The organism is Duganella aceris (genome assembly GCF_011090165.1).
Lineage (GTDB): Bacteria > Pseudomonadota > Gammaproteobacteria > Burkholderiales > Burkholderiaceae_D > Rugamonas > Rugamonas aceris.
This window is the reverse complement of the sequence record NZ_JAADJT010000002.1, coordinates 57,672-171,180: the sequence shown is the minus strand read 5'-3', so window position 1 is coordinate 171,180 and position 113,509 is coordinate 57,672. Positions and strand designations below refer to the sequence as shown.

Annotated in this window: 102 protein-coding genes, 3 tRNA genes and 1 pseudogene (2 of these 106 only partly in view); 61 read left to right on the top strand and 45 right to left on the bottom strand. The window is 65.7% G+C overall.

Going from position 1 to position 113,509, the window contains the following annotated elements:
* Both GW587_RS05295 and GW587_RS05290 read right to left on the bottom strand, forming a co-directional pair.
* A protein-coding gene (locus tag GW587_RS05295; RefSeq protein WP_166099511.1) for a methyl-accepting chemotaxis protein crosses the window boundary here: on the bottom strand, positions 1–771 show its 5' portion. It extends 915 nt beyond the left edge of the window; only the first 771 of its 1,686 coding nucleotides appear in the window; its start codon is at positions 769–771; the stop codon falls past the left edge of the window.
* A 110-nt stretch (positions 772–881) separates the two neighbouring features.
* The gene (locus tag GW587_RS05290; RefSeq protein ID WP_166099509.1) at positions 882–2,336 is read right to left on the bottom strand and encodes an aminotransferase-like domain-containing protein; all 1,455 of its coding nucleotides are present in this window, start codon (positions 2,334–2,336) and stop codon (positions 882–884) included.
* Between the two features lie 195 nt (positions 2,337–2,531).
* On the opposite strand from GW587_RS05290, the gene GW587_RS05285 reads away from it, so the two are divergent.
* From GW587_RS05285 to GW587_RS05265, 5 genes are all read left to right on the top strand, one after another.
* The gene (locus GW587_RS05285; RefSeq protein ID WP_166099507.1) at positions 2,532–3,974 is read left to right on the top strand and encodes a sensor histidine kinase; all 1,443 of its coding nucleotides are present in this window, start codon (positions 2,532–2,534) and stop codon (positions 3,972–3,974) included.
* Entirely contained in the window at positions 3,961–4,584 is a 624-nt protein-coding gene (locus tag GW587_RS05280) for a response regulator transcription factor (RefSeq protein ID WP_166099505.1), read from the top strand. The genes GW587_RS05285 and GW587_RS05280 overlap by 14 nt, the downstream gene beginning before the upstream one ends.
* A gap of 134 nt (positions 4,585–4,718) precedes the next feature.
* Positions 4,719–5,120, top strand: a complete 402-nt coding sequence (locus GW587_RS05275) for a response regulator transcription factor (RefSeq protein WP_166099503.1) — start codon at positions 4,719–4,721, stop codon at positions 5,118–5,120.
* Between the two features lie 2 nt (positions 5,121–5,122).
* Positions 5,123–7,054 (top strand): putative bifunctional diguanylate cyclase/phosphodiesterase, encoded by a 1,932-nt coding sequence (locus GW587_RS05270; RefSeq protein ID WP_166099501.1) that lies wholly within the window; start codon positions 5,123–5,125, stop codon positions 7,052–7,054.
* A 20-nt stretch (positions 7,055–7,074) separates the two neighbouring features.
* Positions 7,075–7,629, top strand: coding sequence for a methyl-accepting chemotaxis protein (locus tag GW587_RS05265; protein WP_166099499.1), 555 nt, complete (start codon positions 7,075–7,077; stop codon positions 7,627–7,629).
* Here GW587_RS05265 and GW587_RS05260 read toward each other — a convergent pair.
* The 3 genes from GW587_RS05260 to GW587_RS05250 all read right to left on the bottom strand — a co-directional run bounded on the left by GW587_RS05260 (position 7,582) and on the right by GW587_RS05250 (position 10,899).
* Complete coding sequence (locus GW587_RS05260) at positions 7,582–8,691, bottom strand: Gfo/Idh/MocA family protein (RefSeq protein ID WP_166099496.1); 1,110 nt, start codon at positions 8,689–8,691, stop codon at positions 7,582–7,584. The two genes, GW587_RS05265 and GW587_RS05260, sit on opposite strands and share 48 nt — an antisense overlap.
* Positions 8,692–8,715: 24 nt before the next feature.
* Complete coding sequence (locus GW587_RS05255; protein WP_166099494.1) at positions 8,716–9,921, bottom strand: MFS transporter; 1,206 nt, start codon at positions 9,919–9,921, stop codon at positions 8,716–8,718.
* A 93-nt stretch (positions 9,922–10,014) separates the two neighbouring features.
* Positions 10,015–10,899 carry a LysR family transcriptional regulator gene (locus GW587_RS05250; protein ID WP_166099492.1) on the bottom strand — a complete coding sequence of 295 codons (885 nt, stop codon included), beginning with the start codon at positions 10,897–10,899 and terminating at the stop codon, positions 10,015–10,017.
* A gap of 129 nt (positions 10,900–11,028) precedes the next feature.
* Between GW587_RS05250 and GW587_RS05245 the strand changes: the two genes are divergently transcribed.
* Together GW587_RS05245 and GW587_RS05240 are read left to right on the top strand one after the other, a co-directional pair.
* On the top strand, positions 11,029–12,135 hold the full coding sequence (locus GW587_RS05245) for an alkene reductase (protein ID WP_166099490.1): 1,107 nt from the start codon (positions 11,029–11,031) through the stop codon (positions 12,133–12,135).
* Positions 12,136–12,261: 126 nt separating this feature from the next.
* Positions 12,262–12,927: a FecR family protein gene (locus GW587_RS05240; RefSeq protein ID WP_166099488.1), complete on the top strand. Its 666-nt coding sequence runs from the start codon at positions 12,262–12,264 to the stop codon at positions 12,925–12,927.
* Here GW587_RS05240 and GW587_RS05235 read toward each other — a convergent pair.
* Complete coding sequence (locus GW587_RS05235) at positions 12,917–13,918, bottom strand: zinc-dependent alcohol dehydrogenase family protein (RefSeq protein ID WP_166099486.1); 1,002 nt, start codon at positions 13,916–13,918, stop codon at positions 12,917–12,919. The genes GW587_RS05240 and GW587_RS05235 overlap by 11 nt on opposite strands.
* A gap of 121 nt (positions 13,919–14,039) precedes the next feature.
* On the opposite strand from GW587_RS05235, the gene GW587_RS05230 reads away from it, so the two are divergent.
* Complete coding sequence (locus GW587_RS05230; protein ID WP_166099483.1) at positions 14,040–14,945, top strand: LysR family transcriptional regulator; 906 nt, start codon at positions 14,040–14,042, stop codon at positions 14,943–14,945.
* On the opposite strand, the gene fur is transcribed toward GW587_RS05230, so the two are convergent.
* The gene (gene fur / locus GW587_RS05225; protein ID WP_166099480.1) at positions 14,920–15,378 is read right to left on the bottom strand and encodes a ferric iron uptake transcriptional regulator; all 459 of its coding nucleotides are present in this window, start codon (positions 15,376–15,378) and stop codon (positions 14,920–14,922) included. The genes GW587_RS05230 and fur overlap by 26 nt on opposite strands.
* A gap of 373 nt (positions 15,379–15,751) precedes the next feature.
* Between fur and GW587_RS05220 the strand changes: the two genes are divergently transcribed.
* Genes GW587_RS05220 through GW587_RS05210 form a run of 3 tightly spaced genes read left to right on the top strand, consistent with a single transcriptional unit; the run spans position 15,752 to position 20,113 of the window.
* The gene (locus tag GW587_RS05220) at positions 15,752–17,014 is read left to right on the top strand and encodes a porin (RefSeq protein ID WP_166099477.1); all 1,263 of its coding nucleotides are present in this window, start codon (positions 15,752–15,754) and stop codon (positions 17,012–17,014) included.
* A 25-nt stretch (positions 17,015–17,039) separates the two neighbouring features.
* Complete coding sequence (locus GW587_RS05215) at positions 17,040–17,456, top strand: type 2 periplasmic-binding domain-containing protein (protein WP_229259302.1); 417 nt, start codon at positions 17,040–17,042, stop codon at positions 17,454–17,456.
* On the top strand, positions 17,453–20,113 hold the full coding sequence (locus GW587_RS05210; protein WP_166099472.1) for a bifunctional diguanylate cyclase/phosphodiesterase: 2,661 nt from the start codon (positions 17,453–17,455) through the stop codon (positions 20,111–20,113). Before GW587_RS05215 ends, GW587_RS05210 begins: the two co-directional genes overlap by 4 nt.
* Here the strand turns inward: GW587_RS05210 and GW587_RS05205 are convergent.
* The 5 genes from GW587_RS05205 to GW587_RS05185 all read right to left on the bottom strand — a co-directional run bounded on the left by GW587_RS05205 (position 20,070) and on the right by GW587_RS05185 (position 23,556).
* Positions 20,070–20,681 carry a hypothetical protein gene (locus tag GW587_RS05205; protein ID WP_166099470.1) on the bottom strand — a complete coding sequence of 204 codons (612 nt, stop codon included), beginning with the start codon at positions 20,679–20,681 and terminating at the stop codon, positions 20,070–20,072. The two genes, GW587_RS05210 and GW587_RS05205, sit on opposite strands and share 44 nt — an antisense overlap.
* A 111-nt stretch (positions 20,682–20,792) precedes the next feature.
* Positions 20,793–21,413 carry a helix-turn-helix transcriptional regulator gene (locus tag GW587_RS05200; RefSeq protein ID WP_166099468.1) on the bottom strand — a complete coding sequence of 207 codons (621 nt, stop codon included), beginning with the start codon at positions 21,411–21,413 and terminating at the stop codon, positions 20,793–20,795.
* A complete protein-coding gene (locus GW587_RS05195) occupies positions 21,410–22,624 on the bottom strand; it encodes an MFS transporter (protein ID WP_166099465.1) in 1,215 nt (404 codons plus the stop codon). Before GW587_RS05195 ends, GW587_RS05200 begins: the two co-directional genes overlap by 4 nt.
* A gap of 81 nt (positions 22,625–22,705) precedes the next feature.
* Positions 22,706–23,359 carry a VOC family protein gene (locus GW587_RS05190; protein ID WP_166099463.1) on the bottom strand — a complete coding sequence of 218 codons (654 nt, stop codon included), beginning with the start codon at positions 23,357–23,359 and terminating at the stop codon, positions 22,706–22,708.
* A complete protein-coding gene (locus tag GW587_RS05185) occupies positions 23,359–23,556 on the bottom strand; it encodes a YqaE/Pmp3 family membrane protein (RefSeq protein WP_166099461.1) in 198 nt (65 codons plus the stop codon). The genes GW587_RS05190 and GW587_RS05185 overlap by 1 nt, the downstream gene beginning before the upstream one ends.
* Positions 23,557–23,667: 111 nt before the next feature.
* Between GW587_RS05185 and GW587_RS05180 the strand changes: the two genes are divergently transcribed.
* Positions 23,668–24,189 carry a hypothetical protein gene (locus GW587_RS05180; protein WP_166099458.1) on the top strand — a complete coding sequence of 174 codons (522 nt, stop codon included), beginning with the start codon at positions 23,668–23,670 and terminating at the stop codon, positions 24,187–24,189.
* Here the strand turns inward: GW587_RS05180 and GW587_RS05175 are convergent.
* The 3 genes from GW587_RS05175 to GW587_RS05165 all read right to left on the bottom strand — a co-directional run bounded on the left by GW587_RS05175 (position 24,137) and on the right by GW587_RS05165 (position 27,404).
* Positions 24,137–25,162 (bottom strand): transporter, encoded by a 1,026-nt coding sequence (locus tag GW587_RS05175; protein WP_166099455.1) that lies wholly within the window; start codon positions 25,160–25,162, stop codon positions 24,137–24,139. The two genes, GW587_RS05180 and GW587_RS05175, sit on opposite strands and share 53 nt — an antisense overlap.
* Complete coding sequence (locus tag GW587_RS05170; protein ID WP_166099453.1) at positions 25,162–26,001, bottom strand: HDOD domain-containing protein; 840 nt, start codon at positions 25,999–26,001, stop codon at positions 25,162–25,164. The genes GW587_RS05175 and GW587_RS05170 overlap by 1 nt, the downstream gene beginning before the upstream one ends.
* A 119-nt stretch (positions 26,002–26,120) precedes the next feature.
* On the bottom strand, positions 26,121–27,404 hold the full coding sequence (locus GW587_RS05165; RefSeq protein ID WP_166099450.1) for a D-amino acid dehydrogenase: 1,284 nt from the start codon (positions 27,402–27,404) through the stop codon (positions 26,121–26,123).
* Positions 27,405–27,501: 97 nt separating this feature from the next.
* Between GW587_RS05165 and GW587_RS05160 the strand changes: the two genes are divergently transcribed.
* The 3 genes from GW587_RS05160 (at position 27,502) to GW587_RS05150 (ending at position 29,965) form a co-directional block, all read left to right on the top strand.
* Positions 27,502–27,993 carry an Lrp/AsnC ligand binding domain-containing protein gene (locus GW587_RS05160; RefSeq protein ID WP_166099447.1) on the top strand — a complete coding sequence of 164 codons (492 nt, stop codon included), beginning with the start codon at positions 27,502–27,504 and terminating at the stop codon, positions 27,991–27,993.
* A 71-nt stretch (positions 27,994–28,064) separates the two neighbouring features.
* Positions 28,065–28,358, top strand: coding sequence for a CCDC90 family protein (locus GW587_RS05155; RefSeq protein ID WP_166099445.1), 294 nt, complete (start codon positions 28,065–28,067; stop codon positions 28,356–28,358).
* 53 nt (positions 28,359–28,411) lie between these two features.
* Positions 28,412–29,965, top strand: a complete 1,554-nt coding sequence (locus GW587_RS05150; RefSeq protein WP_166099442.1) for a hypothetical protein — start codon at positions 28,412–28,414, stop codon at positions 29,963–29,965.
* Between the two features lie 83 nt (positions 29,966–30,048).
* Here the strand turns inward: GW587_RS05150 and GW587_RS05145 are convergent, their stop codons facing one another.
* Genes GW587_RS05145 through GW587_RS05130 form a run of 4 tightly spaced genes read right to left on the bottom strand, consistent with a single transcriptional unit; the run spans position 30,049 to position 34,638 of the window.
* The gene (locus tag GW587_RS05145; protein ID WP_166099439.1) at positions 30,049–31,203 is read right to left on the bottom strand and encodes an HlyD family secretion protein; all 1,155 of its coding nucleotides are present in this window, start codon (positions 31,201–31,203) and stop codon (positions 30,049–30,051) included.
* 14 nt (positions 31,204–31,217) lie between these two features.
* Positions 31,218–32,651, bottom strand: a complete 1,434-nt coding sequence (locus tag GW587_RS05140; RefSeq protein ID WP_166099436.1) for an efflux transporter outer membrane subunit — start codon at positions 32,649–32,651, stop codon at positions 31,218–31,220.
* A gap of 23 nt (positions 32,652–32,674) precedes the next feature.
* Entirely contained in the window at positions 32,675–34,207 is a 1,533-nt protein-coding gene (locus GW587_RS05135) for an MDR family MFS transporter (RefSeq protein WP_166099434.1), read from the bottom strand.
* Positions 34,204–34,638, bottom strand: coding sequence for a MarR family winged helix-turn-helix transcriptional regulator (locus tag GW587_RS05130; protein WP_166099431.1), 435 nt, complete (start codon positions 34,636–34,638; stop codon positions 34,204–34,206). Before GW587_RS05130 ends, GW587_RS05135 begins: the two co-directional genes overlap by 4 nt.
* Before the next feature lie 165 nt (positions 34,639–34,803).
* Here GW587_RS05130 and GW587_RS05125 point away from each other — a divergent pair, with 165 nt between their 5' ends.
* Together GW587_RS05125 and GW587_RS05120 are read left to right on the top strand one after the other, a co-directional pair.
* The gene (locus tag GW587_RS05125; RefSeq protein WP_166099428.1) at positions 34,804–35,307 is read left to right on the top strand and encodes a hypothetical protein; all 504 of its coding nucleotides are present in this window, start codon (positions 34,804–34,806) and stop codon (positions 35,305–35,307) included.
* Positions 35,308–35,342: 35 nt separating this feature from the next.
* On the top strand, positions 35,343–36,641 hold the full coding sequence (locus tag GW587_RS05120; protein WP_166099425.1) for an NAD(P)/FAD-dependent oxidoreductase: 1,299 nt from the start codon (positions 35,343–35,345) through the stop codon (positions 36,639–36,641).
* Here the strand turns inward: GW587_RS05120 and GW587_RS05115 are convergent.
* On the bottom strand, positions 36,633–37,364 hold the full coding sequence (locus GW587_RS05115; RefSeq protein ID WP_166099422.1) for a sensor histidine kinase: 732 nt from the start codon (positions 37,362–37,364) through the stop codon (positions 36,633–36,635). The two genes, GW587_RS05120 and GW587_RS05115, sit on opposite strands and share 9 nt — an antisense overlap.
* 96 nt (positions 37,365–37,460) lie before the next feature.
* Positions 37,461–39,080: a response regulator gene (locus GW587_RS05110; RefSeq protein ID WP_166099420.1), complete on the bottom strand. Its 1,620-nt coding sequence runs from the start codon at positions 39,078–39,080 to the stop codon at positions 37,461–37,463.
* Positions 39,081–39,298: 218 nt separating this feature from the next.
* Here GW587_RS05110 and GW587_RS05105 point away from each other — a divergent pair, with 218 nt between their 5' ends.
* Positions 39,299–39,721, top strand: coding sequence for a hypothetical protein (locus GW587_RS05105; RefSeq protein ID WP_166099418.1), 423 nt, complete (start codon positions 39,299–39,301; stop codon positions 39,719–39,721).
* Between the two features lie 71 nt (positions 39,722–39,792).
* Here GW587_RS05105 and GW587_RS05100 read toward each other — a convergent pair whose 3' ends face one another.
* The 3 genes from GW587_RS05100 to GW587_RS05090 all read right to left on the bottom strand — a co-directional run bounded on the left by GW587_RS05100 (position 39,793) and on the right by GW587_RS05090 (position 44,213).
* Positions 39,793–40,770 (bottom strand): GGDEF domain-containing response regulator, encoded by a 978-nt coding sequence (locus GW587_RS05100; protein WP_166099416.1) that lies wholly within the window; start codon positions 40,768–40,770, stop codon positions 39,793–39,795.
* A 242-nt stretch (positions 40,771–41,012) separates the two neighbouring features.
* Complete coding sequence (locus GW587_RS05095; protein ID WP_166099413.1) at positions 41,013–43,241, bottom strand: hybrid sensor histidine kinase/response regulator; 2,229 nt, start codon at positions 43,239–43,241, stop codon at positions 41,013–41,015.
* 144 nt (positions 43,242–43,385) lie between these two features.
* Entirely contained in the window at positions 43,386–44,213 is an 828-nt protein-coding gene (locus GW587_RS05090) for a response regulator (RefSeq protein WP_166099412.1), read from the bottom strand.
* A 272-nt stretch (positions 44,214–44,485) separates the two neighbouring features.
* Here GW587_RS05090 and GW587_RS05085 point away from each other — a divergent pair, with 272 nt between their 5' ends.
* From GW587_RS05085 to GW587_RS05060, 6 genes are all read left to right on the top strand, one after another.
* Positions 44,486–44,713: a hypothetical protein gene (locus GW587_RS05085; RefSeq protein WP_166099410.1), complete on the top strand. Its 228-nt coding sequence runs from the start codon at positions 44,486–44,488 to the stop codon at positions 44,711–44,713.
* Positions 44,714–44,905: 192 nt separating this feature from the next.
* Positions 44,906–44,982, top strand: a tRNA-Arg gene (locus tag GW587_RS05080).
* Between the two features lie 138 nt (positions 44,983–45,120).
* A tRNA-Arg gene (locus GW587_RS05075) sits at positions 45,121–45,197 on the top strand.
* Positions 45,198–45,333: 136 nt separating this feature from the next.
* Positions 45,334–45,410, top strand: a tRNA-Arg gene (locus tag GW587_RS05070).
* A 121-nt stretch (positions 45,411–45,531) separates the two neighbouring features.
* Positions 45,532–45,798, top strand: a complete 267-nt coding sequence (locus tag GW587_RS05065) for a hypothetical protein (protein WP_166099408.1) — start codon at positions 45,532–45,534, stop codon at positions 45,796–45,798.
* A gap of 81 nt (positions 45,799–45,879) precedes the next feature.
* Positions 45,880–47,025, top strand: a complete 1,146-nt coding sequence (locus GW587_RS05060) for an alpha-hydroxy acid oxidase (RefSeq protein ID WP_166099406.1) — start codon at positions 45,880–45,882, stop codon at positions 47,023–47,025.
* A gap of 137 nt (positions 47,026–47,162) precedes the next feature.
* Here the strand turns inward: GW587_RS05060 and GW587_RS05055 are convergent, their stop codons facing one another.
* Together GW587_RS05055 and GW587_RS05050 are read right to left on the bottom strand one after the other, a co-directional pair.
* Positions 47,163–48,131, bottom strand: coding sequence for a D-2-hydroxyacid dehydrogenase (locus tag GW587_RS05055; RefSeq protein WP_166099404.1), 969 nt, complete (start codon positions 48,129–48,131; stop codon positions 47,163–47,165).
* A complete protein-coding gene (locus GW587_RS05050) occupies positions 48,128–49,087 on the bottom strand; it encodes a LysR family transcriptional regulator (protein ID WP_166099403.1) in 960 nt (319 codons plus the stop codon). Before GW587_RS05050 ends, GW587_RS05055 begins: the two co-directional genes overlap by 4 nt.
* A gap of 122 nt (positions 49,088–49,209) precedes the next feature.
* Here GW587_RS05050 and GW587_RS05045 point away from each other — a divergent pair, with 122 nt between their 5' ends.
* From GW587_RS05045 to GW587_RS05025, 5 genes are all read left to right on the top strand, one after another.
* A complete protein-coding gene (locus GW587_RS05045; protein ID WP_166099401.1) occupies positions 49,210–49,422 on the top strand; it encodes a hypothetical protein in 213 nt (70 codons plus the stop codon).
* Positions 49,419–50,288: an alpha/beta hydrolase gene (locus GW587_RS05040; RefSeq protein WP_166099400.1), complete on the top strand. Its 870-nt coding sequence runs from the start codon at positions 49,419–49,421 to the stop codon at positions 50,286–50,288. The genes GW587_RS05045 and GW587_RS05040 overlap by 4 nt, the downstream gene beginning before the upstream one ends.
* 145 nt (positions 50,289–50,433) lie before the next feature.
* Entirely contained in the window at positions 50,434–51,666 is a 1,233-nt protein-coding gene (locus GW587_RS05035) for an efflux RND transporter periplasmic adaptor subunit (RefSeq protein ID WP_166099397.1), read from the top strand.
* Positions 51,667–51,669: 3 nt separating this feature from the next.
* Positions 51,670–54,858, top strand: coding sequence for an efflux RND transporter permease subunit (locus tag GW587_RS05030; RefSeq protein WP_166099395.1), 3,189 nt, complete (start codon positions 51,670–51,672; stop codon positions 54,856–54,858).
* Between the two features lies 1 nt (position 54,859).
* Positions 54,860–56,365, top strand: coding sequence for an efflux transporter outer membrane subunit (locus GW587_RS05025; RefSeq protein WP_166099392.1), 1,506 nt, complete (start codon positions 54,860–54,862; stop codon positions 56,363–56,365).
* 87 nt (positions 56,366–56,452) lie between these two features.
* On the opposite strand, the gene GW587_RS05020 is transcribed toward GW587_RS05025, so the two are convergent.
* Positions 56,453–56,791 carry a hypothetical protein gene (locus GW587_RS05020; RefSeq protein WP_166099389.1) on the bottom strand — a complete coding sequence of 113 codons (339 nt, stop codon included), beginning with the start codon at positions 56,789–56,791 and terminating at the stop codon, positions 56,453–56,455.
* A 160-nt stretch (positions 56,792–56,951) separates the two neighbouring features.
* On the opposite strand from GW587_RS05020, the gene ligD reads away from it, so the two are divergent.
* On the top strand, positions 56,952–59,471 hold the full coding sequence (ligD, locus tag GW587_RS05015) for a DNA ligase D (RefSeq protein WP_166099387.1): 2,520 nt from the start codon (positions 56,952–56,954) through the stop codon (positions 59,469–59,471).
* A 6-nt stretch (positions 59,472–59,477) separates the two neighbouring features.
* Here ligD and ku read toward each other — a convergent pair whose 3' ends face one another.
* Positions 59,478–60,383, bottom strand: coding sequence for a non-homologous end joining protein Ku (gene ku, locus GW587_RS05010; protein WP_166099384.1), 906 nt, complete (start codon positions 60,381–60,383; stop codon positions 59,478–59,480).
* Between the two features lie 2 nt (positions 60,384–60,385).
* Complete coding sequence (locus tag GW587_RS05005) at positions 60,386–61,369, bottom strand: SDR family oxidoreductase (RefSeq protein ID WP_166100436.1); 984 nt, start codon at positions 61,367–61,369, stop codon at positions 60,386–60,388.
* Between the two features lie 202 nt (positions 61,370–61,571).
* Here GW587_RS05005 and GW587_RS05000 point away from each other — a divergent pair, with 202 nt between their 5' ends.
* Positions 61,572–63,059 carry a GGDEF domain-containing response regulator gene (locus GW587_RS05000; protein WP_166099382.1) on the top strand — a complete coding sequence of 496 codons (1,488 nt, stop codon included), beginning with the start codon at positions 61,572–61,574 and terminating at the stop codon, positions 63,057–63,059.
* Between the two features lie 6 nt (positions 63,060–63,065).
* Here GW587_RS05000 and GW587_RS04995 read toward each other — a convergent pair whose 3' ends face one another.
* On the bottom strand, positions 63,066–64,202 hold the full coding sequence (locus GW587_RS04995) for a thiolase family protein (protein WP_166099379.1): 1,137 nt from the start codon (positions 64,200–64,202) through the stop codon (positions 63,066–63,068).
* 88 nt (positions 64,203–64,290) lie between these two features.
* Between GW587_RS04995 and GW587_RS04990 the strand changes: the two genes are divergently transcribed.
* The 6 genes and pseudogenes from GW587_RS04990 to GW587_RS31170 all read left to right on the top strand — a co-directional run.
* Positions 64,291–64,851, top strand: a complete 561-nt coding sequence (locus tag GW587_RS04990; RefSeq protein WP_166099377.1) for a TetR/AcrR family transcriptional regulator — start codon at positions 64,291–64,293, stop codon at positions 64,849–64,851.
* Positions 64,852–64,956: 105 nt separating this feature from the next.
* Positions 64,957–66,603 carry a SulP family inorganic anion transporter gene (locus GW587_RS04985; RefSeq protein WP_166099374.1) on the top strand — a complete coding sequence of 549 codons (1,647 nt, stop codon included), beginning with the start codon at positions 64,957–64,959 and terminating at the stop codon, positions 66,601–66,603.
* A 163-nt stretch (positions 66,604–66,766) separates the two neighbouring features.
* Entirely contained in the window at positions 66,767–69,304 is a 2,538-nt protein-coding gene (locus GW587_RS04980) for an ATP-binding protein (protein WP_371875546.1), read from the top strand.
* A 58-nt stretch (positions 69,305–69,362) separates the two neighbouring features.
* Positions 69,363–71,546 (top strand): EAL domain-containing response regulator, encoded by a 2,184-nt coding sequence (locus GW587_RS04975; protein ID WP_166099369.1) that lies wholly within the window; start codon positions 69,363–69,365, stop codon positions 71,544–71,546.
* 23 nt (positions 71,547–71,569) lie between these two features.
* Complete coding sequence (locus tag GW587_RS04970) at positions 71,570–73,342, top strand: DUF885 domain-containing protein (RefSeq protein ID WP_166099366.1); 1,773 nt, start codon at positions 71,570–71,572, stop codon at positions 73,340–73,342.
* Positions 73,326–73,424 (top strand): annotated as a pseudogene (locus GW587_RS31170) (hypothetical protein); the annotation flags it as partial. The gene GW587_RS04970 and the pseudogene GW587_RS31170, both read left to right, overlap by 17 nt.
* 31 nt (positions 73,425–73,455) lie before the next feature.
* Here the strand turns inward: GW587_RS31170 and GW587_RS04960 are convergent.
* The 4 genes from GW587_RS04960 to GW587_RS04945 form a co-directional block, all read right to left on the bottom strand.
* Complete coding sequence (locus tag GW587_RS04960; protein WP_166099364.1) at positions 73,456–75,645, bottom strand: OsmC domain/YcaO domain-containing protein; 2,190 nt, start codon at positions 75,643–75,645, stop codon at positions 73,456–73,458.
* A 67-nt stretch (positions 75,646–75,712) separates the two neighbouring features.
* A complete protein-coding gene (locus tag GW587_RS04955; RefSeq protein WP_166099361.1) occupies positions 75,713–76,609 on the bottom strand; it encodes an NAD-dependent epimerase/dehydratase family protein in 897 nt (298 codons plus the stop codon).
* Between the two features lie 100 nt (positions 76,610–76,709).
* Positions 76,710–77,180 carry a Csu type fimbrial protein gene (locus GW587_RS04950; RefSeq protein ID WP_229259324.1) on the bottom strand — a complete coding sequence of 157 codons (471 nt, stop codon included), beginning with the start codon at positions 77,178–77,180 and terminating at the stop codon, positions 76,710–76,712.
* Between the two features lie 244 nt (positions 77,181–77,424).
* Positions 77,425–77,952 (bottom strand): Csu type fimbrial protein, encoded by a 528-nt coding sequence (locus GW587_RS04945; protein ID WP_166099357.1) that lies wholly within the window; start codon positions 77,950–77,952, stop codon positions 77,425–77,427.
* Between the two features lie 330 nt (positions 77,953–78,282).
* On the opposite strand from GW587_RS04945, the gene GW587_RS04940 reads away from it, so the two are divergent.
* From GW587_RS04940 to GW587_RS04905, 8 genes are read left to right on the top strand one after another with little or no spacing between them, the layout of a single operon-like run.
* Positions 78,283–79,152 (top strand): urease accessory protein UreD, encoded by an 870-nt coding sequence (locus GW587_RS04940; protein ID WP_166099355.1) that lies wholly within the window; start codon positions 78,283–78,285, stop codon positions 79,150–79,152.
* 12 nt (positions 79,153–79,164) lie between these two features.
* A complete protein-coding gene (locus tag GW587_RS04935; RefSeq protein ID WP_166099354.1) occupies positions 79,165–79,467 on the top strand; it encodes an urease subunit gamma in 303 nt (100 codons plus the stop codon).
* A gap of 11 nt (positions 79,468–79,478) precedes the next feature.
* Positions 79,479–79,805: an urease subunit beta gene (locus tag GW587_RS04930; protein WP_166099351.1), complete on the top strand. Its 327-nt coding sequence runs from the start codon at positions 79,479–79,481 to the stop codon at positions 79,803–79,805.
* Between the two features lie 12 nt (positions 79,806–79,817).
* Positions 79,818–81,518: an urease subunit alpha gene (gene ureC / locus GW587_RS04925; protein ID WP_166099349.1), complete on the top strand. Its 1,701-nt coding sequence runs from the start codon at positions 79,818–79,820 to the stop codon at positions 81,516–81,518.
* 5 nt (positions 81,519–81,523) lie between these two features.
* Positions 81,524–82,027: an urease accessory protein UreE gene (gene ureE, locus GW587_RS04920; protein ID WP_166099346.1), complete on the top strand. Its 504-nt coding sequence runs from the start codon at positions 81,524–81,526 to the stop codon at positions 82,025–82,027.
* Complete coding sequence (locus GW587_RS04915) at positions 82,027–82,707, top strand: urease accessory protein UreF (protein WP_166099345.1); 681 nt, start codon at positions 82,027–82,029, stop codon at positions 82,705–82,707. Before ureE ends, GW587_RS04915 begins: the two co-directional genes overlap by 1 nt.
* An 11-nt stretch (positions 82,708–82,718) precedes the next feature.
* A complete protein-coding gene (ureG, locus tag GW587_RS04910; RefSeq protein WP_166099342.1) occupies positions 82,719–83,342 on the top strand; it encodes an urease accessory protein UreG in 624 nt (207 codons plus the stop codon).
* 9 nt (positions 83,343–83,351) lie between these two features.
* Positions 83,352–83,927: a HupE/UreJ family protein gene (locus GW587_RS04905; RefSeq protein WP_166099340.1), complete on the top strand. Its 576-nt coding sequence runs from the start codon at positions 83,352–83,354 to the stop codon at positions 83,925–83,927.
* A 4-nt stretch (positions 83,928–83,931) separates the two neighbouring features.
* Here GW587_RS04905 and GW587_RS04900 read toward each other — a convergent pair whose 3' ends face one another.
* Positions 83,932–84,552, bottom strand: a complete 621-nt coding sequence (locus tag GW587_RS04900) for a 1-acyl-sn-glycerol-3-phosphate acyltransferase (protein WP_166099339.1) — start codon at positions 84,550–84,552, stop codon at positions 83,932–83,934.
* A 171-nt stretch (positions 84,553–84,723) separates the two neighbouring features.
* Here GW587_RS04900 and GW587_RS04895 point away from each other — a divergent pair, with 171 nt between their 5' ends.
* From GW587_RS04895 to GW587_RS04855, 9 genes are all read left to right on the top strand, one after another.
* Positions 84,724–86,133: a sigma-54 dependent transcriptional regulator gene (locus tag GW587_RS04895; protein WP_166099336.1), complete on the top strand. Its 1,410-nt coding sequence runs from the start codon at positions 84,724–84,726 to the stop codon at positions 86,131–86,133.
* 173 nt (positions 86,134–86,306) lie between these two features.
* Positions 86,307–88,022 (top strand): hypothetical protein, encoded by a 1,716-nt coding sequence (locus GW587_RS30965; RefSeq protein WP_207393353.1) that lies wholly within the window; start codon positions 86,307–86,309, stop codon positions 88,020–88,022.
* A 62-nt stretch (positions 88,023–88,084) separates the two neighbouring features.
* Entirely contained in the window at positions 88,085–88,468 is a 384-nt protein-coding gene (locus GW587_RS04885) for a hypothetical protein (RefSeq protein WP_229259301.1), read from the top strand.
* Positions 88,465–89,151: a C39 family peptidase gene (locus GW587_RS04880; protein WP_166099333.1), complete on the top strand. Its 687-nt coding sequence runs from the start codon at positions 88,465–88,467 to the stop codon at positions 89,149–89,151. Before GW587_RS04885 ends, GW587_RS04880 begins: the two co-directional genes overlap by 4 nt.
* Positions 89,152–89,164: 13 nt before the next feature.
* Positions 89,165–89,653, top strand: a complete 489-nt coding sequence (locus GW587_RS04875; RefSeq protein WP_166099330.1) for a hypothetical protein — start codon at positions 89,165–89,167, stop codon at positions 89,651–89,653.
* A 9-nt stretch (positions 89,654–89,662) separates the two neighbouring features.
* Positions 89,663–90,724, top strand: coding sequence for an acetate kinase (locus GW587_RS04870; RefSeq protein ID WP_229259300.1), 1,062 nt, complete (start codon positions 89,663–89,665; stop codon positions 90,722–90,724).
* A gap of 191 nt (positions 90,725–90,915) precedes the next feature.
* On the top strand, positions 90,916–93,414 hold the full coding sequence (locus GW587_RS04865) for a hybrid sensor histidine kinase/response regulator (RefSeq protein ID WP_207393352.1): 2,499 nt from the start codon (positions 90,916–90,918) through the stop codon (positions 93,412–93,414).
* Positions 93,411–95,606, top strand: coding sequence for an ATP-binding protein (locus tag GW587_RS04860; RefSeq protein WP_371875545.1), 2,196 nt, complete (start codon positions 93,411–93,413; stop codon positions 95,604–95,606). The genes GW587_RS04865 and GW587_RS04860 overlap by 4 nt, the downstream gene beginning before the upstream one ends.
* 69 nt (positions 95,607–95,675) lie before the next feature.
* Entirely contained in the window at positions 95,676–96,641 is a 966-nt protein-coding gene (locus tag GW587_RS04855) for an MBL fold metallo-hydrolase (RefSeq protein ID WP_166099328.1), read from the top strand.
* A gap of 17 nt (positions 96,642–96,658) precedes the next feature.
* Here the strand turns inward: GW587_RS04855 and GW587_RS04850 are convergent, their stop codons facing one another.
* On the bottom strand, positions 96,659–97,714 hold the full coding sequence (locus GW587_RS04850) for an alkene reductase (protein WP_166099325.1): 1,056 nt from the start codon (positions 97,712–97,714) through the stop codon (positions 96,659–96,661).
* Between the two features lie 10 nt (positions 97,715–97,724).
* Positions 97,725–98,021, bottom strand: coding sequence for an ArsR/SmtB family transcription factor (locus GW587_RS04845; RefSeq protein WP_166099322.1), 297 nt, complete (start codon positions 98,019–98,021; stop codon positions 97,725–97,727).
* 127 nt (positions 98,022–98,148) lie between these two features.
* Between GW587_RS04845 and GW587_RS04840 the strand changes: the two genes are divergently transcribed.
* Positions 98,149–99,159 (top strand): hypothetical protein, encoded by a 1,011-nt coding sequence (locus GW587_RS04840; RefSeq protein WP_166099319.1) that lies wholly within the window; start codon positions 98,149–98,151, stop codon positions 99,157–99,159.
* Between the two features lie 182 nt (positions 99,160–99,341).
* Here the strand turns inward: GW587_RS04840 and GW587_RS04835 are convergent, their stop codons facing one another.
* The 4 genes from GW587_RS04835 to GW587_RS04820 all read right to left on the bottom strand — a co-directional run bounded on the left by GW587_RS04835 (position 99,342) and on the right by GW587_RS04820 (position 104,488).
* Positions 99,342–99,701 carry a DUF1304 domain-containing protein gene (locus tag GW587_RS04835; protein ID WP_166099317.1) on the bottom strand — a complete coding sequence of 120 codons (360 nt, stop codon included), beginning with the start codon at positions 99,699–99,701 and terminating at the stop codon, positions 99,342–99,344.
* Positions 99,702–99,827: 126 nt separating this feature from the next.
* Positions 99,828–100,787 carry a M14 family metallopeptidase gene (locus GW587_RS04830; protein ID WP_166099314.1) on the bottom strand — a complete coding sequence of 320 codons (960 nt, stop codon included), beginning with the start codon at positions 100,785–100,787 and terminating at the stop codon, positions 99,828–99,830.
* Between the two features lie 57 nt (positions 100,788–100,844).
* Positions 100,845–101,219: a DP-EP family protein gene (locus GW587_RS04825; RefSeq protein ID WP_166099311.1), complete on the bottom strand. Its 375-nt coding sequence runs from the start codon at positions 101,217–101,219 to the stop codon at positions 100,845–100,847.
* Positions 101,216–104,488 (bottom strand): nSTAND1 domain-containing NTPase, encoded by a 3,273-nt coding sequence (locus tag GW587_RS04820; RefSeq protein ID WP_166099309.1) that lies wholly within the window; start codon positions 104,486–104,488, stop codon positions 101,216–101,218. Before GW587_RS04820 ends, GW587_RS04825 begins: the two co-directional genes overlap by 4 nt.
* Before the next feature lie 240 nt (positions 104,489–104,728).
* On the opposite strand from GW587_RS04820, the gene GW587_RS04815 reads away from it, so the two are divergent.
* The 3 genes from GW587_RS04815 to GW587_RS04805 are packed head-to-tail and all read left to right on the top strand — an operon-like array spanning position 104,729 to position 106,825.
* The gene (locus GW587_RS04815; protein ID WP_166099307.1) at positions 104,729–105,367 is read left to right on the top strand and encodes a DUF1906 domain-containing protein; all 639 of its coding nucleotides are present in this window, start codon (positions 104,729–104,731) and stop codon (positions 105,365–105,367) included.
* A gap of 2 nt (positions 105,368–105,369) precedes the next feature.
* Entirely contained in the window at positions 105,370–105,660 is a 291-nt protein-coding gene (locus tag GW587_RS04810) for a hypothetical protein (RefSeq protein WP_371875544.1), read from the top strand.
* A 10-nt stretch (positions 105,661–105,670) separates the two neighbouring features.
* Positions 105,671–106,825, top strand: coding sequence for an acyltransferase family protein (locus GW587_RS04805; protein ID WP_166099303.1), 1,155 nt, complete (start codon positions 105,671–105,673; stop codon positions 106,823–106,825).
* On the opposite strand, the gene GW587_RS04800 is transcribed toward GW587_RS04805, so the two are convergent.
* The 3 genes from GW587_RS04800 to GW587_RS04790 form a co-directional block, all read right to left on the bottom strand.
* Positions 106,822–107,286, bottom strand: a complete 465-nt coding sequence (locus GW587_RS04800; protein ID WP_166099300.1) for a hypothetical protein — start codon at positions 107,284–107,286, stop codon at positions 106,822–106,824. The two genes, GW587_RS04805 and GW587_RS04800, sit on opposite strands and share 4 nt — an antisense overlap.
* A gap of 113 nt (positions 107,287–107,399) precedes the next feature.
* On the bottom strand, positions 107,400–108,269 hold the full coding sequence (locus GW587_RS04795; RefSeq protein ID WP_166099298.1) for a pirin family protein: 870 nt from the start codon (positions 108,267–108,269) through the stop codon (positions 107,400–107,402).
* Between the two features lie 41 nt (positions 108,270–108,310).
* Positions 108,311–108,910: an FMN-dependent NADH-azoreductase gene (locus tag GW587_RS04790; RefSeq protein ID WP_166099296.1), complete on the bottom strand. Its 600-nt coding sequence runs from the start codon at positions 108,908–108,910 to the stop codon at positions 108,311–108,313.
* 113 nt (positions 108,911–109,023) lie between these two features.
* On the opposite strand from GW587_RS04790, the gene GW587_RS04785 reads away from it, so the two are divergent.
* Positions 109,024–109,935, top strand: a complete 912-nt coding sequence (locus GW587_RS04785; RefSeq protein ID WP_166099293.1) for a LysR family transcriptional regulator — start codon at positions 109,024–109,026, stop codon at positions 109,933–109,935.
* 2 nt (positions 109,936–109,937) lie between these two features.
* Here the strand turns inward: GW587_RS04785 and asd are convergent, their stop codons facing one another.
* Positions 109,938–110,783: an archaetidylserine decarboxylase gene (gene asd / locus GW587_RS04780; protein ID WP_166099291.1), complete on the bottom strand. Its 846-nt coding sequence runs from the start codon at positions 110,781–110,783 to the stop codon at positions 109,938–109,940.
* A gap of 184 nt (positions 110,784–110,967) precedes the next feature.
* Between asd and GW587_RS04775 the strand changes: the two genes are divergently transcribed.
* The gene (locus GW587_RS04775; protein WP_166099289.1) at positions 110,968–113,181 is read left to right on the top strand and encodes a TonB-dependent receptor plug domain-containing protein; all 2,214 of its coding nucleotides are present in this window, start codon (positions 110,968–110,970) and stop codon (positions 113,179–113,181) included.
* Between the two features lie 54 nt (positions 113,182–113,235).
* A protein-coding gene (locus GW587_RS04770) for a LysR family transcriptional regulator (protein ID WP_166099286.1) crosses the window boundary here: on the top strand, positions 113,236–113,509 show its 5' portion. 641 nt of this gene lie beyond the right edge of the window; 274 of the gene's 915 nt are visible here — the first part of the coding sequence; it begins with the start codon at positions 113,236–113,238; the stop codon falls past the right edge of the window.

The window sequence follows — 113,509 nt, the reverse complement described above, 5'->3', positions numbered from 1 at the left end:
ATGCTCCATCTCGTACAACATGCTGCGGCTATCGCCGGCGCGCAGCGGGATCGCTCCGGACAAATCGCCGTCGGCGATGCGGGCGGCGGTGCGGGCCGCCTGTTCCGGCTCGCCGCCCAGGTCGCGACGCAGCCGATTGATGATCAGGCCCGCAGCCAGCGCGGACACCAGCAGCGACACCACGCCCAGCCCCAGCATCTTCAGGCGCGTGGCGGCATAGGCTTGCACCGCCTGCTCGCGCGACTGGTTCATCAGGTTCACTTCATTGCCGATCTGGCTGGCCAGCGCATCGCGGCAGGCCTGCAACATGGGCTTGAGGTGGGTGTTCAGATAATCCCTGGCCTCTTCGCCGCGTCCCGCCAGCTCCAGCGCGATCAGCTCCTGCTGGCCGTTCACGTATTCCTGCCACGCGAGCTGTACCCGCGCCAGCGCCTCGCGTCCGGTAGGCGTGGTGACGCGGCGGTCCAGCGCGGCGATGCTGGCGGCGGCGTCGTCGCGATAGCTCTTGATGTTGTCGACCTGGCGCCGGCGCACGGCGGCATCCTCGGTCAGCATCAGGTTGCGCAGCGAGACCGCGATGTCGGTCACGCGCAGACGCACGTCGGTGGCCAGTTCGATCTTGGGCCAGCGATCATCGGCGATGCTGGCGGTGACGGCGTTGAGTTTGGCCTGTTCGCTCAGGGCCAGCGCAATGGCTGCGGCGAGGAAGGCGCAGGTCAGGCCGAAGCCGATGGCAAGCAGGCTGGCGACCTTGAGGCGGGCGTTTTTCATGGATATCGGTCCGTTCGGGAGAGACTCATACACGCAAGGCGCGCGCTGCCACGCCGGAGCAGGGGCGCCGGCATGTTCCCAGAATATGTCAGACAGCGACGGGTGGACGGCTACAGATTGGCCTTTATGCGAGGAGCACAGTTGGAACACAGCTCTCCGACCAACAGCCCCAGTGTGCGGACAGCGGCCTCCACTTCGGGCGTCCACGGATAGCTGTAGTTGAGGCGAATGCAGTGCCGGAAGGCGTCGCCGGTGGCGAAGATATTCCCGGCGCCGATGCTGATGCCGCGTTCCTGCGCGCGTGCGTACAGCTCCAGCGCCTGCACGCCGTCGGGCAGCGTCACCCATAGCAGATAGCCGCCGGCCGGTTGCGACACGCTGGTCCCCTGCGGGAAGAAGCGCGACACCGCCGCCGCCATGATGCTCGCCTGCTGCGCGTAGGTCTTGCGCACCTTGCGCAGGTGGTAGTCGTAGCCGTCGTTTTGCAGGTATTCGGCGATCGCCAGCTGCGGCAGCGCCGCCGTGTTGATCGCGTTGAGGAACTTGAGCTTTTCCACCTGCGCCCTGTAGCGGCCGGGCAGCGCCCAACCGATGCGGTAGGATGGGCTGAGCGTCTTGGAAAAGGAATTACAATGCAGGACCAGGCCGCGCGTGTCGTAGTTCTTCAGCGAGCTGGGATGGACGTCGCCGTAGTACAGCTCATGATAGACGTCGTTCTCGATCACCGGCACGTCGTGCCGCGCCAGCATCTCGACCATCGCCTGCTTGCGCGCATCGCTCATCTGGAAGCCTTGCGGATTCTGGAAGTTGGGCATGACCATGCAGGCCGCCACGCCCTGTTCGACGATGGCGCGTTCCAGCGCCTCCAAGTCGATGCCCTCGACCGGATCGGTTTCGATCTCCACCACGCGCATCTGCATGCGCTCGATCGCCTGCAGCAACGCGTAGTAGGTCGGCGTCTCGACCGCGATCAGGCTGCCCGGCGCGGTCACCGCCTGCAGGCACAGATTGAGCGCCTCGGTGGCGCCGGTGGTGACGATGATCTCGGCGCTGTCCACCGCCAGCCCGTTCTCCAGGTGGCGGCGCGCGATCTGGCGGATCAGTTCAGGATTCCCAGGCGGCAGGTCGGTGCTGATAGCGATCTGGCTGCTGCGGCGCGAGATGCTGTTGGCGTACTGGTTCAGCCGCGCCCACGGGAACAGCGCGGGATCGGGATAGGGAGAGCCCAGCGGCACGCTGCCCTGGTGGATCGAGCGCAGCGTGGTCAGCACGAATTCACTGGTGTCGAAGGTCTCGCCGCGCGCCATCTCGGCCGCCAGCAGCGGCTCGCCGGACTGCGCCTGCGCCAGCGCGGCCGGCCGGCGGCGCACGAAGTAGCCGGACTGCGGCCGGCTCTCGATCACGCCCTGGCTTTCCAGCAGCAGGAAGGCGCGGATCACGGTCGACACGCTCAGATTGTGGTGCTGGCTGGTCTGGCGCACCGAGGGTATGCGCTCGCCTTCGCGGATGACGCCCTGGCTGATCTGGGCGGCGATATCGGCTGCCAGGCTTTCGTACAATTTCACGGTTGCTCTCCCGCTAGGCAATGACCGAAGCGTAGCGCAATCCATGGGGCGGCGATACTATACCTCGGTCTATTATTTTCTTCATAACCTATACTGGAGTATAGGATGCGGCGTAGCTATTCCGCACTATAATTGGCGCGATTGCCAACATAAATTATAAGGACAGGCATGTTACGGGTACCAAGCACTCCCTGGTTGTCTGCGCTGCTCATCCTTCTCACGCTGTCGATCTTCGCGCTGGACACCTTCACGCCGCTCGACATGGCCATCGCCGTGATGTACGTGGTGGTGGTGCTGCTGTCGGCCAGCGTGTGGCAGCGGCGCGGCGTGCTGCTGACCGTCGGCGTTTGTCTGACGCTGACGCTGACCTCCTATGTGCTGACCCACACCGTTGTGTTTTCCGGCGCCGCCTTCGGCCGCATGACGGTCGGCCTGCTGGCGATCAGCATCACCGCCTTCCTCGCGCTGCGCGGCCAAGCCGCCACCAACGCGCTGCTGGCGCGCGAATACGCGCTGCGCCGCAGCGAAGCCTTCCTGGCCGGCACCCAGCGCATCAGCAAGACCGGCAGCTTCAGTTTCAAGGTGCCCGGCGGCGAGATGTACTGGTCCGACGAGGCGGCCCGCATTTTCGGCTATCCGCTGGACGTCCCGCCCACCACGGAGCGGGTGCTGAAGCACACCGCGCCCGAGGATCTGCACCTGGTGCAGGCATCGTTCGAACGCTCGCTCCGCTGCGAGGGCGAGATCGACCTGCGCCACCGCCTGCTGATGCCGGACGGCGCGTTGAAATACGTGCACGTGCTGGCCCGCCCGCAGTACGGCAAGGACGGCGACTGCGAATACCTCGGCGCGCTGACCGATGTGACGGCGTCGGTGCTGGCCGAACAGGCGTTGCACCGCTCGCAGGTGCAACTGGCGCACGCCACCCGCGTCACCATGCTGGGCGAGCTTGCCGCGTCGATCGCGCATGAGGTCAATCAACCGCTGGCCGCCATCTCGACCAACGGCGAGGCCTGCCTGCGCTGGCTGAACCGTCCGCAGCCCGAGATGGACGAGGCGCGCGCCACCGTCAACAGCATCCTCGAAGCGAGCCAGCGCGCCACCGGCGTGATCCGGCGCATCCGCGCGCTGGCGCGGCGCAGCGATCCGCAGCACGCGCCGTTGGACCTGAACACGGTGGTCGAGGAGAGCGTCGACCTGGTTCGGCGCGAGCTGGATAACCACCAGGTGGCGTTGATGCTGTCGCTGGCGCCTGGCGCGCTGCCGACCAGCGGCGACCGGGTGCAGCTGCAACAGGTGATCATCAATTTGCTGATGAACGCGATGCAGGCGATGGCCGTGTGCGCGCCGGGCCAGGCGGTGCTGACGCTGCACACCCAGCGCATCCGCCATGAAGACACGGACTCCGTACAACTCAGCGTCAGCGACTCCGGCCCCGGCATCCCGCCCGACGCCATGCCGCGTTTGTTCGAAGCCTTCTACAGCACCAAGCAGGACGGCATGGGCATGGGACTGCCGATCTGCCGTTCGATCATCGAAACCCACGGCGGCCGGATCTGGGTCCGCCAGCCCGCGCCGGACAGCCCCGTGGCCGGCGCCACCATCCTTTTCTCGCTGCCCATCCATGAACCAGATTGATTATTCCGACGCGCTGGTCTATATCGTCGACGACGAGGAACCGCTGCGCGACGCCATTTCCAGCCTGCTGCGCTCCGTCGGCATGCGCATCGCCGCCTTCCCGTCGGTGGCCGCCTTCCTGGCCGCGCCGCGCCCCGATGTCACCAGCTGCCTGCTGCTGGACGTGCGGCTGCAAGGCGTCAGCGGACTCGATTTCCAGGCCGACCTGAATCGCGACGGCGTTGCGCTGCCGATCATCTTCATGACCGGGCACGGCGACATCCCGATGTCGGTGCGGGCGATGAAGGCCGGCGCCATCGACTTCCTGGCCAAGCCGTTCCGTGACCAGGATCTGCTGGACGCCATCCACACCGCGTTGCAGGCCGATTGCGGCCGGCGCCGGCGCGACCAGGCGTTGCAGGGCCTGACCGCGCGCTACGCCACGCTGACCCCGCGCGAGCGCGAGATCATGGGCCTGGCCGCGCGCGGTCTGATGAACAAGCAGATCGCCGGCGAGGTGGGCACCAGCGAGATCACGGTCAAGATCCATCGCGGCAACGCCATGCGCAAGATGGAGGCCAAGACCTTCGCCGACCTGGTGCGGATGGCCGAGGCGCTGGGCCTTGCCTGACCATAGGCATGACCATTGACATGAGCGTTGGCATGACCTATACCCACGTATAATTTCGTCAAACTTCCCCGGACTGTATTGTTCTCCCATGCGCTGGATGGCCGCGAGCCGCCATCCGAACATGGGAGTAGCCAGTGTCTTATCCGGAACCACATTTTTGCAATATCGCCATCGTTGACGACGACGACGCGGTGCGGCTCGCCCTCAGCAGCCTGCTGCGCTCCTACGGCTACACCGCCGACGCCTACGATTCCGCATATGCCTTGCTGGCCGCCGGCGGCCTGGGCGACTACCACTGCATCGTCACCGACCTGCAAATGCCGGGCATGAGCGGCATCGAGCTGCTGGAACTGCTGCGCCGCCAGGGCAACCAGCTGCCGCTGATCCTGATGACCGCCTTCCCCGAGCCGGCGCTGCGCAAGCGCGCGTTGCAGAGCGGCGCCTCCTGCTTCCTGAGCAAACCCTTCGAAGCGAACGAACTGCTGCGGTGCCTGCGCCAGGCCGGCGGCGCCGACCCCTCATCTCCACAGGAGTAGTCATGACCAACACCATCGGCACCTCACGTCGTCTCATCTACATCATGTTGCTGCTGGTGGTTGTGGCCAGCGTGACGTTGTCGCTGGTGATGGAAAAAACCGCGCACAACATCCGCCGCAACGAAACGCCGTTGCTGACCAAGGCGGTGCCGCAGCTGCGCTACCTCGGCGACTTCGAAAGCGCCGTGCTGCGCTATCAGCTGGCGCTCGACAAACGCTTCACCGCATCGATCACGCCGGAACGCTACCAGTTTTTGGAGAGCATGGGCCGTGGCGAACTCGATGCCTCCCTCGCGCAACTGCGGCCCAGCCTGGGCGATGGCCCGGAGCTGGGCGTACTGCGTGAAGGCTACCTGCGCATCATCAAGCTGACACCGGAGTTCGAGCGCAACGTCGATACCAATCCGGCCGCCACGCGCCGCGTGCTGATCGCCATGAACGAAGACGTCAAGCGCCTGCGCAAGGACGTCGACGATATGCAGCAGAAGGTGCAGGACGCCATCTACGAACAGGGCCGGATGGCCAGTCACAGCATCTCCTGGATCACGCTGCTGGTGCATTTGTTCGACGTGCTGGCGGTGCTGACCTGCCTGTTCATGCTGTACCACGTGCGGGCCCGGGTGCGCGTCGAGGACGAACTGAAACACCAGGCCGGCCACGATCCGCTGACCGGCCTGGCGCACCGCCGCAGCTTCGAGGCGCGGCTGGCTGCCTTGCCGGCGCAGCAGCAGCACGTGGTGGTGCTGGGCACCATCGACCGCTTCTCGCGCATCATCGGCGGCTTCGGCCACGCCTTCGGCGACCGGGTGATGATCGGCCTGGCGGGGCGCATCCGCGCCGCCGCCGAACGCAGCGGCGGCCAGGTGTTCCGCCTCGACGGCGCCAACTTCGCTATCTTGTACCAGATGGATTGCAGTGGCGCCGAATTCGCGGCGGCGATGGCCGGCCTGCGCGACGAGGTGCGCAGCCCTTACGACTGCGAAGGGCATGAGATCTTCACCACCCTGAGCCTGGGCGCGGTCAGCTATCCGAGGGACGGCGCCACGCCGGAAGTCCTGCTGCGCAACGCCGACGCCGCTTTGCAGGCGGCGCGCAAGGCGGGCGGCGACCGGCTGGTGCCGTATTCGCAGCAGCTCAACGCCGCCGCCGGCGAGCGGCTGGACATGGAATCGCTGCTGCGCCACGCCGTCGAGCGCGAAGAGCTGGAGCTGCATTATCAACCGCAGCAAGGGCTGCACGACGGCGGCTTGATCGGCTTCGAGGCGCTGGTGCGCTGGCGCCGCAACGGCCAGCTGATTTCGCCGGCCGACTTCATTCCGATGGCCGAGGAGTCCGGCCTGATCGTCGCGATCGGCAACTGGGTGCTGGAAGAGGCCTGCCGCCAGGTCAGCGTGTGGCAGGCGGAGACCGGACGGCCGGTGGTGGTGGCGGTGAATATCTCGCCGCGCCAGTTCGCCGCGCCGGGCTTCCTGCCGCATCTGGAGGAGCTGCTGGCCACCAGCCATGTCGATCCGGGCAGCATCGAGCTGGAAATCACCGAAAGCGTGATGGTGGAAGATGCCGAGGCCGCGATCGCCTTGCTGCACCGCCTGCGCGCGCTCGGCTTCCGGCTGGCCATCGACGATTTCGGCACCGGCTATTCCAGCCTCGCGTATCTGTCGCGCTTCCCGATCCACAAGCTCAAGATCGACCAGTCCTTCGTCCGCAACATGCATTCGGTGCGCGAGCAAAGCGCCATCGTGCAGGCCACCATCGGCCTCGGTCACAGTCTTGGCCTGACGGTGATCGCCGAGGGCGTGGAGACCGAGGCCCAGCGCGGCATGTTGAGCGGCTGGCGTTGCGACGAGATACAGGGTTATTACTACAGCCGTCCGCTGCCTGCGGACTCCGCACTGAAATTCCTCGAAGGCAGCCTGCAACTGCAGGCCGCGTAAAAAAATCAAAGGAGGTCGCCATGACTGACGCGCTTCCGCAGCGTCGAGTTGTTCCATGTGGTGTCGAGGTGCACAAGCTGATGGAGCAAACCGCCGTCGTGGCGCGCGAGGCGGAATTGGCGGTGTCCACGGTGACCGATACCATGGGCCGCATCAGCACTTCGTCGCGCCGCATTGGCGACATCGTCGGCGTGATGGACAGCATCGCCTTTCAGACCAACCTGCTGGCGCTGAAGGAGGTCGGCGGCGGTAGCCAGGTGGTGGAGCAGGCTGGCGCCACCATCGATCAGGTGGTGCGCGGCGTGCGGCGCGGCGCGGCGCTGATGGGCGATATCAGCACCGGCACGCGCGAGCAAAGCCTCCTTCTGCAACTGGTGAACCGTACGCTCAGCACCATGGACGGCGTGACGCAACAGAACGCCACGCTGGTGGAGGAATCGCTGGCCGCCATCGTCTCGCTGCAGGAGCAGGCGACGCAACAAGAGCCGTGCCACGCCGGACTATTGCGGCGGCTTGGCGTCGTCCGGCTATATCGCGGGACTGGTCTGAACCCGCTTGCCGCTGGCGCTGGATAGCTCGATGCTGTCGATCAGACGGTGCATCGCCAGCGCGTCGGCGAAGGTCGGCGCCAGGCGGCGCGTGCCTTCCCGCACGTCTTGCGCATAGGCGGCGTAGAGATTGGCCAGTTCCAGCTGGCTGCCTCCCAGGTCGCTCGGCGGCAGCCAGTTGTACATCTCGGGGATGGTCAACACCCGCATCGCCTGGCCGTCGCCCTGGGCGCCTTCGATGACGTTGAAGGCCTGGCCGAAGCTGGTGCCGTTGGAGATCTTCAGGTCGCCGGTCGAGCCGGTGATGTCCAGCTGCCAGCCGTAGTTATTGCGCTTGCCCGCCTCCAGGTGCGCCGACAACACCGCGCCGTTGGCGAAGCTGCCGTTGACCACCACCTGGTCGGCCATCGTGTGCGGCAGCGTTTCGCCGGTTTCGATCAGCGTGACCTCCTTGAACTGGTTGACGGCCAGCGCGCCGATGCTGGTCGGATGGCCCAGCATGGTGAATACGGCATCGAAGAAATGGCCGCCGTAGATATGCAGCAGGCCGGAATAATTCTCCTTCGGGACCGTGAAATACAACGCCGCCTTGCGCAGCGCCTGGAAGTACTCGACGCTGACGTGCATCCGCACCGAGCGCAGTTCGCCGATATAGCCGTCGCGCAGCAGGTCGCGCACATAGCGGTAGTCCGGGCCGAGGCGGCGCTGCAAGCCGACCACATGGCGCACACCGGCCTTTTCGGCCAGCGCCATCAGCTCGCACGACGTCTCGACGCTCGGCGTCAGCGGCCATTCGCTGTAGACGTCCTTGCCGGCGGCGATGGCGGCGCGAATCGCCTCTTCATGGCTGGGCGCCGGATTCAGCACCAGCACCAGATCGACCTCCGGATGCGATACCAGCGCCTGCAGGGAATTGAGCGCGTGCGGAATGTCGTGGCGCGCGGCGACGGCATCGGCCTTCTCTTGGCTGCGGCTGAAAATGGCCTTGATCTCATACTGCGGCAGCAGCTTGAGGGCGGGGATGTGGCCGTACTCGGCCCAATTGCCGACGCCGACGATGCCGACGCGGATTTTTTTTCTGGCGTTCATGGTGATTCCTTAGGTGGTGGCCAATCAGGCCGGGTTGGGTGTTTTAATGGCCTGACGGCGGCCGTTGGCCAGGGTCAGCGCCAAGGCTGCGCTCATGCTGGCGGCGCTGGCGTAGCCCAGGTCGGCGACGCCGCTGTAGGTCAGCGTCAGCGATCCGAGCGCCGCGCCGAGCGAGAAACCGAGATACATGAAGGACGCGTTCAGCGACAGCACGATCGGCGCAGCCTTGACGCCGGCCACGCCGACCAGCGTGGTTTGCTGCGCCGGATAGAAGGCCCAGTGGGCGATGCCCCAGGCGATCACCGCGATAGCGGCCGGCCAGATCTCCAGTGCGCGCGGCAGCAGGTGGGCGCTGGCCGACAGCAGGATGAAGCTCAGGGCGGAGGTCAGCAGCGCCGGCACGATGACGGCGCTCGGACCGCGCCGGTCGATGGCTTTGCCGCTGATGAACAGGCCCAGCGCGGCCGATGCGCCCCAGGCGAACAGGATGTAGCCGACCTGCGCGCCGTGCAGATTGGTCCGGGCGCCGATGAACAGCGCCAGATAGGTATAGGTGGTGTAGCTGGCCATCGCCCACAGCGTGGTGACCAGCAGCGTCGACAGGATCGCCGGCCGGGCGGCGGTCTTGACCCGCTCGGCCAGCGTGGCCGTGCCCAAATTGGCGCCGATGCCAGGCGGCAGGCCGAACACCAGGCCCGCCGTCGCCAGCACCGACAATGCGGCGACGCCGCCGAAAGTGGCGCGCCAGCCCATGCCGTCGCCGATCATCGCGCCCAGCGGCACGCCGAAGGCGATCGCCAGCGACAGGCCGCCGTTGACGATGGCGATCGCGCTGCCGCGTTTTTCCGGCGCCACCACGGCGCTGGCCAGCGCGTTGGCGCCCGGGACGTACAGCCCGGCGGCGAACGCCAGCAGCACCCGCGCCGCCATCAATTGCCAGTAGTCGTGCGCCAGCCACGCCGCGACGTTGGCCAGCGCGAAGCCGCCCATGGCGACAATCAGCAGCGCGCGGCGGCCGATATGGCCAGTCAGCGCGGTCAGGATCGGGGAGCTGAGGGCGTAGGCGAGGGCGAATACCGTGACCAGTTGACCGGCGGTGGCGACGCTGACCGCCAGGTCGGCCGCCATGCCGGGCAGCAGGCCGGCGATCATGAAGCTCTCGGTGCCGACCGCGAAGGTGCCGACCGCCAGCCAGTAGAGCGGGGCGTTGCTACTGATGCGTGTGTCCATGATTTACTCCGAAAAGATCGATGTACCCAGTGTGGGCGCATGTCTTTCCGGAATAAAGAGGCTCAAGTTCCGATCATATCGGAGATAAAACTCCTAAATACGCATATTGCCGACCACGTAGTCGATGAAGGCGCGCAGCTTGGGCGAGGCGTGGCGGCTGGTCGGCCAGAGCATCGAGAAGGTCACCGTCTGGTCCATATACTCGTCCAGGATGATGCGCACGCGGCCATCCTTCAGGTCGTCCGCGATGATGAAGGTTGGCAGGAAGGCGATGCCTTCTCCCTCCAGCAGCGCATACGAGATCGATTCGATGTCGCTGCTGGACATGCGTTCCTTCAGCAGCGGTTCGGCCTCGCCCTCCGGCAGCTTGAACGGCCAGCGTTCGATGCGGCCGGTGGTGGGGAACTTGTGCAGCAGGCAGGCATGGCGCGAAAGCTCCGACGGGTGCGACGGCGTGCCGTGCTGCGTCAGGTAGCTGGCGGCGGCCACCACCACCTGCGGGCAGGAGCCGATGCGGCGCGACGCCAGCCGCGAATCGTGCTGGGTGCCGGTGCGGATCACGGCGTCGAAACCTTCCTCGATGATGTCGACCATGCGCTCGGACAGGTCGATGTCGAGCGCGATGTCCGGATAGCGCCGCATGAAGCCGGTCAGCGTCGGCATGATCAGCGCGGTCAGCTGCGGGGTGCTGACGCGCAGGCGGCCGCTGGGCGTGCCGGACAGCTCCGACAGTTCCGACTCGGCCGCTTCGACCTCGCTGAGGATGCGGCGGCAGCGCTCCAGGAACAGCGCGCCCTCGGCGGTCAGCGTGATGCTGCGGGTGCTGCGGTGGAACAGGCGCACCGCCAGCCGCTCCTCCATGCGGGCGATGCTTTTGCCCACGGCGGACGACGACACGCCGAAATGCGTGGCGGCCTTGGTGAAGCTGCGCATCTCGGCGACCGTGACGAACATCGAAATCCCGCTCAGGCTATCCATCTGTTCACTCCGCATTTGGTCGATTAAGGAAGTATCTGTCCGATATCTTGGGAATGCAAGCCCATTTATCTTCAATGACCGGTCCCCTATATTGGCTACATCGCAGTACAACCCATTTGGAGAGAAATCATGAACAAGCTTATGTCCGCAGTCACCGTCGGTCCTTTCAACTTCGCCCACCGCGTGGTGCTGGCCCCATTGACCCGCATGCGCGCCGAAGCCGGCGCCAAGCCTGGCCCGCTGATGGCGGAATACTACGCCCAGCGCACCTCGAAGGACGGCTTCCTGATCGGCGAAGCCACCATCGCCGCCGAAAACGGCAACGGCTACCTGGGCGCGCCGGGCCTGTACGATGACAGCCAGATCGCCGGCTGGAAGCTGGTCACCGAGGCGGTGCACGCCAAGGGCGGCAAGATCTTCCTGCAGCTGTACCACGCCGGCCGTCAATCGAACAAGGACGTGCAGCCGGAAGGCAGCATCCCGGTCGGTCCATCCGAAGTGCCGCACGGCGGCGTCGCCTACACCACCGAAGGCTGGGTGCCGAACACGCCGAACCGCGCGCTGACCATTCCCGAAATCGAAGGCCTGGTCGAAAGCTTCCGTCTGGCGGCGTTGCGCGGCAAGGAGGCCGGCTTCGACGGCGTCGAGCTGCACGGCGCCAACGGTTACCTGTTCGACCAGTTCCTGCAGGACGGCAGCAACAAGCGCACCGATATCTACGGCGGCTCGTTCGAGAACCGCGCGCGCCTGCTGATCGACGCCACCAAGGCCGTGATCTCGGTGTGGGGCAGCGACAAGGTGGCGGTGCGCATCGGCCCGAGCGGCACCTGGGGCGACATGTCGGACACCAATCCGGAAGGCCTGTTCACCTATGTCGCACAGCAGCTGGCGAGCTTGAAGCTGGCCTATCTGCACCTGATCGAGCCGCGCATCGCCGGCAACATCGAGGACGAGACCAAGGACCAGGCGCCGCTGGCCGCGCAGCTGATCCGCAAGCACTACAAGGGCGTGATCATCGCCGCCGGCGGCTTCGACGGCGCCAAGGCGGAAGCGATCCTGCAGGCCGGCGACGCCGACCTGGTGGCCTTCGGCCGCCACTTCATCGCCAATCCGGATCTGCCGGAGCGTCTGCGCAACGGCTGGCCGCTGAACGACTACGACCGTCCGAGCTTCTTCGGCGGCACGGAGGTCGGCTACACCGACTATCCGTTCTATGAAGTAGCCAAGGCCGCATAAAACGGATAAATGATTTATGCCGTTTAGCGTCGGCGGCCGCGGCCCGGCGCACCGGGTGGTGCAAGCGCCGACCATCTGGGCGCATCCGTGGTATAAATACCCGTTCAAATTTTGCCAGGGTGTTGTATGCGGATTCGTTGTGTTGTGGCGGCGCTGCTGCTGTTGAGTGGCGCGGCTTCGGCGGCGCAGGTGGCCGGTGTGGTGGTGCAGGCCAGTGGCGCGATGAGCGCGCGCTCGGCATCCGGCGCGGTCAAGCCGCTGCAGGCCAGGTCGGAGGTGGAAAGCGGCGACACGCTGACCACCGCCGCCGGCGCCTATGCGCTGGTGCGTTTGATCGACAACAGCGAGTTGACCCTCAAGCCCGGCTCCACCGTCGTCATCGACCAGTTTTCCTTCGACGCCGACAAGCCCGACGCCGACCGCGCCGCGTTCACGCTGGTCAAGGGCGGCCTGCGCTCGGTCACCGGCATCCTCGGCAAGCGTAGCAAGGAAAAGTTCGCGCTGAAGACGCCGAGCGCCACCATCGGCATACGCGGCACCACCTTCTTCCTCGAATACCTGAGCGGCAAGGGCGATGTCGACCCGTCGCCCGGCCTCGATCCCGGCCTGCACGTCCATGTGAGCGAGGGCGGCATCTCCATCGTCAACGAGGCCGGCCGCTTCCAGTACGATCCCGGCCAGTTCGGCTTCATCAGGAACGACAAGACCCGGCCGGTGAAGATGTTCACCAATCCGGGCATGCGCTTCGCCCCGCCCAAGTCCTTCGGCGAGGCCGATACGCTTACGCCTTAGCCACTTCCACCACCACCTTGCCGCGCGCCGTGCCGTCGATCAGCGCGGCGTGGGCGGCGCCGACACCGGCCGCGTCCAGCGCGTAGACGGCCGGATCCAGCATCACTTTCAGTTTGCCGGCGGCGTACAGCGCGCCGGCTTCCTTCATGATCTCGCCGTGATGCGCGCGGCCCCGGCCCGACAGCAACGGCAGCAGCGTGAACACGCCGGAATAGGTCGCGGCGCGGAACGACAACGGCGCCAGCGCGTGGGTGCCCCAGCCCAGGCAGCTCACCACGTGGCCGTGATACGCGCGCGCGGCGCGGAACGACGCGTCCAGCGTCGCGCCGCCGACCGTGTCGTAGACGATGTCGAAGCCTTCGCCGTCGGTGTAACGCCGCACGTATTCCTCGACGCCGGTGGCGCGGTAGTCGATGAAGGTGGCGCCCATGGCTTCGATGACCTCGCGCTGTCCGGCGCTGCCGGTGGCGTAGACGGTGGCGCCCAGCGCCGCCGCCAGCTGCACCGCCATGTGTCCGACGCCGCCCGCGCCACCATGCACCAGCACCGTCCTGGACGCGCCGTTGCCAAGATGTGCGCGGTCGACCAGGCCTTCCCATGCGGTGATGAAGATCAGCGGCAGCGCTGCCGCTTCGCGCATCGTCATCGACGGCGGCATGTGCGCCAGCAGGCGGGCGTCCACCGCCGCGTATTCGGCCAGCGAGCCTGGCACGCCGCCGATGCCGCCGGTCATGCCGTAGACCCGGTCGCCGGCGGCGTAGCCGTCGACCCCGGCGCCGACGCTGTCGACCACGCCGGCCAGGTCGATGCCCAGCACCGCCGGCAACCGGGCCTGGGCGTGATCGGCCTTGCCGGCGGCGATCTTGGTGTCGAGCGGATTGACGCCGCTGGCGCAGACCCGCACCAGCACCTGGCCGGGGCCGGCGACGGGAGGTTCGATCCGCTGGTCGGCGAGCGGGGCGCCGAAGTTGGTAAGTACGACTGCTTGCATGATGAGCTCCTGGTTGGTTGATGCATGCAGTCTAGAGCGGGGCGGCGCAAAGAAAAACCGGGCCGGATCGCATGCAGTATCCCTGAATCGTGAATAATGGCGTTGTTAAAAGGGGAACGCGATGGATCGTCTGGATGCCTTGAAGGTTTTTTGCGCCGTGGTCGACGCCGGCGGCTTCAGCCGCGCGGCGGCCAAGCTGGGGATTTCCACCTCGTCCGTGACCCACCAGATCGGCGTGCTGGAGGCGCACTTCGGCGCGCGGCTGCTGAACCGCACCACGCGCAGCATGTCGCTGACCGACGAAGGCCGGCGCTGCGTCGAACAGGCGCGCCGCCTGCTGGAGGACATGGATGAGCTGGAGGCCAGCATGGGCGACGCCCAGCAGCAGGCGCGCGGCAGCCTGCGGGTCGACATGCCGGACATCCTGGCGCGCCGCTTCGTGGCCCCGGCGCTGCCGCGCTTCCTGGCGGCGCATCCGGAACTGAGCGTGCGCCTGTCGGCCAGCGACCGCCTGATCGACATGATCGACGAGGGCGTGGACGTGATGCTGCGCATCGGCGAGTTGCCCGATTCGGCGCTGGTCGGGCGCGCCATCTTCAAGAACGACTATATATGCTGCGCGTCGCCGGAGTTCATCACCCGCCACGGCCGGCCGGAGCACCCGGACCAGCTGGACCGCTTTCCCTGCCTGAACTTCGTCTATCCGAAAGCGCGCCAGCTGCGGCCGTGGCGTTTCCAGCAGGACGGCCAGCCGTTCAGCGCCACGCCGCGCGGCGCGGTGGCGATGGACCATGTGGAATCGCTGATCGACATGGCGCAGCAGGGCGGCGGCATCGTGCAGCACCTGACGGTGTCGCTGCTGGAACCGCTGCGCAGCGGCGCGCTGGTGCCGCTGCTGGAGCCGTGGCGGGTGGCGGGCCCGGATGTGTCGGTGCTATACCCGCAGCGCCATCAGCGCGCGGCCCGGATCAAGGTGTTCGTCGATTTCGTCGAAACGCTGTTCAAGAACGCCGCAGCTGCTTCTTAACGCCGGACAGCGGCTTGATATTGGCCGCGCAGTCGCCGCAAAAGCCGTACAGCGACAGCGAGTGCTCGTGCAGCACGAAGTTGCGTTCCTTGGCCACCGCCTCCTGGCGCGCCTCGATCTCGGCGTCGAGGAATTCCTCCATGCGGCCGCAGTTGGTGCAGATCAGATGGTCGTGGTGGCCGCCTTCGTTCAATTCAAACACCGAGGCCACCGATTCGAAATGGCGGCGGATCAGGATGCCGGCGTCGGCGAACTGCATCAGCACGCGATACACGGTGGCCAGGCCCATGTCGATATGCTCGTCGTGCAGCAGGCGATAAACGTCGTCGGCGTTCAGATGCTTGCTTTTCGATTCCTGAAACAGCTGCAGGATGCGCAGGCGGGGCAGGGTGGCCTTCAGGCCGAGCTTGCGCAACTCTTGAGGGATATCCATGGGCTCCATAATTGATAATGATTCTTATTCTCATAATATCCGCAATTTATTTAACAGGCAATAAGCGATTGCTCAAGATGGAAATTTGGACAATGGATCAGATAATTTTTTGCTATGTTAGTTGTTTTAAAAATAGCGAAAAGTGTGATTTTCTGAGAGTATTTTCGATAAATCGCGTTAACTGATCGACAGTTGCCGTAGAGCAGTATAAAGTTCATGTATCCGAATAAGTTCTTCGGAACGGCACCCCGGCTCCGTGCCCCCGACACACTCCCACCTGGTCAAGACAGACGCTCCGCGTGCGCGGAACGCATGCGCTCGCGCGCACATTCGGGACACAGGGCTTGCCGTACGCAGATAGACAGGAACACGAATGACCAAAGTTTTTCCACCGTTGAGGTTGAGCGTCACACTGGCGGCGACGTTGCTGCTGGGCTGCCGCATCGCCGTCGCGGCCGAACCGGCCGGCGACGACGCTTCGCCGCGCTGGAGCTTCGGCGGCTATGGCACGCTGGGCGTGGTGCACAGCAGCGAGGACGGAGCGGACTTCACGGCCAACGTGGTCAATCCCGGCGACGCCGGCCATAGCCGCGCCTGGAGTCCGGCCGTCGACAGCCGCATCGGCATGCAGCTGGGTGTGCAGCTGGACAGTCAGTGGTCGGCGGTGGTGCAACTGGTATCCGAGCGCCGGCTGCAAGGTGGCTACAAGCCGCAGTTTGAGTGGGCCAACATCAAGTACCAGGCGACCCCGGACCTGAGCGTGCGCCTGGGCCGCATCGCGCTGCCGATGTTCCTGACCGGCGACTACCGCAAGGCCGGCTATGCGCTGCCGTGGGTGCGCCCGCCGGTGGAGTTGTACGGCGCCATCCCGATCAGCAACAGCGACGGCGTCGACGCCAGCTACCGCTGGCGCGCCGGCGACGCCAACAACGTCACCCAGGTCTTTTTCGGCCGCACCGACATTTCGATCTCGTCGACGGCGCGCGCCCAGGCGCGCTCGCTGACCGGCCTGTCCAACATCACCACCGCCGGCGCGCTGACGCTGCGCGCCAGTTTCCTCACCACGGTGCTCAGCGTCGGCCTGGCGCGCGAGCTGTTCGACGGTCTGCGCATGTTCGGGCCACAGGGCGCGGCCTTGGCCGAGCGCTATGAAGTCAACGCCAAGCGCGCCGACGTCGGCTCGCTCGGCTTCAACTACGATCCTGGCGAGTGGTTCTTCATGGGCGAGATCGGCCGCATGAACGCGCGCTCCTACCTGGGCGACAAGACCGCCGCCTACCTGAGCGCCGGCTATCGCGTGCACGACTTCACGCCTTACCTGGCCTACTCGGCGGTGCGCGCCAACACCGCGATCCATGTGGACGGCCTGGACCTGGCGGCCTTGCCGCCGCAGCTGGCGGTTCCCGCCGCGCAGCTCAACGCCGGCCTGAACCAGCTGCTGGCCACCATCTCGCACCAGCGCAGCATCACCGCCGGCGTGCGCTGGGATCTGCATCCGAACTATGCGCTCAAGCTGCAGTACGATCGCATCACGCCGCAGCGGGGATCGAACGGCACCTTCATCAACGTGCAACCGGAGTTCCGCTCCGGCCGGCCGGTCACCGTGTTGAGCGCCGCGCTCGACTTCGTGTTCTGAGGTGGCCGCGATGAGGATACTTCTGATGAATATGCTGGCCTGCCTGCTGCTGTCGAGCGGCATGGCCGGCGCGGCGGAGCTGGTGGTGATCGTTTCGGCCCGCAGTCCGGTGAGCGCGCTGCGACCCGACCAGGTGACCGATATCTTCCTGGCGCAGACCGGCCGCTTCCCCGACGGCGAGCCGGCGGTGGCGCTGGACCTGCCGCTCGGCAGCCCGCTGCGCAATGAGTTCTACAGCGTCATGGCGGGCAAGTCGCCGGCGCTGATGAAGGCTTACTGGACCAAGATGGTGTTCACCGGCCGCGGCCAGCCGCCGCGCGAGCTGGCGAGCAGCGCCGCCGTGCGGAAAATGGTGGCCGACAATCCGTCCATGATCGGCTACATCGACCGCGCCGCGCTGGACGCCAGCGTCAAGGCGGTGACCGTGCAGGTGGCGCGATGAACAACGGCGGCAAGCAGGACACGCTGCGCGCGCGCTGGATGCGCAGGGGACTGGATACCCACTTCTCGCTGCCGCTGTTCGCGCTGTTGCTGCTGGTGGCGATCTGGGTGGTGTCGTTCCACGAGATCGACGCCGAGCGCGAGCACGCGCGCGAGGCCGCCGCCGACACGCTGCGCGAAATGCTGGGCACTTACGAGGCGCAGGTGGCGCGCAGCCTGGACGGCATCGACCAGACGCTGCGCGTGCTGAAATACGCGGTCGAGCGCAAGGGCGCGCTGGGCGCGCTGCCGGAACTGGGCCGCGAAGGCCTGCTGCCGCCGGGCGTGGTGTTCGTGGTCAGCATCGTCGACCGCAACGGCATCACGGTGGCCAGCAATCCGCGCGCGCTGTCGATCTCGGTGGCCGACCAGTCCTACTTCAAGTTCCACCAGGAGCGCGACAGCGGCTCGACCTACGTCAGCCACGCCTTGCGCGACGTCGCCAACACCGAATGGCATCTGCACTTCACGCGCCGTCTCGACGACGACGACGGCAATTTCGCCGGCATCGTCATCGTCGAAACCGATCCGGCGTATTTCACCAGCAGCTATGAGCGCAGCCGTCTCGGCGAGCACGGCATGCTCGGCCTGGTCGGCGCCGACGGCGTGGTGCGCGCGCTGCGCATCGGCGACCAGCTGACCTTCGGCCAGCATGTGACCACCCAGGACGATCTGGTGAAGTTGCCGGAAGGCGTGCGCAATTACAGCGGCATGCGCCCGTTGCACGGCGTGCCGCTGAACGTGCTGGTGGGACTGGACGAAAATGAACCGATGGCCGGCTTCGAACGCATGCGGCGCGAGAAGCTGTGGGAGTCGGCGATCGCCAGCACGGTGCTGGTGTTCGTCACCGCGTTGCTGTGGCTCTGGTCGTGGCAGGGCGCGCGCAGCCGCGCCCACGTGCGGCGCGCGCAGGAAACCTACGCGGCGGCGTCGGCGGCCAGCCTGGACGCCTTCCTGGTGATGCGCGAAGTGCGCGACGCCGCCGGCGACATCGTCGACTTCGTCATCGTCGACGCCAACCAGCGCGCCGAGGAGATGACCGGCCATAGCAAGCAGGAATTGTGCGGCATGACCTTGTGCGGCTTCATGCCGCAGGCGCGCAGCAACGGCATGTTCGGGCATCTGATGCATGCGATGCGCCACGGCGGCGTGCACGAGCAGGAATGGGAAAACACCTTGCCGCAGATCCGCGCGCGCTGGCTGCACCAACAGGTGGTGCCGGTGGAGAACGGCGTGGTCGCCATCATCCGCGACATCTCGGAGCGCAAGCTGGCCGAGGCGCGCATGCTGCACCTGGCCCACCACGATACCTTGACCGGCCTGCCGAACCGCATCCTGATCGCCGACCGGCTGGAGCTGACCATCGCCCAGGCGCAGCGCAGCGGCGGCGCGGTGCTGGTGGCCTTCATCGACCTGGACGGCTTCAAGCTGGTCAACGATGGCCTCGGCCACAACGCCGGCGACGAGCTGCTGAAGGTGGTGGCGGCGCGGATGGAAGGCTGTTTGCGCGCCGGCGACACGGTGGGCCGCTTCGGCGGCGACGAGTTCGTGCTGCTGCTGAACGGCAGCGGGCGCGCCGGCGACGCCGCGCCTGTGCTGGAGCGGGTGCGCGAAGCGGTGCTGCGGCCGGTGTCGCTGAACGGGCAGGATGTGCAGGTCAGCTGCAGCATCGGTGTCGCGGTCTATCCGGGCGACGGCGGCGACGCCGAGACCCTGCTGATGCACGCCGACGCGGCGATGTACCGCGCCAAGGACCTGGGCAAGAACAACTGCCAGTTCTACACCAGCGAGATGAACGCGCATATCGAGGAAAAGCTGACGATGCTGGAGGGCTTGCGCTGCGCGCTGGACGAGGGCCAGTTCCGCCTGCTGTACCAGCCCAAGGTGGATCTGCGCGACGGCAGTGTGTTCGGGGTCGAGGCGCTGGTGCGCTGGGATCATCCGCAGCACGGCGTGATCGGGCCGGACCGCTTCATCCCGCTGGCCGAGGAGAGCGGCATGATCATCGCGCTCGGCGACTGGGTGCTGCGCACCGCCTGCCTGCAGAACCAGGCCTGGCAGCGCGCCGGCCTGGCGCCGCTGCGGGTGTCGGTCAACGTCTCGCCGCGCCAGTTCGAGGAATCGGGCCTGGTGCAGCGGGTGGCGCAGGCGCTGCAGGACAGCGGCATGGCGCCGGAGTGGCTGGAGCTGGAGGTGACCGAAGGCGTGATCATGCGCGACCTGCAGCAGGCCGTGGCCAAGATGGCCGAGGTGCGGGCGATGGGCGTGTCGCTGTCGATCGATGATTTCGGCACCGGCTACTCGAGCCTGTCTGCGCTGAAGTCGTTCCCGATCAGCACCCTCAAGATCGACAAGTCCTTTGTGCGCGACCTGGGCCGCAGCAGCGGCGACGAGGCGATCGCCAGCTCCATCATCGGCCTGGCGCATCGCCTCAAGCTGCGCGTCATCGCCGAAGGCGTGGAAACCGAACAGCAGCGCAGCTTCCTGCGCGACAACGGCTGCGACGAGATGCAGGGTTATCTGTTCAGCCGTCCGGTGTCGCCGGAACAGCTGTTGACGTTGCTGCCGCCGCCGGTTACAGCTGCGCCAGTGCTTCGGCGGCTACGGGTGGTAACGTGATGTTGTTGGCCTTGGCGTAGTCGACCACCGCTTTCAGCGTCTGCCCCAGCTCCTTGACCGCGCCGGGCAGCGCCTTGGTCAGATAGATCGAGGAGGCGCCGGCGGCGCCTGCGGGCTTGATCGCCTTGCGCATCTCGACCAAATCGCGCGACATGCCGGCATACTGGATCACGCCGCGCGCCAGGTCGCCGATGCCCATGCTGAACTGCAGCCTGGCGGCGTCGTCCAGCTTGGCCTTGGCCAGTTGCTGCTCCAGCGCCTGGCCGCTGTCCGACTGCGTCTTCAAGGCGTTTTCGATCTGGGCGCGGGTGGCGTCCGGCGCCAGCGCGCCGGCTTCGGCGCCGGCTTTCGCCGCCAGCTCGGGCAGACCCACCGCAGCCAACAGCGTCTTGTCGGCGTTGAGCAGGGCCTGCGCGTTGCCGACGAACTGGGCGACGATCGCCGGCGGGTTGATGTTGATCTTGTCGACGCCGGCGTAGGTGCCGCCGCCATTGCCCAGTTGCGCAGCAGCGCTGCCGCAGGCCAGCAGCAATGCCGCGGCGGCCAGTCGGTTCAGGTAATTTGCCATGAGTGGTTTCCGTTGGTTATAGAGATGGCGCAGGCGCCGTGCCGCCATTGTGCCAGTTGCGGCGCGTGCAAACATATCAAAATGTAACGGCGTCGGCGCGAATTCTCCTGCCTACACCTTCTTGATAAGATAAACGCAACGCCGCGCGCCGGCCAGCATGTGTTCGACGCGTCCGACCGAACAGTCCGGGCCCAGCACCCGCTGGAAGACGTCGAGTTCGGAGCGGCAGAACTGTTGGCACTGTTTGGCGGCGGCGCAGATCGGGCAGTGGTTTTCGATCAGCAGCAGGCTGCCGTCGTCGCGCTGTTCGACTTCGGCCATATAGCCTTCGGCGCTGCGCGCCTGCACCAGCGCAGTCACCCGTTCCGGCAGCGATCTGGCGCCGGCCAGGTGGCGGCGGTATTGCTGTTCGCTGATGGTCTCGCGCGAGTCGATCAGCTTATCCAGGCCGGCCTCGCCGAACAGCGTGCGGACTTGCTCGATCAGTTGCAGCGTCAGGTCGGCGTGGCGGTCGGGGAAGCGGGCGTGGCCGGCCTCGGTCAGCAGCCAGCGGCGCGACGGCCGGCCCGGCTTGTCGGCCACGTCCTCGTAGGTGACCATGCCTTTCTCCTGCCACGCTTCGAGCTGGCGGCGCGCGCCCATCGAGGTCAGTTCCAGCAGCGCGGCCAGCTGCTGCGCGGTCTGCGGGCCGCGCGTCTTGATCAGGAACAGCGTCTGTTCGGCGGTGTTCATGGCAAGGCGGCGCCGGCCCTGGCGCTCATGCTGTGGTGCCAGGCCTGCATGCGCCACGCCGACCATGCCGTCAGCGCCGCGCCCAGCAGCAGGATCAGGCGGGTGTCGATCAGCGTCAGCACCGCGCCGATCAGCGCCATGATGATGTTGGCCAGGCAGAAGGTGGTGGAGATCAGGCCCATCACCGCGCCCTGGCCGTGGGCGCCGAAGCGTTCGGCGCACCAGTTGGGGACGATGGCGTTGTAGAACGAGTGCGGGATGCCGAACAGGACGATGGCGGCGATGCCGAGCCTGGCGTCGCCGGCCGCCAGCAGCGTGATCATGGCGGCGGTGATCAAGGCGAAGCGGCGCGCGCGCAGCAGCGGTTCGCCCTGGAACGGGCGGCCGGCGATGATGGTGGTGGTGGTCATCACGGCGCACATGGCGGCGGTGATCCAGGCGATGCCCTGGGCGCCGTAGCCGGGCACTTCCACCAGCCACAGCGGGTAGAACTCGTAGAAGCCGGTCACGCCGCAGGTGTAGGCCAGCGTCACGATGAACAGGTTGCGCAGGTCGGGTTCGCGCAGCAGGTTGAGCGAGTGGCGGTCGCGCGCCACCTGCCACCAGGAGGTGGTGGCGCCGCTGGGCGCTTCGCGCGGCAGGGTGGCGGCGACCAGCGCGGCCACCAGCAGCAGGGCGGCGACGGCGACCCAGAACGGCGTGGTCAGGCCGAAGCCGAGGGTGGCGCCGGCCAGCAGCGGACCGGCCAGCCAGCCCATGTAGAAGGCGCCGTTCAGCCACGACAGCGCTTTGCGGCGCAGGTCGCCGCTCAGGCGGTCGGCCAGCAGGGCGCGGGCGACCGAGCCGCTGCCTTCGAGCAGACCGGTGGCGAAGCGGGCGACGATGAACAGCGGGTAGGATTCCATCAGCAGCGCGCAGGCGGTGACGGCGTGGCCGATGGCGGCGCCGACGGCGGTGATCAGCAGCACCGGGCGGCGGCCGTAGCGGTCCGACATCGGGCCGAGCAGGGCGGAGCCGATCAGCAGGCCGAGCGGGTTGATGGTCAGCGCCAGACCGAACAGCAGCTTGGGCGGCAGGCCGAGGAAGGTGTTGAGGCCGTTGCTGGCGCCGGCGGCGAACAGCGGCGGCAGGATCGGGTAGGGCAGCGAGGCGCCGATGGTGGAGAGCAGGGCCAGCAGGCAGGCGGCGCCGATCAGTAGTGGAGTTTTCATACCGCCACTGTAATCCGCGCCCGTTAATAAGTAAACGAAAATGTTTACATTAATCCGAGTTCGCACACCACCAAGCAAGTATCAGTACCTGACAATCAACGGCAGGTGCGGGCGCAGGTCGTGGCTCCCGCCCTGGCGGTGATCGTCGAAAATGACTTCCATCAGATGTTCGCCGCCGGCCACGAACCGGACCTGGCCCGTGCCGCGCGCGGCGGTGGCGGCCTCGGACAACTGCTCCGCGCCCGGCATGGTCAAGGTGATCGCGCTGATCCGGTTCAGCTCCAGCGGATGATACAGCGGCTCCTGGCGCTCGAACGGATAGGCCGCCGGCGCCTTCGCATCGGCGATGAAGAACCACAACGGCTCGGTCAGCGGCGCATCCATGCCGATATCGATTTTCATTCCCGGCGGCAGGTAGGCCGGCGTGTACGCCCAATGCGGGAACGGCGCCTCGCCGGCATCGCCCGCCGGCCGGAAGCAGACGCCGAACGGCGACGCCTGCTCCATCGACAGCCGCTCGAACAACATGGTGGGGCGCGTCTGCTCGCTCTGGATCTCGGCGTGATCGGCGATCCACAGCAGCTCGATGAAGATGTTCTCAAAAAAGAAGCGGCGGTTCTCCGTGCCCTGGCCGGGGTGATGGTTGCCGGACCCTTCGGCCCATCCCAAGGCCAGCAAGTGTTCCGCTTCCGGCGCGCCGCCGCTGGCGCGGATGAAGATGTGATCGATCTGCATCAGCGTCCGCGCTGGTCCAGCGCGCGGTCGATTTTCTGGTCGGTCTTGAACTGGCTGAGCGAATACACCGCCCAGATCGCGGCAGGCAGCCAGCCGATCAGCGTCAGTTGCAGGATCAGGCAGATGACGCCGGCGAACGGGCGGCCGATGGTGAAGAAGGTCAGCCACGGCAGTATCAGGGCGATGAGCAGGCGCATAGGTGGTGCTTTCGGTGTGATGAGATGGATATCACTATACCTCGCCGGCGCAAATCGATATGCGCGCAATCTCACGTATGATGGCGATCATTTCGTTCACACAGTCCCAACATGAAACCATGGTTTGCCGGCGAGCGCGGCGCGTATTTCTTTCTGCTGCTCGGCATCGGCCTGATCCTGCTGTTCGCCGCGCTGGAATGGCGCTTCCCGGCGGAGGAGCAGCTGCGCAGCGCCAGCGGCCGCGTGACGTGGAACCAGTCCACGCGCGGCGCGCTGTACTTCGCCATCGGCGCCGACAGGCGGCAGTTCGTTTTATATGCCAAGGGCGACGCCGAAGGCCGCCAGCGCCAGGCGGTGCTGGACGCGGTCATGTATCCGCTGACGGTGCGCTTCGATCCGCAACGGCCGTCGCGCAACGGCTACGGCGAGGGCGACTTCCACACCGTCTACGGCATCGCGGTCGGCGGCAAGGAGGTGGTCGGGCTGGACGCGGTGCGCGCCAGCTACCGGCGCGACAACCTGATCGCGCTGGTGATGGGGCTGATCTTCGCCGCGTACGGCGGGCAGCGCGTGCGCAACGCTAGCGCTGCCCGCGCTGCCGGCGGAACGCCACCAGGCCGGCGATCACGGTGAAGCTGGCGACGATCGCCACCACCACCCAGAAGCCATGCGGCGCGTCGGCCAGCGGAATGCCGCCGACGTTCATGCCGAACAAGCCGGCGATGATGTTAATCGGCAGCGCCAGCACCGTCACCACCGTCAGCACGAACAGGCTGTGGTTGTTGGCTTCGGCGGTCAGCGCCGCGATCTCTTCCTGGATCAGCTTGATGCGCTCCTGCAGCGAGGCCATATCCGCCAGCACCATCGAGAATTCCTCGGTCGACTGGCTCAATTCCTGCGCGTCGATCTCCGCCACCCAGGCCGGCGGCCGTTGCAGCAAGCGGAACAGCGCGGCCGGCTCCGGCGCCAGCAGGCGCTGAAGCCGCACCAGCACCCGCCGCAGCGAGCCGAGGCCGGCGCGCTGCGTGGTCAGCTTGCCGGCCAGCAGATTGTCCTCGATGCCGTCGACGGTGCTGATGGCGCCGCGTACGATCTTGATCAGCGCGTCGGCCTGGTCGCGCAGCAGGTGGATCAGCAGCGCCACCGAGGAGCGCATCGGCTCGCCGTTGCGCACCGCGTTGCGCAGGCCGTCGATCGCCTTCAGCGGCTTGCGCCGCGCGCTGATGACGATCTGGCTGTCGACGCTGAGCCACAGCGTGGAGATGTCCGACGCGTCGAACGAGAAATCGTGCAGCACGTCGTTGACCACCGCGATCAGCATGTTGTCGACCAGTTCGATGCGGGTCGAACGCGGGCCTTCGTGCAGCGATTCGTAGAATTCCTCCGGCAGCGCGGTGTGCTCGTGCAGCCACTTCTCGCTGGCGGTGTTGGCCAGGTTGTAGTGCAGCCAGACGAATTGTTCCGGGTGCTGTTCGCGCACCTTGAGCCAATCGCGCGCGGCGTCGGTGTCGAGCGGCACGCCCTTGCCGTCGGGCGTGCGGCCGAACAGGTAGCCGCAGACCAGGCCGGACTGGTCGGAACCGTAGGAGGGCGGGGATGCGCTCATCAAACCAGCAGCGCAGCGCTCATTTCGGCGGCGTCGACCCGGGCTTCGCGCAGTATCGCGATCATTTTTTCCTGGTCGATGAACAGGTCGATGGCCGAGTCGGAATGCGGCGGCAGGTCGCGCTGCGGCTCCTGCAACGGCGATTTGACGTCGGTCAGGTGGTTCGCCAGCAGCAGCGTGTCGAGCAGGGTATCGGGCGGGATCGACATGAAGCTGTCGCGCAGGCCTTCGATGGCTTCCGCCACCGGCTCCGGGATGCACAGCTTGCGCATCACCTCGCGGGTGATGATTTCCTCGCTGGCCGAATGCCAGTTTTCCGGATCCTCTTCCAGCAGGCCGGGGAATTCGTCGGCGCGCGACAGCAGGTAAAAGCCGCCCACTTCATGCACGATGCCGGCGAACAGCGCGGTATCCGGATTGACGCCGGTGACCTGGCGGGCGATCACGCGGGCCAGCGCGGCGACGGCGATGGTGTGGTCCCACAGCTTTTCCGCCTTGGCGCGCACCGCCGGATCGGAGATCTTGCTGCCGAACTGGCGCACCACCATGGCGGCGGCCAGCGCGAACAGGTTCTGGTAGCCGATGCGCATGATGGCGCCGCGCACGTTGGTGATGACCGGGGCGCCGGCGCGGTTGAACATCGCCGAGTTGGAGATGGCCACGGTGCGCGCCGCCAGCAGCGGTTCGGCCAGCACCAGGCTGATGGCGGTGTCGACCGGGCACTCGGGATCGTCCAGTGCCAGTTGAACGCGGAGCGCCGCATTTACGCTGGTAGGGAATACCAGTTCGCCACGAATGGCCAGGGCCGCGATATGGCCGAATGCTTCAAGTTTATTCATGGTCAAAATTATACGCAGGCTTGGCGTCAATCTCAACGCCATGATCGCGTTGTGGCGGCTTAGTCGACAGATAAAAGGCGGCGATGCGACAATCTCGCCGCCTGAGGCCCCGCCGGGCGTCAGGCGCCGGCCAGTTGCGGCTGGCGCGGCGCGCGGTCGGCGCTGTAGCGGGCCACCGACAGGTCGTCGGCCAGGATCGCCGGACGGCGCGCCGAAATGATATCCGACAGCAGTTGCGCCGAGCCGCAGGACATGGTCCAGCCCAGCGTGCCGTGGCCGGTGTTGACGAACAGGTTGCGCAGGCCGGTGCGGCCGACGATCGGCGTGCCGTCGGGCGTCATCGGCCGCAGGCCGGTCCAGAAGCTGGCGCTGGCGGTGTCGCCGGCGCCCGGGAACAGGTCGTTGACCACCATTTCCAGCGTCTCGCGGCGGCGCGGGTTGAGGCGCTTGTCGAAGCCGGCGATCTCCGCCATGCCGCCGACGCGGATGCGGTCGTCGAAGCGGGTGACGGCGATCTTGTAGGTTTCATCCAGGATGGTCGACACCGGCGCGGCGTCGGCGTCGACGATCGGCACCGTGATCGAGTAGCCCTTGAGCGGATAGACCGGAATCTCGACCAGCTTCTTCAACAGCGGCGTCGAGTAGGCGCCCAGCGCGACCACGTAGGAGTCGGCGGTGACCAGTTCGGCGCCGCATTGCACGCCCTTGATGGCGTCGCCGTCGCCGACCAGGCCGGTGATGTCGACGCCGTAGCGGAACTTGACGCCGAGTTCTTCGGCCATCGCGGTCAGGCGGGTGGTGAACAGCTGGCAGTCGCCGGTTTCATCGTTCGGCAGGCGCAGGCCGCCGACCAGCTTGTTCTGGTCCAGGCCGGGTTCGGCGGCGACCAGTTGTTCGCGGTTCAGCAGCTCGTAAGGCACGCCGGTCTCTTTCAGGACTTCGATGTCCTTGGCGGCGTCGTCCAGCTGCTTCTGGGTGCGGAACAGCTGGGTCGTGCCCTGCTGGCGGCCTTCGTACTCGATGCCGGTGGCGGCGCGCAGGGTCTTAAAGCAGTCGCGGCTGTATTCGGCCAGGCGCACCATGCGTTCCTTGTTGACGGCGTAGCGCTCCGGGGTGCAGTTTTGCAGCATCTGCCACATCCATTGCAGCTGGAACAGCGTGCCGTCCGGGGTGATCGACAGCGGGGCGTGGCGTTGCAGCATCCACTTCATCGCCTTCAACGGGATGCCGGGCGCGGCCCACGGCGAGGCGTAGCCGGGGGAGATCTGGCCGGCGTTGGCGAAACTGGTTTCCAGCGCGGGACCGGGCTGGCGGTCGAGCACGGTCACGTCGTGGCCGGCCTGGGCCAGATAGTAGGCGCTGGTGACGCCGATGACACCGCTACCCAAGATCACAACACGCATATTGCCCCCGATTATTTAGCTGCCAGATATTCCGCTATGGTATTCTCGTATAACTAGTATTTGTTACTGTATAGCGTGCTAAAAACAGTGGATCTTCATGCGAATTCAAAAGGAATCGGTCCGTACCCTGGACAAGCTTGACAGAAAGATATTGCGCATCCTGCAGGAGGACGGGCGGATATCGATGAAGGACCTGAGCGAGCAGGTCGGCTTGTCGATTACGCCGGCCATCGAGCGGGTCAAGCGCATGGAGCGGGATGGGGTGATTACAGGGTATCACGCCCGGATCAGTCCGCAATCGCTGGGGGCCAAGTTGCTGGTGTTTGTGGAAATTACGCTGAATCAGAAGTCGGGGCCGGCGTTCGAGCAGTTCCGGCGCGAGGTGTTGCGGATTCCGGAGGTGCAGGAGTGCCATCTGGTGTCGGGCGATTTCGATTACCTGATCAAGGCGCGCATCCACGAGATGGCCGAGTACCGCACGCTGCTGGGCGACATGCTGCTGTCGCTGCCTGGCGCGGCGCAGTCGAAAAGCTATGTGGTGATGGAGGAGATCAAGGAAACGTTGATCCTGTCGACCGATGCGGGTTGAGATGGCTCAAGGTGTGGCGCTTGCATCGCGCCGCCGGAGGAGGAAAATGGAGGAACGCCTTGGAGGACGCCATGATCTTTATCGATACACTCAGCTACGCAAAACGCCTTGAATCGGCCGGCGTCCCGGCGCAGCAGGCGGAAGCGCATGCGATGGCCTTATCGGATGTCTTGATGACGCAGGTGGCCAGTAAATCCGACCTTGCGGCGCTGGAGGAAAGATTAATGCTTTTTATAAAAGAGCAGATAGCGATCTTGCGCGGAGAACTGGCAGCGCAAAAGGTGGATATGCTCAAGTTGATATTGGCGTCGGCGCTTGGCCAGACTGCCGCCATCATCGCCGCGATTCGCTATCTGCCTCACTGAATCGGCGCTTCAGTTAGAATGCCATCTTGGCATCAAACCAAACTGGAGCAGGTGTGAATAGTCAGCAGGGTACGCCAGCCAATCTTCCTGTCCGCTCGCTCGACGAGCATATGTCCTCGGATCAGAGCTTCAGCTCGGCCTATGCGCGCGCCGTCGGCGCCATCGCCGGCAACGAGGGCAGCCTGACGCTGGCGCAGTTCGCCGCCGTCACCGACATCGCCGGCGACGGCAAATCCTCCGCCGTGTTCACCGCCCTGGTCCTGAACGCCATCGAATCCGGCGTCGACGTCGACTGGGCCTTCAACGCGCTCGGCCGCAGTTGCGCCGGCATCGAACAGGCGGCGCGCGAGAACGCGCTCGGCATGACCATCCCGCTGCTGGCGCTGCACGGCGCCGATGCCCGCATCCTGGCGCAGCGGCTGGCCAAGGCGCTGTCGGTGCGGCTGTCGCCGGAGCAGATGAACCAGCTGCCGCTGGCGGAAGAGCGCGGCATCCTGGCCAATCTCGGCGACCAGGCGCGCCGGCTGGTGCGCGGCCGCTCGCTGGCCGACGCGGTGGCCGACTTCGGCCGTCACGCCGGCCAGCCGCTGCTGGTCGAGCACGCGCGCAACTTCCAGTCCGGCGACATTGACCAGCAGCAGCTGCGCGACATGGTCGGCAGCACCACCACCGCGATCGCCCACGACATCGATGTCTACCTGGAGCAGGCGCGCATGCTGTCGCAGGGCGAAGCCACCGCCGCCACGCTGGTCACCGCCGCCAACGATCTGAAGAACCAGGTATTGCAGCGCCTGGCGCTGGTGGAGCAGCGCATCGCCTACGAGCGCAGCCTGCTGGTGGAGGAAATCGACGACGCCGTCCACGACGCCGGCAACGCCATCGAACTGGCGATCACCGACCGGCTCAACACCGACCAATGGAAGGACGACGATGTCTGGGCCAGCATGGGCCGGCACCAGTTCGGCCAGGAGATGGAGCGCCGGCTGGACCGCATCGTGCGCCGCAAGGAGCAGGCGCTGCATCTGCTGCAGGATGATCTGCGACTGTTCCAGTCGGCGATGCGCTTGAATCAATCGTCGGTGTTCCAGCGTCAGCACCATTCGACCCTGGCCAAGCTGATGCCGCGTTTGCGGGTCGGCACGCGCATCGTCAACAGCGTCGACACGGCGGCCAACGTCACGCTGATGAGTGGTGCGGTGGTGGCGGCGGGCACCGGCACGGCGGCCTATCTGATCGGCGCGGCGGTGGTGTTGCCGGTGGTGGCGCCGGTGGCGCCGTTCGTCGGTGGCGCGGTGCTGCTGGCCGGCGCGTTCAAGTGGTTCACCGACGGCGGCAAGCGCAAACGCACCGAGATCCGCGACAAGCGCGCGGCGTTCGAAGGCGAATTGCGCAAGCAGCTGACGGCGGCCGAGCAGTCCTTCAACACGCAGCTGGATCAGGTGGCGCTGGGCTTCCGCGATTCGGCCTTGCAGCTGCTGACGCCTTTGCTGCTGGAGGCCGAAGCGGCGGGGCGCGTGCCCGGCATGCGGCAGCGCATCGCCGACCGCGTCATCACCCAGGCGCAGGCGGCGATCCGTCAATTGGACGCCGAGCTGCGCAAGGGGTAGCGGCTGGCGTGGCGCTTCACCCCGCAAGGCGTTGACTCTCTGGGGTCAGACCCCGTACGGGGTCTGACCCCGCTGTACCGGGTTTATTTGAGCAGGTTGTGGGCGATGATGCCGTCGGCGGCCGACGCGGCCTGCTGCAAGGGCAGCGTCAGCGCCTGCGTGGTGTAGACCGGCGCCTGCGGCATCGCCGCGCCCAGCACCGGGCCATCGGTCTTGCTGATATCGACCGACACCGTGGTCGACAAACCGATGCGCAACGGATGCTCCTTCAACTCCTTGGCGTCCAGCGCGATCCGCACCGGCAGCCGCTGCACCACCTTGATCCAGTTGCCGCTGGCGTTCTGCGCCGGCAGCAGCGAAAAGGCGCTGCCGGTGCCGGCCGACAGCCCGACCACCTTGCCGTGGAACTCGACCTTGTTGCCATACATATCCGCCTCCACCCTGGCCGTCTGGCCGACGCGGATATTACGCAGCTCCGATTCCTTGAAGTTGGCGTCGACCCACAACTGGTCCAGCGGCACGATGGACATCAGCGAAGTCCCAGGCGTGGCGCGCGCGCCGAGCTGCACGCTGCGCTTGGCCACGTAGCCCGACACCGGCGCCAGGATGGTGTTGCGGCGCGCCGCCAGCCACGCTTGCACATAGTCGGCCTTGGCCGCCTGCACCGCCGGATGCTGCGCCACCGGCACGCCGGCCACGCCGGCCTGCGCCGCCGCCTCCTGCTGCACCGCCACCGCGATCGCGGCGCGGGCGTTGTCCACCGCCTGGCGCGCGTGCTCGACTTCCTCGCCCGACACCGTGTGGTCGGCCGCCAGCGGCTTGCGCCGCGCCAGGTCATCTTCCGCGTTCTTCAACTGCAGCTTGCGTTGCGCGATGGTGGCGTCGTACTGCGCCACGTCGGCGTAGCGCTGGCGCTGCTGGCGTACGGCGGCGCCCAGCTTGGCGTCGGCCTGGGCCAGCGCGACGTCGGCGTCGGCCGAATCGAGCTTGATGACGGGCGCGCCGGCCTGCACCATCTGGGTCTCGTCGGCGCCGATCTCGGTGACGTTGCCGGTCACCTGCGACGACAGGTTCACCAGGTTGCCGCCGACGTAGGCGTTGTCGGTCTCCTGCACCTTGGACAGCACGATCTGGTAGTAGGCCGCATAGGCGATGCCGGCGGCGATGAACAGCAGCGTGATGCCGGCCAGGACGGTCTTGCGCTTTTTGTCGTTGGGTTTGATGATTTCGGTGCTCATGATCGTTCCTTGAATTATTTGGAGGCGGTGGCCAGCGGCGCCTGTTCGTGATAGCCGCCGCCCAGCGCGTTGGTCAGCGCGACTTCGGCCAGCAGCTGGACCTGTTGCAGGTAGAAGTCGGCGTCGCGCTGGCGCAGCAACGCCAGGCGTGCATTCAGCACGCTGCCGTTGTCGGCCAGGCCGTGGTCCAGCCGCGCCTGCGCCGACGCCAGCTGCGCGCGCGCCGATCCGGTGGCGGCCGTCTGCTGCGCGATCTGCCGCTCGATGCCTTGCAACTGCGCGCCGTCCTGCGCCACCTCGCGCACCGCTTCGACGATGGCCTGGTTGTATTCGGCGATGCGTTCGTTGCGGCCGGTGCGGGCGCCGTCCAGCTGCGCGTCCAGGCGCTTGCTGTCGAACAGCGGCAAGGTCAGCGTCGGGCCAAGGTAGACGGTGCGGCTGGCCGCCTGCAGCAGGTTCTCGACCTTGACGGTGTCGAGGCCGATCGAGCCGGTCAGGTTCACGTCCGGATAGAAGGCCGCCTTGGCCGCGTCGATCTTGCTGAGCGAGGCTTCCAGCTTCCAGCGCGCCGCTTGCAGGTCCGGGCGGCGCGCCAGCAGGTCCATGCCGAGATGGGCGGGCAGGGCGTGCGGCGTGGACGTCGGCGCGACCGGCTTCAGGTCGGCCAGCGCGGTGTTGTCGGCGCCGGCCAGCGCGCGCAGCGCTTCGCGTTCGTGTTCGATGTCCGCTTGCAGCACGGCCTGCTGCTTGCGGATCAGGCTCAGGTCCGCCTCGGCGCCGCGTTGTTCGTCGGCGTTGGCGAGGCCGCGCGCGATGCGCCTGGCCTTGTCCTGCACCAGCGCCGTTTGCGCGGCCGCCATCTGTTCGGCGTTGTCCAGACGCGCCCACGCGCCTTGCAGCCGGAAGTAGCTTTGCGCGATGGCGGCGGCCAGCAATTGTTCGCTGTCGGCATAGGCGGCGCGGTCGGCGTTCAGTTCGCCGACGGCGGCGGCCACTTGCGCGCGGTTCTTGCCCCACCAGTCGAAGTTGTAGCGCAGGTCCAGCCGCAGCGTCTCCGAGGTGAAGTAGGCGCCGCCGATCGGCGCCGGGAACAGGCCGGTGCCCGAATAGCGCTGGCGGTTGGCGTTGGCGTAGGCTTCGACGTCGATGCCCAGATCGGCCGCGCTGCGCGACAGCGCCGAACGCGCGGCGCCGATGTGGGCCGCCGCCACTTCCAGGCTCGGGCCGGAGGCCAGCGCCTGCTTCATCAGCGCGTTCAATTGCTCGTCGTGGTAGGCGGTCCACCATTGCGCCTCGGGCCAGCCTTCGTGCGCGAGTTTGATGCCGGCCGCCAGTTCGGCGCTGGCGATGTCGCGCTTGGCCTGTGGATGCAGGTCGGGCATGATCTGGGCGCAGCCGGCCAGGGCCAGCGCCAAGCCGGCGGCCAGTGCGAGAACGGTTATCTTCATGTGGGGTTCCAATCGTTTCATCATCAATCCATCGCGGCGTGGTCGACCACCGTCGGCACGTTCTTCGCCGGCGGCTTGACCAGCAGCAGCAGGGGGATCACGCACAAGGTCAAGATCATCATCAGCCAGAAGTCGTCGACGTAGGCGATCATCGAGGCCTGGCGGGTGATCTCGTTGTTCAGCGCGGCGGCGGCCTGCGGCGTGGCCAGGTTGTCCAGCAGCGCCGGGTTGACGGTGGTGACATGCTCGACCAGCGAAGAATGCACCGTCTGGGTGTTCCGCACCAACAGCGTCTGCACCAGCGCGATGCCGATCGAGCTGCCGATATTGCGGATCAGGCTATAGATCGCCGTGCCTTCGGCGCGCATCTCGGGCGACAGCGTGGCGAAGGTGGCGGCGCTCAGCGGCACGAACACCAGCCCGAGGCCCAGGCCCTGGATCACGCCCGGCCAGACGATGTCGCTTTGCGACAGCACCAGCGTGTAGCGCGTCATCTGCCACAGCGAGAAGGCGGTGATGGCGAAGCCTCCGCCCAGCAGCAGCCGCAGGTCGACCTTGCCGACCAGTCGTCCCACCAGCATCATCGCGATCATGGTGCCGATGCCGCTGGGCGCCGTGACCAGGCCGGCGATCTTGGCCGGATAGCCCATCAGGCCTTGCAGCATCGACGGCGTCAGCGCGCGGGTGGCGAACAACACCAGGCCGACGATGAAGATGAACAACAGACCGCTGACGTAGTTGGAATTGCGCAGCAGTCGGTAATCGAAGAAGGATTTGCCCGCCGGCCGGGTGGCGGTGTGGGCGACGAAGTAGGCGAAGCTCATCGCCAGGATGATGGCTTCGACCCAGGTTTCGGTGGCGCTGAACCAGTCGTTCTGCTCGCCCCGGTCCAGCAGCATCTGCAGCGCGCCGATCGACAGGCTGAGCGTGGCGAAGCCGAAGCCGTCGAAGGTCATCTTGCGCGGCGCGGCGGTGGGGCGGATATAGCGCCAGATGCCGTAGAAGGCCACCGCGCCGATCGGGATGTTGATGAAGAATACCCAGCGCCAGTCGTAGCTGTCGGTCAGCCAGCCGCCCAGCGTCGGGCCAAGGATGGGGCCGATCATCACGCCCATGCCCCACACCGCCATCGCCGAGCCGTGTTTTTCGCGCGGGTTGATATCGAGCAGCGTGGCCTGCGACAGCGGCACCAGCGCCGCGCCGAACACGCCTTGCAGCAGGCGCGCGGCGACGATCTGCGCCAGCGAACCGGAGAGACCGCACAGGATCGAGGCGATGGTGAAGCCGGCCACCGAGGTGAGGAAGATGTTCTTCAGGCCGAAGCGGTCGCACAGCCAGCCGGTCAGCGGGGTGGCGATGGCGGCGGCGACGATGAACGAGGTCAGCACCCAGGTGATCTGGTCCTGCGAGGCCGACAGGCTGCCCTGCATGTGCGGCAGCGCGACGTTGGCGATGGTGCCGTCGAGCGCCTGGATGATGGTCGCCAGCATGATCGAGATGGTGATCATGCGGCGGTTGATGGCGCCTTCCGGTGCGGTGGCCGCGGCCGTGCTCATAGCAGCGTCTCGATATCGGTCAGCATGGTTTCGAGGAATTCGGTGGCGATGCGCAGCGCCGCCGGATCGGCCTTGCTCAGCAGCTCACCGCGCACCGACGCCGCTTCCTTCCAGACGCTTTGATAGATCTCCTGGCCCTGCCCGGTGAGACTGACCAGCTTGACGCGGCGGTCGGTCTCGGATGGCGTACGCACCACGTAGCCGGCCTTCACCAGCCGGTCGATGGTGGCGACCATGGTCGGGTCTTCGACGCCGACCGCCGACGCCAGCCTGGTCTGCGACATCGATTCCTTGTGCTTGGCGATGAAGGCGATCGCCATCCAGCTGGCCTGGCTCAGTCCCAGGTGTTTGAGACGGCGGTCGATCACCAGGCGCCAGTTGCGGGCGGTGCCGTGCAGCGCGGCGGAAAAGCGCTCTTCGATAGAAGACATAATATTCAGTGGCTAATGGTTAGGTGTCGAACGATTATTTTAACATGCTTTATTTCTATCGAGCAAGCGCGAGGCAGCTTGTGTACGCTGGCGAACAGATGGGCGTATCATTTGCCGGTAAGCTGGCGTCCCAAGCAAGTTCGCTTGGCATCCCAGAGTAAAGACATGAAAGCCAAGATTCTCGCCGCCAGCCTGCTGGCCTTGTCCTCCACCGCGTTCGCGTCCGATGTCGCGATGTCGGTCAGCGTCGGCCAGCCCGGTTTTTACGGCCGCATCGATATCGGCGGCTATCCGCAGCCGCAGGTGGTCTACGCCCAGCCGGTGCTGGTGCAGCGCCCGGTGCGCTACGTCGAATCGGCGCCGATCTATCTGCGCGTGCCGCCCGGTCATAGAAAACATTGGTCGCGTCATTGCGGCTACTACAACGCCTGCGGCCAGCGCGTGCTGTTCGTGCAGGACGGCTGGTACACCAACAACTACGCGCCGCACTATCGCGCCAACCATGGCCACGGCGGCCGCGGTCCCGAGCATCATGGCCGTCCCGACGACCGCCGCGATCATCATCGCGACGATCACCGCGGCCCTGGTCCCGACCGGGGCCACGGCGACCATCGTGGCGATCGCGGGGACAACCACGGCGACCATCGCGGCCCCGGCCGCAGGGATTAACCCGGCGGCCCAGGCCGCCACAACAGGAGTAGCTTTTGCATAGCAAAATCGTGATTGTCGGCGGCGGGGCGGGCGGGCTGGAACTGGCCTGCAAACTCGGCCGTAAACTGGGCCCGGAATCGGTCATGCTGGTGGATAGCCGGCTCTACCATATCTGGAAGCCGTCGCTGCACGAGGTCGCGGCCGGCACGCTGGACGTGCACCAGGAAGGCTTGTCCTACCAGATGCTGGCGCACGACAACCGCTTCACCTTCGTCTATGGGCCGATGCTGGCGCTCGACACCGCGCAGCGGCAGCTGACCGTCGGCGCCATCTTCAGCGACGACCGCCTGGAGCAGGTGCTGCCCGAGCGCCGCATCGGCTTCGAGTCGCTGGTGATGGCGGTCGGCAGCACCTCCAATTATTTCGGCGTGCCCGGCGCGGCCGAGCACACCATCTCCCTCAACGCCACCGAAGACGCCGAGCGCTTCCGCCTGACGCTGCTCAAGCTGCTGACCTTGGCCGAATTAAAGAAGAGCACGCAGCCGGAGGCCGGCATCGATGTCGTCATCATCGGCGGCGGCGCCACCGGCGTCGAGCTGGCGGCCGAGTTGCGCGAAGCCAGCGGCGTGTATGCCGCCTACGGCTTCCGCCAATTGCAGGCCGAGCGCGACGTGCGCATCACGCTGCTCGAAGGCGCGCCGCGCATCCTGGCGCCGCTGCCGGAGAAGGTCTCGGCCGCCGCGCTGGAACTGCTGCAACAGCGCGCGGTCAAGGTGGTCACCTCGACCCGCGTCACCGCGATCGCCGCCGACAGCGTGACCGCCGGCGACACCGTCTATCCGGCGCAGCTGGTGGTGTGGGCGGCCGGCATCAAGGCGCCGGATTTCTTGCGGGAGCTCGGCTTGCCGACCGTGAAGTCGGGCCAGCTCGACGTCGGCGCCGACCTGGCGGTCAAGGGTTTCGATCATATTTACGCGCTCGGCGATTGCGCCGCCTGCGCCGGGCCGGACGGCAAACTGGTGCCGCCGCGCGCGCAAGCCGCGCACCAGCAGGCCGACTATCTGCTGGAGACCTTCATGCGCCGTCACCAGGGCAAGCCGCCGCAGGCCAAGCCGTACGAGTACCGCGACTACGGTTCGCTGGTGTCGTTCGGCCGCACCACCTCGGTGGGCAGCCTGATGGGATCGCTGAAGGGCTTAAGCTGGTTCGTCGACGGCTTCGTCGCGCGCATGATGTATGTGAGCCTGCACCTGATGCATCACCAGGCGGTGCTGGGCACGGTGCGTACCGGCGTGCTGGCGCTGGCGCGCTTCCTGATCAAGCGCAGCACGCCGCTGGTGAAACTACACTGACGACATCGCGCCGGGGTGCTTGGGCAGCACCATGGTCAGTGTGACGCCGCCCTCGGCGCCGGCCGACAAGGTCAGCGTGCCGCCGAGGTAGGCGGCGCGTTCGCGCGCCATGCGCAGGCCGAACTTGCCGCTGGACTCGCCGGGCTTGGCCGACACCGGGCCGCTCAGGCCGGCGCCGTTGTCCTTCACCGTCATCATCACTTCATCTTCGTTGTCGTCGACGATCACGTCGACCTCGGTGGCCTGCGCGTGCGCGGCGATGTTGCGCAGCGCTTCCTCCAGCGTGTGCAGCAGCACGATGCCGTAGCTGCGCGGGCAGTCGAGTTCGTCTTCCGGCAGGCTGCAGCGGGTGGTGATCTGGTGCTGCTGGCCGAACTGTTCGGCCAGCTCGCCCAGCGCCACGCGCACGCCGAGGAATTCCAGCTTGTCGTTCCACAGCTTGATCTGCATCTGGCGGTTGGTTTCGACGATCTGCATCAGCAGCTTCTTCATGTGGCCGGCGCGGTCCTGCAGCGCGGGCTCCTGCGGCATCTTCTGCATCAGCAGGCCGAGGTGCATGGTCAGCGCGGTCAGCGACGAGCCGAGGCTGTCGTGCAGCTGGCGCGACAGCGAGCGGCGTTCGTTGTCCCAGCAGGTATGGACGTGGCCGAGCAGTTCGCTCAAATCCGCGCTGCGCAGCGCGTCAGGTTGCTGGGTTTGTTCTTGCGGGGCCGGTACGGACATTGTTTTTCTCTGTAGGTTCGGGGCGGACTGCGTTTGTTCCGATCATACCCGAGCTTCGCAAGTCATGGCGCACTCTGGCGCCGCAAGCGTGCCGGGCTATTGTTTGACCGGCACGCGGGCGCAGCTGCCGATGGCTTCCATCAGCTGCTCGATGTCGACCGGCTTGACCAGGTGCAGGTCGAAGCCGGCGTCCATCACGCGCCGCAGGTCGTCGGCCAGGCCGTAGCCGGTGAGCGCGATCAGCTTGATGTCGCGTGTGGCCGGATCGGCGCGCAGCCGGCGCGCCACCTCGTAGCCGTCGATGCCGGGCAGGCCGATGTCGACCAGCGCCAGGTCGGGCTGGAAGCGCTCGGCGGCCGCCAGTCCCAGCAAGCCGTCGGCGGCCGATTCCACTTCGTAGCCGTAACAGCCGAGCATCATGGTCATCATCTCGCGGCCGTCGTCGTTGTCTTCGATCAGCAGCACGCTGGGCTTGCCTTGCTCCGGCGTCTGGGCCGGCGCCGGCGCCGGCGCGGCCTGGTGCTCGATGCGCGGCAGGCGCAGCGTGAAGGTGCTGCCGCCGCCCGGGCCCTTGCTCTCGGCCTCGATGCCGCCGCCATGCAGCTCGGCCATGCGGCGCACCAGCGACAGGCCGATGCCGAGCCCGCCCTGCGAACGGTCGAGCGTGCTGGTGCCCTGCACGAACACGTCGAACACATGCGGCAGCAGGTCGGCGGCGATGCCGACGCCGGTGTCGCGCACGCTCAGCACCACGTCGTCGTTCTCGGTCCAGGTGCGCACCTCGATGCGGCCGCCGGACGGCGTGTACTTCAGCGCGTTGTCGATCAGGTTGCTGGTGATTTGCTCCAGCCGGGTGCTGTCGCCGTCGATCCAGCCGGGGTCGAGATCCTGCACCAGTTCGTAGTCGGTGCTGCGGCCGGTGGCGCGGTAGGTTTCCAGCGAGGCGGCGACCAGCGCCGCCAGGTCCAGCGGCGCGCGGCTGAGCAGGATCTTGCCCGACATCGCGCGCGACAGGTCGAGCAGGTCGTCGACGATGCGGCCCAGATGCTGGCTCTGGCGCTGGATGATTTTCTTGGCGCGCTGCACGCCGTCGAGCGAGACGCCGGGCAGGCCGATCAGCGAGGCGGCGCTGCTGATGGCGCTGAGCGGATTGCGCAGCTCGTGGCCCAGCATCGCCAGGAACTCGTCCTTGGCGTGGTTCTGCCGCTCGGCCATCTTGCGGTCTTCGATCTCGCGCGTCAGGTGCTTGTTGGTGGCGGTCAGTTCGGTGGTGCGCAGGCTGAGCTGGCGCGCCTGCTGCTTCAACTCCTCGTTCTTCACCGACAGCGCGACGAACACCGCGATCTTGGCGTGCAGCACCTGCGGGATCACCGGCGTGAACAGGAAGTCGACGGCGCCGTGCTGGTAGGCCTTCAGGCGGTCCAGCTCGTCGGCGAGGAAGGCGGTGATGAAGATGATCGGAATGTCGGCCGAGCGGGCGCGGGCGTGGATCGCTTCGGCGGTCTCGAATCCGTCCATGCCGGGCATGTTGACGTCGAGCAGGATCACCGCGAAGTCGTGCATTAGCACCTGGCGCAGCGCTTCCTGTCCGGAGCGCGCCGCCAGCACTTCATAGGATTCCTGCCCGGCCCATTGGGCGAGCAGGCTGGTCAGCGCGAACAGGCTGTTGGCATCGTCGTTGACGACCAGGATCTTCGGTTTATCTAGTTTAGGCACGGGGTCTCTGTACGATGCTGACACGGCGAATCTTCGCGGCCTGGGAGCTGCCAGAGAAGCACAGCCGATCATAGCAATTGCATATATGAATGTCAAAATACCTCGGTTCAATCGGGCGCGACGGCAAGGGCGGGGCGAAGCCAGTGTTCGATTCCGCACAGACCCGCGACCGCTGCGCTGGCACAGTAGGGCGGTATGCACACTCAAAGGAACCCATCATGAATATCGATACTGTCGTGGACAAAGAATATGTAGGCCAGAGCTTCCGCACCCTGGCCGACGCGCCGACCAGCGCCCTGCGCGGCATCAGCGCCAAGGACGCCAAGGCGTTGGCGCAGGCGTTCAACGTGCACACGGTGCGCGAGCTGGCCAACCTGGAATTCGTCAAATGGGCGCAGGCGATCACCACGCTGGCCGCGCACGAGCAGGCCACACCGGAAGAGCAAGCCAAGGAAACCCTGCTCGACAGCGGCCTGGAAATGAGCTTCCCGGCCAGCGATCCGGTCTCGGTCGATTCGGGCATCACCCGCATTGAAGTTCCGCCGGACATGGTCAACGCGCACGACGACCATCAGCACGCCGCCAAGGTCGATGCCTCGACGGCGAACGGCCACAAGGAAGAAGCGGCCGCGGCGAACTGACAGGGTAGGACCGGCTTCGGCCGGCAACAGAGCGGGCGGGCCGGTGCACAACCGGCCCGCCCGTTTGACGTTCAGGCCGGCGTGGTCGACATGGTGTGATGCGGCGCCGGCTGCTTGCGCACCATCTGCGCGGTGCAGCTGCGGTTCTTGCCGGAGCGCTTGGCTTCGTACAGCGCCGAGTCGGCCACGGCGATGACCGACGCCACCTCGTCGGCGTCGTCCGGGAAGATGCCGATGCCGATGCTGGTCGACAGGTTCAGCGTCAGGCCGTTGACCAGATACGGTTGCGACACCGCCTCGATCAGCTTGGCGGCCGGCTCCTGGGTGTCGCCCAGTTGGGTGATGTTGCCCATGACGATGACGAATTCGTCGCCGCCGACCCGGGCCACGGTGTCTTCCTTGCGCGAGCAGCCGACCAGGCGCTGCGACACCTGCTTGAGGATCTCGTCGCCGTAGGCATGGCCGTGGGTATCGTTGATGATCTTGAAGCCGTCCAGATCCAGGTACATGACCGCGACCTTGTTTTGCTGGCGGGTCGCGTGTTGCAGCACGGTGGCGATGCGGTCTTCCAGCAGACGCCGGTTCGGCAGTCCGGTCAACGGATCGTGCAGCGCCAGTTCCTGCTGCTGGCGGCTGTATTGCGCCAGCTCCTTGTACAGCAGCCGCACTTCCAGCATGTTATGGATGCGTTTGTGCACTTCGAGCAGATCGAACGGTTTGCTGATGAAGTCGCGCGCGCCGGCCTCCAGCGCCGCGATCTTGAAGCTCGGCTGCGCGGTCAGCGCCAGCACCGGCAAGTAGCCGCCTTGTTCGATTTCCTTCAGGCCCTTCATGACCTGGAAGCCGTTCAGGCCAGGCATCTGCAGGTCCAGCAGAATCAGATCGTAGCAGTGCTGGCGGTGCAGCGGGCATACCTGTTCAGGCAGCATGGTCGAGGCGACATCGGTGTAACCGGCCTCGCGCAGGATCTCCAGCATTAGCTCGACGTTGTCGGCGCTGTCATCTACCACCAAAATTTTGGCGTGGAGGATTTCATCTCGGCTCGGCATAAGTTTCTCAGTCTGTCTCAAAAAAACGCATAGTAATTCGATAATAACCCAAGCTTCCGTGCTGCGGCGCACACAAGCGGTAATTTATTTCCATGTGGCAACTAGTGTACCCTGTTTTTATCCTTCTCGCAGTTTAACAACGCTTATTCAAATTGCTTGTAGGACATTGCCGCGTCTAAAAGTAGGAGTGGGAATGTTGCCAGTTGGTACTCTTTTAACGGGTGTTGACGGGCTGTTATCGCTCAGACGTGGCGATGGGCGGCGCCCATGGCGGCCACTTTGGCGATCAATTCGTTCGGTTCGACCGGCTTCGAGATGTGCGCCAGGAACCCGCTGGACAGCGCCTTGATACGGTCTTCGGATCGGGCGAAGGCGGTCAGGGCGATGGCCGGCAGGTCGCCGCCGCGCGCCGGCCCGAGCGCGCGGATGCGGTCCAGCAAGCCGTAGCCGTCGACCTCCGGCATGCCGAGATCGCTGACCATCAGGTCGGGGCGCGCGTGTTGCAGCAGGTTCAGCGCCTCGCCGGCGGTGGCGGCGGTCAGCACGTCGGCGTTGCAGTCGGCCAGGATGCGCTTGATCAGTTCGCGGGCGTCTTCCTCGTCGTCCACCACCAACACTTGCAACCCGGATAAATCATGCGCCGCCGCATGGTGGCTCACGCGCGGACCGGCGCGCCGCGCGCCGTCGTCGACGCCGGGGCGGCGCGGCAGGCGCACGGTGAAGCAGGCGCCGCAACCTTCGCCGTCACTGGCGGCCTCGACCGTGCCGCCGTGTTGCTCGACCAGGTGCTTGACGATCGCCAGCCCCAGCCCCAGTCCGCCGTGCTGGCGGGTGGTGGTGGCGTCGGCCTGGCGGAAGCGCTCGAACACATGGGCGAGGAATTCGGGGGCGATGCCGATGCCGCTGTCGCGCACGCTGATGACGACCTGTTCGTCGTCGCCGTGTACGCCGACCTCGACCTGGCCGCCGCGCGGCGTGAACTTGAGCGCGTTGGACAGCAGATTCCAGACGATCTGTTGCAGCCGGTTGGCGTCGCCGGCCACCATGCCGGGGGCGCGGTCGAAGTTCTGGAGGATGCGGATCTGCTTGGCCTCGGCGGCCGGGCGCACGGTGTCGATGGCGGCGGAGGCGATCGCGGCCGGCGCCAGCGGCAGCATTTCCAGCTGTACCTTGCCGGAGGTGATGCTGCTCATGTCGAGCAAGTCCTCGATCAGCTGGGCCTGGGCGCGGGCGTTGCGTTCGATGGTCAGCAGGCCGCGGTGCAGGTCGGCCTGGTCGCGGCTGCCGCGCCGCAGCACCTGGGCCCAGCCCAGGATCGCCGTCAGCGGTGTGCGCAGCTCGTGCGACAGCGTGGCCAGGAATTCATCCTTCATCTGGCTGGTGCGCTCGGCTTCGGCGCGCGCCTGGCGTTCGCTGTCGAGCAGCACCTTGCGCTCCTCGGCCGCCTGCTGCGAGGCTTCGTACAGCCGTGCGTTGTCGATGGCGACGGCGGCCTGGGCGGCGATGCCGCCGATGATGCGTTCGGTGCGTTCGTCGAACATGCCGGGTTCGGGATGGCCGAAGAACAGGCAGCCGATCACCTCGCCGCTGCTCAGCGCCACCGGCACCGCCAGGTAGCTGCGCACCGCCGGATGGCCGGCCGGCACGCCGCAGTGTGGGGCGTTGCGGCCGTAGCGCTCGTCCTTGAGCAGGTCGTCGCTGCGCACCGTGCCGGCGCCGCACATGCTGGGGCCGAACAGCGCGGTGGCGCGCGGCTGGCCGAAGCGGGCGAAACTGTCCGGCGCGCCGCTCGACAGCGTGTGCAGCGTCAGCGCGTCGCCGTCGGCGTTGGTGTCGTGGTAGAACAGCGCGCCGAAGCGGGCGCCGCTGATGTTGGTGGCGGCGTCGGTCACCTGCTGCAGCAACGGTTGCAGGTCGCGGGTCGAGGCCAGCGCGCTGCCGCTGCGGTTGAGCAGTTCCAGCACGGCGGTCTCGTCGCGCAGCGCCTCCTGTACTCGCTTGACCTGGTCGACGTCGGTGCTGGTGCCGAACCAGCGCAGCACTTCGCCGCCGCTGCCGCGCACCGGGTTGGCGCGCGTCAGGAACCAGCGGAATTCGCCTCCGCCGTTGCGGATCGGGACTTCCAGCTCGAACGGCGTGCCGCTGCGGCGCGAGGCCTCCCAGCGCTGCTGCATGGCGTCGATGCAGTCGGGGGCGTAGACCTGCTTCCAGCCGTCGCCCTTCATTTCTTCGGCGGTGGTGCCGGTATAGTCGTACCAGCGCTGGTTGTACCAGACCATGGTGCCGTCCTGCTCGGCGATCCAGGCCAGTTGCGGCATCGACTCGGCCAGCGCGCGCAACTCCAGCTGGCTTTGGCGCAGCGCTTCCCGCGCGCTCAGTAATTCCTGGTGCATGGACTGCGTGGGCGTGAGCGCGTCGTCGTCCGCGATGCTGAGCGGCAGAGTGTCGATAGGCTCATTTGGAAGAATCATGTATGGGGCCGCAGGCTGCCACGATCACCGCGACAGCCGGATGACGGCCACGGTTCGCCAGACTAACGCTTGACGTTTTATGGTTGTCCCATTGTATCCCCAAGCGCGGCGACGGCACCGCACGGTTGACCGGCCGGGCCGGCCTCAGGCGGCCGCGCCGGCGCCGCCGGGGCCGATGCGCTCCAGCGCCGCCTGCAACTGTTCGATATCGTAAGGTTTTTGCAACGATTGCGCGGGGAATTCGAGATGGCGGGTCAACTCGTCGCCATAGCCGGAGGCGAACAGCAGGGACAGCGCCGGCGCCTGGCGCAGCGCCTGGCGCGCCAGGTCGACGCCCGACATGCCGGGCAGGCTGACGTCGGTGAACAACACGTCGAAGGCGTGGGCGGCCAGCAGCGGCAGGGCGTCTTCGCCGCTGGCGGCGGACTCCACCTCGTGGCCGAGCGCGCGCAGCGTCTCGCACACCAGGTAGCGCGCGTCGGCGTTGTCCTCCACCACCAGCAGGCGCAGCGGCGCGGCGTTGTCGGCGGCCGGCGCGGCGCGCGACGGCGCCAGCGTGCACAGGATGCCCGCCACGCCGCCGGCGTCGCCGCGCACCGGGGTGTAATACAAGTCCAGCGGCAGTTGCTGCACGCCGCTGTTGCGCCATACGGGCAGGCTACGGCTCCGGTAGCTGGCGCTGCGGCCTTCCCAGGCGTGGCGGATCGCCTCGGCGTTCCAGCTCCACGCCGCCGGCTGCATCGACGGCACGCCGCCGCCCGGTACGCGCAGGCCGGGCAGGCCGGTCAGTTCGGCGTAGGCGTCGTTGTAGACCATGATTTGTTCGACGCCCCACATCAGCAGCATCGCTTGCGGCGAGTTGAGCAGGATGTCCACCGTCACCCGCAGGCCGGGCGGCCACCCGGCGGGATCGCCCAGCGCGGTGCGCGACCAGTCGGGGGATGGCGGGGCTACGGAATCGGTAGAATTCATGCGGTGCGACCTATCTCTTTTATCTGTCTTATGAAAAGGCAAAGCTGAGCGAATCGTACACGGTTAAAAAAAAGCCCGCTACGGGAGCGGGCTAAATCTATTTCCTTGGAGGAGAATAGAGGAGACAGGTCAATGATGCTGCAACGCGCAAACTAAAGCAAATTTTTATTGATGATGAGCGAGATCACTAGCATGAATGAAGGTGTGAACATCAATCTTTTCCGCCGCTTGTGCGGGGCAACATATACACTCATACCAAAGGAGGGTGGCGGATGGCGACGATAATCAAGCATCGCAAGGTGAACATCGTGGTACTCGAGCGGGAAGAGCAGATCGCCGGCAATTGCCGCGACGGCGACATCGCCATCGTCACCGACAACGAGGGCTGGTGGATCAAGTTCATCGGCGCCGACGGCCACATCGATTGTTATGGCGATCCGTATCCTTCCTACAACGAGGCGCTGTGGTCGGCCAAGGCGGCGGCCGAATTCGGCACCTGAGGGACAGGGCTGGACAAGCGCGGAGAGTGTCCCTATAATGCTGCTTCTTTCGAGCGGCATGCTGCTTGAGAGCGTGGCGGTAAAAGCGGTTTTCAAAGTGGTTGATTCGGTTTTTAGTGAACTTGACCAACTAAACGATAGAAAATATCGGACTTTGCAAAACGAAATGAATGCTTTATAATGCTGCACAAGGCGGCTGTAGCTCAGCTGGATAGAGTACTTGGCTACGAACCAAGGGGTCGTGGGTTCAATTCCTGCCAGCCGCACCAAAATTTCGTGAGTGGAAGGGCCCGGAGAGCGATCTCAGGGCCCTTTTGCTATTAGTGTAAGCATCTGATTGTGAATGTAAATTTCTCTCAGGAAAATGCTTCGCCAAACAAGGAAACGCTGTTATAATCTTGTTTTTCGCGGCTGTAGCTCAGCTGGATAGAGTACTTGGCTACGAACCAAGGGGTCGTGGGTTCAATTCCTGCCAGCCGCACCAAAATTCGTAAGTGAAAGGGCCTGAAGAGAAATCTTCAGGCCCTTTTTCTTTGTCGGTCGCCAAGGGAAAGAATGTTGAATATTTCTCTTGTTTGCCCTTCTTGATTCGATATCCCCCTGCTATAATATTGTCTTTCGCGGCTGTAGCTCAGCTGGATAGAGTACTTGGCTACGAACCAAGGGGTCGTGGGTTCAATTCCTGCCAGCCGCACCAAAATTCGTAAGTAGAAGGGCCTGAAGAGAAATCTTCAGGCCCTTTTTCTTTGCGTGTTGCGTTCGCTCAGGCCCCGCCGCCGCGCCGCACGATAGACTTCGCGCTTGACCGGGAGGGCGTCATGGCGAATGATAAGAGCACCGAATTGCGCGTCTCGCTGCTGGAGTATCAGATGGAAACGCTGGTGGAGATCGTAAAGGAAATACGCGAAAACTATGTCTCCAAAAGATATTTGGACGAACGGCTATCGCATTACGCCACCAAGGAAGACCTGGAGCGCATGAATCAGAATTTGCGCAATTGGGTGATTACTGTCGGTATCTCCACGACGGCGCTGCAGTTCGCCATGCAATATGCGCTGTTCCAGCTGTATCTGCACGCCCGCTAGCCGCCGCCGGTCCCACGATGCTATTGGCATTTCCGCAAAAATGGCCGATGATCTGACGACCATTGTTACGGAGGAGTGTGCATGACCATCATCACCAACATTGAAGACCTGCGCGTGCTGGCCCAGAAGCGCGTGCCGCGCATGTTTTACGATTATGCTGATGCCGGTTCCTGGACCGAATCCACCTACCGCGCCAACAATGAGGATTTCGGCAAGATCAAGTTCCGCCAGCGCGTCGCCGTCAACCTGGAGAACCGCTCGCTGGCCTCGACCATGATCGGCCAGGACGTGGCGATGCCGGTGGCGCTGGCGCCCACCGGCCTGACCGGCATGCAGCACGCCGACGGCGAAATCCTCGCCGCCAAGGCCGCCGAAAAATTCGGCGTGCCGTTCACGCTGTCGACGATGAGCATCTGCTCGATCGAAGACATCGCCGCCCACACCAGCAAGCCGTTCTGGTTCCAGCTGTACGTGATGAAGGACCGCGAATTCATCAACCGCCTGATCGACCGCGCCAAGGCCGCGCGCTGCTCGGCGCTGGTGCTGACCTTGGACCTGCAGGTGCTGGGCCAGCGCCACAAGGATCTGCGCAACGGCCTGTCGGCGCCGCCGAAGCTGACCATCGCCAACATCCTCAACCTGGCCACCAAGCCGCGCTGGTGCCTCGGCATGCTGGGCACGCCGCGCCGCAGCTTCGGCAACATCGTCGGCCATGCGACCTCGGTGTCGGACATGTCGTCGCTGTCGTCGTGGACCAGCCAGCAGTTCGATCTGAGCCTGTCGTGGAAGGATGTGGAGTGGATCAAGCAGCGCTGGGGCGGCAAGCTGATCATCAAGGGCATCATGGACGCCGAAGACGCGCGGCTGTGCGTCGAAAGCGGCGCCGATGCGCTGATCGTCTCCAACCACGGCGGCCGCCAGCTGGACGGCGCGCAATCGTCGATCGGCGCGCTGCCGGCCATCGTCGATGCGGTCGGCAAGCAGATCGAAGTGCACATGGACGGCGGCATCCGCTCCGGCCAGGACGTGATCAAGGCGGTGGCGCTGGGCGCCAAGGGCGTCTACATCGGCCGGCCGTTCCTGTACGGCCTGGGTGCGATGGGCGAGCAGGGCGTGGCCAAGTGCCTGGACATCCTGCGCAACGAGGCCGACCTGACGATGGCTTTCTGCGGCCTGCGCGATATCCGTCAGGTGGACAAGAACATCCTGCTGCCGGGCACATTCTAAACCCGGGGTCATAAACCCGGGGTCAGGTCTGACATTCGGACACGAGCTCTACCGTAGCGCGCTACGGTAGAGCTCGTGTCCGAATGTCAGACCTGACCCCGCCGCTTGTGTCCGAATGTCAGACTTGACCCCGCCGCTTAAACGACGTTGCGCGGGCTGCCGGCCTGCCATGCCTCGACGTTGTCGATCAGCTGGTCGACCAGCACCTGCATCGCCTGCGCGCTGGCCCAGGCCGAGTGCGGCGTCAGGATGAAGTTCGGCAGCCGCAGGTTGAGCAGCGGGTTGTCGGCCGGCGGCGGTTCCTTCACCAGCACGTCGAAGCCGGCGCCGGCGATCACGCCGGCGCGCAAGGCGTCCGCCAGCGCCTGCTCGTCCACCAGCCCGCCGCGCGCGGTGTTGATCAGCAGCGCGTTGCGCTTCATGCGGATCAACTCCTTGGCGCTGATCATGTTGCGCGTCTTGTCGGTCAGCGGCAGGTGCAGGCTGATGACGTCCGAGGTCTCCAGCACCTCGTCGAACGACACCTGCGTGACGCCCTCGTCGCCCACCGGCGAGCGGTTGTAGACCACCACCTCCATGCCGAACGCGCGCGCGATCTGCGCCACCGATTTGCCCAGCGCGCCATATCCCACCAGCCCCAAACGGCTGCCGGCCAGGTCCGAGATCGGATGGCCGAACAAGCAGAAACGCTCGGACTTTTGCCACAGCCCGGCCTCGATGTCGGCGCGGTAGGCCACCAGCTGGCGCCGCAGCGCCAGGATCAGCGCGAAGGTGTGCTCGGGCAGCGTGTGCACCGCGTAGTTGCGGATGTTCGACACCACGATGCCGCGCTCGCGCGCCGCCTGCAGGTCGACGATGTCGGTGCCGGTGGCGGCCACCGCGATCAGCTTCAGCTCCGGCAACCGATCCAGGTCGGCGGCGCGCAGCGGCACCTTGTTGGTGATGGCGATGCTGGCGCGCGCGTCGAGCAAGCGCTGCGCGGCGTCGGCCGCCGCCGTGGCCGGGTACTCGGTCCACTCGTGCGCGAACGCGGGCTTGCGGATCGTCGCGATGACGCTGTCGCGGTCGAGGAAAACGATGCGGTGCGGTTCTTGTGCTGCGGTCATATGGCAACCTCAAAAGATGTGGCGCGCGCCGCCGGCGGCGGGGCTTTCGGCAGGCGCATGCCAGGATGGTTGGAAAACAGTTCGGCGACCCATTCGACGAACACCCGTACCTTGGCCGACAGGTGGCGGTTTTGTGGATACACCACATGAATCGGCAGCGGGTCGCTGGTCCAGTCGTCGAGCAGGGTGGTGAAGCGGCCGTCCTTGATCATCGGTTCCACCAGAAAGTTCGACATCTGGATGATGCCCAGTCCCGCCAATCCGGCGGCGATATAAGAGTTGGTATCGTTCAGGGCGATCATGCCGGGCAGGGCGACCTGCACCCGCTCGCCGTCGCGCGTAAAGTCCCAGTCGAAGATTTTACCGGTACGCGCGGAAAAATAGTTGACGCATTGATGGCGCAGCAAGTCGTTCGGATGTGCCGGCATGCCGAAGCGCGCCAGATACTCCGGCGTGGCGCAGGTGGTGAAGTGCAGGATGCCGACCCGGCGCGCGATCAGGCTGGAGTCGACCAGCTGGCCGCCGCGCACCGCGCAGTCGACGCCTTCCTCGACCAGGTCGACGGTGCGGTCGCTGCTGCCCAGCTCCAGCTGGATGTCCGGGTAGCGCTGGAAGAAGTCGGGCAGCGCCGGCACCAGCACGTCGCTGGACAAACCGGTCGGCGCGTCCACCCGCAGCCGGCCGCTGGGGCTGAGCCGGGTCCGCGACAGCGATTCCTCGGCCTCGCGCACATCCGACAAGATGCGCAGACAGCGTTCATAATAGGCGGCGCCGTCGGCGGTGACGCTGACATGGCGGGTGGTCCGGTGCAGCAGCTTGACCGACAGCGCCGTCTCCAGCGACAGGATCAGCGTCGAGACGGTGGCCTTGGGCAGCTGCATGTTTTCGGCGGCGCGCGTGAAGCCGCCGGCGTCGACCACCTGCACAAACACTTCCATCGCTTGAAGTTTATTCATCTTTCGTCCTATTGTTCAGGATCCTGAACAATCAATTCAACATTGCCCTATTTATCCGATTGTAGAACAAGTTTAAGATTGTTGTACTGCACCATGGAAATAAAGAAGGAAAGGGACTCATCATGAAATATCGGGACGGAATTGTTGCAACGATCGCACTGGCGCTGACCTCGGTCGCCCTGGCGGGCGTCGTCTATACCGATGCCTACTCGCAGACGGCCAAGGCTGAAGTGAGCGGCTTTCGTGCCCTGACCCAGCAGGTTGAAAGCGGCGACACCGTGGCGTGCGCCGACACCGCCTTGCTGTCGTCCGCCGAGCAGACGGTGAGTCAATGAGCAGCCGGCCGGCCGACGACTTGCAGCCCTTGTCGGATCTGCTGAAGATCCGCGACCTGGAAGTGCGCGGCGCCGAAGGCCCGCTGCCGGCCCGTCTGTACACCAGCGGCGACGCCGGCGCCAAGCGCGACTCGCTGCTGGTGTTCTTCCACGCCGGCGGTTTTGTCAGCGGCGACCTGGACGACGCCGACATATTCCTGCGCTACCTGACCGACGCCAACCAGTCGACGGCGGTGCTGGCGGCCGGCTACACGCTGGCCACCACCAGCCCGTTCCCGGCGGCGGTGGAAGACGCCCACGCCGTGCTGTTGTGGGCCAAGAAGAACAAGAGCAAGCTGGGCTGGAGCGGCAAGCGCCTGCTGGTGGCCGGCATCGAAGCCGGCGCCAATCTGGCGGCGGTGTGCGCGCTGATGTCGCGCGATCGCGGCGGTCCGGCGCTGGCCGGCCAGATCCTGATCATGCCGATGCTCGATCCCGGCCTGAGCACCTGCTCGATGCGCGAAATCCAGCAGGCGCCGGAACTGCTGGACGTGGCCGACGCCTGCGCGGCGGCCTACCGCGGTTACCTGCCGAACGCCGCCGACCGTACCCACCCGTACGCGTCGCCGCTGCAATCGAGCCGCCTGAAAAACCTGCCGCCGGCGCTGATCCTGTCGACCGAAGACGATCCGCTGCGCGACGAAGCCGAAGAATATGGCGCCAAGTTGAAGTCGTGTGGTGTGGAAACCACCGTCAACCGGATGCCACCGGCGCCCCTGCATGAAACCGGGGCCCGCAACGATTGCGCGTGCAAATGCTACGCGCTGGGAGAAATCGCCAGCTTCATCACTGGCCTGGAACGGTCCGAGACGCCGCCAGCTTCATAGGATTTGCCCGAACCCTTAGCAGTATCCGTAGTCACGTCCCCACTGGCTTGCCAGCGGGGCGCTCGTACCGTGTTTTCTCGCAATTCGTTGAGGGTAGCCGGTGCCGCCATTTTTATTAAATATTTTCATATAAAAGGGAATTAACATGAAAAACATTAAACAACTCACCGTCGTAGCCCGGCCGCTGGCCGCCGCTATGGCGCTGGCGGGACTGGCCGTTTTCGGCCTCTCCGGTTGCGAAGAAGCGACCGGCAAGACAGCCGAAGCACCTGCCGCGGGCGGCCCGCCGATTTCGGCCGCCGCCGTGGTCGAGAAAACCATCACTGAAACCCAGCAGTTCTCGGGCCGCCTGGAGGCGATCGAGCAGGTGCAGATCCGTCCGCGCGTCGGCGGCTTCATCACCGCGATCAACTTCAAGCCGGGCAGCCAGGTCAAGAAGGGCGAGACGCTGTTCGTCATCGACGCCCGTCCTTACCAGGCTGAAGCCAACCGCGCCGAAGCGGCCGCCGGTTCGGCCCGCGCCAAGGCCGACCTGGCCAGGCTGGAACTGACCCGCGCCGAGAAACTGCTGGCCGACAAAGCCATCGCCCAGCGTGAATACGACGAGCGTTCGTCCAGCCTGAAACAGCTGGACGCCGATGCCCGCGCCGCGCAAGCGCAATACGAATCGGCCAAGCTGAACCTGAGCTACACCCAGGTCACGTCGCCGATCAACGGCCGCGTCTCGAAAGCTGAAATCACGCTGGGCAACCTGGTCGACGCTTCGGCGGTGCTGACCTCGGTGGTCTCGCTGGACCAGATCTACGCCTCGTTCGACGGCGATGAAGACACCTATCTGCGCGTCGGCGCCGCCGCCCACCAGGGCAAGCCGGCATCGGTGAAGATCGGCTTGGCCAACGAAACCGGCTTCCCGCACGAGGGCAAGCTGGAATTCGTCGACAACCAGCTCGATCCACGCAGCGGTTCGGTGCGCATGCGCGCCACCTTCACCAACACCGACGGTGCTTTGGTGCCAGGCCTGTTCGCCCGCGTGCAGCTGTCCGGCTCCACCGGCGCCAAGCCTGCGCTGCTGATCAACGAGCGCGCCGTCAGCACCGACCAGGATCGCAAGTTCGTGTTCGTGGTCGGCAAGGACAACAAGGCCGAGTACCGCCCTGTGACCCTGGGCCCGCAGATCGACGGCCTGCGCGTGGTGCGCGATGGCTTGAAGGCGGGCGAGAAGATCGTCGTCAACGGCCTGCAGCGCGTCAAGCCCGGCGCGCCGATCACGCCGACCATCGTCGCGATGGACTCGGATCCGCTGGCCGCCAAGCCTGAAGTCAAAAAAGATGAAAAAGTAGCCGCAGTCGCGACCAAGACCGGCACTGCAAAGGAATAAGCAATGAATATATCTCGATTTTTTGTCGACAAGCCGATTTTCGCGGCGGTACTGTCGATTATCATCTTCGTCGCCGGCTTGATCTCGATCTTCAAGCTGCCGATCTCGGAGTACCCGGACGTGGTGCCGCCGTCGATCGTGGTGCGCGCCCAGTATCCGGGCGCGAATCCGAAGATCATCGCCGAAACCGTGGCCGCGCCGCTTGAGGAACAGATCAACGGCGTCGAGAACATGCTCTACATGTCCTCGCAAAACACCTCGGACGGCGCGCTGGCGCTGACCGTCACCTTCAAGATCGGCACCAACGTCGAGCAGGCCGAAACGCAAGTGCAGAACCGCGTCCAGCGCGCGCTGCCACGCCTGCCGGAAGAAGTGCGCCAGATCGGCGTGACGACCGTCAAGGCCTCGCCCAACCTGACCATGGTGGTCCACTTGCAGTCGCCGAACGGCCGTTACGACGACCTGTATCTGCGTAACTACGCGGTGCTGAACATCAAGGACCAACTGGCCCGCCTGCCCGGCATGGGCGAGGTGCAGCTGTTCGGTTCCGGCGACTACGCGATGCGCGTCTGGCTCGATCCGCAAAAAGTGGCGCAGCGCGGCTTGACCGCCGGCGACGTCGTCGACGCGGTGCGCGAGCAGAACGTGCAGGTCGCGGCGGGTGTGATCGGCCAGGGCCCAAGCCAGGGCGCGGACTTCCAGCTGACCGTCAACACGCAAGGCCGTCTGAAGACGCCGGAAGAATTCGGCGAAATCATCCTGAAGACCAACGCCGACGGCGCGGTCACGCTGCTGAAGGATGTGGCGCGCATGGAGATGGGTTCCAACTCGTACGCCCTGCGTTCGCTGCTGAACAACAAGTCGGCGGTGGCGATTCCTATTTTTGAAGCGCCGAACGCCAACGCGCTGCAACTGTCGACCGACGTCCGCGCAACGATGGCGCGTCTGTCGAAAGATTTCCCGGAAGGCGTCACTTACAGCGTTGTATATGACCCGACCCAATTCGTGCGCCAGTCGATCGACGCCGTGATCCACACGCTGATCGAAGCGGTGATCCTGGTGGCGCTGGTGGTGATCATCTTCCTGCAAACCTGGCGCGCTTCGCTGATTCCGCTGCTGGCCGTGCCGGTGTCGGTGGTCGGTACCTTCGCCGTGATGCTGGGCTTCGGCTTCTCGATCAACACGCTGTCGCTGTTCGGCCTTGTGCTGGCGATCGGTATCGTGGTCGATGATGCGATCGTGGTGGTGGAAAACGTCGAGCGCAATATCTCAAACGGCCTGACGCCGCATGACGCGACCATCCAGGCGATGAAAGAGGTGAGCGGTCCGATCATCGCCATCGCGCTGGTGCTGTGCGCCGTGTTCGTGCCGATCGCGTTTGTCTCGGGCCTGTCCGGCCAGTTCTACAAACAGTTCGCGCTGACCATCGCCATCTCGACCGTGATCTCGGCATTCAGCTCGCTGACCCTGGCGCCGGCGCTGGCCGCGACCCTGTTGCGTGCGCACGATGCGCCGAAGGATCCGCTGACCCGGGTCATGGACAAAGTGTTCGGCGGCTTCTTCAACTGGTTCAACCGCTTCTTCAACCGCGCTTCGCACAACTACGAAAGCGGCGTGAAGGGCGCATTGAAACGCAAAGGCAGCTCGCTGGTGGTGTACGCCGTGCTGGCCGTCGCCGCAGGCTTCATGTTCAAGGTCGTGCCGCCAGGCTTCGTACCGCCGCAAGACAAGGGCTACCTGATCGGCTTCGCGCAACTGCCGGATGCCGCTTCGCTGGACCGTACCGATGCCGTGATCCGCAAGATGTCGGAAATCGCCACCGATATTCCAGGCGTCGACAACTCGATCTCGTTCCCTGGCCTGTCGATCAACGGCTTCACCAACGCGCCTAACGCCGGTATCGTGTTCCTCGGCCTGAAACCGTTCGAAGAGCGCACCAAGGCCAGCGAATCGGCCGAGGCGATCGCCGCTGAAATGAACAAGCGCATGGGCGCCATCGAAGGTGCGTTCGTGCTGGTGCTGTCGCCGCCGCCTGTCAGCGGCCTGGGTACCACCGGCGGCTTCAAGCTGATGATCGAAGACCGCGACAACCTGGGTTACGACGAGCTGTATAAAGCGGTGCAGGCGGTGCAGATGAAAGCCTGGCAGAACCCGAAACTGGCCGGCGTCTTCTCGAGCTACCAGATCAACGTGCCGCAGCTCTTCGCCGACATCGACCGCTCCAAGGCCAAGCAACTGGGCGTGCCGCTGCAAACGATCTACCAGACCTTGCAGATCAATCTGGGCTCGCTGTATGTGAACGACTTCAATCAGTTCGGCCGTACCTATCAGGTGCGCGTCCAGGCCGACAAGCAGTTCCGTTCGCACGCCGAAGACATCGCCCAGCTGAAAGTCCGCAACAACAAGGGCGAGATGATCCCGCTGTCGTCGCTGATGCGCGTCAAGGACAGCTATGGCCCGGACCGCGTACAGCGCTACAACGCTTACGTCGCGGCCGAGATCAACGGCGGCGCCGCACCCGGCGTCTCGACCGGCGAAGCGCAGGCCGAGATGACCAAGATCGTCAACGAAGTCCTGCCTAAGGGTATCGGCTACGAGTGGACCGAGCTGGTTTACCAGGACATCCTGTCCGGTAACACGATGATTTACGTGTTCCCGCTGTGCGTGCTGCTGGTGTTCCTGGTGCTGGCCGCTCAATATGAAAGCTGGACCCTGCCGCTGGCGGTGATCCTGATCGTGCCGATGTCGATCCTGTGCGCTCTGCTGGGCGTCAAGCTGACCCATGGCGACAACAATGTGTTCACGCAGATCGCGCTGTTCGTGTTGGTGGGGCTGGCGTCGAAGAATGCGATTCTGATCGTGGAATTCGCCCGTGAACTGGAACTGCATGGCCGCAGCATCGTCGATGCCGCGCTGGAAGCGTCCCATCAGCGTCTGCGTCCGATCCTGATGACGTCGATCGCCTTCATCATGGGTGTGCTGCCACTGGTGTTCTCGAAGGGCGCGGGTGCCGAAATGCGTCATGCGATGGGTGTGGCGGTGTTTGCCGGCATGCTGGGCGTGACCTTCTTCGGCCTGTTCCTGACGCCGGTGTTCTACGTCCTGCTGCGCAAGCTGGCCGTGAAGCTGGAGAAGAAAAAACCTGCCGTGGCCGGCGATGCCGCCCCGGCGAAACTGGAAGGAAGCCATTAATATGAATAAGCTGCAGATGATCGCAAAAGGTGTGGCGCCTGTACTGGCGGCCTTGCTGATGACCGCATGCGCCGCGCCGGAATTCAAGCAGCCGGTGGTGGAAGTGCCGACCGCGTTCAAGGAATCGCAACTGCCATCGGCCGAGGTGAAGACCGCCGCCGACGGCAGCACCTGGAAACAGGCGCAGGCCGCCGAAGCGCAGCCGCGCGGCGAGTGGTGGCTGGCTTTCAACGATCCAGCCCTGAATGAGCTGATCGCGGAAGCCACCAAGGCCAACGCCAACCTGGCCGTGGCGGCCGCCCGCGTCAAGCAGGCCCGCGCCATCGCCGGCATCGCCGAAGCCGACCGCATTCCGCAAGTCGGCGTCAACGTCGGCGCGGCGCGCCAGCAGCAGTCGAACGTGGCGCTCGGCCTGCCGGCCGGCGCTCCGGTCACCGCGCCGGGCAATGTGTTCCAGGCCAACCTGACGGCCAGCTACGAGGTCGATCTGTTCGGCCGCGTATCGTCCAACGTCAGCGCCGCCCGCAACGACGCCGCTTCGATCGAAGCGACCTATCGTTCGGTGCTGCTGTCGGTGCAAGCCGATGTGGCGCAGACTTACTTCCGTCTGCGCGCCACCGACGCCGAGCTGGATACGCTGAACCGCACGGTGCAGACCCGCGAAGAAAACGTCAAGGTCAACCAGCGTCGCTTCGACCTGGGCGACATCGGCGAATTCGACCTGGCCCGCGCCAAGACCGAACTGGCGACCACCCGCGCCGAAGCCATCGGCCTGCAGCGTCAACGCGTGACCACCGAGCATGCGCTGGCGGTCCTGCTGGGCAAACCGGCGGCCAGCTACACGGCCGGCGTCAGCCCGCTGCTGGATACGTCGCTGATGCCGGCGATTCCGGCGGGTCTGCCGTCGTCGCTGCTGGAACGCCGTCCCGACATCGCCGCCGCACAGCGCGCGATGGAAGCGTCGAACGCCCGCATCGGCGTCGCCAAGTCGGCGATGTTCCCGGCCTTGACCCTGAACGCCGCCGCCGGTGGCGCTTCCGGCAACACGGTGGCGGAAGTGTTCAAGTGGAGCAGCCGTTCGTGGGTGCTGGGTGCGTTGATGTCGATGCCGTTGATCGATGGTGGCCGCAACAAGGCCAACATCTCGCGCAGCGAAGCGGCGCTGGAAGAATCGGTCGGCACTTATCGTCAGAACGTGCTGGTGGCGTTCGCGGAAGTGGAAGACAATCTGGCGGGCCTGCGTATCCTGGCCGGCCAGACGGTGCAGATCGAAGATGCGCTGGTGTCGGCGCGCCGTTCGTCGGATCTGGCGCAGAAGCTGTACGATGCCGGCCGCTCCAGCTATCTGGATCTGCTGGACGCGCAGCGCAACCTGGCGGCGGTCGAGCGTAGCGCGGTGCAATTGCGCGGCAATCGCGCGGTGACCACGGTGGCGTTGATCCGCGCGCTGGGCGGCGGTTGGGATGGCGCGACAGCGTCGGGCCAGCCGGCGATCGCGCAGCGGTAATCCGCAAGGCAAATGAGAAAGGCGGATCCGAAAGGATCCGCCTTTTTTTTCGTCCCGGCGGGCCGTAGCCCGCCGCGGGCGTGAGGATTACTTGGTGACGACTGGTGCCGCGACGCCTTCTTCCTTGGCTGCCTTGTTATGGGCTTTGGCTTTGGTCTTGGCGGCCTTGGCGTGGGCATCGGCCTTGTCGGCTTTTTCGTCGGCTTTGGCGACGGCTACGTCTTTGTTGGCTTCAGCGGCGACTTTTTGGGTCTTGGCTTCGGCTTTGATCTCGGCTTTGGTTTCTTTAGCGTCGGCTTTGGCGACGGCTTTGGTTTCCTTGGCTTCGGCTTTGGCAGCGGCTGGAGTTGGCGCTGGAGCTGGAGTCTGTGCAAAAGCAGCGGTTGCGAACAGGCCGGCGATCAGGGTAGCGATAAGTTTGTTCATGGTGAAGATCCTCATTCAGTTTGATTTTAGGGCCCGGGACAATTCCCGTGTCACTGAGCAGAAAACGCGGCCCGGTTCGGATGCGTTGACAGGGCTTTACAATCGCTTACATGTTCGTCATCGCACGGTGTGCGCCGCTGGACCGGCATACGCTGGTGGAATGAACGATTCCCTCAAAACCTACAAGGCCAAGCGCAACTTCTCTATCACCCCGGAACCGGCCGAAGGCGGCGACCTGGGTGGCGAGGCGCTCAAGTTCGTCATCCAGAAGCATTGGGCCAGCCGGCTGCACTACGACTTTCGGCTGGAGCTGGACGGGGTGATGATGAGTTGGGCCGTGCCCAAAGGGCCGAGCTATGACACCCATGACAAGCGGATGGCGGTGCACGTCGAGGATCATCCGATCTCCTACAATGATTTCGAAGGGACGATTCCGGCCAAGCAGTACGGCGCGGGCAAGGTGATTATCTGGGACAAGGGCATCTGGCGGCCGCTGGACGATCCGCACAAGGGGCTGGCGGCGGGCAACCTCAAATTCGAGCTGACAGGGCACAAGATGCACGGCCGCTGGGTGCTGGTGCGCATGAAGGGGAAGGGCGAGAAGCAGGAGCCGTGGCTGCTGATTAAGGAGAAGGACGATCACGCCCGGCCGGCCGAGGAGTTCAGTGTGGTCGACGAGATGCCGGACAGCGTCAAGGCGCTGCCAATGCCCGGCGGGCCGCACGCCGCCGCCACGCCACGCGACGCCGCCAAGGGCGCCGCCGCGAAGGCCAAGCCGTCGCAGGCCGAAGCGCCCAAGGCGGCGCTGCCCGACAGCCTGTCGCCGCAGCTGGCGACGCTGGTCGATGCGCCGCCGCCATCGCCGGAGGAATGGCTGTTCGAAATCAAGTTCGACGGCTACCGCCTGCTGGCCCGCGTCGACGGCAAGGACATCCGCCTGCTCACCCGCAACGGCAACGACTGGACGCACAAGCTGCAACCGCTACGCGCCGCGTTGGAGAAGATGAAGCTCCCCACCGGCTGGTACGACGGCGAGATCGTGGTGCACAACGACGAAGGCCGCCCCGACTTCGGCCTGCTGCAAAACGCCTTCGATGAAGCCAATCCCGGCGACATCGTATACTTCCTGTTCGACATACCTTTCCACAACGGCCGCGACCTGCGCGACGTGCTTCTGGAAGAGCGCCGCGCCATCCTGCAAGACATCATGAACAAGCGCGCCACCGATACGGTCCGTTTCAGCGCGGCGCTGGACGCCACGCCGCAGGAGATGGTGGCCGCCGCCTGCCGCATGGGCCTCGAAGGCATCATAGGCAAGCGCCGCGACTCGCGCTACACCTCACGCCGTGGCGGCACCTGGATCAAGCTCAAATGCGGCCAGCGGCAGGAATTCGTCATCGGCGGCTATACCGATCCCCAGGGCTCGCGCAGCGGCTTCGGCTCGCTGCTGCTCGGCACCTACGACGCCGACGGCAAGCTGCAATACGCCGGCAACGTCGGCACCGGCTTCAACGCCGCCACGCTGGCCGACGTCAAAGCCAAAATGGACAAGCTGGCCACCGACAAAAATCCGTTCGCCCCCAGCCGCGAGATCGACAAGAAGGCGCACTGGCTCAAGCCCACGCTGGTGGCGGAAGTCAGTTTCGGCGAATGGACCCGTTCCGGCTCGATCCGCCACTCCGTATTCCAAGGGCTGCGCAAGGACAAGAAGGCCAGCGCCATCACGCGCGAACTGCCGGCCCACCTGACCGAGGAGAAAACCGTGGAACCCACCCTACAAGGAAAACTGCCGGCATCGCTCAAAGTCACCAATCCAGACCGCGTGATCGACAAGCAAAGCGGCGCCACCAAGATATCGCTGGTGCGCTACTACGCGCTGGTCGGCGACCTGATGCTGCCGCACCTGAAAGGGCGGCCGGTGTCGCTGGTGCGCGCGCCGGCCGGCGTCGGCGGCGAGCTGTTCTTCCAGAAGCACGCCGAGATCAACAAGCTGCCCGGCGTGAAGCAGCTCAAGCAAGCGCTCGATCCCGAGCACCCGCCGATGCTGGAGGTCTCGACCGAGCAGGGATTGCTGTCGGCGGCGCAGTGGAACGTGGTCGAACTGCACACGCAGAACGCCAACGCCACCAGCTACGAAAAACCGAACCGCATGATCTTCGACCTCGACCCCGGCAAGGGCGTCACCTGGGCGCAGGTGCAGGAGGCGGCGCAGCTGATGCACGCCTTCCTCGATCATCTCGGCCTGCCGGCCTTCCTCAAGACCAGCGGCGGCAAGGGCCTGCACGTGGTGGTGCCGATCAAGCCGGGCTACGGCTGGGATGACGTTAAGGCCTTTTCGCAGGCGATCGTCGCGCACATGGCGCAGAACATACCGGAACGCTTCGTGCTGAAGAGCGGCCCGAGTAACCGCATCGGCAAGATCTTCATCGATTACCTGCGCAACGGGCGCGGCTCGACCACCGCCTGCGCCTGGTCGGCGCGCGCGCGGCCCGGTATGGGAATCTCGGTGCCGGTGACGTGGGAGGAATTGGGCGAGCTGCGCGGCGGCGACCATTGGACCGTCGCCACCGTGCACACGCGGCTCGATGTCGGCAATACGCCGTGGGACGATTACGCCAAGGCCGCGAAAGGACTGGCGCCGGCGATGAAACTGCTGGGTTTCAAGCCGGGCGCCGACTAATTCATATCATGCCGCCTTGCGAGAGGCGGCGGGAGCCTTGCGCGCTGCCGGCTTGCGGGCGGCGGCGGGCTTGGCGGCGGTCGCCGTCTTGGCCTTGGTCGCGCTTTTGGCGGGACGCTTGCCCAGGCTGTCCTGCAGCAGCGCCACCAGATCGACCACGTTGGACGACTTCGGCGCCTTGGCTTCCGGCTCGGCCGCGGTGATGGTCTTGGTCTGGCCGGCCTTGATCTTCTTCTTCACCAGCGCCAGCACATCGTCCTTGTAGGTGTCGTGATACTGCTCCGGCTTCCATTCCTCGCTCATGCCCTCGACCAGCGACAGCGCCATCTGCAGCTCCTTGTCGCTGATGCCAGCCGCCTTCATGGTCGCCGGCGGCAGCTTCAGTTCCTCGGTATCGCGGATCTCCGCCGCATAGCGCAGCGTGTTGAGCACGATCTTGTCGTCGATGCAGACCAGCGCGCACAGATGCTGCTTGGTGCGCATCACCACCGTCGCGATGCCGATCTTGCCGGCCTTGCGCAGCGTCTCGCGCAGCAGCGCGTAGACTTTCGCGCCGCCCTTGGATGGCGCCAGATTGTAGGGATGCTCGTAATGGGTCAGCGGCACGTCGGCCGCGTCGACGAAGGCCTGGATGTCGATGGTCTGCGTCGCCTCCGGATTGGCGCGCTTCAGATCCTCGTCGCTCAGCACCACGTATTCGTTGTCCTCGTACTCGTAGCCTTTGACGATATCGTCCCAGGTCACTTCCTTGCCGGTCTTCTTGTTGTAGCGTTTATAGCCGACCGGCGAAAAGTCGCGCCGGTCCAGCATCGTCAGATCCAGCTCATGTTCCTGCACCGCCGAATACAACTCGACGGGAATGTGCACCAGCCCGAAGCTGATCGCACCCTTCCACAACGCGCGCGTGGCCATGGTTATTCTCCCACCGAACCGGTAACCGGCAACACCACGCCGCTGATGTAGCTGGAGCAGCAGGGCGCCGCCAAAAACACATAGGCCGGCGACAGCTCCTGCGGCTGCGCCGGACGCTTCATGTCGGTATCCGCGCCGAACGACGTGATCTTCTCGGGCGACTGGTCGGCGGGATTGAGCGGCGTCCACACCGGCCCCGGCGCCACCGCGTTGACGCGGATGCCCATCTCCAGCAGGTTGGCCGCCAGCGACATGGTGAACGCATGGATCGCGCCCTTGGTGGTCGAGTAGTCCAGCAGATGCTTGGAACCCTTCAGCCCCGTCACCGAACCGGTGTTGATGATCGACGCGCCGCGCTTCAGGTACGGCAGCACCGCCTTGGCCATGTGGAAGTAGCCGTAGACATTGGTCTTCATGGTCATGTCGAAGCGGTCCTCGGTCAGGTCGGTGAGCTTTTCCGCATGCTCCTGGAAGGCCGCGTTGTTGACCAGGATGTCGAGCCGGCCGAATCGCTCGTGCGCGCGCTCGGCGGCGTCGCGGCAGAACCCCATGTCGCGCACGTCGCCGCGCAACAGCAGACAGGCCTGGCCTTCGGCCTCCACATGGCGCTTGGTATCCTGCGCGTCGCGATCCTCGTCCAGATAAATGATGGCCACGTCCGCGCCTTCGCGCGCGAACAGCACCGCCACCGCGCGGCCGATGCCGGAGTCGCCGCCGGTGATGATCGCCGCCATGCCGGCCAGCTTGCCGCTGCCGCAATAGTCGGGCGCCATGAATTCCGGCTTGAGCCGCATCTCGGCCTCCACTCCCGGCTTGCTCAGATGCTGTGCGGGCAGCGGCGTGCCGGGATACTCGTGACGCGTGGTCTGTACCGGTTTGCTGCCGGGGATGTCGCCGGCGCGCCGGTCGGTGCGGTCCTGGCGCTGCTGAATGTCGCGCTGCTGGCTGGCGGTGCCGGGATCGGCCTTGTTCTCCGAATGAGCCATCATATCCTCCCATAATCTCGAAAGGACAGTATTGGCGCTGGCGGCGGTAAAGACGGTGCGCTTGCTCACATAGACGCCCAAACCACGCCGTAGAGCAAAAAAGTGATCTTTAGTGCAAAAAATATTGCTAATTATGAACTTTATGGCAAACTACCGGCAGAGACGATTTTAATGATAACCAGAAATGCGTAGGAGCAACATCATGGCGGATGAGCAAAGCCGGTCTGGCAGTGTCGGTGTCTATTTCAACCCGAGCGCCGAACGCCGCGCCCAGTTTCAATCGTACTGCGGAGAAATGTTCTCCCGGCTGATGTCGATCGACCATGTGGACGCCGCCGCCGCCGCGCTGGCCGCGCGGCCGGTCGATCTGTTGGTCATCGACCTCAACGGTTACGAGCAATTGGCCGAGCTGACCGGCGTGGGCGCCCTGATCCGCAGCCGCGCCGGCGCGCCGGTGCTGGTGCTGTGCGCCTACCAGCACAGCGCCTGGCTGCCGGACCTGATGGCCTACGGCTCCTTCGATTACCGCCTCAGCCCGCTCCTCAGCGACGAGTTGCAGCAGGCCGTCAAACGCGCGCTGCACGTGCCGGCCGATGCCGCCGCCGCGATGCAGCAGCAATTGCTCGACAAGGAAAAGGAGCTGCGCGACCTGCTGGGCGTGCAGCGCAGCCTGCAGCGCGCCTTGAGCGGCATCGACAACATCGACACCATGGCGTCGCAAATCTGCCTGGCGCTGTGCAACTTCCCCGGCGTGCGCCACACCGCGCTGCTGCACATGAAGGCGCGCGGCGACCTGCAACTGGTGGCGCAGGAGGCGCGCAACCACCTCGACCTGGCGCGGCTGCTGCAACGGCGCGACCGCCTGCTGCAATCGCCGTTGCGCGAAGTGTTCCCGCCGCTGATGGCGGTGGCGCGCGGCGACATGGTGCTGCTGGACGCGCCGGAAAAGTCGGGCGATCCCGAACTGGCCATGAGCCTGCACGACCGCGCCGTGCGCATGGTGCTGGCGCTGCCGCTGCGCGCCGAGCCGGGCGGCCCGGAAATGGGCGCCATCTGTCTGATGTTCGACCGCCACATCGCCTTTTCGCGCGAGCAGTTCGCCTGCTTTGCCAGCCTGGCGCAGTTTGTCAGCTTCGGCCTGGGCATGAGCGAGCTGAAACACCGCAACGACGCCTTGTCCAGCCAGTTGTCGCAGATGAGCACCGTGGATCCGGTGACCGGCGCCGCCAACCGCCGCGCCGGTGAGGACATGCTGGACAACGAAATCCGCCGCGCGCGCCGTTACGGCCTGCCGCTGGCGGTGCTGTCGTTCGATGTCGGCAGCTTCCGTTCGGCAAACGATTTATACGGTTCCAGCGTCGGCGACGCCGCGCTGCGCAAGATCGCCGAGACCGTCAAGGAGCGGCTGCGCACCTCGGACCTGCTGGCCCGCATGCGCGGCGAGGAGTTCCTGATCGTCGCCACCCACACCACCGCCGCCGACGCGGCGCGGCTGGCGGACAAGCTGTGCGGCGCGATCGCCAGTGCCGACCTGCCGGTCGGCGGGCCGGGCGGCGCCACCGTCAGCGTCAGCCTGGGCGTGGCCCAGGTCGGGCCGGAGGAGGGCGGCGCCGGAGTGCTCGACCGGCTCGACGCGGCGCTGCACCGCGCCAAGCGCGCGGGCCGCAACTGCATCGAAGTGGCCGAATAAGGCCGCCTAGATTTTCTCCAGGATGGTCGCGATCCCTTGACCGCCGCCGATACACTGCGCCGCCAGCGCATAGCGGCCGCCGGTGCGTTCCAGCAGGGCCGCGGCCTTGCCGGTGATACGCGCGCCGGTGGCGCCGAGCGGATGGCCGATCGCCATGCCGCCGCCATCGATGTTCAACGCCTCCGGACGTATCCCCAGCTCGCGCACGCAGGCCAGCGCCTGCGAGGCGAAGGCTTCGTTGATCTCCGCCACATCGATGTCGCTGGCCTGCAGGCCGGCGATTCTCAGCGCCTTTTGCGTGGCCGGAATCGGGCCGATGCCCATCAACGCCGGATCGACGCCGACCGCCGCCATCGCGACGATGCGCGCGCTCGGCTTCAGGCCGTGTTTGCGGGCGAATTCCTCGCTGGTCACCAGCACGGCGGAGGCGCCGTCGGTCAGCGGCGACGAGGTGCCGGCCGTGACCACGCCGTGTTCCGGATCGAACACCGGTTTCAACGCGGCCAGCGCTTCCAGCGTGGTGCCGGGGCGGATGCAGCCGTCTTCGGCGACGACTTCGCCGCCGGCGGTGGTGATCGGCACGATTTCATCCTTCAGCAGGCCGGCGGCGCGCGCGGCGGCGGCCTTCTGGTGCGATTGCAGCGCCAGCACTTCCTGGTCGGCGCGTGCGATCTCGTATTTGCGCGCCACGTTTTCGGCGGTGTCGCCCATGCTGATATAGGCGTCGGTCTCGGCCAGCAGCTGCGGATTCGGCGAGAAGTTGAAGCCGCCCTGCGGCACCATCGTCATCGACTCGACGCCGACGCACAGATAGGCTTCGCCCAGGCCGGCCTCGATCTGCGCGGCGGCGATGTGGATGGCCGACATCGACGAACCACAGAAGCGGTTGACGGTCATGCCGCTGACCTGGTGCGGGAAGCCGGCCAGCAACGACACGATGCGCGCCAGGTTGTTACCCTGCGACGCTTCCGGGTAGGCGCAGCCGAGGATCACGTCGTCGAGCAGCTTGGGATCGAGCCCGGTGCGCCGCATCAGGCCCTGCACGACTTGCGCGCCGAGATCGTCGGGACGGACCTCGGCCAGTTTGCCTTTACGGGAGAAATGGAAGGGTGAACGGGCGTAGGCGCTGATGACTGCTTTCATGGCGATTATTCCTTAAAGTATGATCGTAATGAATGATATATTACGCCCGTAATGTATAATGTCAATAGGATTCAAGAGGGAGACGGGGATGAAAGTCAGCAGGGAGCAAGTGGCGCTGAACCGCCAGCGCATCGTGGAAACGGCCGCGCGGCTGTTCCGTGAAAAGGGATACGACGGCATCGGCGTGGCCGATCTGATGAAGAGCGCCGGGCTGACGCACGGCGGTTTCTACGGCCATTTCGAGTCCAAGGAGGACTTGCTGGCCGAAGCGACGGCGCACGCGTTGAAGAAATCGGTGGAGCGCTGGGAAGGCTACGCGGCCAAGGGCGCGGACACGGCGTTGACCACCATCGGCAGCAGCTACCTGTCGCAAGAGCACCGCGACCATCCGGAGCTGGGCTGCTCGGTCACCTCGCTGGGCGCGGACATCTCGCGCCTGGGCCCGAAGGCGCGTCACGCGTTGACCGAAGGCGCCTGCGGCCAGATGGCGGTGCTGGAAAAACTGATGCCGGGCGAGGACGACGCTGACAAGCGCAAGCAGGCGCTGGCCAAATACGCCTCGATGGTCGGCGCCATCATGCTGGCCCGTGCCGTCGACGATGAAGCGCTGTCGCTGGAAATCCTGCAGGCGGTGCAGGATAAGCTGTGATCGTTATGCGAATTTCGCATATGTAAGAATAAAAAACGTCTAAGGGCTGGGCCGCCGCGAAGCTATCGCGTAGACTGGCGGTATTTTCCGTACCGTGGACGAACGATGCTGCATTGGTTGAAGCAATACCGGCGCGCCCAGCTGCTTGGCGATATCAGCGCCGGGCTGGTGGTGGCAATGATGATGATCCCTCAGGGCATGGCCTACGCGCTGGTGGCCGGCCTGCCGCCGGTGGTCGGGATCTACGCTTCCATCTTGCCGCCGATTATCTATGCGCTGTTCGGCAGCAGCATGACCCAGTCGGTCGGGCCGATGGCCATCGTCTCGCTGATGACGGCCGCCGTCATCGGTCCGCTGGCGCCGCCCGGCTCGGCGTTGGCCACCGTGCTGGCGGCCCAGCTGGCGCTGGTGTCGGGCGCGATGCTGCTGTTGTGCGGCGCGCTGCGCATGGGCTTCCTGGCCAATTTCTTTTCCCGTCCCGTGATGAGCGGCTTCACCGTCGGCTCGGCCATCGTCATCGCCTTCGACCAGCTGCACACGCTGCTCGGCGCCGACCTGCCGCACTTCCATCTGCCCAGCGCCGTGCTCGGCGTCGGCTCGCTGCTGCTGCTGGTGCTGGCCAAGCAGTATCTGGCCGGCCTGCTGAAGCGCTGCGGCCTGCCGCCGGTCGCCGCCGACATCGGCGCCAAGCTGGCGCCGATGCTGGTGGTGATCGGCGGCATCGTGCTGATGGCGGCCACCAATCTGCCGGAACTGGGCGTGCGCGCCACCGGCGCCGTGCCGGCCGGCCTGCCGCATCTGAACCTGGCGACGTCCAGCGCGCACTGGCGGCCGTTGCTGCAACCGGGCCTGCTGATCGGTTTCATCATCTTCCTGATGTCGATGTCGGCGGCACAGACGCTGGCGCTCAAACGCAACGAGAAGCTGGTCAGCAACCATGAGTTGATCGGCCTCGGCGCGGCCAACGTCGCCAGCGCGCTGTCCGGCGGTTTCCCGGTGACCGGCAGCCTGTCGCGCTCGGCCGTCAATTTCGCCGCCGGCGCCAACACGCCGCTGGCGAGCCTGATCACCGCCGCCTTGCTGGCCTGCGCGCTGCTGGCGCCGACCGGCTGGCTGGCGCTGCTGCCGCTGCCGACGCTGGCCGCGACCATCATCGTCGCCGTGCTCGGCATGCTGGAGCTGGGCATCCTGCGCACCGCCTGGCGCTACGACCGCGGCGACGCGCTGGCCTGGGGCGCGACCTGCCTCGGCGTGCTGGTACTGGGCGTCGAGGCCGGCGTTGTCATCGGCGTGGCGCTGTCGATGGGGACCCTGATTTGGCGCGCCAGCCGGCCGCACATCGCGGTGCTGGGCCGCATCGCCGGCAGCGAGCATTTCCGCAATATCGAGCGCTATCCGGCCGAAACCCAGCCCGAGTTGCTGGTGCTGCGCATCGACGCCAATCTGTTCTTCGGCAATATGGAGGCGGTGGTGGAGCGCATCGAATGCGAGCTGCGCACCCATCAAAGCGCGCGCCAGCTGGTGCTGGTCATGTCGGCGGTCAGTTCGATCGACACCACGGCGCTGATGGCGCTGTCCGAACTGAACCTGAGCCTGAAGCGGCGCGCCATCGGCCTGCACCTGGCCGAAGTCAAGGGGCCGGTGATGGACCGCCTGCGCCACAGCGAGCTGCTGCATCAGCTCAACGGCAAGCTGTTCCTGAGCACCGCCAACGCCTGCGATCATTTACACGCCGCATCCGTTGTTGCATGATTGTCTGTTGAATAATGGAATTAGTCCTTTTGAGCAATTAAATCCATGGACTTGTAGTCGTTTTGAACCTATGATTTGAGTCGCTGCACCATATATCAACCCCAAAGAATGGTTTCCGATGTTGGTCCGACTCGCCCGCCGTGCAGGAAGAGTATCTATAGCTGTGTTCGTCAGCGTCACGCTGACGGCGGTGGTGACGCTGGTGCTGACCACGTTCGCGCTGTATTTCTATCAGGTCGAACGGGCGCAGCGCTGGGAGCAGCTGCACAAGACGCTGGCCAACAGCGCCGACGAGCTGGCCGCCGCCGTGGCGCTGCCGGCCTGGAACTTCGACGAGACGCAGATCGTCACCATCATGAAAAGCGGCTTGAGCAACCGCGACCTGTACGCCAGCGCCGTCGAGCCGGTGGCCAGCAACCAGCCCTTCATCCTGACCCGCAACGAACAGGCGCAACTGGTGTCGGCCGCGCGCCTGCCCGACAATCCCGAGCTGCTGTCGGCGCGCCGCCCCATCGTCGCCGGCGGGCAGAATATCGGCAACATCACCGTCTACGCCTCGCCGGCGGTGCTGATCGAACAGCTGCGCCAGCGCTTGTACACCATCATCGGCATGATCTTCGTGCTGGATGTGACGCTGGTGTTGAGCTTGTACCTGCTGCTGTGGCAACTGATCCTCAAGCCGCTGACCACCATCGAACGCTATGCCGCCAACGTCAAGGCCGGCCAGAATCCCGGCGCCTTGCCGCCGCGCGACTGGTTCTTCGGCGAGCTGAAAACGCTGTACGCGTCGATCCGCGACATGGTGCGGCTGATGGACAGCCGCTACGTCGCCATGCACGAAAGCGAGGAGCGGCTGCAGATCGCCAGCGGCGCGGCTGCGATCGGCATCTGGGACTGGAACATGGTCACCGGCGAAATGGTGTGGGATGAGCTGATGCACCGCCTGTACGATATCGTCGGCAAGCCGCCGGCGGTGCCGCTGGAACTGTGGCGCTCCATGCTGCATCCGGACGACGCCATTCCGACCCAGGAGGCGCTGCGCCAGGCGCTCGAAGGCATCGGCGAATATGACGTCGAGTTCCGCATCATCTGGAAGGACGGCTCGGTCCACCATATCAAGGGCGACGCGATGATCTTCCGCGACGCCGACGGCAAGCCGTCGCGCATGGTCGGCGTCAATTACGAGATCACCGCCAGCAAAATGGCCGAGCAGGAGCTACGCCGCCACCGCATTCATCTGGAAGACCTGGTGGCCGAACGCACCAACGCGCTGTCGGTGGCGGTGCGCCAGGCGCAGGCGGCCAACCAGGCCAAAAGCGTGTTCCTGGCGAATATGAGCCACGAGCTGCGCACGCCGCTCAACTCCGTGATCGGCTTCTCGCGCCTGATGGCCGACTCCAAGAACATGCTGCCGGAGGAGAAGCGCAACCTGGCCATCATCCACCGCTCCGGCCAGCACCTGCTCACGCTGATCAACGATATTCTCGAATTGTCCAAGATCGAGGCCGGCCGCGCCGTGCTGCAGACCGAGGTGGTCAACCTCGACGACATGCTGCAGGAAGTGATGGACATGGTCAGCATGCGCGCCGGCCAGACCGGCGTCGAGCTGGAGCTGGACGGCGCCGGCTTGCCGGGCGGCGCCCGCGTCGACGGCACCAAGCTGCGCCAGGTGCTGCTCAACCTGATGTCGAACGCGGTCAAGTTCACCGGCCAGGGCAAGGTCACGCTGCGGGTGCGCGGCGCCATGCGGCGCGGGCCGGACGCCGGCACCTGCGAGCTGGCGTTCGCCGTGATCGACAACGGACCGGGGATCTCGATCGAGGACCAGGAGCGCATCTTCGAACCGTTCATCCAGGCCGAAGGGCCGGGCGCCAAGGACGGTACCGGGCTTGGCCTGACGATCTCGCGCGAGTTCGTGCAGCTGATGGGCGGCGCGCTGACGGTGCAGTCGGCGCCCGGCGCCGGCGCGACCTTCCAGTTCGCGGTGACGGTGCAGGTGGCCGACAGCGAGCAGGTGGACGGCGTGGACGAAGTGGCGGCGCTGGAGCCGCAGCAGCGCGGCCGCCGTATCCTGGTCGCCGACGACAACGCCGACGGCTGCGCGCTGCTGGAAAGCCTGCTCAAGCCGATGGGCTTCGAAGTCGCGCTGGTCGGCGACGGCGCGCAGGCGCTGGCGATGGTCGACGTGTGGCGGCCAGACCTGGTGTTCATGGACTGGCGCATGCCGGCGCTGGACGGCTTGAGCGCGACGCGCCAGATCCGCGCCAACCGCGACGGTCCGCAGCCGCGCATCGTGATGCTGACCGCGTCCGCCTTCGCCGAGGAACGGCAGGAGGCGTTGAGCGCCGGCGCCGACGATTTCATGCGCAAGCCGGTCGAGCAGGACAGCCTGTATCTGCTGCTGGAGCAGCAACTGGGGCTGCAGTTCGTGCGCCGCCATCACAGCCACGCCGCGCGGCCGCCGCTGCCGCCGCTGTCGCGCGCCGATCTGGCGCAGCTGGCCCCGGAACTGCGCGAAGCGTTGAAGACCGCGCTGCAGGAACTGAATCTGGCGCGCGTGGCGGCGCTCCTGGCGCCGTTGCCGGCGCAACTGGCCGGCGTGGTGGAACGGATCGAGCACATGATACAGCTGCACCAGTATCCGCAATTGTGTCTTTTGCTCGATCAGGCGGGGGAGCAACTGGCGGCGCGGCAGGGCTGACAGGTATATGATAGCGACAGCAACCAAGTAGCAGCAAACCAGGCGAGAGACTTTTTACATGCACCGCGATTTGTCGGACCAACATACCAAGGGCGAAGTGCTGATCGTGGAAGACACGCCGGCCTCGTTGAAACTGCTGAGCGACCTGCTGACCGAGGCAGGCTATTACGTGCGCCAGGCGCCCAACGGCGAGCTGGCCTTGTGGACCGCGCAATCGCGGCCGCCGGAGCTGATCCTGCTCGACATCCGCATGCCCGGCATCGACGGTTTCGAAGTGTGTCGCAGATTGAAAGCCTCGCCTGAACTGAGCCATGTGCCGGTGATCTTCCTGTCGGCGCAGCACGACACCGACGACAAGGTGCGCGGCTTCGCGCTGGGCGCGGTCGACTTCATCGCCAAGCCGTTCCAGACCGAGGAGATTTTGGCCCGCACCGACGCCCATGTGCGGCTGGGCCGCGCGCAAAAGGCGCTGGCGGCGGAGCGGGCCTCGCTGGAGGAGCGCGTCGCCGAGCGCACCGCCGAACTGGCGAAGGAGGTCGAACAGCGCCGCGCCAACGAAGAGTTCCTGCGCCTGGCCAGCCAGGTGTTCGAGGCGACCCAGGACGCCATCGTCGTCACCGACCGCGAGGCGCGCATCGTCGCCACCAATCCCGCCTTCACGCATATCTCCGGCTACACCGCGCAGGAAGTGGTGGGGCAGGGCGTCGGCATGCTGCACGCCGGCGCGCAGGACTCCGCCTCGTTCGAACAGATGGTGCAGTCGATCGTCAACACCGGCCACTGGTCGGGCGAGATCCTGGCCCGGCGCAAGAACGGCGACATCTATCCCGGCCTGCTCAGCGCCTCGGTGGTGCGCGACGCCGCCGGCCATGTGGTCAACCACGTGGCGGTGTTCATGGACATCACCGAGCGCAAGGCCGAGCAGCATCTGATCGACTTCCTCTCCAACCACGACGCGCTGACCGGCCTGCCGAACCGCATGCTGGCGCGCCAGCGTTTCGACCAGACGCTGGCCGCCGCGCGCCGCGAAGGCCGCTGTGTCGCCGTCATGTGCCTGGATCTGGACCGCTTCAAGAGCATCAACGACTCCTACGGCCACGAGATGGGCGACAAGGCCTTGCAGGTGGTGTCGAAGTTCCTGACCGAGACCGTGCGCGAAGGCGACACCGTGACGCGCCAGGGCGGCGACGAGTTCCAGATCATCGTCGCCGACGACGCGCAATTGGGCACCACGATGGCGCTGGCGCAGAAGATACTGGCCGGCCTGCGCAAGGAGCTGGTGATCGACGAGCAGCAGATCACCGTCACCTCCAGCATCGGCATCGCGGTCAGCCTGACCGACGGCGACAGCTTCGAGGAGCTGGTGCGCAACGGCGACACCGCGCTGTTCCGCGCCAAGGAGATCGGGCGCGACAACTACGCCTTCTTCACCGAACGCATGGACGCGGAGATCCGCGACAAGCTGGCGATCCAGGGCCAGCTGCGCGGCGCCATCGCGCGCGACGAATTCGAGGTCCACTACCAGCCGCAAATGTGCCTGAAGACCGGCGCGATGGTCGGCGCCGAGGCGCTGCTGCGCTGGGACAACGCAGTGCTGGGCAAGGTGCCGCCGAACCGTTTCATCCCGCTGGCCGAGGAATATGGCCTGGTCAATTCGATCGGCGAGTGGGTGCTGGAGAGCGTGGTGGCGCAGATGAAGGTGTGGCACGACCAGGGCCTGGGCGACATCAAGGTCGCGGTCAACCTGGCGGCCGGGCAGTTCGCCAACGACGCCACCGTGCCGTATGTCGAGAGCACGCTGCGCAAGTTCGGCGTGCCGGCCGAGTTCCTCGGCCTGGAAATCACCGAGGGCACGGTGATGGGCGATCCAAACAAGGCGGTGGCCGCGCTGCGCCGCCTGAAGGACATCGGCGTCAGCATCTCGCTGGACGACTTCGGCACCGGCTATTCGAGCCTGAGCTATCTGAAACGCTTCCCGATCGACGTGCTGAAGATCGATAAATCCTTCGTCGACGACGTCACCACCAACAGCGCCGACGCCGCGATCGCGCTGTCGGTGATCTCGCTGGCGCACAACCTGAACATGCGCGTCATCGCCGAGGGTGTCGAGACCCGCGAGCAAGTGCAGTTCCTGACCGAGCGCGGATGCGACGAAATGCAGGGCTATTATTTCAGCCGCCCGGTCAACGCCGATGCTTTCACCGCGCTGCTGCGCGAACGCCGTAATCTGTTGGACATGTAATCAACCCTACACCCTGGAGCACCATGGAAAAGAAGTTCAACGCCGCCATCGTCGGCGCGTGCATGCTGTTATGTCTCGGCGCCGCCAACGCGGCGGCTCCGGTAGCCAAGGCCGGGCCGGTCGACGCGCAGTTCAAGGCTATCTACACCCAGGAATGGAAGTGGCGCATCAGCCAGAAGCAGGAAGAGGACGAGGACGACGACAACGGCGTCTCCGCCACGCTGCCGCGCATCGACCTCGCCACGCAGAAGCAGCGCCTGGCCTATTGGCAGGGTGTGATGAAAAAGTTGGACGGCATCGCGCAGGACAAGCTGTCGCCCGAGGAACGCATCAACTACCAGGTCTACAAGGCGCAGATCGCGGCGCTGATCGCCAACCAGCAGTACCGCGAATACGAAAAGCCGCTCAACGCCGACAGCGCCTTCTGGTCCAACATGACCTCCGATGCGCGCCGGCCGATGACCACGGAGAAGCAGTACAAGGACTATCTGACGCAGCTGGCCGACGTGCCGCGCTACTTCAACGAGGAGATCGTCAACATGCGTGCCGGCCTGGCGCGCGGCTTCACGCCGCCGAAGGTAACGTTGGTCGGCCGCGATTCGTCGATCACCTCGGTGACCGACGCCAAGTCGCCGCAGGACACGGTGTTCTACACCCCGTTCAAGAAGATGCCGGCGACGATGCCGGCGGCGCGCCAGGAAGAATTGCGGGCGCGGGCGGCCAAGACCATCGCGGCCAGCGTCCTGCCTTCGTACCAGACGCTGTTGAAGTTCATGCGCGAAGAGTACGTGCCGAAGGCGCGCGAAGAGCTGGCGGCCGAGAGTCTGCCGGACGGCAAAGCCTACTACCAGTCGAAGATCCTGGAGTTCACCACCACTTCGATGAGCGCCGACCAGATCCACCAGATCGGCGTGGCCGAAATGGCGAAGATCCGCGCCGAGATGCTGGACGTGATCAAGCAGACCGGTTTCGAAGGCGACCTGCCGGCCTTCCTGCAATTCCTGCGCACCGACTCGCGCTTCTACGCCAAGACGCCGGAAGAGCTGCTGATGCGTTCCGCCTGGGTCGCCAAGAAATTCGACGCCAAGGTGGCGCAGTACTTCGGCTATCTGCCGCGCCGCCGCTTCGCGGTGATCCCGGTGCCGGACGACCAGGCGCCGTTCTACACCTCCGGCCGTGGCGGTCCTGGGGTTTATCTGGTCAATACCTACAACCTGCCGTCGCGCGCCCTGTACAGCATGCCGGCGCTGACCCTGCACGAATCGGCGCCGGGCCATGCCTTCCAGATGCCGGTCGCGATGGAGCAGAAGGGCAGGCCGCCGTTCCGCAACGCCTACATCTCGGCCTACGGCGAGGGCTGGGCGCTGTACACCGAGCGCCTGGGCGCGGAGATGGGCATGTACGAAACGCCGTATGAAGTGTTCGGCATGTTGAGCTACCAGGCCTGGCGCGCGTCGCGGCTGGTGGTCGACACCGGCGTGCATAGCAAGGGATGGACGCGCAAACAGGCGCAGGACTACCTGCACGCCAACACCGCGCTGTCCGAGCACGAGATCGAAACGGAAGTGGACCGCTACATCTCGTGGCCGGGCCAGGCGCTGTCTTATTACCTGGGCGAGATGAGCATCATCAACGCGCGCAAGAAGGCGGAGCAGGCGCTGGGCTCGAAGTTCGACATCCGCGCCTTCCACGACACCGTGCTGCAATTGGGCTCGGTGCCGTTGCCGGTGCTGGAGGCGCGCATCGACCTGTTCATCGCCGAAGGCGGCAAGAGCCCTTATCCTAACCTGGACTGAGGACCGCCACCTGCCGCTGTATGAATCGACGCTGGCCTACGCGGCCGCCAAGGCGGCCTTGAGCAACTACAGCAAAGGGCTGGCGAACGAGTTCGGCCCGCGCGGCATCCGCATTAGCGCTTGCTGCGCGCCAGGTGCAGCTTCTTGTAGCTGTCGATCAGGCGCTGGTGGCGGTCCAGCCCTTCCAGCTTCATGCTGGTCGGCGTCAGGCCGTGGAAGCGCACCGTGCCTTCCACCGAGCCGATCGCGGCGTCCATGCGGGCGTCGCCGAACATGCGGCGGAAGTTGACCACGTAGTCGTCCAGTTCCAGGTCGTCGTCCAGCACCACTTCCAGCACCACGTTCAAGGCCTGATAGAACAATTTGCGTTCGACCGTGTTGTCGTTGTATTGCAGGAAGGCGCCCACCAGCTCATGCGCCTCGTCGAACTGCTGCAAGGCCAGATGGATCAGCAGCTTCAGTTCCAGCACGGTCAGCTGGCCCCAGTCCGTGTTTTCATCGAACTCGATGCCGATGAGAGTGGCGATGTCGCCGTATTCATCCAGCTCGTTGTTGTCCAGACGCTCCAGCAACGCCTCCAGGCCGGCTTCGTCCAGGCGATGCAGGTTCAGGATATCGGCGCGGAACAGCAGCGCCTTGTTGGTGTTGTCCCAGACCAGATCCTCGACCGGATACACTTCCGAATAACCCGGCACCAGGATGCGGCAGGCGATGGCGCCCAGTTGGTCGTACACCGCGACGTAAGCTTCCTTGCCCATCTCGGCGAGGATGCCGAACAGCGTCGCGGCTTCGTCGGCGTTGGAGTTTTCACCCTGGCCCGAGAAGTCCCACTCGACGAAGTCGTAGTCCGCCTGGGCGCTGAAGAAGCGCCACGAGACGATGCCGCTGGAATCGATGAAGTGTTCGACGAAGTTGTTCGGCTCGGTCACGGCGTTGCTGGCGAAGGTCGGCGGCGGCAAATCGTTCAAGCCTTCGAAGCTGCGGCCCTGCAGTAGTTCGGTCAGGCTGCGTTCCAGCGCGACCTCAAAGCTCGGGTGCGCGCCGAACGAGGCGAACACGCCGCCGGTGCGCGGATTCATCAGCGTCACGCACATCACCGGATATTCGCCGCCCAGCGACGCGTCCTTGACCAGTACCGGGAAGCCTTGCTCTTCCAGGCCCTGGATGCCGGCCAGGATGCCGGGATATTTCGCCAGCACTTCCTGCGGCACGTCGGGCAGGGCCAGTTCGCCTTCGAGGATTTCGCGCTTGACGGCGCGCTCGAAGATCTCCGACAGGCACTGCACCTGCGCCTCGGCCAGCGTGTTACCGGCGCTCATGCCGTTGCTGACGTACAGGTTCTCGACCAGGTTGGACGGGAAATACACCACCTCGCCGTCCGACTGCCGCACATACGGCAGCGAGCAGATACCGCGCTCCACATTGCCGGAGTTGGTGTCGATCAGGTGCGAGCCGCGCAGTTCGCCGTCCGGATTGTAGATTTGCAGGCAGTACTCGTCGAGGATCTCGGACGGCAGCGCATCCTTGCGGCCGGGCTTGAACCAGCGCTCGTTCGGGTAGTGGACGAACTCCGCGTTGGCGATGTCCTCGCCCCAGAACGCGCCGGCGTAGAAGTGATTGTTGTTGAGGCGTTCGATATATTCGCCCAGGGCCGAGGCCAACGCGCTTTCCTTGGTCGCGCCCTTGCCGTTGGTGAAGCACATCGGCGAGTGCGCGTCGCGGATGTGCAGCGACCAGACGTTGGGAATGATGTTGCGCCATGACGCGATCTCGATCTTGATGCCCAGGCCGGCCAACACGCCCGACATGTTCGCGATGGTTTGCTCCAGCGGCAGATCCTTGCCCAGGATGAAGGTGCTGGCGTCGGCCGCCGGCGCCAGCATCAGCAGCGCCTGGGCGTCGGCGTCCAGGTTCTCGACTTCTTCGATGATGAATTCCGGCCCGGCCTGCACCACCTTCTTCACCGTGCAACGGTCGATGGAGCGCAAAATGCCTTGTCGGTCCTTGTCGGAGATGTCCGCCGGCAGTTCGACCTGGATCTTGAAGATCTGCTGGTAGCGGTTTTCCGGGTCGACGATATTATTTTGCGACAGGCGGATGTTTTCAGTCGAAATATTGCGTGTATCGCAATACAACTTCACGAAGTAAGCCGCGCACAACGCCGACGAGGCCAAAAAATAATCGAACGGGCCCGGCGCGGAGCCATCGCCCTTGTAGCGGATCGGCTGGTCGGCGATGACCGTGAAATCATCGAACTTGGCTTCCAGGCGAAGCTTATCGAGAAAGTTGACCTTAATTTCCATGGGATATATCCAAAATAGCGCTCAAAACGAGTTGGGCGCTATTATCCCCTTTTTTTGCCGGCGCGAACTAAGCGCGCAGCATGTCGTTGGCGATCCAGTCCAGCACCGGCGGCCGATGCGGTTGCCAGCCCAGTTGCGTGCGCGCGCGCTGGCCGCGCACCCGGCTGTTCGAGCCCAGGCCGTAGGAAGCCATTTCATAGCCCCATTCCTCCTTGGCCAACTCCAGCGGCCACTCCTGCGGCGCGCCCAGGCCGAGCGCGCGGGCGATGGCGGCGCTCATGTCGCGGAACGCCGCCTCGCCGCTTTCGACGAAGTAGAAGGCGCCGGCCTCGGTGTTCTCCAACGCCAGCAGATACAGGTCGACCACATCGTCGATATGCACGTTGGACCAGATGTTCAAACCGCGCCCGACGTGGCGCACGATGCCGCTCTTGCGGGCCTGCTTGAGCAAACGCGGCAGCTGCACGCTGTCGCGCGGCAGCGCGCCGTGGCCGTAGATCAGGGTGTTGCACAGCACGGCCGAGCGCACGCCCTTGTCGGCGGCGGTCAGCACCAGATTGTCGATGGCGACGCGGGCGGCCTTGTCGGCGGTCGGTTCGGGGAGCTGGTCTTCGAGATAGATGCGGTCGGAGCCTTCGCCGCCGGAAGCGTCGCCGACGATGCTGGAGCCGCTGGTGTGCAGGAACACCTTGCCCGAGCCGGATAGGGCGTCGATGAAGGCTTCCACCGCCGCGCGGTTGTCGCTGCTGGCGGCATTGATGACGGCGTCGGACGCCTGCGCCTGGGCGATCAGCAGATCGCGGTCGTTGAGGGTGCCGACGATGCCGGTGACGCCGATCCTGGCCAGCTCATCGAGCTGTTCCGGCTTGCGCACCAGTCCGACGACTTCATGCCCGGCCTTGACCAGCCCCGCTGCGATCGAACCACCGATAAAACCGGCCGCGCCGGTGACGAATACTTTCATGCTGTGCTCCCAATCGATTCAAGAAGCAATCAGTATGGGGACACACGGGCCGCGCACAAAGGCCGCGCGGCGCAAAGAACTCTTGAAGCCGGATCAACAATCAGAAGTAGACCGTGGCGGTGATGGTGGATTTGTAGGTGTCCGGTTGCGGCGTGGCCTGCGCCGGCACCACGCCGTAGACGGTCAGGTTCTGCAGCACGCCGGAGCCGGTGCCCGACAGCGTGTCGGTGCCCTGGGCGTTGCCCCAGTTGCCGCCGCCGGAGGTCATGTTCAGGTTGAAGGCGACGGTGCTGGTGTTGGCGCCGGTGCCGCTCAGCAGCCGCGCCGACGTGGTCGACCCGGTGCCGTTGCCTGCGCTCAGGCCGATGTTGTAGGGGGTGGTGTTGGTGCAGGTGACGTTGAGCGTGGTGTTGACGCTGACCGCGGTGGCCAGCACGCCTTGCGATTGGCCGAAGTCCAGCGGGTTGGCGGCGATGGTGCAGTCGGCGATGATCTTCATCGTGACGTCGAAGGTCTGGTTCCTGCTGCCATTGGTGTACACGGCGGCGCCGCCCAGGATCGGGGTCAGCATGGCGGTGATGACGGCTGCGGTGGCGATGCGGGTCAGGGAACGACGGGTCATGATGGAACTCCAGTAAGTAAAACGATAGGTCCGGGCGCGAGTGGGTATGCAAATGCATGCAATGCTGCCGCTGCTGTTGGGCGGTATCGATACGAAACTGGGAAAAATTTAGCGCGGGATTGGGCGCTGGGGATGCTGCTGAATCGCGACGGTGAGCCTTGTTTGTGGGCGCCGGCGGAGGGTGTTGCGGGTATTAGAAGTAGACGGTTGCGGTGATCGTCGATTTGTACGTGTCGGGCTGAGGCGTTGCTTGTGCCGGCACGACGCCGTACACGGTGATGGTTTGCGAGACGCCGCTGCCTACGCCGGATTTGGTGTCGGTGCCTTGCGTGTTGCCCCAGTTGGTGCTGCCCGATGCCTGGTACAGGTTGTAGGCGACGGTGCTGGTGTTGGCGCCGGTGCCGCTCATCAGGCGCGCGGTGGTGCTGGAGCCGGTGCCGGTGCCGGCGTTCAGGCCGATGTTGTAAGGCGTGGTGTTGGTGCAGGTGACGTTGAGCGTGGTGTTGACGCTGACGGCGGTCGCCAGCACGCCTTGCGATTGACCGAAGTCCAGCGGGTTGGCGGCGATGGTGCAGTCGGCGATGATTTTCAGCGTGACGTCGAAGGTCGAGGTTTTGCTGCCGTTGCTGTAGACAGCGGCGCCGCTCAACACTGGCACCAGCGCGGCGCCGAAGGCGGCGGCGATTGCAACGCGGCGAAGGGATGGGGATTTGCTAAACATTTGGACCTCCGTTAAGTAGTTAATTTAGAATTTTTGTTTCCGTGCTTCAATGGATTCAATTATTCCTCAACAAAAAAAAACGTGCTTTTGTTAAAAGCGGCAGAACTTTTGCCGCCGTAGAAAATCTCAAATATTTTTCCATGCGGCACTTTTTTACAACAGCCGCCAGCAAAACAGGCGTCCCTTTTTTACTAACTGTGATTTTTCCGCACTACACTGGTGCGAATGATTCAATTTGGTGCGGAAACCTGTTCGCGCCCGGCGTCAGTGCCGATTTGGGCTGGCATGGGGATTGCATAAGACAACACATCACTCATATCAAGTACCGTCATGCCCGATTGCACCGCACCGCGAGACCTCGCCGCCAGCCCCAGCGCCTGGCAGGCCAGCCTCACGCTCGGATTCGCGGACGACGCCGGCACCACGCGGCTGTTCGATAATCTCCACTACGGCCCGCTGCGGGTGCAGAAGGCCTTGTATCCGGAAGACCGCAAGGTCTGTCACGCCATCGTGGTCCACCCGCCGGGCGGCGTGGTCGGCGGCGACCGGCTGCAGATCGACATCGGCGTCGGCGCCGGCGCGCACGCATTCATCACCACCCCGGGCGCGGCCAAGTGGTACAAGGCCAACGGCAAGGTGTCGCGCCAGACGGTGTGCCTGCATCTGAACCAAGGCGCCGCGCTGGAATGGCTGCCGCAAGAAACGATCTTTTTTGATACCGCTGACGTGGTGCTGGAGCAGGCGGTCGAACTGGCCGCCGGCGCCACCTACATCGGCTGCGAGATCCTGTGCATGGGCCGGCGCGGCTCGGGCGAGGTATTCAATACCGGCCGTGTCACCCAGCGCAGCAGCATCCGCCGCGACGGCCGCCTGATCTGGTGGGAGCAGGGCGCGATGCTGGGCGGGCGTCTCGACAGCCCGCTGGCGCTGGACGGCAAGACCGTCTGCGCCACGCTGATCGCCGCCGGCAAGCCGCTGCCGCCGGCCGTCTTGGCCGAGCTGCTGGCCGGGATACGCGCCGACATCGCCGCCGACGGCGAGCATGTCTTCGGCGTCACCCACACCAAGGGCGTGCTGGTCGCGCGCCACCTGGGCGACGACAGCGAAACCGCGCGCCGCCTGATGCTCACCGTGTGGCGCCGCGTGCGCCCGCATCTGCTGGACCGCGAGGCCGTCACGCCGCGCATCTGGCAAACCTGAACTGGAACCACCATGGATCTGACACCAAGAGAAAAAGACAAGCTGTTGATTTTCACCGCCGGCATCGTGGCGGAACGCCGCCTCGCGCGCGGCCTCAAACTGAACTACCCGGAAGCGGTGGCGCTGATCACCTGCGCCATCATGGAGGGCGCCCGCGACGGCAAGACAGTCGCCCAACTGATGTCCGACGGCACGCGCATCCTCACGCGCGCCGACGTCATGGAGGGTATCCCCGAAATGATCCCCGACATCCAGGTCGAAGCGACGTTCCCCGACGGGAGCAAGCTGGTGACCGTCCATCACCCCATCCCCTAAAGGAGTTCATCATGATCCCAGGCGAATACCTGCTTGAAGAGGGCGAGATCGGCATCAACGAAGGCCGGCCCACCGCCACCGTGGTGGTGACCAACCAGGGCGACCGGCCGGTGCAGGTCGGATCGCATTTCCATTTTTTCGAAGTTAACACGGAGCTCAAATTCGAGCGCTGGCAGGCCTATGGCATGCGGCTCAACATCGCCGCCGGCACCGCCGTGCGTTTCGAGCCGGGCCAGCAGCGCACCGTGGAGCTGGTGAAGCTGGGCGGCGACCAGAAGGTCTACGGCTTCAATGGCAAAGTCATGGGCAAGCTGGATACCACACCACCGAAAAGCTAAAAAAAGGTCGACATGGCTACAATCTCGCGCCGCGCCTATGCGGAGATGTTCGGTCCCACTAAAGGGGACCGCATCCGCCTGGCGGACACTGAACTGTTTATCGAAATCGAACATGATTACGCCACCTACGGCGAAGAAGTGAAATTTGGCGGCGGCAAGGTGATCCGCGACGGCATGGGCCAGTCGCAGCGCGTGGCCGCCGAGGTGATGGATACGGTGATCACCAACGCGGTGATCGTCGACCACTGGGGCATCGTCAAGGCCGACATCGGCCTCAAAAGCGGCATGATCGCCGCCATCGGCAAGGCCGGCAACCCGGACATCCAGCCGAATGTGACGATGGCCATCGGCGGCGCCACCGAGATCATCGCCGGCGAGGGCATGATCGTCACCGCCGGCGGGGTCGACACGCACATCCACTTCATCTGCCCGCAGCAGATCGAAGAGGCGCTGATGAGCGGCGTCACCACCATGATCGGCGGCGGCACCGGGCCGTCGGCCGGCACCTCGGCCACCACCTGCACGCCGGGGCCGTGGCACCTGCACGCGATGCTGGGCGCGGCCGACGCCTTCCCGATGAACCTCGGCTTCCTCGGCAAGGGCAACGTCAGCCTGCCGGAGCCGCTGGAGGAGCAGGTGCGCGCCGGCGCCATCGGCCTGAAGCTGCACGAGGACTGGGGCAGCACCCCGGCCGCGATCGACAACTGCCTGTCGGTGGCGGACCGGATGGACGTACAGGTCGCGATCCACAGCGATACGCTCAACGAGGGCGGCTACCTGGCCGACACGCTGGCGGCGTTCAAGGACCGCACCATCCACACCTTCCACACCGAGGGCGCGGGCGGCGGCCATGCGCCGGACATCATCGCGGCGGTGGGCGAATCGAACGTGCTGCCGTCGTCGACCAATCCGACCCGGCCGTTCACCATCAACACGCTGGACGAGCACCTGGACATGCTGATGGTCTGCCATCACCTGGACGCGGCGATCGCCGAGGACGTGGCGTTCGCCGAATCGCGCATCCGCCGCGAGACCATCGCGGCCGAGGACATCCTGCATGATCTGGGCGCGATCTCGATGATGTCGTCGGATTCGCAGGCGATGGGGCGGGTGGGCGAGGTGATCATGCGCACCTGGCAGACCGCGCACAAGATGAAGACCCAGCGCGGCCCGCTGGCGCCGGACTCGCAGCGCAACGACAACTTCCGCGTCAAGCGCTACATCGCCAAGTACACCATCAACCCGGCCATCACGCACGGCATCGCGCATGCGGTGGGTTCGCTGGAGGTGGGCAAGATCGCCGACCTGGTGCTGTGGAAGCCGGCCTTCTTCGGCGTCAAGCCGTCGACGATTCTGAAGGGCGGCATGATCGCGGCCGCGCAGATGGGCGATCCGAACGCCTCGATCCCGACGCCGCAGCCGGTGCACTACCGGATGATGTTCGGCGCCTTCGGCGGCGGCTTGAAGAAGTCGTTCACCTTCGTCTCGCAGGCGGCCTACGACGACGGCATCGGCGAGCAGCTCAAGCTGAACAAGACGCTGATCGTGGCCAAGAACATGCGCTCGCTGCGCAAGTCCGACATGATCCATAATGGCCTGACGCCGAAGATGGACGTCAATCCCGAAACCTACGAAGTGCGCGCCGACGGCGAGCTGCTGGTCTGCGAAGCCGCGACCTCGCTGCCGATGGCGCAGCGCTACTTCCTGTTCTGAAGACTATGCTGACATTGCACACCAAAATTGCACACGCCGACGCGATCGCCGCGCGGCTGGTGCTGCCTTACGAATTGCGCGAAAAGTGCCGCCTGCGCGCGACGCTGGACAGCGGCGAGGATGTCGCCGTGTTCACCGTGCGCGGCACCGTGCTGCGCGACGGCGACCTGCTGACCGGCGAGGACCGGCGCGTGATCCAGGTGGTGGCCGCGCCGGAGCCGACCTACAAGGTCACCTGCGCCGACGCGCACGCCTTGCTGCGCTGCGCTTTCCATCTCGGCAACCGCCACACGCAGGCGCAGGTCGGCGACGGCTTCCTGCGCATCCGCGCCGACGCGGTGCTGAAGGAGATGCTGGCCGGCCTGGGCGCCACGGTGGCCGAGGAGCAGGCGGCCTTCGAGCCGGAGTCGGGCGCCTATGGCGGTGGCCACGGCCACCATCACGACGGCAATCCGCTGGCGCCGATTCCGCTGCGGCAGAAGATCCACCGTCCGGGCGACCCCCAATAATGCAGGCCTCGGCGCTGCTCAACCTGCTGCAATTCGCCAGCCCGGCGCTGCCGATCGGCGCCTACAGCTATTCGCAGGGGCTGGAGGCGGCGCTGGAGAACGGCATGGTCCACAACGCCGACACCGCGCGCGCCTGGATCCTGCGCCACCTGCACGAAGTGGTGGCGCAATGGGAAGCCCCGGTCTGCTGGCGCCTGATGCAAGCCTGGTCGCGGCGCGACTGGGACGCCGTCGCCGCATGGAGCGAACGCTTCATCGCCTCGCGCGACAGCGCCGAATTCCGCGCCGAGACCATCCAGATGGGCTACTCGCTGACCAAGTTGGTGGCGGAATTGGGCATCGTCGACGCCGAGATGCTGGCGCGACTGCAAGCCGAACCCGAAGTCGCGCTGCCGACCGCCTTCAGCTGCGCGGTCGCCGCGCTGAATATCCCGCACGACGCCGCGCTGCTGGCGATGCTGTTCGCGTGGGCCGAGAACCAGGTGCTGGTCTGCGTCAAATCGGTGCCGCTGGGGCAGGTGGCGGGCCAGCGCATGCTGCTGTCGCTGCGCGCCGACATCGAAGCCGCCGCGCATCACGCCCAAACCGTGGCCGACGACGACATGAGCAACTGGGCCCCGGGCCTGTCGCTGCTGTCGATGCGGCACGAAGTCCAATACAGCCGTTTATACAGATCCTGAGAGAGCACACCATGACAACTTCAAACCCACTCCGCGTCGGCATCGGCGGCCCGGTCGGCTCCGGCAAGACCGCCCTGTGCGAGATGCTGTGCAAAGGCATGCGCGACCACTACGACATGGCCGTCATCACCAACGACATCTACACCAAGGAGGACATGGAGATCCTGCTGCGCGCCGACGCCTTGCCGGCCGAGCGCCTGATGGGCGTGGAGACCGGCGGCTGCCCGCACACCGCGATCCGCGAAGACGCTTCGATCAACCTTGAAGCCATCGCCCGCATGCAGGCCGACTTCCCCAACCTGGACCTGATCCTGGTCGAATCCGGCGGCGACAACCTGGCCGCCACCTTCAGCCCCGAACTGTCCGACCTGACCATCTACGTGATCGACGTCGCCGGCGGCGAGAAGATCCCGCGCAAGGGCGGTCCCGGCATCACCCGCTCCGATCTGCTGATCATCAACAAGACCGACCTGGCGCCGCACGTCGGCGCCGACCTGGAGGTGATGGCGCGCGACGCCAAGCAGCAGCGCGGCGCGCGGCCGTTCATCTTCACCAATCTGCGCAGCGGCGACGGCGTGACCGCCGTCATCGACTTCATCCGCGAACAAGGCCTGCTGGGCCAGACCCCACACTAAGGAGACTCCATGAACAAGCAAGCACGCGGCCGCGCCGCCACCCTGGCCATGACCTTGACGCTGGCGCTGGCCAGCGGCGCCGCGCTGGCGCACCCGCAGGCGGGCGGCGCGCACACGCACGGCTTCCTCGATGGCTTCACCCATCCATTCACCGGCCTCGATCACCTGCTGGCGATGCTGGCGGTGGGCATCTGGAGCGTGCGCCAGTCCAACGCGCGCTGGCTGCAGGGCGTGTTCATCGGCATGGTGATGGTGGGGATGGCGAGCGGCGCCGCCGGCCTGGCGATCCCGGGACTGGAAACCGGCATCGCCGCCACGGTGGTGCTGATGGGGATCCTGATCGCGCTGGCGGCGCGCCTGCCGGCGGCGGCCGGCGCGGCGATGGTGGGCGCGTTCGCTCTGTTGCACGGCAACGCCCACGGGCACGAACTGCCGCAGGCGGCCAGCGCCCTCGGCCTGTTGCTGGCGAGCGGGCTGCTGGTGGTCGGCGGAAGTGTGCTGGGCCGGTTCGGCCCGTCGCTGGCGCTGAAGCTGTCCGGCGCGGCGATCGCCGCCACCGGCGTGATGCTGGTGGCGACCGTGTAAAAAATCAGTCGCGCGATTCGCTGCGGCGTTCCTGCAGCACGATCGGCGCCTGGTTTTCCGGATACAGGCCGCGATGGCCTTCGAAGCCGGCGCGGATGGCGGCCATGTCGGCCTCCTGGTCGCCGGTCAGGAACACGTGGTCGACCAGGCCGAGCGTCTTGTTCGGATAGTCGATATACACCAGCACCAGCGGCACCTTGGCCTCCAGCGCCAGGTGATAGAAGCCGCTCTTCCAGTTCGGGCGATAGCCGCGCGTCGCCTCGGGCGTGATGCCGACCCAGTACCAGTCGGCCGCGTTCATGCGGCGCGCCTGCAGCTTGATGGTGCCGCTCGGCGTGCCGCGCTCGACCGGCTCGCCGCCCAGCGCGCGGAACCACTTGCCCAGCACCGGCAGCTTGAACAGCGAGTCCTTGGCCAGCCAGCGGAACGGCAGGTTCAGCGCCCACTTGCCGAACAGGCCGACCATGAAATCCCAGTTCGACGTGTGCGGATAGATGACGGCGATGCCGCGCGGGCCGGGCAGCGGGCGATACAACATGCGCCAGCCGAACAGCTTGAGGATGCGCAGCGACAAGCGCTGGCCCCAGCCCGGCAAATCCGCCGGCTTTACTACAAAACCACTCATCAGGCATCCCCGTCGTTGTTTTAACTTATACTCACTATTGACAGGCTGGCACAGACCTCGTCAAAAAACTGCGCACGAATTCTATATTGGGGCCGGCGGCGCGGCAAGCGATTCGTGGTTTTGCGAAAGTGAAAAGATTGAACTTTTTCCATTGTCTGTCGTCCAATTGTCATGACCACCAAAACCATACTATACGTAGCGATCGGAGGGCACGCCGTGTTGGCGGCGCCGGACGCGGCGCTCGAGGGATGGGAGGTTTGCCGGGCCGCCACGCTGGCCGAGGCCGGACGTCAATTGAGCGCGCGCTCGTTCGCCCTCGGCCTGTTGCTGGTGGAGGATGCCTCGGCGCGCGAAGCGCTGGAGCGCTTCCTGCACGATCACTGGCGCACGCACTGGATCGTCGTGCTGCCGGCGCCGGCGCTGGCGCAGCCGCTGTGGCGCCAGCTGATCCATGACCATTGCGGCGATTTCCATACCTGGCCGATCGACATCGCCAGGCTGCGCCACGCGCTCGGCCACGCCCATGGCCTGGCCGCGCTGCGCGCCGACCATGGCGCCATGGCGCCGCGCTCGGCCGCCGCCGCCGTCGCTTCGCTGACCGGACAGAGCGCCGCCATCGCCCGGCTGCGGCGCCAGATCGTCAAGGTGGCGGCGGCCAGCGCGCCGGTGCTGATCTCGGGCGAGAGCGGCAGCGGCAAGGAGCTGGCGGCGCAGGCGGTGCACGCGGCGTCGGCGCGCCGCGCCGGGCCGTTCGTGCCCATCAATTGCGGCGCGATCCCGGCCTCGCTGATCCAGTCCGAATTGTTCGGTTACGAGCGCGGCGCCTTCACCGGCGCGGCGCGCGCCAAGCGCGGCCTGATCGAATCGGCGCAGGGCGGCTCAATTTTTCTCGATGAGATCGGCGACCTGCCGCTGGAACTGCAGGCCAACCTGCTGCGTTTCCTGCAGGAGAAGACCATCTACCGGCTCGGGTCGACGCACAGCATCGCGGTCGACGTGCGCGTCATCGCCGCCTCGCACGTCGACCTGGCGCAGGCGGTGGGGCGCGGCGCCTTCCGCGAGGATCTGTATTACCGCCTCAACGTGCTGGCGCTGGAGGTGCCGCCCTTGCGAGAGCGGAAGGAAGACCTGTTGCCGCTGGCGGAGCACTTCTTCCATGCTTTCTCCAGCGAACGGGCGCCGCGCGTCAAGGGCTTCAGCAGCCGCGCGGCGCAGGCGATCCGCGACTACGACTGGCCCGGCAATGTGCGCGAGCTGATCAACCGGGTGCGGCGCGCGATGGTGATGGCCGAAGGGCGCCTGATCGTGCCGCAGGACCTGGGATTGAGCGCGGCGCGCGCGCCGGACCAGGCGGCGCAGCTGGACCACGCCCGCATCCGCGCCGAACGCGACGCCATCGACGCCAGCCTGCTGCGCGCCGGCCGCAACATCACGCTGGCCGCGCGCGATCTGGGCGTATCGCGCATGACTCTGTATCGGTTGTTGGCCAAGCATGGAATCGAGGCGCCGTCACGTGCCTGTTACACCGGCGCCCAGAGTGGGGCGGTGGCCGTGCCGGGTCGGGTTGTCACAGGCAAGTGACGCTTTGCGACGCAAAGGTCGCCGCCCCATCGCGCGCCGCGGCGAATTTTCTTTAGATTTCAACATCTTGACTGTGCTGGCATCAAGCTTGCGGAAGAAGGGTGGCCGGGAGATCGGTCCCCTGGCGCCATGATGCTTGATCAACCCATATAACAGCAAGGTAGGGAAACGCTATGAAAAAATCTTTGATCGGCGCCGCCATCGCGCTGGCGTTCAGCGCGCAGGCTTACGCCCAAACCACCACGCCACCCACCACCGCCACCACCCAATCCGGTGCCGGAGCGCACGCCAGCGACAACGCCAGCGCCGCGCAGGACAGCAGCAACAAGAACGACAATAACAACAGCACCGGCGCGGCCGGGGCCAGCGCGGTCGGCGCCGTTGCCGCCAATAACGGCGGCGCCGCCACCTCCACACTCAGCAATGCCTACAACACCTCGAGCGCCGACGCCACCACCACGCTGACCGGCACGGTGAGCGGCAACACCGTGCAGGATATCGGCAACCGCGCCACCAACACCGGCAATAGCACCGGCGGCATCGGCGGTTATGGCTCCGGCGGCAACGCCACCGGCGGCAACGCGGCCGCCACCGGCGGCGCCGGCGGGGCGGCGGCGGGCGGCAGCGGCGCGGCCGGCGGCCTGGGCGGCAGCGCCAGCAACGGCAGCGCCAGCAACGGATCCCCGTCGGTCGGCGCCAGCGTCGGCGGCGCCGGCGGGGCGGGCGGCTATGCTTCCGGCGCCACCAGCGGCATCGGTGGCCAGGGCGGTTGGGGCGGCGCCGGCGGCATCGGCGGCGCCGGTGGCGCCACGGCCGGCGGTGCCGGTGGCGGTGGCGGCCCGACCGGCGCGGCAACGGGTGGCGCCGGCGGCGGCGTCGGCGGTTCCACCGGCGGCAGCGGCGGCAGCAGCGGCGCCGCCACCGGCAGCAACGGCGGTGCCGGCGGCGGCACCGGCCTGGCCGGCGGCGGCAGTGGCGGCTCGGGAGGCGTGGGCGGCGCGGGTGGCGCGGGCGCGGCGGGCGGCTATGCCGGCAGCGGCTCGGGCGGCGCCACCAGCTCCGCCTCCGGCGGCGGCGCCGGTTCCGGCGCGGCCAGCGGCGCCAACACTTCCGGTGCGCCAAGCGAGGGCGGGACCGGCACGCCGCCGTCGCAGTCGGCCAGCGCCGGTTCGGGCGCGGCAAGCGGCGGCGGCGCCGGATCGGGTGACGGCACCACCACCACCGGCACGGCCACCGGCGGCGCCGGCGGCGCGGGCGCATCCGGCGGCGCGGGTGGCGCCGGCGCGTCCGGTTCCGGCGGCACCAACACCGCCGGCAACGGCGCGGCCGGCGGGGCGGCCAGCAGCGGCAGCGGCGGCGCCGGCGCGGCGGTGACCCAGACCGGCGGCGCGGGCGCGGCCGCCACCTCGGGCGCGGGCGGGACCGGCGCGGCCGGCGGTAGCGCCAGCAGCGCCGGCGCGGCCGGCGGCGCCGGCGGCACGGGCGCGGCGGGCGGCAACAGCGGGGCGGCCGCCAATACCGGTGGCGCCGGCGCGGCGGGCGGCGCGGCGACCGGCGGCACGGCCAGCAACGGCGATCCGACCAACGGTAGCGCGACGGCGGGCGCCGGCGGCGCGGGCGGTGCCGGTGGCGGCGGCAACACCGGTGGCGCCGGCGGCGGCGGCGGCACCAACAGCGGCGGCGCCGCGACCGGTGGCGCCGGCAACGGCGCGGCCGGCGGCGCGGGTGGCGCGGTGGCGGTCAACGCCGGCACCTTCAACATGTCCAACGCCATGAGCAGCGTCGGCCAGTCGGCCGCCGGCATCATGGTGGCGGCGCAGAACAGCGGCATCTCCGCGCTGATCCAGCAAAGCGTCAACGTGCAGTCCAACCTGAACGTGGGCAAATAGGCGGCGGCGGGCGGTGCGCCGCGTGGCGTGCCGCCCTCATCGGCAACGACAGGAGGGACGCCATGAGCAAACATTTATGCGCGATCGCGCTGCTGGCGGCGGGACGGCTGGCCGTGGCCGCCGACGCCGCGCCCGCGCCGCCGGCGCCGCCGGTGCTGCTGGTGCCGGAGATCGTCATCCAGGTCGCCGCGCCGGACGGCTTCGACGGCCCGGCGGTGGCGGCGGAGAAACTGGGCGCACTGCGCGGCGGCGCCGACACGGTGAGCAACAGCATGCGGCTCGAGGGCGCGGTCAGCGGCAACTCGGCGGTCAATGTGCTCAGCGGCGCCAACTCGATCGACGGCGGCTCGTTCGGCAATATGACCGGGCTGCCGATCGCGATCCAGAATTCCGGCGCCAACGTGCTGATCCAGAACGCCACCATCATCCATATCGAGATGCAATGAACACCCGGGCGATGATCTTGGCCGGCGCCGTGTTGTGCGGCGCCGGCGTCGGCGCGGCCGGCGCGGCGGACCTGCCCGGCGTGGGCGGCGGCGCCTATGCGCTGCCGGTCGCCAGCCTGAAGGAGGCGCGCTTCCGCTCGGTCGTGCGGCAGCAGGACGACTTCAGTTGCGGCTCGGCGGCGGTGGCGACGCTGCTCAGCTATCACTACGGCAAGCCGGTCAGCGAGCGGGATGTATTTTCCGCCATGTACGCCGGCGGCGACCAGGCCAAAATCCGGCGCGAAGGGTTTTCCTTGCTGGACATGAAGCGCTACCTGGCGCAGCAGGGGTTCATCGCCGACGGCTACCTGCAGCCCTTGCAGAAGTTGGCCGAGGCGCGGTTGCCCGCCATCGTGCGCATCGTCGAGAACGGCTATCTGCATTTCGTCGTCATCAAGGGCATCGAGGACGAGCGGGTGCTGCTGGGCGATCCGGCCGGCGGCACGCGCGCGCTGCGGCGCGACGCGTTCGAGGCGATGCGGCCGGACCAGTTGCTGTTCGTGATCCACAACTGGCCGGGCCAGCCGCACTTCAACCTCGCGGCGGACTGGAGCGTCGCGCCGCGCGCGCCGCTGGGCGAGGCCATCAGCCGTTCCAGCCTGACCGATATCACCCTGTTCAAGAACGGCAGCGGCAATTACTGAAGGAGGTGCCGTCATGCGCATCCTGTTTTTGAGCGTCCTGCTGGCCTGCGCGGCGGCGCGCGGCGCCGGTCCGGGCACTGATCCCGCCGCCGGCTGGACCGCCGTCGACGACGCGGAGCTGGCGGGCCGGCGCGGCGGCTTCGACCTCGGCAACGGCATGCTGGTGTCGCTGGGCGTCGAACGTTTGATTACGGTCAATGGCACTGTTGTAGTAAACAGTCGTTTCGACATCCCCGATGTGACACAGTTGAGCGCTGTGCAGGCCCGCCTGGCCGGCGAAGCGCTGGCCGGCGCGGTGGTCCAGGTCGGCGACGGCAACCGCGTCGAGCCGGGCCCGGCCGGGCAGGCGATGGGGGCGCTGTTGATCCAGAACAGCGCCAACGATCAGGCGATCCGCAGCCAGACCACGATCAGCACCACGGTCGGCAACCTGGCCCTGCTCAAGGCGGTCAACTTTGAAAACAGTCTGCGCGACGCCTTGAGCGCCGCGGTGGGCAAATAGGGAGGAACGATGCGCGCAACCGCGATGGGCTTGGCCGTGACGATGGCGTGGTGGGGCAGCGCGCTGGCGCAGCAGGGGGAAGCGGTCGGCGCGCCGCCGCCGCAGGACGGCCGGCCGCCGGCGGTGGCGCCGCTGTTCGAACAGCCGGGGGTGTTGACGCCGCGCGGCAAGCTGGTGCTGGAGCCGTCGCTGCAGTTCGGTTATTCGTCCAGCAACCGGGTGGTGCTGGTCGGCTACACCATCATCCCGGCGCTGCTGATCGGCCTGGTCGACGTGCGCGAGGTCAAGCGCAACACCACCACCGCCGCCGTCACCGGCCGCTACGGCCTGAGCAACCGGCTCGAGCTGGAGCTGAAGGTGCCGTATGTGTACCGCTCCGACTCCACCGTCAGCCGCGAGATCTTCACCGGCACCGGCGTCGACCGCGTGTTCGACACCAGCGGGCGCGGCGTCGGCGACGCCGAGCTGGCGCTGCGCTACCAGCTCAACGACGGCGGCGTCGACAAGCCGTACTACGTGGCCGGGCTGCGCTTCAAGTCGCGCACCGGCACCGACCCGTTCGAGGTGCTGACCGATTGCAGCCAGCGCTGCGTCGGGCCGAACGCCACCGGCACCGGCTTGCCGCTGGACCTGCCGACCGGTTCCGGTTTCTACGCCCTGCAGCCCAGCCTGACCTGGCTGTACGCGAGCGATCCGGCGATCCTGTTCGGCGGCGTCAATTACCTGTACAACTTCAAGCGCCACAACGTCAATCGCAAGGTGCTCAACGGCGAGTGGGAACCGCTGGGCACGATCGAGGCGGGCGGCGTGATCGGCTTCAACTTCGGCGTCGGCCTGGCGCTGAACGACAAGGCGTTGATGAGTTTTGGCTACGACCACAATTCGATCGCGCGCACGCGGCAGAACGGGGTCGCGGTGCCGGGCTCGGTGCGCACCCAGCTGGGCACGCTGCTGGTGGGCTTCTCGTACCGGCTCAGCGACAAGCGCACGGTCAACATCGCGGTCGGCGCCGGCCTGACGCGCGACACGCCGGACGTGCAGCTGTCGTTCCGCCTGCCGATGACCTTTTAAGGCCGCCGGCCCCCGCACTGTGCTATTGTGGGGGCACGTTACAGGTCCCATCTCCAAACTTCGCGAAGTCCCATCATTCAGCCCGCCGCCGCGCGGGCTGCCTCGGCTCCCACCGCCTAGCTGTCGCAAGCTCTTCACGCCTCCGCGTGCCAATTCTATGTGACAAATCCATGTGACCCTGGGAGAACATCTTGATCCTCGACCGCTCGCTGTACGATGGGCAACTGCTGTTGAAGGCCGGCGCCTTGCAGAACGCGATTTTCAACAGCGCCAATTTCTCCAGCATCGCCACCGATGCCCAGGGCGTGATCCAGATCTTCAACGTCGGCGCCGAGCGCATGCTGGGCTACAAGGCGGGCGACGTGATGGACCAGATCACCCCGGCCGACATCTCCGATCCGCGCGAGCTGATCGTCCGCGCCGCCGCCCTCAGCATCGAATTCGACACGCCGATCACGCCGGGCTTCGAGGCGCTGGTGTTCAAGGCCTCGCGCGGCATCGAGGATATCTACGAGCTGACCTACATCCGCCAGGACGGCAGCCGCTTCCCGGCCATGGTGTCGGTGACCGCGCTGCGCGACGACCGCGAAGCGATCATCGGCTATCTGCTGATCGGTACCGACAACACCGCGCGCAAGGGCGCCGAGGAAGCGTTGCTGAAGGCCGGCGCGCTGCAGAAGGCGATCTTCAACAGCGCCAATTTCTCCAGCATCGCCACCGACGCCCAGGGCGTGATCCAGATCTTCAACGTCGGCGCCGAGCGCATGCTGGGCTACAAGGCGTCCGACGTGATGAACAAGATCACCCCGGCCGACATCTCCGATCCGCTGGAGGTGATCGCGCGTGCCCAGACGCTGAGCGTCGAACTGGGCACGCCGATCACGCCCGGCTTCGAGGCGCTGGTGTTCAAGGCCTCGCGCGGCATCGAGGACATCTACGAGCTGACCTATATCCGCCAGGACGGCAGCCGCTTCCCGGCCATCGTCTCGGTGACCGCGCTGCGCGACGACCAGGACAACATCATCGGCTATTTGCTGATCGGCACCGACAACACCGCGCGCAAGCAGGTCGAGGCCGAGCAGGCGGTGCTGGACCAGCGGCTGCGCGACCAGCAGTTCTACACCCGCTCGCTGATCGAATCGAATATCGACGCGCTGATGGCGACCGATCCGCGCGGCATCATCACCGACGTCAACCAGCAGATGGAATCGTTGACCGGCAGCACCCGCGACGAATTGATCGGCGCCCCGTTCAAGAATTACTTCACCGACCCCGAGCGCGCCCAGGCCGGCATCTCGCGCGTGCTGCGCGAAGGCAAGCTGACCAATTACGAGCTGACCGCGATCTCGCGCGACGGCGTCGAGACCGTGGTGTCGTTCAACGCCTCGACCTTCCACGACCGCGACCGCAAGCTGCAGGGCGTGTTCGCGGCCGCGCGCGACGTCACCGAACGCAAGCAGTTCGAGCACCGGCTGCAGGAAAACAACGTCGAACTGGAAAGCGCCAAGGCCACCGCCGAAAAGGCCAACCTGGCCAAGTCGGAATTCCTGTCGAGCATGAGCCACGAACTGCGCACGCCGCTCAACGCCGTGCTCGGCTTCGCGCAACTGATGGCGTCCGACCAGCCGCCGCCGTCCAGCACGCAGCAAAGCTCGATCGACCAGATCCTGCAGGCGGGCTGGTATCTGCTGCGGCTGATCAATGAAATCCTCGACCTGGCGATGATCGAATCGGGCAAGGTCAGCCTGTCGCGCGAGGCGATGTCGCTGACCGAAGTGCTGCTCGACTGCAAGGCCATGATGGCGCCGCAGGCGGAACAACGCGGCATCGCGCTCAACTTCCCCAGTTTCGAAAACCTGTTCTTCGTCCACGCCGACCGCACCCGGGTCAAGCAGGTGATCGTCAACCTGGTGTCGAACGCGATCAAATACAACCGCCTCGGCGGCGCCGTGACGGTCGACTGCACCCAGCGCGAGGACGGCCGCATCCGCGTCGGCGTGAGCGACACCGGCACCGGGCTGACGGCGGAGCAACTGGAGAATTTGTTCCAGCCGTTCAACCGGCTCGGCCGGGAAACCAGCGCCGAAGAGGGCACCGGCATCGGGCTGGTGGTGACCAAGCGCTTGATCGAGCTGATGGGCGGCGGCATCGGCGTCGCCAGCAAGGTCGGCGTCGGCAGCGAATTCTGGTTCGAACTGATGGCGTCCGAGGCGCCGGAGTTGCCGTCCGAAGGCGCGGCGCCGGACGACGGCGCGCCGGCGGCGGTGGACCTGGACCACGACCGGCCGCACACGCTGCTGTATGTCGAGGACAATCCCGCCAACCTGGCGCTGGTGGAGCAACTGATCGCGCGCCGCGACGACATGCGGCTGCTGACCGCCGTGACCGCGCAGCTGGGCATCCTGCTGGCCAAGCAAAACCGGCCGGACGTGATCCTGATGGACATTAATTTGCCCGGCATGAGCGGCTACGGCGCCTTGCAGGTGTTGCGCGCCGATCCGGCCACCGCGCACATCCCGGTGATCGCCTTGTCGGCCAACGCCATGCCGCGCGACATCGAAAAAGGCGTCGAGGCCGGTTTCTTCAATTACCTGACCAAACCGATCATGGTGCGCGAGTTCATGGACGCGCTCGACCTGGCGCTGCACCACGCCGCCGCGCTGCAGGCCGGCGCCGAGGCCGGGCAGTGAGTCCGGGCGCGATTTTCCCGACGCGCGGCGGCGCGGCCGCGCCCGCCGTGACGCTGGAGAATTGCGCCCGCGAACCGATCCACATCCCCGGCAGCATCCAGTCGCACGGCGCGATCCTGGTGCTCGACAGCGCTGGCACGCTGTTGTCGCACAGCGCCAACGCGGCCGCCATGCTGCGCCTGCCGCTAGTGCTCCAGACCACGCTGGACGGCATCGGCATCGACCCCGCCGTGCGCCAGCTGGTGCGCGACTGCCTGGCCGAGGTCGAGGGCGGCGAGGCGCCGCCGATCGCGCTGGAAACCATCATCGGCGACGCCCGCTTCGACTGCATCATCCACGCCCACCAGGGACTGGTCATCGTCGAATACGAACGGCGCGACGTGCCCTCGGATGCGGTGTCGGTGTTCGCGCTGAAGGCGCACGGCGCGATCGAACGGTTGCGGCGGCAGAAAACCGTGGCCGCGCTGCTGCAGTCGGCGGTGGACCAGATCCGCGTCATCACCGGCTTCGACCGCGTCATGGCCTATCGCTTCCGTCACGACGACAGCGGCGAGGTGGTGGCCGAGGCGTGCCTGGCGACGCTGGAACCCTACCTCGGCCGGCGCTATCCCGCCAGCGACATTCCGCCACAGGCGCGGCGGCTGTACGTGGTCAACACGCTGCGCCTGATCAGCGACGTCGGCTATGTCGCCTCGCCGATGGTGGGGCGGGCCGACGCGGCGCCGCTCGACATGAGCTATTGCGTGCTGCGCAGCGTCTCGCCGATCCACCTTGAATACCTGAAGAACATGGGCGTCGCCGCCTCGATGAGTATTTCCATCGTCATCAACGGCCACCTGTGGGGCCTGATCGCCTGCCACCACCAGGCGGCCCGGCAGGTGCCGTACTCGATCCGCATGGCGGCCGACGTCATGGCCCAGGTGCTGGCGGCCGAGGTGCAGGCGCTGGAAATGCGCGAACGCACCGCGCTGATCGAGCACGCCGCCGAACTACGGACGCGGGTGATGGCCTCGCTGCTGCGCGACGAGGACGCGCTGGCGGCGCTGACGCCGCACGCCGGCGAGCTCTGCCTGTCGCTCGGCGCCGGCGCCGTCATCATCGTCGACGCCGGCCGCATCCATGTGCATGGCGAGGTCGCGCCGGAGGTGGTGGCCGCGGTGCTGGACTCGCTGCCGGTGCAGGGCGCCGACATGGTGACGCGCAGCGGCCGCGACGATTGGCCCGCGCCGCAGCGCGCCGCGTGCGGCCGCTGGGTCGGCCTGCTGGCCTTGCGCTTCGACGCGGCGGCGCCGGGCTGGCTGCTGGCGCTGCGCGAGGAACAGACGGAAGCGGTGCGCTGGGCCGGCCAGCCGGGCAAGATCATCGCGCACGGCCCGCTGGGGCCGCGCCTGACGCCGCGCGGTTCGTTCGCCGAATGGCGCGAAACCGTCGTCGGCCAGGCCGAGCCGTGGCAGGCGGTGCACGCCATCATCGCGCGCCAGCTGCTGGCCGAAATGAACACCGCCTCGGTGGCACGGCACATGGTGGCCGACAAGGCGCGCTCGCAGTTGCTGGCGATGCTGGGGCACGACTTGCGCAATCCGCTGCAGACCATCACCATGGCCGCCAGCGCGCTGGAGCGGGGCGGCTCGCAGGAAATGGTCGGCCGCCGCATCAAGGCGTCCAGCGGGCGCATGGCGCGGCTGATCGCCCAGGTGATGGACATGAGCCTGATCACCGGAGGCATGCGGCTCGGCCGCAGCCGCGAGGCCTTCGACCTGGTGCCGCTGGTGACCGATCTGGTGGACGAAGTGCAGATGGCCAGGCCCGGCATCACGCTGCGCGCCGAATTGCCCGCGTGCGCCATGGTCAATGGCGACCCCGGCCGGATCGCGCAAGTGGTCGACAACCTGATCAGCAACGCCTGCCACCATGGCCAGGCCGGCGAACCGGTCCTGATCGTGCTGCTGAAGGACGCGGACGGCTTGCTGCTGGAGATCAGCAATGTGGCCGACGAGATCGACGCCGACAGCGCCCGCACCTTGTACGACCCGTTCAAGCGGAGCGGCCACCAGCAGAAGCGCAACCGGGACGGCATGGGGCTGGGGCTGTACATCGCGCAGCAGATCATGCACGAGCACGGCGGCGGCATCGCCTATGTGTACCAGCCGCCGCGCGTGGTGTTCCGGGTCCGTTTCGCGCCCGGCGCCTGACGTCGCAACCGACTTGACGCATTTGAGGTATTGTAGCGTTCCTGACAAATCTGAAAAACAAGGGGAGCCATGCTTACGACGACATCGACCCGGACCGCCGCCATCCTCGCCGCGCTGGCCGCCTCCATCGCGGCCATGCCGGCCCAGGCCGCCGCACCGATGGCCAAGTTCCAGGCGCCGGGTTTTTATCGCACCACCTTGGGCGATTTTGAAATCACCGTGCTCAACGACGGTACCATGGACTTGCCGGTTTCCAAGCTGCTCAAGCAGCCGGCCGCCAAGACCGACGCCGCGCTGGCCCGGTCGTTCGAGAAAAGCCCGCTGCAAACCTCGGTCAACGGCTTCCTGATCAACACCGGCGCCAAGCTGATCTTGATCGACGCCGGCGCCGCCAGCCTGTTCGGCCCGACCCTGGGCCAGTTGCTGGGCAACCTGAAGGCGTCCGGCTACAAGCCGGAGCAGGTCGACGAGATCTACATCAGCCACATGCACGGCGACCACGTCGGCGGTCTGGCCAGCAACGAACAGCGGGTGTTCCCGAACGCCACCGTGCGCGCCGGCAAGCTCGACGCCGATTACTATCTGAATCCGGCCAACCTGGACAAGGCCTCGGCCGAGGCCAAGGACGATTTCCAGGGGCCGATGGTGTCGATCAATCCGTATGTGAAGGCGGGCAAGTTCCAGCCCATCGTCGCCAACAGCGAGCTGGCGCCGGGCATCAAATCCTACCTCAACGGCGGGCACACGCCCGGCCACATCACCTATGTGGTCGAGAGCAAGGGACAGAAGCTGGTGTTGCTGGGCGATTTGCTGCACGTGCAGGCGGTGCAGTTCGACAATCCCGGCGTCGGCATCGCGTTCGACGAGGACAGCAAGGTCGCCATCGCCGAGCGCAAGGAAGCGTTCGCGGCGGCCGCCAAGGGCGGCTACCTGATCGGCGCGCCGCACCTGGCGTTCCCGGCGCTGGGCCACGTGCGCTCGAACGGCAAGGGTGCTTACCAGTTCGTGCCGGTCAACTACACGCAGCCGCGCTGAACCGGGGTTAGTTCCGGTTACGCCAACGCCGGGTAGTCGGTATAGCCTTCCTCGGCCGGCGCGTAGAAGGTGTCGGCATTCCACGCGTTCAGCGGCGCGTCCTGTTGCAGACGGCGCACCAGGTCCGGATTCGAGATGTAAGCCTTGCCGAACGCGATCGCGTCGGCGGCGCCGCTGTCCAGCACTTGTTGCGCGGCCTGCTTGTCCATCTTTTCATTGGCGATGTAGACGCCGCCGAATTCCTTTTTCAGCAACGGCCCCAGGCTGTCCTCGCCGACCGCTTCGCGTGCGCAGATGAAGGCGATCTTGCGCTTGCCCAGCTCGCGCGCCACGTAACCGAAGGTCGCGGCCGGGTTCGAGTCGCCCATGTCGTGCGAATCGCGGCGCGGCGCCAGGTGCATGCCGACCCGGTTCGCGCCCCACACCGCGATGCAGGCATCGGTCACTTCCAGCATCAGGCGGGCGCGGTTCTCGATCGGGCCGCCATAGTTGTCGCTGCGCTGGTTGGTTTTGTCTTGCAGGAACTGATCCAGCAGATAGCCGTTGGCGCCGTGAATTTCCACGCCGTCGAAGCCGGCCTTCTTGGCGTTTTCCGCGCCTTTTTTATAGGCGGCCACGATGCCGGCCAGCTCTTCGGTATCCAGCGCGCGCGGCACCGGATAGGCGCGCTGCGGACGCAGCAGGCTGACGTGGCCTTCGGCCGCGATCGCGCTGGCCGAGACCGGCGCGTCGCCGTTGAGGAAGCTCGGATCCGAGATGCGGCCCACATGCCACAGCTGGGCGAAGATCACGCCGCCGGCCTGGTGCACCGCCGCCGTCACCTGCTTCCAGCCTTCGACCTGCTCGTCGGACCACAGGCCCGGCGTGTCGGCATAGCCCACGCCCTGCGGCGTGACGGCGGTCGCCTCGCTCAGGATCAGGCCGGCGCTGGCGCGTTGTGCGTAGTACTTGGCCATCAGCGCGTTCGGCACGCGGGCGCCGCCCACGGCGCGGGCGCGGGTCAGCGGCGCCATGACGATACGGTTTTTCAGCGTGATGTCGCCAATGGTGATCGGGTCGAAAAGATTTGCCATGTTCAGTTTCCTATAGTTGCATTTGATCGATGAAGGCCTGGATCACAGCTTCATCACGTTTGAAATAGTTCCATTGGCCGACACGGTGCGACGTGATCAGGCCGGCCTTGAGCAAGGTGGACAGATGCGCCGACACGGTCGACTGCGACAGCTCGCAGCGGCGGTCGATCAGGCCGGCGCACACGCCCAGGCTGAGCGGATGCTGCTGGTCCGAGAAATACACCTCGGGCTCCTTCAGCCACACCAGGATCTGGCGCCGCATCGGGTTGGCGAGGGCTTTGTGTATAGCGTCTATGTCCATCTGCATGTAACGATATATAGATCGTGTTTTTCCGATTTCAATATCGTCATAATACGATACAAAAGAAAAGCGTGCTGCCGGCCGCAAAATCCTTTATGGTGTGGAATATTGTTGGAAGGCTAACGGAGAGCGTATGTCGAGTCATTATCTGGATGTGGCGATCGGCCTGTCGTACACCTTTCTGGCGGTGAGCCTGCTGTGCAGCGCCACGCGCGAAGCGATCGCGTCGCTGTTCCAGACCCGCGCCAAGGTGCTGCTCGACGGCGTGCTGACCATGCTGCATGAATCGGCGGGCAAGAAGAAAATACGCGGCATCGTGCCGTCGATCCAGCGCTTGCTGCGGCTGGACCGCGGCTTCGGACTGGACAAGCTGGGCGCGCAATCGCTGACGGCCGAAGTCATGGGCCATCCGCTGATCGTCGGCATGGCGCAGAAAGGGCGCATGCCGTCGTATATCCCCTCGGCGATCTTCGCCCGCGCCTTCATTTCGACGCTGACCGCCAGATACGGCAAGGCGCAGACCGCCGCCATGCTGCTGGCCAAAGTCGGCAACGACGGCCTGAGCCGCACTTTGCTGGCGATCATGGGGGAGGGACCGGACAACGTCGCGGCGCTGGAGGCGGCGGTGCGCATCTGGTACGACACGGTGATGGAGCGCACCAGCGGCTGGTACAAGCGGCGCTCGCAGCTGGTGCTGTTCTGCGTGGGTTTGTTCTACGCGTGCGCGATCAATATCGATGCGCTGGGATTGTCGCAGCGTTTGTGGAACGATTCCGCCGTCACGGCCGAGCTGGTCCGCAAAGCGGCCGAGGCCAAGCCGCCTCCGGCGCCGCCCGCCACGACCCCGACCCCGACCGCGCAAGCGGCGCAGGCCGGGCGCGAATTCCAGGCGGTCAAGGCGCTGCCGATCGGCTGGCCGTCGCCGCGCTTCGACGCCGCAGCGGGCAAGGGCGCCGGCGCCTTCGTGCTCGCGCTGGTGTTCGCCCTGTTCGGCTGGATCATCACCGCGTTCGCCTCGTCGCTGGGCGCGCCGTTCTGGTTCGACGGCATCGGCTGGCTGCTGGCGCTGCGCGGCAGCGGCGCCAAGCCGCCGGACACCATCCCGTCGGTGGCGCCGCTGGTGCTGCCGGGCACGCCTACTTGACCAGCCGCGCGCACCTGGACGACTGGATCGCCCGCTCGGTGATATCTCGGATCTGCCGGATGGCCTGCTGCGTGCAGGAGGCGGACGTCGTCTCGTGCGGCGCCGGCCTGGCCGACATCTGACGATATCCCACCGCGCACACGGCAAGGGCGGCGGCCACCACCACCAGCGCCCCGGCGAACCTAGACCGCATAGTGCAGCGCCAGCGCGATCACGGCCGGCAGCGTCTGGATCAGCAGGATGGTGCGCTTGACGGTGATCCCGCCCCAGACGCCCGCCACCGCCACGCAGCATAAGCCGAACACGGTGAACGCCGAAGCCGTCGCCGCGTCCGGATGAACGAAGCCGACCACCAGCGCCGCCACCAGGAAACCGTTATAGCAACCCTGGTTGGACATCGCCGGCTGCACCACATCGGCCTTCTCTTTACTCAAACCAAACACGCGGCGGCCGCGGGTCTGGAACAGCACCGTCTCCAGCAAAACGATGTACACGTGTATCAGTACCACCAAGCCGGTGACGATCTGGGCCGCTAAAAACATGGATGCTCCTGGTTGTTATTGATTTAGAAGGAACATTATGACGCGCCCCGGCCACGGCGGCAATTTTGTCATCGGCACCGGGTCGGACCGCCTGCGTGTAAACAGGCCGTGCGGGAAAACTGCAGCTTAGAAGGCCGGATTGGCGCGGGTCAGGTAATACCACTCGCTGTTGGCGCCGGCCGCCGCGTCCGGGAACAGGATGCGGCCGTCGAACTCCGCCAGCACCGGCGTGCCGTCGGCGCGGCTGCCGATCTGCTGGCCTTGCGTCACCGGATCAAAGCTCGACCATGGGCGGCTGAAGCGGTCATCGGCATGCTGCTTGTCGTAGACCGCGACCATGCTCAGCGCCTCCATCCGCTCCGGCGCGATCGGGTCCGGCGACGGCGCATCGATCAAGCCGTGGAAGGCCAGCGTGTTCATGATGGCGCGATAGGCCACCTCGGGCGCCTGCGGATCGGCGTGCTGCCCGCATTCGAGCGTCAACGCATAGCCGCCGGTGCTGCGCATGTATTCGGTGGTGCCCATGCCGTAGCGCAGCACGGTTTGCAGTTCGATGCTGCCGCGCAGGCGCCGCTGCACCCCATCGCCATAGGTGCGCAACCAGCCGTCGACGAAGCGGCGCACGCCAAGCCGGCGCGCCATCGCGCGTTCCTGCTGTTCGTGCCTGAACGGTTCCAGCGGACCATCGTTGTCGCGCGGCCCGACCATGACGAAGGGCTCGCTGTCGGCGTTGAACGAATGCAGGTCGAGCAGCACATCGTGTTGCGCCAGCAAAGGGCACAGCCAGTTGGCGATGCGGTCCTCGAAATCCTGCGGGTTGGAATTCGGGAACAGATTGCGGTTCAGATTGCGTTCGCCGGAGCGTTCGCCCTTGGCGTAGGCCAGCGGATTGGTGACCGGCACGAAGGTGACGCTGCCGTTGCGGATCAGCAGCTGACCATCGTCGAGCTCGCGCATCACGCGCTGAATCGCCTTGGTGCCGCAAGTTTCGTTGCCGTGCACGGCGCCGGTCACGATCAGTTTAATGCCGGCGCACTGGCCGCTGTACTGGTGGGATTTGAATTGGAATTTGTTGGTGTCGCTCATGCCAGGTCCTGGTCAATGGTCCGATGCGCAAGTGTAGGCGCATCGGACCCGCTAATGTTAACGCTCTGGTTCGTTACGAACTTCCGGGTCGTGCGAGAATTCGACGCCGCTTTCATCCTGGAAGTGGAGATTTATCTTCAGCGTCATCGGCGTGGTGTTGGCATCGGTGAACGTCAATTGCTTGCCGCTGACGCTGACGCTGGCGGTGCTGAATTGACCATTTTCCGTTGGCGTGACCGTCATGGGATTTTTGCTGTTAAAGACGATGTCGTTTTTGCCGCTGTCGAAAATTTGATAGTTGATGACCGTGTCTTTCTCCGTCACCCACGGGACAGTCGGCGCTGTTTCCACCTTGTAGCTGCCCGGGGTGTCGCCTGGTCGTACTTTGACAAGAACATTGATGAACGGTGTGCTTGGAATGAGTGTGCTCATGAATTTACTTTCTTCAGTGGGTGGGTGGAAAGGTAGTGCAGATAGACCGGATCGCGATAAGACATCGCTTCGAGTTGTTTTCGGGCCTGTTCGCTTTGCTGAAGCTGATCCAGGCAGGCATGCGCCTTGACCCACGGTGCCAGCACGCGGAAGTCGCTGCTTTTACCGGCCAGCGGGGACAAAATTTGGCGTACCGTATCGCATTGATGTCGCGCGTTGCCGATATCTTTCTGTTCAACGATCTCGGCTTTCAGCAATAGAGCATCGACCAAGCCATTACGGATGATCAAGTCGTTCGGCGTGGACGCGTACAGCTGTTGAAGTTTCTCCAGCGCCGGCGCCAGACTGGCATCGGCCTCGTCGTGCTGACGGTTACGCAAATGTATCGCTGCTTTACGCTGTTGCACGCTGGCCAGTACGACTTGCAGCGTCAGCTTTTTCGGTTCCAGGCGGCTTAACTCCGCGAGATTTTGCTGTAGCTTATTTAGACGCGTCATCACTTGAGCAGGATTCTCTCGTCCTTCCTCGGTCTCGATCATACGCAATTCCGCAATGTACAGGTTCCGCTGCCAGTTCCGATTGCTGTGATCGCTCTCGACTATCGTTTGTAACAGCCCGTAGGCCTGCTGCACAGCGGCGTGGCTGCCGGCCAGATCACCGCGCGCTTGCTTGAGGTCGGAGCGATGCGACCATGCGGACGCCAGTTCATTACTCCATAACGTCTCTTCGGGATTGCTGTTCTGCAGCGATTGCAATAGCGTCAGTTCGCGCTCGCTGAGCCTTTCAGCAAGGTCTAATTTGCCCAGCTGAATTTGAGCGCTGGCCTGCCATGACAGGCTGTTCGCGAGATCCGCTCCCAGGCGTTTGTTCTTGGGCGTCTGCTCGTAGGCGCGCTGTTTCAGCGCCACTGAAAGCTTGAACTCCTTTTCGGCCGCCGCCGCATCGCCGCTGCGTATCGCCACGGTGCCAAGGTTGCTATGCGCGTAGGATTGTTCCACCCACGCATCAACCGAAGCAGGAGCGAGCGCTGCTTGGCGATCGGCATATTTCAGATAGTCCTCAAAATAGCCCCGGGCCAGGATCCACTCTTTCTGATCGAGGTGGATTTGCCCAAGCCAGAAAGCGTTTTCACCGGCGCTTTTAAGCAGGAGTACGTCGTCTGGGCTATGTTGAAGCAGCTTCTGAATGATGGCTTGCGCCGCCTGCAACGCATTTTCGGCTCCGACCGGATCGGCGCGGGAAAATCGTACTTCGGAAATCAGCTGCAGCGACTTGGCGCGCTGCGCCAGCGCGATATCGCCATCATTGCCCCAGAATGGATCCGATAAATACTTCAGCGCGCGATTGCTGATGCTGTCGAGAAGATCCAGCTTGCCGATCGGACGTAACTTGTCGACGAATTCCCCAAGCATATACCCCATCAATCCCTCGGCCTCGGCCCGGTGCTGCTCCGCCACGGTTTGCGCCTTGCGCGCGGCCAAGCCCAGGCCGCCCGCGAGCAGGGCCAGGCCCATGACCACGCACAAAACCACCAGCCGCAGACGCTCGCCGCGCCGTTCGCTCTGCAGCGAGGCGCCGATGAAGGCCTGTTCCTGCGGCGAGAAGCTGAAGCCCGCCGTTTCCAGCAACCGGCGTGCCTGGTTGGTCTGGGTGCCGGACGGCAGCAGCATGTCGCGCTTGCGCTCGGATTCCTGCCAGCGCCGGGCCTGGGCGCTGATGCGGCTGCGCACTTGCAGCGCCTGGCGGTGCTCGTCGATCCACGCCACCACGCGCGGCCAGCGGCGCAGCAGGGCTTCGTGCGCGATGCCGAAGGCGGGTGCGCCGCCCTGCAGGTCGCTGACGAACAGGTGGGCGTCCACCAGCGCTTGCACCAGCTTGTTCTCGGCGTCGTTGCGCAGCGCGGTCCACGGCACGCGGCGCGAGCTGACCGTTGCTTCATCCTCCGCCACCAGCACCAGCTGCGACAGCACATGGGGCAGGGCGGCGATCTGCGTCGGCCCCAGCGCTGAAATCACCTGCTCGGCGCGGGCGCCGATCGCGCCCTCCAGGCCGCCCATCTGGTGGTAGGACGCGTGGCTCAGCTCGCCACCGGGGCTGCGCAGCCGGTACAACTCCTGCAGGCAATATTGCAGCAGCGGCAGCGTATCCGGACCGGAGCGCGCCGCGTTGATCAATACCTCGTCCAGGCCTTCGCCGCGCTCGTCGAGGGTGTAGCGCAGCTGCGCCACCTGCGCCGGGTGGCGGATGATCTGCGCGATATCGGCGCTGCCGGGGGGCGCCAGATCGAAGTGGCCGCCGCGCAGCTTCATGCTCATCAGCGCCGGATAGGCGGTCAGATGCGGGTAAAAGTCGTTGCGGCAGCCGAGGATCAGCAGCAGGCAGCCGGAGCGCGCCAGCTGGTCGAGCACGTTGATGAAGGCCGCGCGCTCCGGCTCGCCGATATGCGGCAGCCGGAACACGGCTTCGAAACGGTCGATGAACAGCAGCACCCGAATCGCCGACAGCTGCTTCTGCAATTGTTCGATCACGCCCGGCAGATCCTGCGCCAGCCGCTGCGCCAGCGCCGCCGCGCTGGTGTTGGCGAACAACAGGCGCTCGCCGAGCTCGGCGTCGAGCAGCACGCTGGCCAGGGTTTCCAGCAGCCCGGCCTGGCCCATGTCGGCGCAATCGAGCTGGACGTGGGTGGCGATCGCGATCCCGGCGTCGGCCGGCGCGGCGCCGGCCTTCAGCGCGGGAATCAGGCCGGCCTGCACCAGCGAAGTCTTGCCGGCGCCGGACGGGCCGAGCACCAGCACCATCGCGCAGGCGGCCTGGACCTGGGATACCACCACCTGCACCAGCTGGTCGACGCCGATCTTGCGGCCGAAGAAAATCGCGGCGTGCTGCTCCTCGAACGCTTCCAGGCCGCGGAACGGGGAGGCGTGCAGCCAGCTGCCGTTGCTGACGTCGTCGTCGTAGCTGAGCTCGGCCAGCAGACGGTAGCCGCGCTTGCGGATGGTTTCGATGTAGCGCGGCTCGACCGCCGAATCGTCCAGCGCGCGGCGCAGCTGGGTGATGATTTTGTGGATCGCGTTGTCGCTCGGCGAGACATCGCCCCAGCACGCTTCCAGCAATTGTTCGGCCGACACGACGACATGCGGATTGGCGCAAAGATGCAATAAAACATCCATCGCACGCGGCTCCAGCTGCCGGCTCAGACCCTCGCAACTGACGGTATTTGTTGCCGGATCAATACGCCACTGTCCAAATCGAAAGCTTTTATGGTTCACACGAATCTTCTCTGCACGATGATGAGTGCTTTGTAATCAATGACTTAGCGATCGGAAGGTTTTCCGAAGGCTGTTTCGGCAGTCTATGGTTACAGTAGTTGCACTACTGCATATTTTGGAAATCTTAACATTATGTCGAAGGAATTAAATAAACAATCTTGCGCATTGAAGATCCGGCCGATTCCTTCGCATTGGCGGCCGGCGCAGTCATCGTTCACCCCGCAGCCTTCTGGAGACCCCATGACTGTCCTGACCGGCGTAAAAGCTCCGTTCGAATTGACGCAGCACGCCATAGCAATAAAGCAACAAGGTATCGACTTCGCTATCCGCTCGTACAGCCACCAGGCCGGCAAGAATCTGTCGCTGGCCGAGGCGCGCGCGCTGACCGACGCCGGCATCCAGATCGGCGTGGTGTGGGAGACGGCCGGTCCGCACCTGAATTACTTCAGCCGGGCGCAGGGACTGGCCGATGGGGCCGCCGCCTACCTGATGGCGCAGTCGGTGATCACCCAGCCGTCCGGTTCGGCGATCTACTTCGCGGTGGACTTCAACCCGGGCGGCGACGAGATCGAGGGCGCGATCATGCGCTATTTCGAAGGGGTGAACCAGGCGTTCCAGGCCGCCTGGCCGGGCGAGTCGCAGTACCAGGTCGGCGTGTACGGCTCCGGCGCTTGTTGCGAAGCGATGATCGCGGCCGGGCTGGCGTCGCTGGGATGGCTGACGGCCCCGGCCGAATTTCTCGGCTCGCGCGACTACGCCGCCTACAGCCTGAAGCAGCTGGCCGCCGCGCTGCTGCCGGTGGACGACGGCAAAAAGATCAGCGTCGACCTGGCGCGCAACAACGAAGGCCGACCCGCCGGTCTGTTCAGGGTGCTGTAGTGGTGAAGATTCATTTTACGGAAACCCATTCGCTGAAGACGGTCAAGCCCGCCAAGACCATCTTTCTTAACAACACCGGGCGGGATGTGACGCTGAAGTTCGTCACGGCGCCGGACATGGTGCTGTCGGCCTACACCATCAGCTCCGGCATCAGCGCCGCGATCGACTGCATCCGGCTGGGCGTGATCGATTATTACTCCTGCCACAGCCAGAACTACGCGATCGCGCCGGACAGCACGGTAGTGTTGACGGTCGCCAATAATGTGCTGACGATGGCGGTGTCGCCCTGCTAAGATATGCCCGATGAATCCATCGACCACCCGCCGCAACGCCGGCCTCGACACTTTGCGCGCGCTGGCGATCGTGCTGGTGTTCATGAACCACTACATGATCTTCGTCAGCGACACGCCGACCTTCGGCTGGATGAGCGAGATCGGCTGGGCCGGCGTCGACCTGTTCTTCGCGCTCAGCGGCTATTTGATCGGCAACCAGATCCTGGGCGCGATCCGCCGCCAGCAGAGCGGACCGGAGCGCTTCTCGCTGCCGCGCTTCTACGCGCGCCGGCTGCTGCGCACCTTGCCGAATTTTTACGTGGTGCTGGCGCTGTACGCCTTGTGGCCGTATTGGCGCGGCGCCAGCGTCATGCCGCCGCTGTGGAAATTCCTCACCTTCACGCAGAATATCCACCTCAATCCGGGGACCGCGTTCTCGCACGCCTGGTCGCTGTGCGTCGAGGAACAGTTCTATCTGCTGCTGCCGGCGCTGGCGCTGCTGATCGCCGCCTGCCGCAAATCGCTGGTGTGGGCCTGGATCGCGGTGGCCGGCACGCTGACCGCCGGCATGGCGATCCGCTATTACCTGTGGACGACGCAGGTCGGGCCGGAGGAGCAGGGCGGCTATCACTACTACACCTTGATTTATTACTCGTCGCTATGCCGCTTCGACGAGCTGGTGTGCGGGGTGGCGCTGGCGCTGCTGAAGAATTACCACGCCGACGCCTGGACGCGCATCACCGCCTTCGGCAACTGGACGCTGGCCGCCGGCGCCGCCTTGCTGGCGCTGACGTGGCGTTTGCTGCTGGACGACCACTACGGCCTGACGATGACGGTGATCGGCTACCCGCTGCTGGGGCTGAGTTTCAGCCTGCTGCTGATCGCCGCGCTGAGTGACGGCTCGCTGTTGCAGCGCTACCGGGTGCCGGGCGCGGCCAGCATCGCCTTGTGGTCGTACGCGATCTACCTGACCCACAAGCAATTGTGCGTGTTGCTGCGGGTGCCGTTGCAGGCGCACGGCTGGGGACCGGACAGCTGGCCGGCGATCGCCATCATGAGCGTGGCCAGCATCGCCGCCGGCTGGGTGCTGTATCTGTTCGTGGAGACGCCGTTCATGAAGCTGCGCGACCGCTACGTGCCGAGCAACTTCGCCAAGCCGGCGCTGCCGACGGCGCTGGCGGCCTAGTTCAGGTCGATCACGTCGAAAGGCGATTGCATGCCGGCGAGGAAAGCCATCAAACTGCGCGCCCGTTCGCCGAGCTCGTCATGGCGGGTGGCGGCGATGGCCGCGCGCAGGCCGGGAAGGACTTCGGTGATGTGCGGACTGTCGTAGGCGGTGACTAGCAGCGCGGCCAGTTCGGTGGCGCGGCCGCGATTATTGCGCATGCGCTCCTCCAGCATCGCCAGCAGCGCGCGCTGCATGCGCGGCGTCGGATTGGTGATGTAGCCGAACACCAGCGGCGTATTGCCGATGGCCTCGCACAAGCGGCTTTCGATCTGGTCCGGCTTGACATCGGAAGCGATATCGAAATAGGCCCCGTTCCAGGTCGTGCGCTCGTACGGATGGCCGGGCGGGAAGGAATCGGCCGTCTCAAAGCCGAGAATGTGGCTCAGGTAGCGCAGCCATTTGAGGATAGTGGGCATCATCCCGATATTCTAGCCGGTACTCCGGGGTCAGAGCTAAAAACTGGACACGGGCTCTACCGTAACTATTGCTACGGTAGAGCCCGTGTCCAGTTTTTAGCTCTGACCCCGGATTTTTATGCTTGGGCTTCTTCGCCCAGCTTGCCGGCGCGGAAGTCTTCGACGGCGGCGAAGATCTCCGCTTGCGTGTTCATCACGAACGGGCCGTATTGCGCGATCGGCTCGTTCAGCGGCTGGCCGGCGATCAGGATCAAGCGGCTCGCTTCGGTCGCGCGGATCGTCACGCCGTCGGCGCCGGCCGTGTTGGCCAGGATCGCCATCCGGCCCGTGCCCACCGCCTTGTCACCCACCTCGACCGCGCCGCGATAAGTGAAAATGAAGGCGTTGTGGCCTTCCGGTAGCGACTGGCTGAACGTGGCGCCCGCCGGCAGATCGACGTCGATGTAGATCGGCTCCGTCACCTCGCGCTGCACCGCGCCGGCCACGCCGTGGCTGCTGCCGGCGATGACCTTGACCTTGACCCCGTCCGCCGTGCTGAACGCCGGCACCTCGTCGCCGTTGAAATCGCGATACCACGGCGCCCGCATCTTGTCCTTCGCAGGCAGGTTCAGCCACAGCTGGAAGCCTTCCATCACGCCGTCTTCCTGCTCCGGCATTTCCGAGTGGATCACGCCGCGCCCGGCCGTCATCCATTGCACGCCGCCGTTGGTCAGCAAGCCTTCATTGCCGCTGCTGTCCTTGTGACGCATGCGGCCCTCCAGCATGTAGGTCACGGTTTCGAAGCCGCGGTGCGGATGGCTGGGGAAGCCGGCGATGTAATCGTTGGCCTGGTCGCTGCCGAAGTTGTCCAGCATCAAAAACGGGTCGAGGCGGCGCTGCAGGGTCTGGGTCAATACCCGGTTGATCTTGACGCCCGCGCCGTCCATCACGGCCTGGCCCTGGATGATGCGTTCTACGCTGCGTTGGTTTTTCACTTGATCGGTCATGGTATTGCTCCTTGTTTGGTTGCGCCGCCTGTATCGATTACTTACACCAGTACGGCGTTGATTTCCGCTTCGGCCTGCGCTTGCGCCTTGGCCACCGCTTCCGGGCCCATGCCCAAGCCTTCGGCGAACACATATTGCACATCGGTCATGCCCAGGAAGCTCAGGAACATCTTGACGTGCGCCAGCTGGGTGTCGGTCGGCGCATCGCGATGCATGCCGCCACGCGACAGCGCGACGTAGACTTTTTTGCCGGTCAACAGGCCGACCGGGCCGGTCGGGCCGTATTTAAAGGTGACGCCGGCGCGGGCGATGGCGTCGAACCAGCTTTTCAGCTGCGCCGTGATGCCGAAGTTGTAGGTCGGCGCGCCGATCACGATCACGTCGGCGGCCAGCGCCTGGGCGATCAGCGCGTCATCCAATGCCACGCGGGCGGCCTGGGCGGCGGTGCGCTGGTCGGCCGGGGTGAACAGGGCTTGCAGCGTCGGCTCGTCGATCACCGGATGCGGATCGCTGGCCAGGTCGCGGCGGGTCACGACGGCGGTCGGGTTGGCGGCGTGCACTTTGGCGACGATGGCGTCGGCCAGGCGGGTCGATTCGGAACCGGTGCTGCGTGCGCTGGAATTGATTTGCAAGATGTTCATGGTGTAGCTCCTGGATGTCTGGTGAGTGCTGCGATGGAGTTATTTTAATCGTTTCAAATTCATTCCGGAAGCCGTTAGAATGGATAACATTAATCCACTGATGGAACAATCGTATGGAAATCGACCCCGGAGACCTGCTGTTATTCGCCCGCATCGTCGAATGCGGCAGTTTCAGCTTGGCGGCGGAACGGGTGCAGCTGCCGAAATCGACCGTTTCGCGCCGCATCTCGCTGTTGGAGGCCCATTTGGGCGAGCGCCTGCTCCAGCGCACCACCCGCAAGCTGGTGTTGACCGAGTTCGGCGCCAGTCTGCTGGAGCACGCGCGCAAGGTGGCCGACGAGACCGAGGCGGCCGGCGCGCTGGCGCAGCACCGGCAGTCCGCGCCGAGCGGCTTGCTGCGGGTGTCGATGCCGGCCGACTTCGCCAACGTGGCGATGAACGCGGCCTTGGCCGCCTTCATGAACCGCTATCCAGCTATTTCGCTGGAGCTGGATCTGTCGCCGCGCCGTGTCGACCTGGTGGCCGAGGGCTTCGACCTGGCGATCCGCATGGGCAACCTGCCGGACGACGCCACCCTGGCCGCGCGCCGCATCATCAATAGCGGGCTGGCGCTGTACGCCTCGCCGCTGTACACCACGCTGCGCGGCCTGCCCGAGCATCCGGACGACTTGTTCAAGCATGATCTGTTGAGCCTGCCGCCGCGCCTGAATGGCTTGATCCGCTGGAATCTTTTGCGCGGCAAGATCAGCTGGGAGCGCGAGCTGCCGGTGCGGCTGCTGGCCAATTCGCCGGAGCTGCTGATGCGCATGGCCAGCACCGGCGTCGGCATCGGCGCCTCGACCGAGGCCATCGCGCGGCCGTTCTTGCAGACAGGGGAATTGGTGCGGGTGCTGCCGGAGTGGGCCTTCCCGCATGTGACGGGCTGGGCGGTATTCCCGGGGCGGCGGCTGATGCCGGCCAAGACCCGGGTGTTCATCGAGATGCTGGAGGCGGCGTTCGATACCGGCCTGGCGGCCGGCGTCTGAACTTATTTCGGCTGCGCCATCGCTTCGCCCAGCCGCACCGGGCCGGCCGGCTGCCAGCCTGGATTGAAGCTCAGCACATCTTTCGGGAACAGCATGACGACGGTGGAGCCGAGCAGGAAACGGCCCAGTTCCTCGCCTTTTTTCAGCACGATGTTCTGGTCGGCATAGCTCCACTCGGTGACCTTGCTCAGGCGCGGCGGGTTGATCACGCCATGCCAGACCGTGGCCATGCTGCCGACGATGGTGGCGCCGACCAGGGTCATGACGAACGGGCCGTGGGCGGTGTCGAACACGCAGACCACCCGCTCGTTGCGGGCGAACAGGCCCGGAATGCCGCGCGCGGTGGTCGGGTTGACCGAGAACAGCTCGCCCGGCACATAGATCATGCGGGTCAGCCTGCCTTCGATCGGCATGTGGATGCGGTGGTAGTCGCGCGGGCTCAGGTACAGGTTGGCGAAGCTGCCGTGCTGGAATTTGGCGGCCAGCGCGGCGTCGCCGCCGACCAGCGCGGTGGTGCTGAAGCGGTGGCCCTTGGCCTGGAAGATCTGGTCGTCATCGATGGCGCCGAATTGGCTGATGCGGCCGTCGACCGGGCAGATGAAGGCGGCGTCGGCCAGCGGACGCGCGTCCGGGCGCAGCGCGCGGGTGAAGAAGTCGTTGAAGGTCTTGTAGTTGGCGATGTTGGAATCGAGCGCCTCGTCCATGTTGACGTTGTAGCGGCCGACAAACCAGCGTATCAGCGCCGTGGTCCTCGGTCCGCCCCTGGCGCCGGCGACCCAGCCGGCGAAGTTGGTCAACGCGCCCTTGGGCAGCAGATACTGGGGCAATACGGCAAGGCGATCGGACACGGTGGGCTATCCATACAAAATTAACGATCGTACATTATAGCGTTGCCATTCCAGAGATTCATGTTTTCGCGATGGCCGTTTATGAAATTGCGCTAAACACCCGCGCATACTTGTTATTTACTGAACATTTCGTATCGGCAAAGGCATAATGTCGACTCCCACTGGATTCCCATTCCCTATTCAAATGAAGACACTTCATCTGACGCAGATCGCTGCGGCTGTATTCACCCTGTGCTGGGCGGCGGGCGCGCGCGCCGATGATCTGGCGCCGAAGGAACCTGAAGCGCCGGTCATGCAGAAGATCGAGGTCAAGGGCGCCGCCGCCAGCTACGACGCGCGGCGCGACGATACCGCCAGCAAGACCGTGGTCAGCAGCGAGGAAATCCAGAAATACGGCGACACCTCGGTCAACGACGTGCTCAAACGCCTGCCCGGCATCACCATCGGCGGCGCGTCCGGCCGCAGCGGCGGCGAAATCCGCATGCGCGGCCTCGGCGCCGGCTACACCCAGATCCTGATCAACGGCGAACGCGCGCCGGCCGGCTTCGCCATCGACAGCCTGGCGCCGGACGTGATCGAACGCATCGAGGTGCTGCGCGCCGCCAGCGCCGAGTTCAGCACCCAGTCGATCGCCGGCACCATCAACATCGTGCTGAAGAAGGCGCTGAAGGCGGCGCAGCATGAAGTCAAGCTCAGCGAAGGCAAGGGCAGTCACTTCAGTTCGCCGGGCCTGAGCCTGCAAATGTCGGACAAGCTGGGCTCGACCTCCTACTCGTTCGGCGGCAACGCCTGGCGCTATATGTACAACCGCATGACGCCATCCTTCGAGGACGGCGCCGACGCCGACGGCATGCCGAATCTGCGCCGCAGCGCCACCTGGCGCGACCAGGGCCGTTCCGACGGCTTCAACCTGTCGCCGCGCATCAACTGGACGCTGGAAAACGGCGATACGCTGACCTCGCAATCGTTCTTCAACCTGAATCAGTTCGCCAGCAACAGCCATAGCCGTACCGCCACCGAGCTCGGCGCCGGCCCCGACTACGATCGCATCGACAGCACCTACAGCGCCCACAACGGCTTCGGCCGCACCGACCTGAACTGGATCCACAAGCTGGACCAGGGCGCCAAGCTGGACCTGAAGGCCGCGATCAGCGATGCCCGCAACACCAGCGATTCGCACCAGGTCGGCGGCAACGGGGGCTTGCCGGCCACGCTGTACCGCATCGTGACCTCGGAAAGCTCGGAGCAGGGTTTCAGCACCCAGGGCAAGTTTTCCCGTCCGCTGACCTTCGGCAAACCGGCCGACGGCGACGATGCCGCGCTGGAGCATGCGATCTCGCTGGGCTGGGACGCCGGCGTCACGCAACGCGACGACAGCCGCATCCAGCGCGACGCCGACCTGCCGGGCAGCGATCCGATCAACAGCGACGAAGGCTTCTCGGCCAAGGTGACGCGGCTGGCGCTGTACGGCCAGGACGAATGGAACCTGACGCCGTCGTGGTCGGTCTACACCGGCCTGCGCTGGGAAGGACTGGACACCCGCAGCGAAGGCAACACCTTCGACGCCGTGCAACAGCGCTCCAGTGTGCTGAGCCCGCTGATGCAAACCCTGATCAAGCTGCCCAACAAGAAGGACCAGCTGCGCTTGGCGCTGACCCGCACCTACAAGGCGCCGTCGACCGCCGCGCTGATTCCACGCAAATTCACCTCGACCAACAACAGCCAGACCGAACCCGACCGTCGCGGCAATCCGAACCTGAAGCCGGAACTGGCGCTGGGCCTGGACGCGTCGTTCGAACATTACTGGGGCGAGGGCGGCCTGCTCAGCGCCAGCGCCTCGGTGCGCCGCATCGAGAACTACACCCGCCAGGGCCTGCTGTACGAGGACGAACGCTGGGTCTCGACCGCGATCAACGACGGCCGCGCCGAAACCCGCGGCGTCGAGCTGGAAGCCAAGTTCCCGCTGCGCGTGCTGATGAATAACGCGCCGGCGCTGGACCTGCGCGCCAGCGTCAGCCGCAACTGGTCGCGGGTCGAAAGCGTGCCCGGCCCGGACAACCGGCTCGACCAGCAGACCCCGCTCAGCGCCACGCTCGGCATCGACTACAAGACGCGCGACAATCAACTCAGCACCGGCGGCAACTTCAGCTTCCGCAACGGCGGCCCGGCGCGCCTGAGCGCCACCCAGGGCGGCTACAGCTCGGTGCGGCGCGACCTGGACGTGTACGCGCTGTGGAAGCTCGATCCGCAGAACAATCTGCGCGTCGCCGTCTCCAACCTGCTGGCGCAGGACTACACCACCGAAACCCTGTACAACGACGCCAACGGCAGCCTGAACCGAACCAGCGTCGCCAACGGCGAAACCCAGCTGCGGGTCACGGTGGAAAAGCGTTTCTGAGGAATGGTATGATGCCGCGAAAGACCGGCGTTCCGGTCTGATCCGGGAATCCCATTGAAGATACCTAAGAGTACGCTGGAGCAGTGGCAAGTGCTGCAAGCGATCGTCGAATGCGGCGGCTACGCCCAGGCGGCCGAGGCTTTGCATCGCAGCCAGTCCTCGGTCAGCTACATGGTGGCCAAGCTGCAGGAGCAACTCGGCGTCGAGCTGCTGGAGATCGACGGCCGCCGCGCCCGCTTGACCAAGACCGGCGAGGCGCTGCTGACCAAGGCGCGCGAGCTGCTGGGCGACGCCTTCCAGCTGGAGCAGCTGGCCGGCAGCCTGGCCG

Excerpts from the sequence above, each read along its gene's own strand:
- ku (WP_166099384.1), bottom strand. The coding sequence starts at position 60,383 with ATGGCCACGCGCGCGTTGTGGAAGGGTGCGATCAGCTTCGGGCTGGTG.
- GW587_RS05020 (WP_166099389.1), bottom strand. The coding sequence starts at position 56,791 with ATGAACAAACTTATCGCTACCCTGATCGCCGGCCTGTTCGCAACCGCT.
- GW587_RS05240 (WP_166099488.1), top strand. The coding sequence starts at position 12,262 with ATGCGGATTCGTTGTGTTGTGGCGGCGCTGCTGCTGTTGAGTGGCGCG.
- GW587_RS04985 (WP_166099374.1), top strand. The coding sequence starts at position 64,957 with ATGCTGCATTGGTTGAAGCAATACCGGCGCGCCCAGCTGCTTGGCGAT.
- GW587_RS05000 (WP_166099382.1), top strand. The coding sequence starts at position 61,572 with ATGGCGGATGAGCAAAGCCGGTCTGGCAGTGTCGGTGTCTATTTCAAC.
- GW587_RS05130 (WP_166099431.1), bottom strand. The coding sequence starts at position 34,638 with ATGTCTTCTATCGAAGAGCGCTTTTCCGCCGCGCTGCACGGCACCGCC.
- GW587_RS05065 (WP_166099408.1), top strand. The coding sequence starts at position 45,532 with ATGGCGAATGATAAGAGCACCGAATTGCGCGTCTCGCTGCTGGAGTAT.
- GW587_RS05270 (WP_166099501.1), top strand. The coding sequence starts at position 5,123 with ATGACCAACACCATCGGCACCTCACGTCGTCTCATCTACATCATGTTG.
- GW587_RS05220 (WP_166099477.1), top strand. The coding sequence starts at position 15,752 with ATGACCAAAGTTTTTCCACCGTTGAGGTTGAGCGTCACACTGGCGGCG.
- GW587_RS04905 (WP_166099340.1), top strand. The coding sequence starts at position 83,352 with ATGAACAAGCAAGCACGCGGCCGCGCCGCCACCCTGGCCATGACCTTG.
- GW587_RS05095 (WP_166099413.1), bottom strand. The coding sequence starts at position 43,241 with ATGATTCTTCCAAATGAGCCTATCGACACTCTGCCGCTCAGCATCGCG.
- GW587_RS04915 (WP_166099345.1), top strand. The coding sequence starts at position 82,027 with ATGCAGGCCTCGGCGCTGCTCAACCTGCTGCAATTCGCCAGCCCGGCG.
- GW587_RS05180 (WP_166099458.1), top strand. The coding sequence starts at position 23,668 with ATGAAACCATGGTTTGCCGGCGAGCGCGGCGCGTATTTCTTTCTGCTG.
- GW587_RS04990 (WP_166099377.1), top strand. The coding sequence starts at position 64,291 with ATGAAAGTCAGCAGGGAGCAAGTGGCGCTGAACCGCCAGCGCATCGTG.
- GW587_RS05195 (WP_166099465.1), bottom strand. The coding sequence starts at position 22,624 with ATGAAAACTCCACTACTGATCGGCGCCGCCTGCCTGCTGGCCCTGCTC.
- GW587_RS05145 (WP_166099439.1), bottom strand. The coding sequence starts at position 31,203 with ATGAGCACCGAAATCATCAAACCCAACGACAAAAAGCGCAAGACCGTC.
- GW587_RS05215 (WP_229259302.1), top strand. The coding sequence starts at position 17,040 with ATGAATATGCTGGCCTGCCTGCTGCTGTCGAGCGGCATGGCCGGCGCG.
- GW587_RS04955 (WP_166099361.1), bottom strand. The coding sequence starts at position 76,609 with ATGAAAGTATTCGTCACCGGCGCGGCCGGTTTTATCGGTGGTTCGATC.
- GW587_RS04835 (WP_166099317.1), bottom strand. The coding sequence starts at position 99,701 with ATGTTTTTAGCGGCCCAGATCGTCACCGGCTTGGTGGTACTGATACAC.
- GW587_RS05175 (WP_166099455.1), bottom strand. The coding sequence starts at position 25,162 with ATGAGCGCATCCCCGCCCTCCTACGGTTCCGACCAGTCCGGCCTGGTC.
- GW587_RS04960 (WP_166099364.1), bottom strand. The coding sequence starts at position 75,645 with ATGGAAATTAAGGTCAACTTTCTCGATAAGCTTCGCCTGGAAGCCAAG.
- GW587_RS04840 (WP_166099319.1), top strand. The coding sequence starts at position 98,149 with ATGTCGAGTCATTATCTGGATGTGGCGATCGGCCTGTCGTACACCTTT.
- GW587_RS05165 (WP_166099450.1), bottom strand. The coding sequence starts at position 27,404 with ATGCGTGTTGTGATCTTGGGTAGCGGTGTCATCGGCGTCACCAGCGCC.
- GW587_RS04875 (WP_166099330.1), top strand. The coding sequence starts at position 89,165 with ATGCGCATCCTGTTTTTGAGCGTCCTGCTGGCCTGCGCGGCGGCGCGC.
- GW587_RS05245 (WP_166099490.1), top strand. The coding sequence starts at position 11,029 with ATGAACAAGCTTATGTCCGCAGTCACCGTCGGTCCTTTCAACTTCGCC.
- GW587_RS05230 (WP_166099483.1), top strand. The coding sequence starts at position 14,040 with ATGGATCGTCTGGATGCCTTGAAGGTTTTTTGCGCCGTGGTCGACGCC.
- GW587_RS05135 (WP_166099434.1), bottom strand. The coding sequence starts at position 34,207 with ATGAGCACGGCCGCGGCCACCGCACCGGAAGGCGCCATCAACCGCCGC.
- GW587_RS04790 (WP_166099296.1), bottom strand. The coding sequence starts at position 108,910 with ATGAACATCTTGCAAATCAATTCCAGCGCACGCAGCACCGGTTCCGAA.
- GW587_RS04845 (WP_166099322.1), bottom strand. The coding sequence starts at position 98,021 with ATGCAGATGGACATAGACGCTATACACAAAGCCCTCGCCAACCCGATG.
- GW587_RS05185 (WP_166099461.1), bottom strand. The coding sequence starts at position 23,556 with ATGCGCCTGCTCATCGCCCTGATACTGCCGTGGCTGACCTTCTTCACC.
- GW587_RS04775 (WP_166099289.1), top strand. The coding sequence starts at position 110,968 with ATGAAGACACTTCATCTGACGCAGATCGCTGCGGCTGTATTCACCCTG.
- GW587_RS04830 (WP_166099314.1), bottom strand. The coding sequence starts at position 100,787 with ATGAGCGACACCAACAAATTCCAATTCAAATCCCACCAGTACAGCGGC.
- GW587_RS05105 (WP_166099418.1), top strand. The coding sequence starts at position 39,299 with ATGAATATCGATACTGTCGTGGACAAAGAATATGTAGGCCAGAGCTTC.
- GW587_RS04800 (WP_166099300.1), bottom strand. The coding sequence starts at position 107,286 with ATGATGCCCACTATCCTCAAATGGCTGCGCTACCTGAGCCACATTCTC.
- GW587_RS04900 (WP_166099339.1), bottom strand. The coding sequence starts at position 84,552 with ATGAGTGGTTTTGTAGTAAAGCCGGCGGATTTGCCGGGCTGGGGCCAG.
- GW587_RS05005 (WP_166100436.1), bottom strand. The coding sequence starts at position 61,369 with ATGGCTCATTCGGAGAACAAGGCCGATCCCGGCACCGCCAGCCAGCAG.
- ureC (WP_166099349.1), top strand. The coding sequence starts at position 79,818 with ATGGCTACAATCTCGCGCCGCGCCTATGCGGAGATGTTCGGTCCCACT.
- GW587_RS05140 (WP_166099436.1), bottom strand. The coding sequence starts at position 32,651 with ATGAAGATAACCGTTCTCGCACTGGCCGCCGGCTTGGCGCTGGCCCTG.
- GW587_RS05190 (WP_166099463.1), bottom strand. The coding sequence starts at position 23,359 with ATGCAGATCGATCACATCTTCATCCGCGCCAGCGGCGGCGCGCCGGAA.
- GW587_RS05170 (WP_166099453.1), bottom strand. The coding sequence starts at position 26,001 with ATGAATAAACTTGAAGCATTCGGCCATATCGCGGCCCTGGCCATTCGT.
- GW587_RS05035 (WP_166099397.1), top strand. The coding sequence starts at position 50,434 with ATGAAAAACATTAAACAACTCACCGTCGTAGCCCGGCCGCTGGCCGCC.
- GW587_RS04975 (WP_166099369.1), top strand. The coding sequence starts at position 69,363 with ATGCACCGCGATTTGTCGGACCAACATACCAAGGGCGAAGTGCTGATC.
- GW587_RS05060 (WP_166099406.1), top strand. The coding sequence starts at position 45,880 with ATGACCATCATCACCAACATTGAAGACCTGCGCGTGCTGGCCCAGAAG.
- GW587_RS04940 (WP_166099355.1), top strand. The coding sequence starts at position 78,283 with ATGCCCGATTGCACCGCACCGCGAGACCTCGCCGCCAGCCCCAGCGCC.
- GW587_RS04785 (WP_166099293.1), top strand. The coding sequence starts at position 109,024 with ATGGAAATCGACCCCGGAGACCTGCTGTTATTCGCCCGCATCGTCGAA.
- GW587_RS04880 (WP_166099333.1), top strand. The coding sequence starts at position 88,465 with ATGAACACCCGGGCGATGATCTTGGCCGGCGCCGTGTTGTGCGGCGCC.
- GW587_RS05250 (WP_166099492.1), bottom strand. The coding sequence starts at position 10,899 with ATGGATAGCCTGAGCGGGATTTCGATGTTCGTCACGGTCGCCGAGATG.
- GW587_RS05025 (WP_166099392.1), top strand. The coding sequence starts at position 54,860 with ATGAATAAGCTGCAGATGATCGCAAAAGGTGTGGCGCCTGTACTGGCG.
- GW587_RS05115 (WP_166099422.1), bottom strand. The coding sequence starts at position 37,364 with ATGTCCGTACCGGCCCCGCAAGAACAAACCCAGCAACCTGACGCGCTG.
- GW587_RS05155 (WP_166099445.1), top strand. The coding sequence starts at position 28,065 with ATGATCTTTATCGATACACTCAGCTACGCAAAACGCCTTGAATCGGCC.
- GW587_RS04815 (WP_166099307.1), top strand. The coding sequence starts at position 104,729 with ATGACTGTCCTGACCGGCGTAAAAGCTCCGTTCGAATTGACGCAGCAC.
- ureG (WP_166099342.1), top strand. The coding sequence starts at position 82,719 with ATGACAACTTCAAACCCACTCCGCGTCGGCATCGGCGGCCCGGTCGGC.
- GW587_RS04930 (WP_166099351.1), top strand. The coding sequence starts at position 79,479 with ATGATCCCAGGCGAATACCTGCTTGAAGAGGGCGAGATCGGCATCAAC.
- fur (WP_166099480.1), bottom strand. The coding sequence starts at position 15,378 with ATGGATATCCCTCAAGAGTTGCGCAAGCTCGGCCTGAAGGCCACCCTG.
- GW587_RS04950 (WP_229259324.1), bottom strand. The coding sequence starts at position 77,180 with ATGCTGACCCCGATCCTGGGCGGCGCCGCCGTGTACACCAATGGCAGC.
- GW587_RS04825 (WP_166099311.1), bottom strand. The coding sequence starts at position 101,219 with ATGAGCACACTCATTCCAAGCACACCGTTCATCAATGTTCTTGTCAAA.
- GW587_RS05260 (WP_166099496.1), bottom strand. The coding sequence starts at position 8,691 with ATGAACGCCAGAAAAAAAATCCGCGTCGGCATCGTCGGCGTCGGCAAT.
- GW587_RS30965 (WP_207393353.1), top strand. The coding sequence starts at position 86,307 with ATGAAAAAATCTTTGATCGGCGCCGCCATCGCGCTGGCGTTCAGCGCG.
- GW587_RS05050 (WP_166099403.1), bottom strand. The coding sequence starts at position 49,087 with ATGAATAAACTTCAAGCGATGGAAGTGTTTGTGCAGGTGGTCGACGCC.
- GW587_RS04850 (WP_166099325.1), bottom strand. The coding sequence starts at position 97,714 with ATGGCAAATCTTTTCGACCCGATCACCATTGGCGACATCACGCTGAAA.
- GW587_RS05040 (WP_166099400.1), top strand. The coding sequence starts at position 49,419 with ATGAGCAGCCGGCCGGCCGACGACTTGCAGCCCTTGTCGGATCTGCTG.
- ureE (WP_166099346.1), top strand. The coding sequence starts at position 81,524 with ATGCTGACATTGCACACCAAAATTGCACACGCCGACGCGATCGCCGCG.
- ligD (WP_166099387.1), top strand. The coding sequence starts at position 56,952 with ATGAACGATTCCCTCAAAACCTACAAGGCCAAGCGCAACTTCTCTATC.
- GW587_RS04855 (WP_166099328.1), top strand. The coding sequence starts at position 95,676 with ATGCTTACGACGACATCGACCCGGACCGCCGCCATCCTCGCCGCGCTG.
- GW587_RS04995 (WP_166099379.1), bottom strand. The coding sequence starts at position 64,202 with ATGAAAGCAGTCATCAGCGCCTACGCCCGTTCACCCTTCCATTTCTCC.
- GW587_RS04945 (WP_166099357.1), bottom strand. The coding sequence starts at position 77,952 with ATGTTTAGCAAATCCCCATCCCTTCGCCGCGTTGCAATCGCCGCCGCC.
- GW587_RS05030 (WP_166099395.1), top strand. The coding sequence starts at position 51,670 with ATGAATATATCTCGATTTTTTGTCGACAAGCCGATTTTCGCGGCGGTA.
- GW587_RS05085 (WP_166099410.1), top strand. The coding sequence starts at position 44,486 with ATGGCGACGATAATCAAGCATCGCAAGGTGAACATCGTGGTACTCGAG.
- GW587_RS04895 (WP_166099336.1), top strand. The coding sequence starts at position 84,724 with ATGACCACCAAAACCATACTATACGTAGCGATCGGAGGGCACGCCGTG.
- GW587_RS05045 (WP_166099401.1), top strand. The coding sequence starts at position 49,210 with ATGAAATATCGGGACGGAATTGTTGCAACGATCGCACTGGCGCTGACC.
- GW587_RS04970 (WP_166099366.1), top strand. The coding sequence starts at position 71,570 with ATGGAAAAGAAGTTCAACGCCGCCATCGTCGGCGCGTGCATGCTGTTA.
- GW587_RS04870 (WP_229259300.1), top strand. The coding sequence starts at position 89,663 with ATGCGCGCAACCGCGATGGGCTTGGCCGTGACGATGGCGTGGTGGGGC.
- GW587_RS04935 (WP_166099354.1), top strand. The coding sequence starts at position 79,165 with ATGGATCTGACACCAAGAGAAAAAGACAAGCTGTTGATTTTCACCGCC.
- GW587_RS05125 (WP_166099428.1), top strand. The coding sequence starts at position 34,804 with ATGAAAGCCAAGATTCTCGCCGCCAGCCTGCTGGCCTTGTCCTCCACC.
- GW587_RS04885 (WP_229259301.1), top strand. The coding sequence starts at position 88,085 with ATGAGCAAACATTTATGCGCGATCGCGCTGCTGGCGGCGGGACGGCTG.
- GW587_RS05160 (WP_166099447.1), top strand. The coding sequence starts at position 27,502 with ATGCGAATTCAAAAGGAATCGGTCCGTACCCTGGACAAGCTTGACAGA.
- GW587_RS05255 (WP_166099494.1), bottom strand. The coding sequence starts at position 9,921 with ATGGACACACGCATCAGTAGCAACGCCCCGCTCTACTGGCTGGCGGTC.
- GW587_RS04795 (WP_166099298.1), bottom strand. The coding sequence starts at position 108,269 with ATGACCGATCAAGTGAAAAACCAACGCAGCGTAGAACGCATCATCCAG.
- GW587_RS05090 (WP_166099412.1), bottom strand. The coding sequence starts at position 44,213 with ATGAATTCTACCGATTCCGTAGCCCCGCCATCCCCCGACTGGTCGCGC.
- GW587_RS05235 (WP_166099486.1), bottom strand. The coding sequence starts at position 13,918 with ATGCAAGCAGTCGTACTTACCAACTTCGGCGCCCCGCTCGCCGACCAG.
- GW587_RS05200 (WP_166099468.1), bottom strand. The coding sequence starts at position 21,413 with ATGAACACCGCCGAACAGACGCTGTTCCTGATCAAGACGCGCGGCCCG.
- GW587_RS05265 (WP_166099499.1), top strand. The coding sequence starts at position 7,075 with ATGACTGACGCGCTTCCGCAGCGTCGAGTTGTTCCATGTGGTGTCGAG.
- GW587_RS05210 (WP_166099472.1), top strand. The coding sequence starts at position 17,453 with ATGAACAACGGCGGCAAGCAGGACACGCTGCGCGCGCGCTGGATGCGC.
- GW587_RS05055 (WP_166099404.1), bottom strand. The coding sequence starts at position 48,131 with ATGACCGCAGCACAAGAACCGCACCGCATCGTTTTCCTCGACCGCGAC.
- GW587_RS04805 (WP_166099303.1), top strand. The coding sequence starts at position 105,671 with ATGAATCCATCGACCACCCGCCGCAACGCCGGCCTCGACACTTTGCGC.
- GW587_RS05280 (WP_166099505.1), top strand. The coding sequence starts at position 3,961 with ATGAACCAGATTGATTATTCCGACGCGCTGGTCTATATCGTCGACGAC.
- GW587_RS05100 (WP_166099416.1), bottom strand. The coding sequence starts at position 40,770 with ATGCCGAGCCGAGATGAAATCCTCCACGCCAAAATTTTGGTGGTAGAT.
- GW587_RS05205 (WP_166099470.1), bottom strand. The coding sequence starts at position 20,681 with ATGGCAAATTACCTGAACCGACTGGCCGCCGCGGCATTGCTGCTGGCC.